The 109362-nt window shown below is 65.8% G+C and carries 116 protein-coding genes and 2 tRNA genes (2 of these 118 only partly in view); 60 read left to right on the forward strand and 58 right to left on the reverse strand.

Annotation, left to right across the window (positions count from 1 at the left end):
- The 4 genes from GRI55_RS03110 to glnE form a co-directional block, all read right to left on the reverse strand.
- Positions 1-1015: the 5' portion of an acyl-CoA synthetase gene (locus GRI55_RS03110; protein ID WP_160766164.1), read on the reverse strand. 533 nt of this gene lie to the left of the window's left edge; the window shows 1015 of its 1548 coding nt (coding positions 1-1015); its start codon is at positions 1013-1015; its stop codon lies beyond the left edge, outside the window.
- Positions 1016-1166: 151 nt separating this feature from the next.
- Complete coding sequence (locus GRI55_RS03115; RefSeq protein WP_082835590.1) at positions 1167-1847, reverse strand: M23 family metallopeptidase; 681 nt, start codon at positions 1845-1847, stop codon at positions 1167-1169.
- 389 nt (positions 1848-2236) lie between these two features.
- Positions 2237-2710: a peroxiredoxin gene (locus tag GRI55_RS03120; RefSeq protein ID WP_063506219.1), complete on the reverse strand. Its 474-nt coding sequence runs from the start codon at positions 2708-2710 to the stop codon at positions 2237-2239.
- On the reverse strand, positions 2707-5388 hold the full coding sequence (gene glnE, locus GRI55_RS03125) for a bifunctional [glutamate--ammonia ligase]-adenylyl-L-tyrosine phosphorylase/[glutamate--ammonia-ligase] adenylyltransferase (protein WP_160766461.1): 2682 nt from the start codon (positions 5386-5388) through the stop codon (positions 2707-2709). Before glnE ends, GRI55_RS03120 begins: the two co-directional genes overlap by 4 nt.
- Before the next feature lie 102 nt (positions 5389-5490).
- Between glnE and GRI55_RS03130 the strand changes: the two genes are divergently transcribed.
- From GRI55_RS03130 to GRI55_RS15135, 3 genes are read left to right on the forward strand one after another with little or no spacing between them, the layout of a single operon-like run.
- Positions 5491-7194: a M28 family metallopeptidase gene (locus tag GRI55_RS03130; protein WP_160766165.1), complete on the forward strand. Its 1704-nt coding sequence runs from the start codon at positions 5491-5493 to the stop codon at positions 7192-7194.
- Between the two features lie 25 nt (positions 7195-7219).
- On the forward strand, positions 7220-8212 hold the full coding sequence (locus GRI55_RS03135; RefSeq protein WP_160766166.1) for an agmatine deiminase family protein: 993 nt from the start codon (positions 7220-7222) through the stop codon (positions 8210-8212).
- A 35-nt stretch (positions 8213-8247) separates the two neighbouring features.
- Positions 8248-8376 carry a hypothetical protein gene (locus tag GRI55_RS15135; protein ID WP_265597042.1) on the forward strand — a complete coding sequence of 43 codons (129 nt, stop codon included), beginning with the start codon at positions 8248-8250 and terminating at the stop codon, positions 8374-8376.
- A 4-nt stretch (positions 8377-8380) separates the two neighbouring features.
- Here GRI55_RS15135 and GRI55_RS03140 read toward each other — a convergent pair whose 3' ends face one another.
- The 3 genes from GRI55_RS03140 to GRI55_RS03150 form a co-directional block, all read right to left on the reverse strand.
- The gene (locus GRI55_RS03140; RefSeq protein WP_160766167.1) at positions 8381-9124 is read right to left on the reverse strand and encodes a sulfite exporter TauE/SafE family protein; all 744 of its coding nucleotides are present in this window, start codon (positions 9122-9124) and stop codon (positions 8381-8383) included.
- Between the two features lie 14 nt (positions 9125-9138).
- A complete protein-coding gene (gene thrS, locus GRI55_RS03145) occupies positions 9139-11148 on the reverse strand; it encodes a threonine--tRNA ligase (protein ID WP_160766168.1) in 2010 nt (669 codons plus the stop codon).
- A gap of 233 nt (positions 11149-11381) precedes the next feature.
- Positions 11382-13043, reverse strand: a complete 1662-nt coding sequence (locus GRI55_RS03150) for an alkaline phosphatase D family protein (protein WP_160766169.1) — start codon at positions 13041-13043, stop codon at positions 11382-11384.
- Between the two features lie 149 nt (positions 13044-13192).
- On the opposite strand from GRI55_RS03150, the gene GRI55_RS03155 reads away from it, so the two are divergent.
- The gene (locus tag GRI55_RS03155) at positions 13193-14161 is read left to right on the forward strand and encodes an IS1595 family transposase (RefSeq protein ID WP_160766170.1); all 969 of its coding nucleotides are present in this window, start codon (positions 13193-13195) and stop codon (positions 14159-14161) included.
- A gap of 685 nt (positions 14162-14846) precedes the next feature.
- On the opposite strand, the gene GRI55_RS03160 is transcribed toward GRI55_RS03155, so the two are convergent.
- Positions 14847-15590 carry a hypothetical protein gene (locus GRI55_RS03160; protein ID WP_160766171.1) on the reverse strand — a complete coding sequence of 248 codons (744 nt, stop codon included), beginning with the start codon at positions 15588-15590 and terminating at the stop codon, positions 14847-14849.
- 78 nt (positions 15591-15668) lie between these two features.
- Here GRI55_RS03160 and GRI55_RS03165 point away from each other — a divergent pair, with 78 nt between their 5' ends.
- The 11 genes from GRI55_RS03165 (at position 15669) to GRI55_RS03215 (ending at position 28760) form a co-directional block, all read left to right on the forward strand.
- On the forward strand, positions 15669-15848 hold the full coding sequence (locus GRI55_RS03165; protein ID WP_160766172.1) for a hypothetical protein: 180 nt from the start codon (positions 15669-15671) through the stop codon (positions 15846-15848).
- Positions 15845-16423 (forward strand): hypothetical protein, encoded by a 579-nt coding sequence (locus GRI55_RS03170; RefSeq protein ID WP_160766173.1) that lies wholly within the window; start codon positions 15845-15847, stop codon positions 16421-16423. Before GRI55_RS03165 ends, GRI55_RS03170 begins: the two co-directional genes overlap by 4 nt.
- A complete protein-coding gene (locus tag GRI55_RS03175) occupies positions 16420-16614 on the forward strand; it encodes a helix-turn-helix transcriptional regulator (protein ID WP_050601583.1) in 195 nt (64 codons plus the stop codon). The genes GRI55_RS03170 and GRI55_RS03175 overlap by 4 nt, the downstream gene beginning before the upstream one ends.
- A gap of 71 nt (positions 16615-16685) precedes the next feature.
- Positions 16686-17780, forward strand: a complete 1095-nt coding sequence (locus GRI55_RS03180; protein WP_160766174.1) for a YjgN family protein — start codon at positions 16686-16688, stop codon at positions 17778-17780.
- Positions 17755-18870: a M48 family metallopeptidase gene (locus GRI55_RS03185; protein ID WP_160766175.1), complete on the forward strand. Its 1116-nt coding sequence runs from the start codon at positions 17755-17757 to the stop codon at positions 18868-18870. The genes GRI55_RS03180 and GRI55_RS03185 overlap by 26 nt, the downstream gene beginning before the upstream one ends.
- 40 nt (positions 18871-18910) lie before the next feature.
- Positions 18911-19654, forward strand: a complete 744-nt coding sequence (locus tag GRI55_RS03190; RefSeq protein WP_160766176.1) for an alpha/beta hydrolase — start codon at positions 18911-18913, stop codon at positions 19652-19654.
- On the forward strand, positions 19651-20490 hold the full coding sequence (locus GRI55_RS03195; protein WP_160766177.1) for a tetratricopeptide repeat protein: 840 nt from the start codon (positions 19651-19653) through the stop codon (positions 20488-20490). Before GRI55_RS03190 ends, GRI55_RS03195 begins: the two co-directional genes overlap by 4 nt.
- Positions 20487-21464 carry an LLM class flavin-dependent oxidoreductase gene (locus GRI55_RS03200; protein WP_050601578.1) on the forward strand — a complete coding sequence of 326 codons (978 nt, stop codon included), beginning with the start codon at positions 20487-20489 and terminating at the stop codon, positions 21462-21464. The genes GRI55_RS03195 and GRI55_RS03200 overlap by 4 nt, the downstream gene beginning before the upstream one ends.
- A gap of 178 nt (positions 21465-21642) precedes the next feature.
- A complete protein-coding gene (locus tag GRI55_RS03205; RefSeq protein ID WP_160766178.1) occupies positions 21643-26331 on the forward strand; it encodes an NAD-glutamate dehydrogenase in 4689 nt (1562 codons plus the stop codon).
- 45 nt (positions 26332-26376) lie between these two features.
- On the forward strand, positions 26377-27603 hold the full coding sequence (locus GRI55_RS03210) for an NAD(P)/FAD-dependent oxidoreductase (protein ID WP_160766179.1): 1227 nt from the start codon (positions 26377-26379) through the stop codon (positions 27601-27603).
- Between the two features lie 23 nt (positions 27604-27626).
- Positions 27627-28760, forward strand: coding sequence for a CaiB/BaiF CoA transferase family protein (locus GRI55_RS03215; protein ID WP_202392324.1), 1134 nt, complete (start codon positions 27627-27629; stop codon positions 28758-28760).
- On the opposite strand, the gene queG is transcribed toward GRI55_RS03215, so the two are convergent.
- Positions 28757-29797 (reverse strand): tRNA epoxyqueuosine(34) reductase QueG, encoded by a 1041-nt coding sequence (queG, locus tag GRI55_RS03220; protein WP_160766181.1) that lies wholly within the window; start codon positions 29795-29797, stop codon positions 28757-28759. The genes GRI55_RS03215 and queG overlap by 4 nt on opposite strands.
- Positions 29798-29863: 66 nt before the next feature.
- On the opposite strand from queG, the gene GRI55_RS03225 reads away from it, so the two are divergent.
- From GRI55_RS03225 to msrB, 4 genes are all read left to right on the forward strand, one after another.
- The gene (locus tag GRI55_RS03225; protein ID WP_160766182.1) at positions 29864-30844 is read left to right on the forward strand and encodes an ABC transporter ATP-binding protein; all 981 of its coding nucleotides are present in this window, start codon (positions 29864-29866) and stop codon (positions 30842-30844) included.
- On the forward strand, positions 30841-32052 hold the full coding sequence (locus GRI55_RS03230) for an ABC transporter permease (RefSeq protein ID WP_160766183.1): 1212 nt from the start codon (positions 30841-30843) through the stop codon (positions 32050-32052). Before GRI55_RS03225 ends, GRI55_RS03230 begins: the two co-directional genes overlap by 4 nt.
- A gap of 123 nt (positions 32053-32175) precedes the next feature.
- Positions 32176-33516, forward strand: a complete 1341-nt coding sequence (locus tag GRI55_RS03235) for a cytochrome P450 (RefSeq protein WP_050601572.1) — start codon at positions 32176-32178, stop codon at positions 33514-33516.
- An 84-nt stretch (positions 33517-33600) separates the two neighbouring features.
- Positions 33601-34098 (forward strand): peptide-methionine (R)-S-oxide reductase MsrB, encoded by a 498-nt coding sequence (gene msrB / locus GRI55_RS03240; protein ID WP_237452386.1) that lies wholly within the window; start codon positions 33601-33603, stop codon positions 34096-34098.
- A gap of 22 nt (positions 34099-34120) precedes the next feature.
- Here msrB and GRI55_RS03245 read toward each other — a convergent pair whose 3' ends face one another.
- From GRI55_RS03245 to GRI55_RS03260, 4 genes are all read right to left on the reverse strand, one after another.
- The gene (locus GRI55_RS03245) at positions 34121-34771 is read right to left on the reverse strand and encodes a PilZ domain-containing protein (RefSeq protein WP_063505153.1); all 651 of its coding nucleotides are present in this window, start codon (positions 34769-34771) and stop codon (positions 34121-34123) included.
- Positions 34772-34919: 148 nt separating this feature from the next.
- Positions 34920-35004, reverse strand: a tRNA-Leu gene (locus tag GRI55_RS03250).
- A gap of 70 nt (positions 35005-35074) precedes the next feature.
- Positions 35075-35356: an integration host factor subunit beta gene (locus GRI55_RS03255; protein ID WP_050601569.1), complete on the reverse strand. Its 282-nt coding sequence runs from the start codon at positions 35354-35356 to the stop codon at positions 35075-35077.
- Positions 35357-35516: 160 nt separating this feature from the next.
- On the reverse strand, positions 35517-35858 hold the full coding sequence (locus GRI55_RS03260) for a GntR family transcriptional regulator (protein ID WP_050601568.1): 342 nt from the start codon (positions 35856-35858) through the stop codon (positions 35517-35519).
- Between the two features lie 206 nt (positions 35859-36064).
- Between GRI55_RS03260 and GRI55_RS03265 the strand changes: the two genes are divergently transcribed.
- The 5 genes from GRI55_RS03265 (at position 36065) to GRI55_RS03285 (ending at position 41817) form a co-directional block, all read left to right on the forward strand.
- Entirely contained in the window at positions 36065-37702 is a 1638-nt protein-coding gene (locus GRI55_RS03265) for a peptide MFS transporter (protein ID WP_050601567.1), read from the forward strand.
- 106 nt (positions 37703-37808) lie between these two features.
- Positions 37809-39188, forward strand: coding sequence for an amidohydrolase (locus tag GRI55_RS03270; RefSeq protein WP_063505151.1), 1380 nt, complete (start codon positions 37809-37811; stop codon positions 39186-39188).
- On the forward strand, positions 39185-40552 hold the full coding sequence (locus GRI55_RS03275; RefSeq protein ID WP_160766185.1) for an amidohydrolase family protein: 1368 nt from the start codon (positions 39185-39187) through the stop codon (positions 40550-40552). The genes GRI55_RS03270 and GRI55_RS03275 overlap by 4 nt, the downstream gene beginning before the upstream one ends.
- Positions 40553-40565: 13 nt before the next feature.
- Positions 40566-41057: an FKBP-type peptidyl-prolyl cis-trans isomerase gene (locus tag GRI55_RS03280; RefSeq protein WP_050601825.1), complete on the forward strand. Its 492-nt coding sequence runs from the start codon at positions 40566-40568 to the stop codon at positions 41055-41057.
- Positions 41058-41133: 76 nt separating this feature from the next.
- On the forward strand, positions 41134-41817 hold the full coding sequence (locus tag GRI55_RS03285; protein WP_160766186.1) for an NnrU family protein: 684 nt from the start codon (positions 41134-41136) through the stop codon (positions 41815-41817).
- Here the strand turns inward: GRI55_RS03285 and GRI55_RS03290 are convergent.
- From GRI55_RS03290 to rpe, 9 genes are all read right to left on the reverse strand, one after another.
- On the reverse strand, positions 41814-42623 hold the full coding sequence (locus GRI55_RS03290; protein ID WP_160766187.1) for a hypothetical protein: 810 nt from the start codon (positions 42621-42623) through the stop codon (positions 41814-41816). The genes GRI55_RS03285 and GRI55_RS03290 overlap by 4 nt on opposite strands.
- Positions 42624-42717: 94 nt before the next feature.
- The gene (locus tag GRI55_RS03295) at positions 42718-43515 is read right to left on the reverse strand and encodes a crotonase/enoyl-CoA hydratase family protein (RefSeq protein WP_160766188.1); all 798 of its coding nucleotides are present in this window, start codon (positions 43513-43515) and stop codon (positions 42718-42720) included.
- A gap of 116 nt (positions 43516-43631) precedes the next feature.
- Positions 43632-45554, reverse strand: coding sequence for a 1-deoxy-D-xylulose-5-phosphate synthase (dxs, locus tag GRI55_RS03300; protein ID WP_160766189.1), 1923 nt, complete (start codon positions 45552-45554; stop codon positions 43632-43634).
- A 79-nt stretch (positions 45555-45633) separates the two neighbouring features.
- Complete coding sequence (locus tag GRI55_RS03305) at positions 45634-46095, reverse strand: Fur family transcriptional regulator (RefSeq protein ID WP_050601560.1); 462 nt, start codon at positions 46093-46095, stop codon at positions 45634-45636.
- 36 nt (positions 46096-46131) lie between these two features.
- Positions 46132-46812 (reverse strand): peptide-methionine (S)-S-oxide reductase MsrA, encoded by a 681-nt coding sequence (gene msrA, locus GRI55_RS03310; RefSeq protein WP_160766190.1) that lies wholly within the window; start codon positions 46810-46812, stop codon positions 46132-46134.
- Positions 46812-46943, reverse strand: coding sequence for a hypothetical protein (locus GRI55_RS15140; RefSeq protein WP_255357763.1), 132 nt, complete (start codon positions 46941-46943; stop codon positions 46812-46814). The genes msrA and GRI55_RS15140 overlap by 1 nt, the downstream gene beginning before the upstream one ends.
- A 110-nt stretch (positions 46944-47053) precedes the next feature.
- Positions 47054-48640: a bifunctional phosphoribosylaminoimidazolecarboxamide formyltransferase/IMP cyclohydrolase gene (gene purH / locus GRI55_RS03315; RefSeq protein ID WP_160766191.1), complete on the reverse strand. Its 1587-nt coding sequence runs from the start codon at positions 48638-48640 to the stop codon at positions 47054-47056.
- 6 nt (positions 48641-48646) lie between these two features.
- Positions 48647-50506: a heparinase II/III family protein gene (locus GRI55_RS03320; RefSeq protein ID WP_230832184.1), complete on the reverse strand. Its 1860-nt coding sequence runs from the start codon at positions 50504-50506 to the stop codon at positions 48647-48649.
- Positions 50503-51165: a ribulose-phosphate 3-epimerase gene (gene rpe, locus GRI55_RS03325; RefSeq protein WP_050601556.1), complete on the reverse strand. Its 663-nt coding sequence runs from the start codon at positions 51163-51165 to the stop codon at positions 50503-50505. The genes GRI55_RS03320 and rpe overlap by 4 nt, the downstream gene beginning before the upstream one ends.
- Before the next feature lie 241 nt (positions 51166-51406).
- Here rpe and GRI55_RS03330 point away from each other — a divergent pair, with 241 nt between their 5' ends.
- Positions 51407-51904, forward strand: a complete 498-nt coding sequence (locus GRI55_RS03330) for a DUF2141 domain-containing protein (protein WP_160766192.1) — start codon at positions 51407-51409, stop codon at positions 51902-51904.
- Here GRI55_RS03330 and GRI55_RS03335 read toward each other — a convergent pair.
- From GRI55_RS03335 to GRI55_RS03360, 6 genes are all read right to left on the reverse strand, one after another.
- On the reverse strand, positions 51895-52791 hold the full coding sequence (locus GRI55_RS03335) for a hypothetical protein (RefSeq protein ID WP_063506928.1): 897 nt from the start codon (positions 52789-52791) through the stop codon (positions 51895-51897). The two genes, GRI55_RS03330 and GRI55_RS03335, sit on opposite strands and share 10 nt — an antisense overlap.
- Entirely contained in the window at positions 52788-53825 is a 1038-nt protein-coding gene (locus GRI55_RS03340; protein WP_160766193.1) for a diacylglycerol/lipid kinase family protein, read from the reverse strand. The genes GRI55_RS03335 and GRI55_RS03340 overlap by 4 nt, the downstream gene beginning before the upstream one ends.
- A 107-nt stretch (positions 53826-53932) precedes the next feature.
- Positions 53933-54559 carry a LuxR C-terminal-related transcriptional regulator gene (locus GRI55_RS03345; protein ID WP_160766463.1) on the reverse strand — a complete coding sequence of 209 codons (627 nt, stop codon included), beginning with the start codon at positions 54557-54559 and terminating at the stop codon, positions 53933-53935.
- Between the two features lie 144 nt (positions 54560-54703).
- A complete protein-coding gene (locus GRI55_RS03350) occupies positions 54704-55219 on the reverse strand; it encodes a CBS domain-containing protein (protein WP_160766194.1) in 516 nt (171 codons plus the stop codon).
- Between the two features lie 11 nt (positions 55220-55230).
- The gene (locus GRI55_RS03355; protein ID WP_160766195.1) at positions 55231-56193 is read right to left on the reverse strand and encodes a beta-carotene 15,15'-dioxygenase, Brp/Blh family; all 963 of its coding nucleotides are present in this window, start codon (positions 56191-56193) and stop codon (positions 55231-55233) included.
- Positions 56194-56200: 7 nt separating this feature from the next.
- Positions 56201-56995 carry a bacteriorhodopsin-like gene (locus GRI55_RS03360; RefSeq protein WP_160766196.1) on the reverse strand — a complete coding sequence of 265 codons (795 nt, stop codon included), beginning with the start codon at positions 56993-56995 and terminating at the stop codon, positions 56201-56203.
- Between GRI55_RS03360 and GRI55_RS03365 the strand changes: the two genes are divergently transcribed.
- The gene (locus tag GRI55_RS03365) at positions 56994-57299 is read left to right on the forward strand and encodes an isochorismatase family protein (protein ID WP_160766197.1); all 306 of its coding nucleotides are present in this window, start codon (positions 56994-56996) and stop codon (positions 57297-57299) included. The two genes, GRI55_RS03360 and GRI55_RS03365, sit on opposite strands and share 2 nt — an antisense overlap.
- A 145-nt stretch (positions 57300-57444) precedes the next feature.
- On the opposite strand, the gene GRI55_RS03370 is transcribed toward GRI55_RS03365, so the two are convergent.
- A tRNA-Arg gene (locus tag GRI55_RS03370) sits at positions 57445-57521 on the reverse strand.
- Positions 57522-57650: 129 nt separating this feature from the next.
- Here GRI55_RS03370 and GRI55_RS03375 point away from each other — a divergent pair.
- From GRI55_RS03375 to GRI55_RS03415, 9 genes are all read left to right on the forward strand, one after another.
- Positions 57651-58046: a hypothetical protein gene (locus GRI55_RS03375; RefSeq protein WP_050601547.1), complete on the forward strand. Its 396-nt coding sequence runs from the start codon at positions 57651-57653 to the stop codon at positions 58044-58046.
- A gap of 99 nt (positions 58047-58145) precedes the next feature.
- Positions 58146-58625 (forward strand): MmcB family DNA repair protein, encoded by a 480-nt coding sequence (locus tag GRI55_RS03380; RefSeq protein WP_063506939.1) that lies wholly within the window; start codon positions 58146-58148, stop codon positions 58623-58625.
- Between the two features lie 46 nt (positions 58626-58671).
- On the forward strand, positions 58672-59391 hold the full coding sequence (locus GRI55_RS03385; protein ID WP_160766198.1) for a sterol desaturase family protein: 720 nt from the start codon (positions 58672-58674) through the stop codon (positions 59389-59391).
- Positions 59392-59444: 53 nt separating this feature from the next.
- Entirely contained in the window at positions 59445-59867 is a 423-nt protein-coding gene (locus GRI55_RS14955) for a DUF2141 domain-containing protein (RefSeq protein WP_307019893.1), read from the forward strand.
- Between the two features lie 116 nt (positions 59868-59983).
- Positions 59984-61948 (forward strand): PAS domain-containing protein, encoded by a 1965-nt coding sequence (locus GRI55_RS15300; protein ID WP_160766200.1) that lies wholly within the window; start codon positions 59984-59986, stop codon positions 61946-61948.
- A 59-nt stretch (positions 61949-62007) separates the two neighbouring features.
- Positions 62008-63111, forward strand: coding sequence for a phosphatase domain-containing protein (locus tag GRI55_RS03400; RefSeq protein WP_160766201.1), 1104 nt, complete (start codon positions 62008-62010; stop codon positions 63109-63111).
- Positions 63112-63119: 8 nt separating this feature from the next.
- Complete coding sequence (locus GRI55_RS03405) at positions 63120-64022, forward strand: alpha/beta hydrolase (RefSeq protein ID WP_160766202.1); 903 nt, start codon at positions 63120-63122, stop codon at positions 64020-64022.
- Positions 64023-64032: 10 nt separating this feature from the next.
- On the forward strand, positions 64033-65412 hold the full coding sequence (locus GRI55_RS03410; protein WP_050601541.1) for a M48 family metalloprotease: 1380 nt from the start codon (positions 64033-64035) through the stop codon (positions 65410-65412).
- 17 nt (positions 65413-65429) lie between these two features.
- Positions 65430-66116, forward strand: coding sequence for a DsbA family protein (locus tag GRI55_RS03415; RefSeq protein WP_160766203.1), 687 nt, complete (start codon positions 65430-65432; stop codon positions 66114-66116).
- 14 nt (positions 66117-66130) lie between these two features.
- On the opposite strand, the gene GRI55_RS03420 is transcribed toward GRI55_RS03415, so the two are convergent.
- On the reverse strand, positions 66131-66742 hold the full coding sequence (locus GRI55_RS03420) for an HD domain-containing protein (RefSeq protein ID WP_050601539.1): 612 nt from the start codon (positions 66740-66742) through the stop codon (positions 66131-66133).
- Between the two features lie 82 nt (positions 66743-66824).
- On the opposite strand from GRI55_RS03420, the gene GRI55_RS03425 reads away from it, so the two are divergent.
- From GRI55_RS03425 to GRI55_RS03445, 5 genes are all read left to right on the forward strand, one after another.
- On the forward strand, positions 66825-68054 hold the full coding sequence (locus GRI55_RS03425) for a sensor histidine kinase (protein WP_082835605.1): 1230 nt from the start codon (positions 66825-66827) through the stop codon (positions 68052-68054).
- A complete protein-coding gene (locus tag GRI55_RS03430; protein WP_050601538.1) occupies positions 68051-68848 on the forward strand; it encodes a LytR/AlgR family response regulator transcription factor in 798 nt (265 codons plus the stop codon). Before GRI55_RS03425 ends, GRI55_RS03430 begins: the two co-directional genes overlap by 4 nt.
- Positions 68849-68973: 125 nt before the next feature.
- Positions 68974-69834: a carboxylating nicotinate-nucleotide diphosphorylase gene (gene nadC, locus GRI55_RS03435; RefSeq protein ID WP_063506935.1), complete on the forward strand. Its 861-nt coding sequence runs from the start codon at positions 68974-68976 to the stop codon at positions 69832-69834.
- Positions 69835-69875: 41 nt separating this feature from the next.
- Positions 69876-70289, forward strand: coding sequence for a hypothetical protein (locus tag GRI55_RS03440; protein ID WP_160766204.1), 414 nt, complete (start codon positions 69876-69878; stop codon positions 70287-70289).
- Positions 70273-70989 (forward strand): ribonuclease T2 family protein, encoded by a 717-nt coding sequence (locus GRI55_RS03445; protein WP_160766464.1) that lies wholly within the window; start codon positions 70273-70275, stop codon positions 70987-70989. Before GRI55_RS03440 ends, GRI55_RS03445 begins: the two co-directional genes overlap by 17 nt.
- Before the next feature lie 29 nt (positions 70990-71018).
- Here the strand turns inward: GRI55_RS03445 and GRI55_RS03450 are convergent, their stop codons facing one another.
- Entirely contained in the window at positions 71019-71447 is a 429-nt protein-coding gene (locus GRI55_RS03450; protein WP_160766465.1) for a nucleoside deaminase, read from the reverse strand.
- Positions 71448-71509: 62 nt separating this feature from the next.
- Entirely contained in the window at positions 71510-71761 is a 252-nt protein-coding gene (locus GRI55_RS03455) for a hypothetical protein (RefSeq protein WP_063506937.1), read from the reverse strand.
- A gap of 170 nt (positions 71762-71931) precedes the next feature.
- On the opposite strand from GRI55_RS03455, the gene rpmB reads away from it, so the two are divergent.
- Positions 71932-72222, forward strand: a complete 291-nt coding sequence (gene rpmB / locus GRI55_RS03460; protein ID WP_050601534.1) for a 50S ribosomal protein L28 — start codon at positions 71932-71934, stop codon at positions 72220-72222.
- A gap of 57 nt (positions 72223-72279) precedes the next feature.
- On the opposite strand, the gene GRI55_RS03465 is transcribed toward rpmB, so the two are convergent.
- From GRI55_RS03465 to xseA, 4 genes are all read right to left on the reverse strand, one after another.
- Positions 72280-73260 carry an esterase-like activity of phytase family protein gene (locus GRI55_RS03465; RefSeq protein ID WP_160766205.1) on the reverse strand — a complete coding sequence of 327 codons (981 nt, stop codon included), beginning with the start codon at positions 73258-73260 and terminating at the stop codon, positions 72280-72282.
- Positions 73261-73302: 42 nt separating this feature from the next.
- Positions 73303-74097 (reverse strand): M23 family metallopeptidase, encoded by a 795-nt coding sequence (locus tag GRI55_RS03470; RefSeq protein ID WP_307019899.1) that lies wholly within the window; start codon positions 74095-74097, stop codon positions 73303-73305.
- Positions 74098-74213: 116 nt separating this feature from the next.
- Positions 74214-74423: a DUF2093 domain-containing protein gene (locus tag GRI55_RS03475; RefSeq protein ID WP_063505881.1), complete on the reverse strand. Its 210-nt coding sequence runs from the start codon at positions 74421-74423 to the stop codon at positions 74214-74216.
- Positions 74424-74447: 24 nt separating this feature from the next.
- Positions 74448-75905 carry an exodeoxyribonuclease VII large subunit gene (gene xseA / locus GRI55_RS03480; RefSeq protein ID WP_160766207.1) on the reverse strand — a complete coding sequence of 486 codons (1458 nt, stop codon included), beginning with the start codon at positions 75903-75905 and terminating at the stop codon, positions 74448-74450.
- Between xseA and purD the strand changes: the two genes are divergently transcribed.
- The gene (gene purD / locus GRI55_RS03485; protein ID WP_160766208.1) at positions 75904-77178 is read left to right on the forward strand and encodes a phosphoribosylamine--glycine ligase; all 1275 of its coding nucleotides are present in this window, start codon (positions 75904-75906) and stop codon (positions 77176-77178) included. The two genes, xseA and purD, sit on opposite strands and share 2 nt — an antisense overlap.
- A gap of 65 nt (positions 77179-77243) precedes the next feature.
- On the opposite strand, the gene GRI55_RS03490 is transcribed toward purD, so the two are convergent.
- Positions 77244-78239 carry an adenosine kinase gene (locus GRI55_RS03490; RefSeq protein ID WP_160766209.1) on the reverse strand — a complete coding sequence of 332 codons (996 nt, stop codon included), beginning with the start codon at positions 78237-78239 and terminating at the stop codon, positions 77244-77246.
- A gap of 112 nt (positions 78240-78351) precedes the next feature.
- Between GRI55_RS03490 and GRI55_RS03495 the strand changes: the two genes are divergently transcribed.
- The 3 genes from GRI55_RS03495 (at position 78352) to GRI55_RS03505 (ending at position 80458) form a co-directional block, all read left to right on the forward strand.
- Positions 78352-79044, forward strand: coding sequence for an EI24 domain-containing protein (locus GRI55_RS03495; RefSeq protein ID WP_160766210.1), 693 nt, complete (start codon positions 78352-78354; stop codon positions 79042-79044).
- Positions 79037-79450 carry a hypothetical protein gene (locus GRI55_RS03500; protein WP_050601526.1) on the forward strand — a complete coding sequence of 138 codons (414 nt, stop codon included), beginning with the start codon at positions 79037-79039 and terminating at the stop codon, positions 79448-79450. The genes GRI55_RS03495 and GRI55_RS03500 overlap by 8 nt, the downstream gene beginning before the upstream one ends.
- Before the next feature lie 78 nt (positions 79451-79528).
- Positions 79529-80458, forward strand: a complete 930-nt coding sequence (locus GRI55_RS03505) for a hypothetical protein (protein ID WP_160766211.1) — start codon at positions 79529-79531, stop codon at positions 80456-80458.
- A 3-nt stretch (positions 80459-80461) separates the two neighbouring features.
- Here GRI55_RS03505 and GRI55_RS03510 read toward each other — a convergent pair whose 3' ends face one another.
- The 10 genes from GRI55_RS03510 to GRI55_RS03555 form a co-directional block, all read right to left on the reverse strand.
- The gene (locus GRI55_RS03510; RefSeq protein WP_202392326.1) at positions 80462-80929 is read right to left on the reverse strand and encodes an SRPBCC family protein; all 468 of its coding nucleotides are present in this window, start codon (positions 80927-80929) and stop codon (positions 80462-80464) included.
- Positions 80926-81285 (reverse strand): HesB/IscA family protein, encoded by a 360-nt coding sequence (locus tag GRI55_RS03515; RefSeq protein WP_063506612.1) that lies wholly within the window; start codon positions 81283-81285, stop codon positions 80926-80928. The genes GRI55_RS03510 and GRI55_RS03515 overlap by 4 nt, the downstream gene beginning before the upstream one ends.
- Positions 81285-81791 carry an SUF system Fe-S cluster assembly protein gene (locus tag GRI55_RS03520; protein WP_063510547.1) on the reverse strand — a complete coding sequence of 169 codons (507 nt, stop codon included), beginning with the start codon at positions 81789-81791 and terminating at the stop codon, positions 81285-81287. The genes GRI55_RS03515 and GRI55_RS03520 overlap by 1 nt, the downstream gene beginning before the upstream one ends.
- The gene (locus tag GRI55_RS03525; protein WP_202392369.1) at positions 81788-82960 is read right to left on the reverse strand and encodes a cysteine desulfurase; all 1173 of its coding nucleotides are present in this window, start codon (positions 82958-82960) and stop codon (positions 81788-81790) included. Before GRI55_RS03525 ends, GRI55_RS03520 begins: the two co-directional genes overlap by 4 nt.
- A 53-nt stretch (positions 82961-83013) precedes the next feature.
- The gene (locus GRI55_RS03530; RefSeq protein ID WP_160766213.1) at positions 83014-83772 is read right to left on the reverse strand and encodes a SufD family Fe-S cluster assembly protein; all 759 of its coding nucleotides are present in this window, start codon (positions 83770-83772) and stop codon (positions 83014-83016) included.
- Complete coding sequence (gene sufC / locus GRI55_RS03535; protein ID WP_050601520.1) at positions 83765-84514, reverse strand: Fe-S cluster assembly ATPase SufC; 750 nt, start codon at positions 84512-84514, stop codon at positions 83765-83767. The genes GRI55_RS03530 and sufC overlap by 8 nt, the downstream gene beginning before the upstream one ends.
- 1 nt (position 84515) lies before the next feature.
- On the reverse strand, positions 84516-85049 hold the full coding sequence (locus GRI55_RS03540; protein WP_063506608.1) for a DUF559 domain-containing protein: 534 nt from the start codon (positions 85047-85049) through the stop codon (positions 84516-84518).
- Positions 85046-86527, reverse strand: a complete 1482-nt coding sequence (gene sufB, locus GRI55_RS03545; RefSeq protein WP_063506607.1) for a Fe-S cluster assembly protein SufB — start codon at positions 86525-86527, stop codon at positions 85046-85048. Before sufB ends, GRI55_RS03540 begins: the two co-directional genes overlap by 4 nt.
- On the reverse strand, positions 86524-86934 hold the full coding sequence (locus GRI55_RS03550) for an SUF system Fe-S cluster assembly regulator (protein ID WP_063513128.1): 411 nt from the start codon (positions 86932-86934) through the stop codon (positions 86524-86526). The genes sufB and GRI55_RS03550 overlap by 4 nt, the downstream gene beginning before the upstream one ends.
- Before the next feature lie 90 nt (positions 86935-87024).
- Complete coding sequence (locus GRI55_RS03555) at positions 87025-87945, reverse strand: helix-turn-helix transcriptional regulator (protein ID WP_063506606.1); 921 nt, start codon at positions 87943-87945, stop codon at positions 87025-87027.
- 335 nt (positions 87946-88280) lie between these two features.
- Here GRI55_RS03555 and GRI55_RS03560 point away from each other — a divergent pair, with 335 nt between their 5' ends.
- The 3 genes from GRI55_RS03560 to GRI55_RS03570 are packed head-to-tail and all read left to right on the forward strand — an operon-like array spanning position 88281 to position 92924.
- The gene (locus GRI55_RS03560) at positions 88281-89309 is read left to right on the forward strand and encodes a quinone-dependent dihydroorotate dehydrogenase (protein ID WP_160766214.1); all 1029 of its coding nucleotides are present in this window, start codon (positions 88281-88283) and stop codon (positions 89307-89309) included.
- A gap of 10 nt (positions 89310-89319) precedes the next feature.
- A complete protein-coding gene (gene ggt / locus GRI55_RS03565) occupies positions 89320-91035 on the forward strand; it encodes a gamma-glutamyltransferase (RefSeq protein ID WP_160766215.1) in 1716 nt (571 codons plus the stop codon).
- A 56-nt stretch (positions 91036-91091) separates the two neighbouring features.
- A complete protein-coding gene (locus tag GRI55_RS03570) occupies positions 91092-92924 on the forward strand; it encodes an AMP-dependent synthetase/ligase (RefSeq protein WP_160766216.1) in 1833 nt (610 codons plus the stop codon).
- Here the strand turns inward: GRI55_RS03570 and GRI55_RS03575 are convergent.
- The 3 genes from GRI55_RS03575 to GRI55_RS03585 all read right to left on the reverse strand — a co-directional run bounded on the left by GRI55_RS03575 (position 92921) and on the right by GRI55_RS03585 (position 94907).
- The gene (locus tag GRI55_RS03575; protein ID WP_160766217.1) at positions 92921-93448 is read right to left on the reverse strand and encodes a hypothetical protein; all 528 of its coding nucleotides are present in this window, start codon (positions 93446-93448) and stop codon (positions 92921-92923) included. The two genes, GRI55_RS03570 and GRI55_RS03575, sit on opposite strands and share 4 nt — an antisense overlap.
- A 72-nt stretch (positions 93449-93520) precedes the next feature.
- Positions 93521-94492 (reverse strand): sulfur carrier protein ThiS, encoded by a 972-nt coding sequence (thiS, locus tag GRI55_RS03580; RefSeq protein WP_160766218.1) that lies wholly within the window; start codon positions 94490-94492, stop codon positions 93521-93523.
- 10 nt (positions 94493-94502) lie between these two features.
- The gene (locus GRI55_RS03585) at positions 94503-94907 is read right to left on the reverse strand and encodes a MerC domain-containing protein (RefSeq protein WP_050601511.1); all 405 of its coding nucleotides are present in this window, start codon (positions 94905-94907) and stop codon (positions 94503-94505) included.
- A gap of 138 nt (positions 94908-95045) precedes the next feature.
- Here GRI55_RS03585 and GRI55_RS03590 point away from each other — a divergent pair, with 138 nt between their 5' ends.
- From GRI55_RS03590 to rpsI, 4 genes are all read left to right on the forward strand, one after another.
- Complete coding sequence (locus GRI55_RS03590; protein WP_160766219.1) at positions 95046-96074, forward strand: COX15/CtaA family protein; 1029 nt, start codon at positions 95046-95048, stop codon at positions 96072-96074.
- Between the two features lie 127 nt (positions 96075-96201).
- Entirely contained in the window at positions 96202-96927 is a 726-nt protein-coding gene (locus GRI55_RS03595; RefSeq protein ID WP_160766220.1) for a hypothetical protein, read from the forward strand.
- A gap of 169 nt (positions 96928-97096) precedes the next feature.
- Complete coding sequence (gene rplM / locus GRI55_RS03600) at positions 97097-97576, forward strand: 50S ribosomal protein L13 (RefSeq protein ID WP_050601508.1); 480 nt, start codon at positions 97097-97099, stop codon at positions 97574-97576.
- Positions 97576-98100: a 30S ribosomal protein S9 gene (gene rpsI / locus GRI55_RS03605; protein WP_082835593.1), complete on the forward strand. Its 525-nt coding sequence runs from the start codon at positions 97576-97578 to the stop codon at positions 98098-98100. Before rplM ends, rpsI begins: the two co-directional genes overlap by 1 nt.
- 70 nt (positions 98101-98170) lie before the next feature.
- Here rpsI and GRI55_RS03610 read toward each other — a convergent pair whose 3' ends face one another.
- The 4 genes from GRI55_RS03610 to GRI55_RS03625 all read right to left on the reverse strand — a co-directional run bounded on the left by GRI55_RS03610 (position 98171) and on the right by GRI55_RS03625 (position 100479).
- Positions 98171-98368, reverse strand: a complete 198-nt coding sequence (locus GRI55_RS03610) for a hypothetical protein (protein WP_050601507.1) — start codon at positions 98366-98368, stop codon at positions 98171-98173.
- 101 nt (positions 98369-98469) lie between these two features.
- A complete protein-coding gene (locus tag GRI55_RS03615; RefSeq protein WP_160766221.1) occupies positions 98470-99330 on the reverse strand; it encodes a metallophosphoesterase family protein in 861 nt (286 codons plus the stop codon).
- On the reverse strand, positions 99320-100174 hold the full coding sequence (locus GRI55_RS03620; RefSeq protein WP_050601505.1) for an acylglycerol kinase family protein: 855 nt from the start codon (positions 100172-100174) through the stop codon (positions 99320-99322). The genes GRI55_RS03615 and GRI55_RS03620 overlap by 11 nt, the downstream gene beginning before the upstream one ends.
- A 38-nt stretch (positions 100175-100212) precedes the next feature.
- Positions 100213-100479: a hypothetical protein gene (locus GRI55_RS03625; protein WP_160766222.1), complete on the reverse strand. Its 267-nt coding sequence runs from the start codon at positions 100477-100479 to the stop codon at positions 100213-100215.
- Positions 100480-100674: 195 nt separating this feature from the next.
- On the opposite strand from GRI55_RS03625, the gene GRI55_RS03630 reads away from it, so the two are divergent.
- Entirely contained in the window at positions 100675-100968 is a 294-nt protein-coding gene (locus tag GRI55_RS03630) for a UrcA family protein (protein ID WP_050601503.1), read from the forward strand.
- Positions 100969-101072: 104 nt separating this feature from the next.
- Here GRI55_RS03630 and GRI55_RS03635 read toward each other — a convergent pair whose 3' ends face one another.
- The 3 genes from GRI55_RS03635 to GRI55_RS03645 form a co-directional block, all read right to left on the reverse strand.
- Positions 101073-101822: a LytR/AlgR family response regulator transcription factor gene (locus GRI55_RS03635; protein ID WP_160766223.1), complete on the reverse strand. Its 750-nt coding sequence runs from the start codon at positions 101820-101822 to the stop codon at positions 101073-101075.
- The gene (locus GRI55_RS03640; RefSeq protein WP_307019913.1) at positions 101815-103038 is read right to left on the reverse strand and encodes a sensor histidine kinase; all 1224 of its coding nucleotides are present in this window, start codon (positions 103036-103038) and stop codon (positions 101815-101817) included. The genes GRI55_RS03635 and GRI55_RS03640 overlap by 8 nt, the downstream gene beginning before the upstream one ends.
- Positions 103039-103116: 78 nt before the next feature.
- Positions 103117-104634: a fumarate hydratase gene (locus GRI55_RS03645; RefSeq protein WP_202392370.1), complete on the reverse strand. Its 1518-nt coding sequence runs from the start codon at positions 104632-104634 to the stop codon at positions 103117-103119.
- A 160-nt stretch (positions 104635-104794) separates the two neighbouring features.
- Between GRI55_RS03645 and GRI55_RS03650 the strand changes: the two genes are divergently transcribed.
- From GRI55_RS03650 to GRI55_RS03665, 4 genes are read left to right on the forward strand one after another with little or no spacing between them, the layout of a single operon-like run.
- Positions 104795-105391, forward strand: coding sequence for a protein-L-isoaspartate O-methyltransferase family protein (locus GRI55_RS03650; protein WP_160766225.1), 597 nt, complete (start codon positions 104795-104797; stop codon positions 105389-105391).
- Complete coding sequence (locus GRI55_RS03655; protein WP_160766226.1) at positions 105392-106873, forward strand: TolC family outer membrane protein; 1482 nt, start codon at positions 105392-105394, stop codon at positions 106871-106873.
- 53 nt (positions 106874-106926) lie between these two features.
- Complete coding sequence (locus tag GRI55_RS03660) at positions 106927-107400, forward strand: DUF2497 domain-containing protein (RefSeq protein WP_160766227.1); 474 nt, start codon at positions 106927-106929, stop codon at positions 107398-107400.
- 16 nt (positions 107401-107416) lie between these two features.
- Complete coding sequence (locus tag GRI55_RS03665) at positions 107417-107794, forward strand: (2Fe-2S) ferredoxin domain-containing protein (RefSeq protein WP_160766228.1); 378 nt, start codon at positions 107417-107419, stop codon at positions 107792-107794.
- Here GRI55_RS03665 and GRI55_RS03670 read toward each other — a convergent pair.
- On the reverse strand, positions 107791-108081 hold the full coding sequence (locus GRI55_RS03670; RefSeq protein ID WP_050601496.1) for a hypothetical protein: 291 nt from the start codon (positions 108079-108081) through the stop codon (positions 107791-107793). The two genes, GRI55_RS03665 and GRI55_RS03670, sit on opposite strands and share 4 nt — an antisense overlap.
- Positions 108082-108194: 113 nt before the next feature.
- Here GRI55_RS03670 and GRI55_RS03675 point away from each other — a divergent pair, with 113 nt between their 5' ends.
- The 3 genes in view from GRI55_RS03675 to xth are tightly spaced (at most 37 nt apart) and all read left to right on the forward strand, a layout consistent with a single transcriptional unit that may run on beyond the window.
- The gene (locus GRI55_RS03675; RefSeq protein ID WP_050601815.1) at positions 108195-108626 is read left to right on the forward strand and encodes a CBS domain-containing protein; all 432 of its coding nucleotides are present in this window, start codon (positions 108195-108197) and stop codon (positions 108624-108626) included.
- A 31-nt stretch (positions 108627-108657) separates the two neighbouring features.
- Entirely contained in the window at positions 108658-108987 is a 330-nt protein-coding gene (locus GRI55_RS03680) for a HesB/IscA family protein (RefSeq protein ID WP_050601495.1), read from the forward strand.
- 37 nt (positions 108988-109024) lie between these two features.
- Positions 109025-109362: the 5' end (the start) of an exodeoxyribonuclease III gene (gene xth, locus GRI55_RS03685; protein WP_160766229.1), read on the forward strand. Its footprint extends 448 nt past the window's final position; the window shows 338 of its 786 coding nt (coding positions 1-338); it begins with the start codon at positions 109025-109027; its stop codon lies off the right edge, out of view.

A 109362-nucleotide genomic window follows, 5' to 3' on the forward strand; every position in this document is an offset into this window, starting at 1 on the left:
AGACATGCAGCGTGCCGTGGATCGCCTTGCCGACGCTGCCGGGATGGGTCAGCCAGTCCTCGGCCTTGATCAGCGTCATGCCGACACCTTCGGAGCCGGCGTAATATTCGTTGATGATCGGCCCCCACCATTCGATCATCTCGCGCTTGATCGGCACCGGGCACGGCGCGGCGGCGTGCAGCGCACGCTGGTGGCTCGAGAGGTCGTAACGCGTGCGTACCTCGGGATCGAGTTTGAGCATGCGCACGAAATGCGTCGGCACCCACTGGCTGTCGGTGATCTTGTATTTCTCGATCGTCTCGAGCGCGTGTTCGGGATCGAACTTCTCCATCACCACGACCGTGCCGCCAAGCCGCTGGGCGGTGGTGCACCAGCCGATCGGCGCAGCATGATAGAGCGGCGCGGGCGAGAGATAGACCATGCTGCCATCGGCGGGCATGCCGGCGCCCATCACCGCGAGGCCCATCAGCGGATTGGTCGCGAGGATGTCGTCATCCTCGGGCGGCGCGGGCTTGACCCCCTTGGGCCGTCCGGTGGTGCCCGAGGAATAGAGCATGTACTGGCCCGGCGCCTGGTCGGCGATCGGCTCGGCAGGCTGCGCGGCGAGCGCGGCTTCGTAATCTTCCTCGCCCTCGCCATCGACGATCAGCAGCGGCAGGTCGGCGCATTCGTCGCGGATGCCCTCGATCGCCTCGGCATAGCGCGTGCTGGTGAGCAGGAACTTGGCTCCCGCATCGTTGAGGATGTAGCAGATCTCCGGCGCGGTAAGCCGGGTCGAGATCGGCACCATCATCGTGCCCGCACGCTGCGACCCCCACACCACCTGCAGGTAATGGACGTTGTTTTCCATCAGCACTGCGAAATGGTCGCCGCGCTTGAGTCCGCGTGCCCGCAGCAGTTGCGCAAAGCGGTTCGCATAGGCGTCCATTTCCGCGAAAGTCACGGTCTGGCCGCTACCCGCCATGATCATCGCGGGATGGTCGGGGCGCGTCTGCGCATGGGTGATGGGGTGCATTGCTGGCTCTCTCCTCTCTGTCGGTCCGCTGTTCGTGCGCGGACTCGTCCAGTTTCGAGAAGAAACCTACCTATGCGTTTCACATGGGCAAGGAAAAAGGCGCCGGGATCGCTCCCGCCGCCTTTTTATCCTGCCCGAAAGGCCGGCTCGATCAGTTGTCGTCGCCGTCGCCCTGCCCGCCAGTGCCGGTGGCGAGCGCGAAAGCCCGCTGCGCTTCCGATTCGACCATATAGGGAACCGGGTTCACGGCCTTGCCGGCGATGCGGACTTCGTAGTGGAGGTGCGGGCCGGTCGAGCGGCCGGTCGAACCGACATAGCCGATGACGTCACCCTTCTTCACGCGGGTGCCGGCCTTCACCGTGATGCCCGACATATGTGCAAACCGCGTCTGCAGATCGGCGCCATGTTCGATCGAGACGAACTTGCCGTAGCTCGAGAACCATTCCGCCTTGCTGACATAGCCATCGGCGGTGGCATAGATCGGCGTGCCGGTCGGGGCCGACAGATCGACACCCTTGTGGCTGCGGCGCCCACCGAGCACGGGGTGCGTCCGCATGCCGTAATCGCTGGTCAGCCGCGTATCGTCGAGCGGCATCCGCGAAGGCACCGAGACCCGCGCCGCTGCCGGCGTCGAGCGGTCGAGTTCGTCCCATTTGGCGAACAGCTGCTGGAACTGGGCGTCGTCACCCGGCTGGGCCGACTGGGCCACCTTGCTCATGTCGATGGCACCGACCGCCGCAGCGGCGTTGGTTTCCTGCGCTTGCGCCGGAGCGGCGGCAAGACCGAAACCGGCCATAATTGCGAAAGCAAGCGTTGCGCGCTTGGTGATCATGCTAACCCGTCCATCCGACGCTTTGCGCGCCTTTTGCTCTTGGCGAAGACAGCGTCCCATGCCGCTTTCGCCATTTTTACGTCACTGCCGGAACCCCCCGGCGTCTCGTGAGTTTGGGTTATCGGGTAAAAAATCGATCAGGCAAGTGCTGCGGAACGGACGCGCGGCAGGCCGCAAGCGAAACGCGTTGAGTCGTTGAAACCCCGCTCCCACCCCCCGAAAATCGACTTCGACACGCGATTTTGCAGCGATTTCCGATATTTTCGACCGTATCCGGCAGTAATCCGCGAAATCGGTTGCAGCCGAACCGGGCAATGCCTGCAGCAGGGTCAACGATTCGCTGGCTGCAGACCGCAGGAGCGCCCGGTGCTTGCCCGCCGCCTGCGCGGTCAGGCGGTGCGCGCGGCTTCGAGGACTTCGTCGACGTGGCCCTTGACCCGGACCTTGGGCCAGATGCGCAGGATGCGCCCGTCTTCGCCGAGCAGGTAGGTCGAGCGAATCATGCCCATATAGGTGCGGCCGTAATTGGTCTTCTCGCCCCACACCCCCAGCGTATCGGACAGACCGCCTTCCTCCTTGTCGGTCGCGAGCGCGACGGTCAGATCGTGCTTGGCGATGAAATTCTGGTGCTTCTTCGGCGAATCCTTGCTGACACCGAGCAGGCGCGTTCCCGCCTTCTCGAATTCCTGCTTGAGCGCGGAAAATTCCTTCGCCTCGGTGGTGCAACCGGGCGTGTTGTCCTTCGGGTAGAAGAAGATCACCGCCTTGCTGCCCGCGAGGTCCGCCTTGGTTACCGTGCCGCCGTCGGGGGTTTCCATGCTGAAGTCGGGAAAGGCATCGCCTTCGGTAAAAGTATCGGTCATCCATCCATCTCCAAAGTTTCGCCGAACACGTCCTGCCAGGCCGCCGCGACGCTCTCGCGCGCGCCGCCTAGGCTGCGCAGCAGGTCGGCATAATTATCGCAGCCGCTCTGCCGCGCGAGCAGGGCCGCCGCGGCGGGATCGGGCCGATCGAGGTCGGGCGCCAGCAGCCGTGTACCGACCAGCAACCGCGTCATCAATCCATGCGCATCGGCAATCCCGGCGGGCAGCAGGCCGGCTTCGGCCAGCTCGGCGATGGCCTGCGCAAGACCCGGCACCAGACCTTCGTGATCGCGCAGCTGGAGAAAGTGGACGAGGAATTCGAGATCGACCAGCCCGCCGCGCAGCAGCTTCGCATCCAGCGGACCCTTGGCAGGCTTGTGCCCCGCCATCTCGGCGCGCATCTTCAGGACATCGCCGCGCAGCCGGTCGGCATCGCGCCGTTTGCACAGAATGTCGCGGACCACCGCGTCGACCTCGTCGCGGGCGCCGGTGCTGCCGACCAGCACGCGTGCACGCGTCAACGCCATGTGCTCCCACGTCCAGGCGTCCTCGCGCTGGTAGCGCGCGAAGCTCTCCACGCTCACTGCCAACGGCCCCTGGTTGCCCTGCGGGCGCAGCCGCGTATCGACTTCGTACAGCGCCCCTTGCGCGGTCGGCACGCTGAGCGCAGCCGTGACACGCTGCGCCAGGCGATTGAAATAGAGTGTCGCGCCAAGCGGGCGCTCGCCATCGGATTCGCCGTCATGCGTGCCGGTGAACAGATAGACGATGTCGAGATCGGATGCATGCGTAAGCACGCCGCCGCCCAGCCGGCCCAGACCGAGCACGACCAGTTCGCTGCCCGCGATCCGTCCGTGCTTGGCGGCGAATTCCTCTTCGGCCGCACGCACCGCCACCTGCAAAGCGGCTTCGGCGGTGCGCGCCAGTCCGGCGGCGATCGCCAGCGGGTCGTGCGCCGCTTCGACCAGTTGCACTGCCAGCGCGAACCGCTCTTCCCCGGTCACCACGCGCAAGCGGTCGAGCTGCATTTCGTAGTCGTCACCGCGTTCGCGGCGGCCCATCTTGGCCGCAAGTTCCTCGACCCCGCCGGGAAGATCCAGCGCGGTGCGATCGATCAGCGCATCGAGCAGGTCGGGGCGCCGCGCGAGTTCGTCGGCCAGCGGCGGAGCGAGCGTCAGGCAATCCGCCAGCAGGGCGAACAGACCCGGCCGCGCTTCGAGCAGGCGGAACAGGTTTACCGCGCTGGGGAGACGCGCGATCAGGCTTTCCCAGCGGAGCACCGCGGCGTCCGGGTCGGGCGAGGCCGCAATCGATGCCAGCAGGTCGGGCCGGATCGCGTCGAACGCGCTCAGCGCGGCCGAACTGCGCAGCGCCTGATATTTGCCGCTGGTCCACCCGGCCACGCGCTCCACCAGTTCCGGAGCGATACCGGGGGCATGGCTGTCCTCGCCCAGCACATGCGGCGCGCTTCTGGGAACCGATATACGGTCCTCGTCCAGCAGCGCATCGAAGCGCTCCGCAACCGGGCGGGCAAGCGTTTCCACCGCCTCGACCAGCTGCGCGCCGGTATCGAGACCGTGCAGCCGCGCGACCTCGTCCAGCGCCTGGCCGCTTGGGAGGCTGTGGGTCTGTTGGTCCCCGACCATCTGCAGCCGGTGTTCGATCGTGCGCAGCCCGTCATAGCTGTCACCCAGCCGGCGCGCGTCGCTTTCCCCGATACGGCCGGTCGCCGCTAGCGCATCGAGCGCTTCGCGTGTCCCGCGGCCGCGCAGCGAGGGATCGCGCCCGCCATGGATGAGCTGGTGGGTCTGCGCGAAGAATTCGACTTCGCGAATGCCCCCGCGGCCCAGCTTGAGATGGTAGCCCGGACCCGGTTCGGCAGGCCCGCGCTGCTCCTCGCGGATCCGGTGGGTCAGCCGGCGCACTTCGTCGATCGCGCCGAAATCCAAGTTGCGTCGCCATACGAATGGCCGGATATGGTCGAGAAACGCCTCGCCCGCAGCGATATCGCCCGCGCAGGAACGCGCCCGGATGAACGCCGCGCGCTCCCAGGCCAGCGCCGAGCTTTCGTAATGCGTGATCGCCGCATCGAGCGGCAGCGCCAGCGGGCTCACTTCGGAAGCGGGTCGCAGCCGCAGATCGACGCGAAAAACATACCCCTCGCTGGTGACTTCGGACAGCAAGCGCACGGTTTCACGGGCATAGCGCTGCGCCGCTTCACCCGGCTCGTCGCGCTCGCGGCGTGGCAGCGTCGCCGGATCGTAGAGCAGGATGGGGTCGATGTCGGATGAGTAGTTGAGCTCGCCTGCCCCGTGCTTGCCCAGCGCAAGGCCGATCATCCCCGCTGGCTCCGCATCCGGAACGCGCTTGCGGATCGCCGCCTCGATCGCTGCATGGAGTGCGCGATCGGCGAAAGTCGAAAGCTCGCGCATCACCTTGTAGAGATCGAATGCCCCGGCAAGGTCGCCCACGGCCAGCACCAGCGCGAGGCCGAGCCGTTCCTGCCGCAACGCGCTCGCGACATCGGTTGCGCGGACCTGCTTGGCGGCGCGCAGCGCAGCCTCGCCATCGCCGCTTGCCATCAGTTCCGCCAGCTCGGGGCGGCGTTCCAATGCGCGGGCAAGGAAAGGCGCGTGATCGCGGGCGCGGTTGAGCGCAGAAGTCCAGTCGGCAGCCATCGCCTGTCCCTCTGCCGCAAGGCGGCGCGGATGCGCAAGCTTGCCCTTGCCGCGCCATGCTGACAAGACGCGCGCATGTTCGAATTGAGAGGACGCCCTTCGATGAAACGCTTCGTTCTTGCTGCCTGTTCGGCGCTGCTGCTGACCGCCTGCGATGGCGCGCTGGAAACCGGCGCAGGCGCCGATGCCATGCTCGACTTGCCCGAAGTCGCCGACGGCACGCTTTCCGAAGCAACGATGAAGCGCGTCACCGAGCGCCTGTCGTCGGACGAATTCGAAGGCCGCGCGCCAGGCACCCAGGGCGAAGAAAAGACCGTTGCCTATCTGATCGAGGAATTCGAGAAGGCCGGCCTCGAACCGGGTAATAACGGCAGCTGGGTGCAGGAAGTGCCGCTGGTCGAAATCACCGGCAAGGATTACGCCCCGCTGACGATCGCAGGCGCCGATAGCGGCCCGATCGAACTCGAATACGCCTCCGACTGGGTCGGCGTGAGCTATCGCGAGGATGTCGAGACCGCGCTGGAAGATAGCGAACTGGTCTTCGTCGGCTATGGCATCAACGCACCCGAAAAGGGATGGAACGACTATGCCGGGCTGGACATGGCAGGCAAGACCGCGGTCATCCTCGTCAACGATCCCGATTTCGGCGCCGAGACGCTGGAAGGCCCGTTCAACGGCAAGGCCATGACCTATTACGGCCGCTGGACCTACAAATACGAAGAAGCCGGGCGCCAGGGCGCAGCCGGGGCGCTCATCATCCACGACACCGAACCCGCCAGCTATGGCTGGAACGTGGTCGAAAGCAGCTGGTCCGGCCCGCAGGCCTATGCCTCGCGCGGGGACAACCCGCCGCCGATGACGCAGCTCAATGGCTGGGTGCAGAAGAGCGTGGCTGAACGCCTGTTTGCCGCGGCGGGCAAGGATTTCGGCGAACTGGCCGCCGCCGCGCGCGAAGAGGGCTTCGCCCCGGTCGCGCTCGGACTGACCGCCTCGACCAGCTTCCGCAACGACATCCGTACCTTTGCCTCGAAGAACGTCATCGGCATGTTGCCGGGCAGCGAACGGCCTGACGAATATGTGATGCACACCGCGCACTGGGACCATCTCGGCCGGTGCACGCCGGCACCCGATGGCGACGACATCTGCAATGGCGCGGTCGACAACGCCACCGGCACCGCCGCGCTGGTCGCATTGGCCGAAGCGCATGCCCAGGCCGGCCCGGCCAAGCGCAGCCTCGTCTTCCTTGCGGTGACCGCGGAGGAATCGGGCCTGCTCGGCGCGGACTATTACGCTGCCGATCCGGTGTTCCCGCTCAACCAGACGGTCGGCGGCGTCAACATGGACGCCTTCCTGATGGCGGGCGCTGCGAAGGACGTGACCGTAGTCGGACCGGGCAAGTCGCAGCTCGACCTGTTCCTCGACAAGGCACTGATGAACGATGACCGGGTGACTACGCCCAATCCGAACCCCGAAGCGGGCTATTACTATCGTTCGGATCATTTCGCCTTCGCCAAGCGCGGCGTGCCGATGCTCTATCTCGACGGCGGCGAAGACCTGATCGACGGCGGAACCGAGGCGGGCGCCGCCGTAGCCGCCGATTACCGCGACAACCGCTATCACGGGCCCAAGGACGAATACGATCCGAACTGGGACTGGTCGGGCGTGATGAGCGATCTCGCGCTGTTCTACCGCATCGGGCGCATGCTGGCCGATTCGACCAGCTGGCCCAACTGGAACGAGGGCGACGAGTTCAAGGCCACGCGCGACGAGGATTGTGCCGCCGAAGGCGCTGGCTGCGCTGCCTGATCCTGCCGAGCGGGAGAACCGGTCCATGACGCCGCACATGCCGCCCGAATGGGCCCCGCAGGACTGGCTGTGGATCGGGTTCCCGCACGACGCGGATGAATGGCCCGCAGTGCTCCCGCGCGCGCAGGAGCAGATCGCGGCATTCGCCAATGCAGTGGCTGAGAGCGGACAGGAAGTTCGCCTGCTGGTTCGCGACGCCGCCAACGAGGCACGCGCGCGCCAGCTGGTAACCGGCGCCGTCACGCTCGAACGGCGCAGCTACGGCGATGTCTGGCTGCGCGACACCGGCCCGCTGGTGCTGTGCGACGGCGCGGGCAACCGCGCCGCGCGGCGGTTCGGTTTCAACGGCTGGGGCGGCAAATATCTGATGGACGGCGACCAGACGGTCGGCGCCGAACTGGCCGAAGAAGCCGGGCTGCCGCTCGCAGTAGCGGACTGGATCCTCGAAGGCGGGGCGATCGACGGCGATGGCACCGGGCTGGTGGTCACGACCGAACAATGCCTGCTCAATCCCAACCGCAACCCGCAGCTGTCGCGCGAAGAAATCGAGGCCCGGTTGCGGCGCGATCTCGGTTTCACGCGCGTGCTGTGGCTCGGCGAAGGGCTGATCAACGACCACACCGACGGTCATGTCGACAATCTCGCGCGCTTCGTGGCGCCCAATACGCTGTGTTTGCCACGCGCCACCGGCAAGGACGATCCCAATGCCGCGATCTACGCCGATGCCAAGGCGCGCGCCGAAGCAGTGGGCGCGACCGTGAAGCAGATCCCCTCGCCCGGGCTGGTCACCAGCGGCGACCATGTCGAACCCGCGAGCTACGCCAATTTCGCGATCACCAGCCATCTCGTGGTCGTGCCGACCTTCGACAGCCCGCATGATGCCGAAGGCGTCGCAGCCGTGGCCGAACTGTTCCCCGACCGCGCAACGATCGGCCTGCCGGGCGATGCCGTGCTTGCGGGCGGAGGCGGGTTCCATTGCGCGAGCCAACAGATGCCCGCGGCCGGATGGCAGCCTTAACTTTTCATTAGCTATTGCAGCCGAGAATGGCGGTCATGGTCAAGCCCACCGCTCTCTCCCGCACGCAGACCCCCGCCCAGTCGGTGGTCGATCTCGCGCGCGCGCTGATCGTGGGTGGCTGCGGCCTTGCGCTGGTCCTCGCCGGACCGGTGCTGCCGTTCTGATCGGCTAGAGCAGGCGCAGCAGCGCCGCGAGCGCGGCCCCGCCCAAAATCACGCCGACGACCCCGCGCCACAGCGCGTCCCCGATCTGCCCCGCAGCGCGATCCCCCAGCCAATTGCCCAGGAATACGGCGGGGAACAGCAACGCCGCCAGCAGCGGCAAGCGCCAGGCGAGGATTCCCAGTGCGGCGCCCGAAACCAGGCCCGCGCCTGCCGCAATGGTGAAAATCAGCATCATCGAGGCCTTGGCCGTCTCGCGCGGGATGGCCCGCCCGACATAATAGGGCACGACCGGCGGGCCGGGCATTCCGGCATAGCCCGTCATCAGCCCGCTGAGCACCCCCACCCCTCCGGTGGCCAGATGCCCCGGTTCGGTGCCCGCCCGGCGTGGCAGGAGAATGGCGAAGAAGGCGGACAGCGCAATCATCGCGATCAGGAAGCGCGCGAGGTCATCGCTCGTCGCAGCCAGCGCCAGTAGGCCGAGCGGGGTGACCAGCACTACGAGGAGGGATATCCGCCACGCCGAGCGCTCCGCCCCGCGCACCAGCCGCCGAACCTCGCTCAGCCCGATGAAGAGCGAGAGGAAATTGGCCAACAGCACCGCCTCCACCGGCGGCAATGCCAGCGCGAGGATCGGCACCAGCAGGATTGCCATGCCGAAACCGGTCAGGCCGCGCACGAAGGCCGAGCCGAAGGCCGCGGCAAGCGCCGCCGCCAATTGCCACGGCGCATAGGCCGCCAGCAGATCCATCGCTTGCAGTCCTTCTAGCGCAAGTCGGGCGGGGTGGCTTCGCTCCGCAGCATCGCGATCGCTTCGTCGAGGCTCATCACGCGCTGGTCCTTCTCGCCCAGCGTGCGAACGGCGACCGTGCCTTCCTCGGCTTCGCGATTGCCCACAACCAGCAGGTGCGGGACCTTGGCGAGGCTGTGTTCGCGCACCTTGTAGTTGATCTTCTCGTTGCGCAGGTCGCTCTCGACGCGGATGCCGGCGGCCTCGAGCTTGGCGACCGCCTCCTTCGCATAGTCGTCGGCGTCGGACACGATCGTCGCGACCACCGCCTGCACCGGGGCGAGCCAGACGGGCAGGCGCCCGGCGAAATGTTCGATCAGGATACCGATGAAGCGCTCGTAGCTACCAAAGATCGCACGGTGCAGCATGACCGGGCGGTGCTTGTCGCCATCCTCGCCGATATAGGTCGCATCGAGACGATCGGGCAGCACGCGGTCACCCTGGATCGTGCCGACCTGCCAGGTCCGGCCGATTGCATCGGTGAGGTGCCATTCGAGCTTGGGCGCATAGAAGGCGCCTTCGCCTTCCAGTTCTTCCCAGCCGAACTCCTCGCTCATCATGCCGGCTTCCTCGACCGCATCGCGCAGTTCCTGCTCGGCCTTGTCCCAGTCCGCATCCGAACCCAGACGCTTTTCAGGCCGCAGCGCGAGCTTGATCGCAAAGCTGAAGCCGAAGTCCTTGTAGACCTCTGCGGCGAGGCTGCAGAAGGCGCGCACTTCCTCGACGACCTGTTCCTCGGTGCAGAAGATATGCGCATCGTCCTGCGTGAACTGGCGCACGCGCATGAGGCCATGAAGCGCCCCATGCGGTTCGTTGCGGTGGCAGCAGCCCATCTCGCCCAGCCGGATCGGCAGGTCGCGATAGGAGGTGATGCCCTGCTTGAAGACCAGAACATGCGCGGGGCAGTTCATCGGCTTGATCGCCATCCAGTCGGCGTCCTTGGCGACACTGGGATGCGCACCCGCACCGCTGTCGTCGACCTCGGGCACCATGTCGGGCACCGCGAACATGTTCTCGGCATATTTGCCCCAGTGACCCGATTGCTCCCACTGGCGCACGTCCATCAGCTGCGGCGTCTTGATCTCGCGATAGCCGCCGCCATCCATCTTGCGGCGCATATAGGCTTCGAGCTCGCGCCAGATACGGTAGCCCTTGGGGTGCCAGAAGACACTGCCATGCGCCTCTTCCTGCAGGTGGAACAGGTCCATCTCGCGGCCCAGCTTGCGATGGTCGCGCTTGGCCGCTTCTTCCAGCCGCGTAAGATGCGCATTGAGCTGCTTCTTGTTGAGCCAGCCGGTGCCGTAGATCCGCGTGAGCTGCGCATTCTTCTGGTCGCCGCGCCAATAGGCACCTGCCACCCGCATCAGCTTGAACGCCTGCGGATCGAGCTTACCGGTACTCGGCAGGTGCGGCCCGCGGCACATGTCGAGCCAGTCCTCGCCCGACCAGTAGACCGTCAGTTCCTCGTCCTCGGGCAGTTCGCGCGCCCATTCGGCCTTGAAGGTCTCGCCCTCGGCTTCCCACTTCTCGATCAGCTGCTGGCGGCTCCAGACCTCGCGCCGCAGCGGCTTGTCGGCCTTGATGATCCGCCGCATCTCTTCCTCGATCGCGGGCAGGTCGTCCATGCTGAACGGGTCGCGGCTCTCGGGCGCTTTCACATCGTAATAGAAACCGTCGTCGGTCGCGGGACCGAAGGTGATCTGCGTGCCCGGCCAGAGCGCCTGCACCGCTTCGGCGAGCACATGCGCGAAATCGTGCCGTGCCAGTTCGAGCGCATCCTCTTCGTCGCGCGCGGTTACCAGCGCCAGCTCGGCATCGCCCTCGAAGGGGCGGTTGATGTCGCGCAATTCGCCATCGACGCGGGCCGCGATCGCCGCCTTGGCGAGGCCCGGCCCGATCGCTGCGGCGACGTCGGCCGGCGTCGAGCCCTGTTCCATTTCGCGCACCGATCCATCGGGCAGGCTGATCTTGAGCAGTTCCGTCATGTCATTCGTCGTCCGTTTGGTTGCGGCGCCCATGGCACAAGGGCGCGCGCGCTTGAAGCGGCGTTTGCGCAAAATCCTGTTTCGGGAGGAAACGCCATGCCACCCGAAACCGGGCGGCGGCGGCGCGGATCAAGCCGCGACCGACCGCCCCCGGTCACCCGGGGTGGTGGTAGTGGTCGTGGTGATGCGCGCGTCGGGCATGGCCGGCACATTAAGTGCGGGCCGCGGGTTTCTCAACCCATATCGAGCGCGCGACTTCCCGCCTGCGTCGAAACGCGGCGGGTATCGTTCACCCCGGCGCCCTTCTCGCGCACGCTGGAAACGAAGCGGAACTCGCTCGATGCGCTGGCCGGGGTGAGCTCCACCGCCATGTATCCGCGGCGCGATCCGTCCATCCACTTGAGCTGGCGATTGTGCGCAACCGTCTCGCGTTCGAGGACATCGACTGGGAGGTAGGAGGCGTAGCTTTCGAGTCCCGGGGAGGTCACCCCCTGCACACCGAATTCGACCCCGACCTTCTCCCCCGCATGATCGAGATCGAAAGCCCAGGCATTATGCGTATCGCCCGCCAGGCTGATGAGATTCGCATTGGCGTCGAGTGCGGCCTTGAACACCCGTTCGCGCGCGGCGGGATACCCGTCCCACGCGTCCATGTTGAGCGGCAATTCGGCGCGTCCGGCCATCGCTCCGGCGAGGATGCGCTGGCGGATATAGGCGGGCAGGTCTGCCGGCAGCCCTTCGGTCAAACGCGGTGCCGTGACCAGATTGCCCATCAGCACCTGCTGCACCAGCACCTGCCACGGCTTGCCTGCAGAAGCCGAGCGCTTGAGGCCATCGGCCAGCCAGGCCTGCTGCTTCATTCCGAGCAATTCGCGGCTGCCATCGCGGTAGTCGCCCTCGCGAAAGGCGACGAGCGCAGCCATCGCGGCTTCGGGACTGGTCTTGCCCGACAGGATCTGGCCGTAGGAAAACTGTTCGGCGCGGGCGGTCAGCCGCGTTTCAAGCCGGTAGAGCGTCGCGAGGTCGCCCACTTCATAGGCGGCCCAGGGCTCGTCCGACACGGGCATCCATTCGCGGTAGGCCTTCACTGCGGCGGCCTTGCGCGTCGACCATTCGCCCTCGGTCTCGCTCTGGTGGTTCTGCGCGCCGCCTTCCCACGAATCATTGGTGCTTTCGTGATCGTCCCAGCCGGCTATCATCGGGAACAGCTGGTGCAGCCGGCGCAGGTCCGGATCGCGGCGATAGGTCGCATAGCGCATGCGGTAATCGGCGAGGCTGACGATCTCGCGCGCCGGAAACAGCACGCGGCCCGATTGCGCCTCTTCGTTCGAGGGATAGGTGCCGGGACCGTATTCGTAGAAATAATCGCCAAGGTGCAGCGCGCAGTCGAAATCGCCATCGGCGGCGGCATGCGCATAGGCGTTGAACCAGCCGAACCCGATGTTCGAACAGGAGAACACCGCCATGCGGAACTTGTCGGTCTTGCCGACCGGCAGCGTCTTCGTGCGGCCGACGTCCGAATGCGATCCGTCGGGTGCAGTGAAGCGGTAATAGTACCAGCGGCCCGGCTCGAGCCCTTCGGCCCAAGCCTTGCAGCACCAGTCGTTCTCCGCGCGCGCAGTCACAGAGCCTCCGGCCGCGACGCGCGAAAATTCGAGCGTTTCGCTGACCTCGAATTCGAGCGCGGTGTCCTGCGCGCCCACGAAGCGGGTCCACAGCAGGACTCGCTCGGCCGCCGGTTCGCCGCTGGCGACGCCGTGGCTGAACCCTTGCCCGCCCGACTGCGCGGCGAGGGGAGCTCCTGCCACCCCCAGCCCGAGGATGCCGGTCTTGAGCAGCGTGCGGCGGTTAAGTGCGGATAGCGGGGCAGCGGCAGGCGGTTCGGTCGCGAACATTCGAATTCTCCTCTTCCGGCCCCCTGCCTGCGCCCGATGACGGTGTGGTGACAAGCCATTTTGCGAAGCGACAAGCACGCGCGACGGACTGGAAAGCAAGCTGGACATTGTATACTTGACAAAGCAGCCCTCCCAGCTAGGGTGTGGGCATGGAAAACATCTACGCCCCTCGCTTTCAGAACGAAGACTCAGCCCGCGAGCACCTTGAAGCGCTCCACTGGCCGAACGGTCCGGTCTGCCCTCATTGCGAGAGCGAAGATGCCAGGCGGCTTCCCCCGCAGCGTGGACGCAAGACCAAGGCCCATCCCGAGGGCGCGCTTCGCAAGGGTGTTGTCCAGTGCAACCGCTGCCGTAAGCAGTTCACGGTGACGGTCGGCACCGTATTCGAGTCCTCCAAGGTTCCGCTTCACAAGTGGCTGCTCGCCACACATCTGATCGTGTCCAGCAAGAAGGGCATTAGCGCCCACCAGCTTCATCGTATGATCGGTGTTACCTATAAGACCGCTTGGTTCATGGCCCACCGCATCCGCGAGGCAATGAAGCCTTCGGACAACGGCCCGATGGGCGGCGAAGGCCACGACATCGAGGCCGACGAAACCTATTACGGCAAGGACAAGACCGCGCCGAAGAGCCGCATGCCCCTGCGTAACATGAACCGCATCGTCTCGCTGATCGACCGCAAGACAGGCCGCGCTTCCTCTATCGTGTTCAACGGGTCATTCACTGCCGACGACATCGGCGGCTATCTCTTCACCCGCGTTGATCGCCAGAGCCGCCTCCTTACAGACGACAACAAGGCATATCGTCGCCCCGGCCAGGACTTCGCCAAGCACGTATGGGTGAACCATACGCAGGACGAATATGTCAGCGCCGCCGATCGCACGGCTCACACCAACACCATCGAAGGCTTCTTCGGCATCTTCAAGCGCGGTATGCGCGGGATCTACCAGCATTGCGGACAGCAGCACCTTGCGCGCTATCTTGCAGAGTTCGATTTTCGCTATTCCAACCGTGTCGGCCTTGGCATCAATGACGCGGAGCGCGCCGACATCGCCCTCAAGGGTATCAGCGGCAAGCGCCTTACTTATCGGCGGACTAACGGCCTCGCTGCCGCCTAAGCGAACACTGCCTCGCCACATTGGCGAGCGCCGCAAGCGCTGGACCCAACGCTAGTTCTCCCCATCGAATCCGGGAAAAGAACAAACCGGGGCTAGACTCTTGCCCAGACTCCCGGAATCCTACGCAGTTGATTGTCCTGAAAAGAGAAAACCCCGGCGCGCCAACGCCGGGGCTTTTCGGGGCAACTCCTGTCTATCCTTGTCCGGGGGCAGGAGCGGGCTAATCCCCGTCACAGTGTGGGGATACCAACACTGGGGGATTACCGTCAAGTCCGGTCGCGCATGGAGAAGGCTAAAAACCATGCAAGTCCAACGACCCAAACGCCCCGAGAGGGCACCATACTCCTCGGAAGTTTACGCCGAGGTTAAGCGCAGGATCGCAGCGGGCGAATATCAGCATGATATCGCTGCGGACCTAAACTGGAACCAAGGCCGCGTTTCCGAGGTCAACACGGGGAAACGCGGGGCTGACGCCAATCAGCCCTGCCTCCTTTAACCTACTGCGGGGCGGGCTTTCGGGTCCGCCCCGTTTTCTTTTTCAGTCCGCCGACGCTTCCCCAGCGGAGTAGTTGGCTCGTTCTTCTTCGGTGGCGTGCCAAGCATACGCTTTAGAACGTCATTCTCTTTGATATTAGCGGAGTCACCCATGCAGCTAATACTCCAAAACGGCTTTACTGGAGCCACCCTAAAGGTCGAACGGGCCTACAGCCACATCAACGAGCTCAATAGAACCGTTCGCCAGCTGAGCGGAATCCCAGCCAACGCTCTTACCATCACTAAACAGCCGGATGGTAGCGAAACCGCTCAGTTCACCTCGCTTGGTGAGGCCGGAAGATTGATGCCATTGATGATCGGAGACGCGATCCACAACCTTAGGTCCGCATTCGATCACCTCTGGCTTGCTCTGCACCGAACCACGTCCGACACGAGAAAACCCTCGTTCCCCTTCCACAAAACTCGGGAGAACCTCGTAGACGCCCTCACGAAGTCGCCTGTAAAGGCCGCCTTCCCCAACGTCGAGCGGCTTATCCTCAATAAGATAAAGCCCCACCGGGATGCCGGAGGAAACGAGGCGGTCTGGGCCATCACCCACTTTGACAATATCGACAAACACAACCTGATTATTCCCGTGGTTCAAGTTCACAAAGCCACCATCAGGATTGGCGGGATGCAGTTTACCAACTGCTCGTTTTCCGGGAATACCGTCGACTTCGCCTCCAATGCGCCACTCAAAATCGAGGATGATGGACACATCACCATCGAGATAGCTCTCCCAAAGGGAGATGTTCTTGGCGGACAACCTGTCCTGCCAACGCTTCTCAATATGGCCCAGGCCACAGGCAAAGCGGTGCAGCTTTTCAGAGAAGAGTTTCTCTGAGGTCGGCCTGTCACGCGGCCCTTGGGGTAAAGAATCACTGTGCTTTGTCAAGTATACGATGTCCAGCAAGCTTGACAATAGGCAGCGCTCGTGACAAATACGCTTTACATCACGGAAAGGACCATTGCCATGTCACCCAAGCCTGCCCTCTTGTTCGCCAGTGCGATCATCGCGATTGCCGTGCTGGCGATCTTCGACGTTATCCCTGAGCAATTCGCGCGGTTCAGCGTGATCCTCTTGCCCGCGCTGGCAGCCATCCATATCGCGCGCCGCGGCTCGTGCGGGTGCAGCGCGAAGATGCGCGCATGAGCGGTACCGGCAGGCCTTGGCTGCTCACGTCGCCGGGGCGCTGGGTCGCCCTCTATTTCCTTAGCGTCGTCATCATAGCGGCGCTGAAACTGAGCGGGGCGATCGAATCGCCGGTCGGATTCATTCTGCTGGCAGCGGCGACCTGCCTGCTCTTGCCACTGGCACGGCGCCGGCCCGACGGCTGCACCAGCCGCGCCATGGCCGATTACAACCGGCGGATCGTGTTCAGCAACCTGGGCTATGTTCTCGGGCTCGGCATCGCCGTGACGTTATGGAATCGCTACGAACTGTCGGACGCGCTCGTTTTCGCAATCGCGCTGCTCCCGACACTCCCGACTTTCGGCGTCATCTGGGCGATGGGGCGCTACCTCGCCGAGGAACAGGACGAATATCTGCGCCATCGCACGATCATGGCCGCCCTGGTCGCGCTCGGCCTGGTGCTCGCGCTGGGCATCTTCTGGGGCTTCCTCGAGATGTTCGAGCTGGTGCCGCATATCTGGGCCTGGTGGGTGCTGCCTGTCTGGGCGATCGGCCTGGGTCTCGCGCAATTGTGGCAGAAGGTGCGCGGCGCTTGAAGAACCGCCTCAAGGTGCTGCGCGCCGAACGCGACTGGAGCCAGCAGGACCTCGCCACCCGGCTCGAAGTGTCGCGCCAGAGCGTCAACGCCATCGAGACCGGCCGCTACGATCCGTCGTTGCCGCTCGCCTTCCGCATCGCCGATGTATTCGGTCTGACCATCGAGGAGATCTTCCTGCGCACCGAGTAGTCCCGCACCATGATTGACAGGATCATTCCGATCCTCGACCCGTGGCGGCGGGTTATTCAAGGGACACGAACTTGCTCGATGGGTCGCACCATGCCTACAGCGCGGACAGCGCTTTTACATTCGAAGGCAACTGGCAGGATTTCGCGCGGATCGCGCTGCCCAACCTCCTGCTGACGATCGTCACGCTGGGCATCTACCGGTTCTGGGCCACCGCGCGCGAGCGGCGCTATCTGTGGTCGCGCACGAGGTTCGTCGACGAGCATCTCGAATGGGCGGGCACCGGGATGGAGCTGTTTGCCGGTTTCGTCATCGTGCTGGTGCTGTTCGGCGTGCCCTATTTCGGAGTGAGCTTCGTTTCGCAGGCGCTGATCGCCCGCGGCTACGAGGCGCTGGGATCGGCGCTCGGCGTGGCGGCGCTGCTTTCGATCTTCTATCTCGGCGGAGTCGCGCGGTTCCGCGCCCTGCGCTATCGCCTGTCGCGCACGCGCTGGCGGGGCATCCGCGGGGGCAGCGACAGCAAGGGCTTCGCGTTCGGCCTGTCCTACATGTGGAAGACCGCGGTCGGCTGGCTGCCGCTCGGACTGCTGCTACCCTGGTCGATGACCAGCCTGTGGAACGAACGCTGGAGCAAGATGAGCTTCGGCCCCTTCGCCTTCCGCAGCGATGGCGAGGCGGGCGGGGTGTTCGCCCGTTTCCTGCTGTTTTACCTCGCTCCCTTCGTGCTGTTCGTCGGCGGGGTGATCATGGCCGGCATGGGCATGCTTGCCGGCTATGGCATCGGCGGCGAAAACGGAGTGGCACTGGGCGGCCTCGTCGGACTGATCGGCCTGGTGCTGTTCTTTTATCTCGGCCTCGGCCTGATCGCCGTGGCATTCTATGCCAAGTTCTACCGTGAAATGGTCGGCGCGACACGCTGGCGCGACCTGCGTTTCAGTTTCGAGGCCTCGACGCTCGACTGGGTCAAGCTGCTGCTGGGCGATGCGCTGCTGGTGGTCTTCACCCTCGGCATCGGGCTGGTCTTCCTGTCGTACCGCCACTGGAAGTTCTTCATGACCCATCTCGAAGCGAGCGGCGAGATTCTGCTCGACGAATTGACCCAGTCGCGGACCCGGACCGCCGGGCATGGCGAAGGCCTGCTCGATGCGTTCGACATGGGCGCGATCTGAGCCGATGGATACCAGCTTCCAGCTTGCCGCCGAATGGTACGACGGACGCAGCGCCCTGCGCCACGCGGGCGAGTTGCACTGGGACGGGCACGCCGGGCTGGTGCTGCATGCCCCGACGGCGCACGCCGAATTCGCGGTCGACGACCTGCAATTCGCCGATACGCGGCCCAGGCAAATAATCTATCGCCGCAAGAGCCAGCCCGATTTCCGGCTGATCCTGCCGGCGGACATGCCGCCCGGCCTGGCGGCCCGGCTGCCGCGGCCAAGCACTTACGGCCGCTGGATCGACCGGCTCGGGCTGGGCCGGGCAGCGGCGATCTTCGCCGTGACAAGCGCGGCGGCGGTGGCGCTGTTCCTGACTGCACCCGCCTGGCTCGGCCCGCGTATCCCGGCCGGCTGGGAACGCCAGATCGGCGACGCGTTGATCGGCGATTTCGGCGGACGGATCTGCCATACGCCCGCAGGCGACGCCGCGCTCGCCAAGCTGCTGGCCAAGGTCGACCCGGCCGACAACGCGCAAGACAAGGTGCGCGCTGGCATCGCCAACATGGACATGGCCAATGCCGTTGCCCTGCCCGGCGGCCAGGTCCTGCTGTTCGACGGGCTGGTCCAGCAGGCCGAGAGCCCCGAGGAGCTGGCGGGCGTGCTGGGGCACGAGGTCGGCCATGTCCGCGAACGCCACGTGATGACCGCGCTGCTGCGCCAGTTCGGCATGTCGATCCTGCTGGCCGGGGCCGATTCGGGCGTCACCAACGGGGTCTTCGGCCTGGCCGCCATGGGTTATTCGCGCGACGCCGAACGCGAGGCCGACGAATATGCCCGCGCAAGGATGGCCGAAAGCGCGATCTCGCCGCTGGGCGCGGCCGATTTCTTCGCCCGCATGGCCGACGAACGCAGCGACAGCGAGGATGGCCCCGCCGTGCTCGGCTGGCTCGCCAGCCATCCCTCGGCCGGCGAACGCGCGCAGGCCTATCGCGCCGCTGCCCGCACGGCCCCGGCCTATCCCCCGGTCCTGTCCGATGCCGAGTTCGCGGCGCTGAAATCGATGTGCGCCGACGATCCGGATGTCGCGGAATTCGACTTTTTCTGACCCTTGCAATCGCGCCCTGCGACGTGAACAGCATGCGCGCATGAGCGACATTCAGTTCCACGCCATGCCCGACGGGCGGCGCATCGCCTATCGCTTCGCCCCCGGCAGCGGCCCCGCACTGGTGTTCCTGCCCGGCTACATGTCCGACATGGCCGGCAGCAAGGCGACCGCGCTGTTCGACTGGGCGCAGCAGGGCGGGCGCGCCTGCCTGCTGCTCGACTATTCGGGCTGCGGCGAGAGCGATGGCGATTTCGCCGATGGCACCTTGTCGCGCTGGCGCGAGGAAGTGCTGGCGCTGGTCGAGGCTCACATCACCGGCCGCGTGCTGGTCATCGGGTCGTCGATGGGCGGCTGGCTGATGCTGGCGGTCGGCGCAGCGCTCGGGCCGCGCCTTGCCGGCATAGTCGGTATCGCTGCCGCGCCCGACTTTACCGACTGGGGCCGCGGCGCAGATGAAAAGGCGCGATTGCGGGCGGGCGAGACGCTGTACGACGACAATCCCTACGGGCCCGAACCCACCCCGATGCATGCCGGTTTCTTCGCCGACGGCCAGGCCCAGTTGCTGCTCGGCGGCGAAATCCCCATCGAAGCGCCGGTGCGGCTGATCCATGGCCAGCGCGATGCGGACGTGCCCTGGGACATCAGCCTGCAGCTTGCCGAACGGCTGCGTTCGGACGATGTACAGGTGGCGCTGGTAAAGGATGGCGACCACCGCTTGTCGCGCGGACAGGACATCGCCCTGCTGCTGCGCACGGTGGCTACGCTTTCGAAAGGTCCTGCATGATTGCCTCCGCCCTCGCCCTGCTGCTGATGCAGGTCGGCCCCGACCCCACCCAGGGCAGTTTTCCCGGCATCCCCGAAGAATTGCGCGACCGGCCCCAGCGCGAGAGCGTGGCTGCGCCGCCGGCTACCTTGCCGTCATCCGGTGGCAAGCTGGCCGAATGCGTTACCCTGGCGACGGAGGACGCTTCCGCAGCCAGCGATATGGCGCAGACCTGGCGTGAAACCGCCGCCAACCAGCTCGAGCTGGCCCAATCGGCGCATTGCCTTGGCTTGGCCCTGGTCCGGCTGGACGATTTCGACGGCGCCCAGCGCGCCTTCGACCTGGCCACCGACGAAGTGCCCGACGGCGCCCCGGCCTATCGGGCGCGGCTGGCCGCGATGTCGGGCAATGCCGCGATGGCGCAGGGCAAGCCCGCGATCGCCGAGATCGCCTTCGCGCGTGCCAGCCGCTTCGCTGCCGCGTCCGCCGATGCGCCGCTTACCGCCAGCATCGCAGTCGACCGCGCGCGCGCACTGGTGGCGCTGGACCGCCGCGAGGAAGCCGCTGCGGAACTGGCGCAGGCGCGGGCGAGCGATCCCGCCAATGGCCGCGCATGGCTGCTCTCGGCCACGCTCTCGCGCCGGCTGGACCGGCTGGGCGAGGCGCGTGAACAGATCGCACAGGCTGCATTGCTGGCACCGCAGGATCCCGCCGTGGGCCTCGAAGCGGGCGTGATCGCCGCGCTTTCGGGGCGCGAGGACGATGCGCGCAGGAGTTTCGAATCGGTGCTGCAGGTCGCGCCGCAAAGCCCCGAAGCGACCCGCGCCCGCAGCTATCTGGAGCAACTCGCCACATGACCGATTTTTCCGTTCTCGATCTCGTCCCCGTCCGCGAAGGCGGCTCGGTCGGCGATGCCCTTGCCGCCGCGACCGCGCTCGCCCGCACGGCCCAAGACGCGGGCTGCAAGCGGTTCTGGGTTGCCGAACACCATGCAATGAAGGGCATTGCCGGGGGAGCGACTTCGGTCGTGCTTGCGCATATCGGCAATGCGACCTCCACGATCCGCATCGGATCGGGCGGGATCATGCTGCCCAACCACTCGCCGTTCCAGATCGCCGAGCAATTCGGCACGCTGGATGCGCTGTTCCCCGGCCGGATCGACCTGGGGCTGGGCCGCGCGCCGGGGGCCGGCCCCGAACTGCAGCGCGCGCTGCGCAAGGACCTTCACCGGGCGGCGGAAATGTTCCCGCAGGACGTGGCCGAACTGATCGCGCTGATGGCAGGCGAAACCGCCGTCCAGCCCACTCCCGGCGTCGGTGCGAAGCCGCAGTTCTGGATGCTCGGGTCGAGCCTGTTCGGGGCGCAGCTCGCCGCCAAGCTCGGGCTGCCCTACGCCTTCGCCAGCCATTTCGCGCCCGATCACCTCGACACCGCGCTCGAGCTGTACCGCCGCGATTTCCAGCCCTCCGAAGCCTGCGAAAAACCGCATGTCATGGTCGCGATGAACCTGTTCGTCGCCGACACCGAAGACGAGGCTGAATATCTCGCCACCTCGCAATTGCAGGCCTTCGTCGCCTTGCGCACGGGCACGCCGGGCAAGCTGCCCCCGCCCGTGCGCGGCTATCGCGCCAGCCTGCCTCCGCAGGCGCAGGCCATGCTCGCGCATATCGGCCAGGCCAGCGCAACGGGTACGCCGCAGCAGGCTGCCGAGGCCGTCCGCGCGTTCATTGCGCGGACAGGCGCCGACGAAGTCCTCTTCGGGGGGAGCATGTACGATCCCGAAGCGCGCTGCCGCTCGCTGCGACTGGCGATGGAGGCGCTTGCGGCTTGAGCGTGCCGTAGCGTCGGCAGGGCGCTCCCGCGCCACCCACGGGCGTGCGAATTCTGTCGCACGGCACCTTGCGGGGCGCCTGCAACAGGGATAGGCGCGGCGCTCAGGTCGTGGCGGACACGGCCCAATTATTTCGCGGCGCTGAAACGATCATGCGCCGACAGGAGAGAGGCCCCGTATGGGTTCGAACACTGCCGCGCTGCCCAAGAAGCTCCAGAACGCGATTACCGAACGCATGCGGCTGTCGCTGCTGTCCGGCGACACGCCCTTCGAGAAGGCACGTCTCGAAGATGCCGCCGCTTTCGTCGGCGAGCTGGCTTCCCAGCGCACGCGCGGCCGGTCGGCCATGGCGATCGAAAGCGTCAGCGACGACCGGCGGCTGACGCGGATCGCGATCATCAACGAGGACATGCCCTTCCTCGTCGATTCGGTCGCGGCGACCATCGCCGCGCTGGGCCTATCGATCGACCGGCTGGTCCACCCGGTGATCCCCGTCGAGCGCGACGGCAAGGGACGCCTGCAGGCGATACCCGACCGCGACAAGGACGATGCCGATCGCGAATCGATGATTTACATCGAGACCGCGCGGGTCGATGCGAAGACCCGGCGGCAATTGCAGGAAACGCTCAAGCTGACGCTGGGCGACGTGCGCGCGGCGGTGTCCGACTGGCCGCAGCTGCGCGACGCGATGGCGGCCGATGCCGAACGGATCGCCGGCGACAGCGAAGAGGGCGCCGAACTGCTCGAATGGCTCAATTCGGGCATGCTGACGCAGCTGGGCCATGTCACCCGCTACCGCGACGGGCGGCAGGAAGACGAGCTCGGCATCTGCCGCAAGAGCGCGGCGCAGCTGCTCGCCGAGGCATCCTACGACCGCGCCTTCGCCTGGTTCGCCGCGGGCAACGATCCGCGCCGCCCGCTGATCATCAAGGCCAACCACCTCAGCAATGTCCACCGCCGCGTCCCGCTCGACCTGTTCATCGTGCCGGTCGAGGACAATGGCGAAACGGTCGCGCTGTCGCTGCATGCGGGCGTCTGGACCAGCGCCGCACTGGCGGCCCCGCCGCGCAATGTGCCGCGCCTGCGGCGCCAGCTCGACATGCTGCGGGGCCGCCACGGCTTCGACGACGGCGGCCATGCGGGCAAGGCGCTCGTCCATGCGCTGACCACGCTGCCGCACGACCTGCTGATCGGCTTTTCGGAAAGCGACGTCGAACGCGTCGCGATCACCATGATGAGCCTGGTCGACCGCCCGCGTCCGCGCCTTGCGCTGGTCGAGGCGCCGCTGGCGCGCCACCTGTTCGCCTTCGTCTGGCTGCCGCGCGACATGGTCGCCACGCAGGTCCGGCTGGAAATCCAGGCGCTGCTCGAGGAAGCCGCCTCGGCGCGGCTGCTCGACTGGAGCCTCGAGGTCGAGGGCGGCAATCTCGCCACGCTGCGGTTCGTCTTCGACATTCGCGACGGCGACCAGGCACCCGACGAGGCGGCGCTCGAGGAGCAGATGCAGACGCTGCTGCGCGGGTGGAGCGAAGCGGTCGAGGCGGAGCTTTCCGCGCTCGAGGACAGCTCGCGCGCGGCAGCGCTGGCGATGCGTTTCGCCGAGCATTTCCCGACCGGTTTCCGCGGTCGGTTCGGCCCACGCGAGGCCGCGCTCGACATCGCCCGCCTCCACGATCTGGGCGCCAGCCTCGAGAGCGAGGAAGTCGTGCGCGGCGCGCGGATGTATTATTGCGAGCGCGATACCGAGGGCTGCCTGCGGCTCAAGCTGTACCAGTCCGAAGGCAGCCTGCCCCTGTCCGAAGGCGTGCCCGCGCTGGAGGATTTCGGGTTCTACGTGCGTTCGGAAATGCCCACCGTGCTGGACGATGGCCGGCTGGGCACGGTCCACGACTTCCTGCTCGACCTCAAGCCGGGGGCCGACCCCAAGGGGCTGATCGACCGCGCCGATGCGATCGAGGAAGCCATTGCCGCGGTGCTCAACGGCGAAGCCGAGAACGATCCCTTCAACCGGCTGGTCCCCGAAGCGGGTCTCTCGTCGCGCGAGGCCAATTGGCTGCGCGCCTTCTATCGCTATCTGCGCCAGGCCGGGATGGGTTTCACCATCTACACCGTGGTCGACGCGCTGGCCGCCGCGCCCGACGTGACCCGCGCGCTGATCGCGCTGTTCACCGCGCGGCACGATCCCGAGTTCGGCAACGGCCGCGACGCCGCCATCGAAGAGGCGCGCGGCGCGATCAAGCGCGGCCTCGCCAAGGTCAAGGCAATCAACGATGACCGCCTGCTGCGGCTGTACAACGCACTGATCGATTCGATCCTGCGCACCAATGCCTTTGCCGATGCCGCCGCCGAGGCGCTGGCCTTCAAGATCGATTCGGCCAGGGTCCCCAACCTGCCCAAGCCGATCCCCTACCGCGAAATCTTCGTCTATTCGCGGCGGGTCGAGGGGATCCACCTGCGCAGCGGCCCCGTCGCGCGCGGCGGCCTGCGCTGGTCCGACCGGCGCGACGATTTCCGCACCGAGATCCTCGGGCTGATGAAAGCGCAGCGGGTCAAGAACGCGGTTATCGTGCCAACCGGCGCGAAGGGCGGGTTCTATCCCAAGCAGCTGCCCAATCCGGCGCTCGACCGCGAGGCCTGGGCGGCCGAGGGGCGCGCCAGCTACGAGACCTTCATCCGCACGCTGCTGTCGGTCACCGACAACATCGTCGACGACCAGGTCGTGCACCCCGACGATGTCGTCATCACCGATGGCGAAGACCCCTATTTCGTGGTTGCCGCAGACAAGGGCACCGCGACCTTCTCCGATGTCGCCAATGCGATCGCCAAGTCGCGGGACTTCTGGCTCGACGATGCCTTCGCCAGCGGCGGTTCGAAGGGCTACGACCACAAGGCCATGGGCATCACTGCCAAGGGCGCCTGGGTCAGCGTCCAGCGGCACTTCCTCGAAATGGGGGTGGACGTGCAGGAAGACCCGGTCGAGGTGGTCGGCTGCGGCGACATGTCGGGCGACGTCTTCGGCAACGGCATGCTGCTGTCGAAGGCAATCAAGCTGGTGGCGGCCTTCGATCATCGCCACATCTTCATCGATCCCGATCCCGATCCGGCGGCCAGCTGGAAAGAACGCAAGCGCCTGTTCGACCTGCCGCGATCGAGCTGGGAGGATTATGACAGCGCGCTGATCTCGCGCGGCGGCGGCGTGTTCCCGCGGGATGCGAAAAGCATCAAGCTGTCGAAGGCGGCGCAGGCGAAATTCGGCATCGACCAGGCCCAGATCGAGCCCGAGGCGCTTATTTCGGCGATCCTCACCGCGGCAGTCGACCTGATCTGGTTCGGCGGCATCGGCACCTACATCAAGGCCGCGCACGAGAACAACGTCCAAGTCGGCGACCCGGCCAACGACGCGCTGCGGGTCGATGGCCGCGACGTGCGCGCCAAGGTGATCGGCGAAGGCGCCAATCTCGGCATCACCCAGGCCGGCCGGATCGAATTCGCGCAGCGCGGCGGCCGTTCGAATACCGACTTCATCGACAATTCGGCGGGCGTCGACTGTTCGGACAATGAAGTAAACATCAAGATCGCGCTCGCCGCGGCCAAGCGCGCGGGCAAGCTGAGCGAACGCAAGCGCGTCGAGCTTCTCGAATCGATGACCGAGGAAGTCGGGCAGATCGTGCTCGAGGACAACCGCCTGCAGGCTCTCGCGCTCTCGATCGCCGAATATGGCGGCGCGCGCGCCATGGCCTCGCAGCGGCACATCATCGACACGCTCGAGGCGGGCGGCAATCTCGACCGCAAGACCGAAGGACTGGCCGACGACCAGACCTTGCAGCGCCGCGCGGCGGACGGCGGCGGCCTGACCCGCCCCGAGCTCGCAGTGCTGCTGTCGTCGTCCAAGCTGGTCCTGCAGGACGCGATCGAGCAGGGCGAGCTGGCGGACGATCCGCTGCTCGAGGACACGCTGTTCGAAGCCTTTCCCGAACCGATGCGCAAGAAGTTCAAGGCGCAGATCAACGGGCACCAGCTGCGCCGCGAGATCATCGCGACCAAGCTGGCCAACCGCATCGTCAACCGCATGGGGATGGTCCATCCCTTCGAACTGGCCGAAGAAGAGGGCGTCGAACTGCATGAAGTCGCCGCCGCTTTCGTGGCTGCGGAAGAGCTGTTCGACTTGCCCGCGCTGTGGGCCGCGATCGATGCCAGTGCCATGCCCGAAAGCGCCCGGCTGATGCTGTTCGACCGCATCGCCGCAGCCGCTGGCAACCTCATGTCCGACGTGCTGCGCACTTCATCGGGCAGCGTCGACCCGACCGGACTGGTCGAAGAGATCGGCAAGGCGGTCAGCAAACTGGCGGGGGCCACCGGCGAATTGCTCAGCGCCGAATCGCGCCAGCAATCGGATCGGCTGCGCGATCAGCTGGTGTCGGCGGGCGCGCCCGAAGCGCTCGCTGCGCGCGTGGCGCATCTCTACGACCTCGACGGGGCTGTCGGGCTGGCCAAGCTGTCGAGCGAAACCGGCATAGCGCCGATCGGCCTGACCGAGGCCTTCACCGATGTCGGCCGCCGTCTGGGCCTCGACTGGGCGCAGTCGACCGCGGCGCTGATGAGCCCGTCGGACGTGTGGGAACGCCTGCTGGTTTCGGGGCTGGCGCGCGATTTCCAGCAGATGCGGCTCGAACTGCTGCGGCGGTTGGCGCGGCGCAAGGATGCGAAGAAGGATCTGGCTGCCGTCGTCGCCAAATGGGCCGAGGAACAGTCCACCGCGGTGACCAATTTCCGCAGCATGATCACGCGGGCGCAGGGCCAGTCCCCCGTGGCCCCGGCCATGCTGGCACAGGTCGCCAGCATGGCGCGCAACCTGCTCGGACGTTAGCACTGCGCTTGACCGGCTGGCGTTTTCGCGTCAGCCAGCAAGGCGATGGAACATTACGACGTCGTTATCGTGGGGTCGGGGCACGGGGGTGCCCAGGCCGCTATCGCACTCCGCCAGAACGGGCACGAGGGCTCGATCCTGATGGTCAGCCGCGATCGCAACCCGCCGTATGAGCGGCCCCCGCTGTCGAAGGAATATCTGGCGGGCGAAAAGCCGTTCGAACGCATCCAGATCCGTCCAGAACAGTTCTGGGCCGACAAGGACATCACGCTGCACCTGGGGCGCAACGTCAATGAAGTCGATCCGGTCGCGCGCGAACTCGGCCTGTCGGACGATACGCGGGTCACCTATCGCAAGCTGATCTGGGCCGCCGGCGGCGATGCCCGGCGACTGTCCTGCCCGGGCAGCGACAATGCGGGCATTCACTACATCCGCACGCGGCGCGACGTCGATACGCTGAAGGGCGAGCTGGCGGCCGGCGCCCGGCGCGCGGTCATCATCGGCGCGGGCTATATCGGGCTCGAAGCGGCGGCCGTGCTGCGCAAGCTCGGCCTAGACGTTACCGTGGTCGAAATGCTCGACCGCGTCCTTGCACGTGTCGCGGGTCCGCAGCTGTCGGAATTCTACGCTGCCTATCACCGCGAGCAGGGTGTCGACCTGCGCCTGTCGACCGGCGTCGAGACGATCAGCGGCGACGATGGCCGCGTGACCGGCGTGGTGACCGACAGCGGCGAGACGATCGCCTGCGACGTAATCATTGCCGGGATCGGCATCGTGCCGTCGGTCGGGCCGCTGATCGCGGCGGGTGCGGCGGGATCGAACGGGGTCGACGTCGACAGCATCTGCCGCACCACGCTCGATGACATCTACGCCATCGGCGACTGTGCGAGCCATGCGAATGCCTATGCCGACAACAAGGTCATCCGCCTCGAATCGGTGCAGAACGCCAACGACATGGCGACCATCGCGGCCAAGGCGATCATGGGCGACAAGCAGGATTACGACGCCGTCCCGTGGTTCTGGTCGAACCAGTACGACCTCCGGCTGCAGACGGTCGGCATGTCGATCGGCTATGACGCCACCGTGCTGCGCGGCGATCCGGCGGACAAGAAGTTCAGCGTGGTCTATCTGCGCGAAGGCGTGGTGATCGCGCTCGACTGCGTCAACAACACCAGGGATTACGCGCAGGGGCGCAAGCTGGTGATGGCGCGCGCCGAAGTGGATCCCGACCTGCTGGCCGACACTGCGGTGCCGCTCAAGGACATGCTGTGATCGCGGCCGGGGACGGTCGCGCGATGCTCGAAGGGCTTCGCGTGATCGACATGACCTCGGTCGTCTTCGGGCCCTATTGCACGCAGATCCTTGCCGATTTCGGGGCCGAGGTGGTCAAGGTCGAGGCCCCCGGCGGCGACGTGTTCCGCTACGGTGCGCTTTCCGCGCACAGCAAGGCGATGGGGCCGGGATACATCGCGCTCAATCGCGGCAAGCAGTCGCTGGTGCTCGATCTCAAGCAGGAGGCCGACCGCGCGATACTGCGCGATTTGCTCGCCGATGCCGACATCTTCATCCACAATGTCCGCGCCGAAGCGATCGAGCGGCTCGGGTTCGATTACGACAGCGTCCGCGCGCTCGCTCCAGACATCATCTATGCGCATTGCGTCGGCTTCGGCTCGGGCGGGCCCTATGCCGGGCTGCAGGCCTATGACGACGTGATCCAGGCCGCCAGCGGCACCACCACCCTGCTGCCGCGCGCGGACGGCAACGAGCGCCCACGCTACCTGCCATCGCTGATCGCCGACAAGGTCGCCGGGCTGCACGCCGCTTATGCGGTGATGGCCGCCGTGGTACACCACCTGCGGACTGGGCAAGGCCAGCATGTCGAAGTGCCGATGTTCGAGGCCTTCAGCAGCTTCATGCTCAAGGAGCACCTTGGCGGGAACACTTTCGATCCCCCCGTCGGCCCGCCCTGCTATGGCCGCCAGGTCGATCCGGATCGCCAGCCGTTCCCGACCCGCGACGGATATGTCAGCATCGTGCCTTACCGGCTCGACCATTTCACCAGGGTGATCGCGCTGATGGGCGACGAGGCCTTCGCGCAAGAGGCGCGCTTCGCTACGCCCGAGGGGCTGATCGCGGGGCAGGCCGAACTCTATGCCCGCATCGCCGAACTCACCGCCGGTTTCGCGACCGACGAACTGGTCGCGCTGATGCACGCCAATGCGATCCCCGCAATGCCGGTGCGCGACATGGCCGACATGGCGCAGGAGCCTCATCTTGAAGCGTCGGGCTTTATCATGCGGCGCGAACACCCCACCGAGGGAACGCTGGTCGAGATGCGCGAACCGTCGCGCTTTTCCGCCTGGGACGCCCCCGATCCAGCGCCCGCCCCGCTGCTGGGCGAGCATGACCGGGATTACCGCGAGGGCTAGCCGAGCCGCCGGGCGGCCCAATCGGCAGCTTCGGAAACCGCGGGATCGGGATCGCCGCGCAGGCCCTCGACAAGCGGAGCGAGAGCTGCCGAACCGCTATTCCCTGCCGCATAAAGGCAGTTGCGCACAAAGCGGTCGCGGCCGACGCGCTTGATCGGCGAGCCCGAGAAGAACTGCCTGAAGCCTGCATCGTCAAAGGTCAGGAAGCTCGCCAGGTCGGGCGCCATCAGCTCCTCGCGCGGCGCCAGCTTGAGGTGTCGGTGCGCCGTATCGGCAAACTTGTTCCACGGGCAGACCGCGAGGCAATCGTCGCAGCCGTAGATGCGGTTGCCCAGCGCCTCGCGAAACTCCTCGGGGATCGGCCCCTTGTGCTCGATCGTGAGGTAGGAAATGCAGCGCCGCGCATCGAGCTGGTAGGGCGCGGGGAAGGCGTCGGTCGGGCAGGCATCCTGGCACGCGCGGCAATTTCCGCAGCGATCGGGATGCGAGAGGTCGGGCGCGAATTCGAGCGTCGAATAGATTGCGCCGAGGAACAGCCAGCTGCCATGCGACCGGCTGACGAGATTGGTATGCTTGCCCTGCCAGCCGATCCCGGCTGCCTGGCCCAGCGGCTTTTCCATCACCGGGGCGGTGTCGACGAAGACCTTCAGTTCGCTTGTCGGCTCGCGCGCAATCAGCCACCGCGCCAGCGCCTTGAGCGCCTTTTTCACGACGTCGTGGTAATCGCGCCCTTGCGCATAGACCGAAACCCGCGCTTTTTCAGCCGCGTCGGCAAGCGCCAGCGGATCGATATCGGGGGCGTAGCTCATCCCCAGCGCGATCACGCTGTTGGCTTCGGGCCATAATCCTTGCGGTGAGGCGCGCTGCGTCTTGCGCGCTTCCATCCATTCCATCGAGCCATGGCGCCCTTCGCCGAGGAATTGCTCCAGCCGCGAGGCGCGCTGCGGATCGGGCGCGGCCGACGCGAAGCCGCAGGCGACGAAGCCGAGCCGCTCCGCCTCCTCGCGCAATTCCGCCTGCAACTCGCCATTAACCACGCTTGCGTGTGCTCCCGTTCACGGCCAGCATCTAATCATGCCCGCATGCTTATCGAGACAGGCTCCATGACGCGACCTTCGGGCGGGGACAACCGCAAGCTTGCCATCGAGGCCCACGGGCTGGTCAAGCGGTTCGACGACACGCTGGCGGTCGACGGTGTCGACATCGCGGTTCCCGAAGGCGCGATCTACGGCATTCTCGGGCCCAATGGCGCAGGCAAGACGACCACGCTGCGCATGCTGCTGGGCATCATCGATCCCGACGCAGGCGTGCGCCGCGTGTTCGGCAACGACCGGCCGCATGAAGTGGCCAAGCTGATCGGCTACCTGCCCGAGGAACGCGGGCTCTATCCGGCGATGAAATGCGACGAGGCGATCGCCTTCCTCGGGGCGCTGCGCGGGCTGCCGCTGGAAGAAGGCAAGGCGCGCGGGCGCGTGCTGCTCGAGCAGCACGGCCTGGGCCATGCGGTGGATCGCCAGATCCGCCAGCTGTCGAAAGGCATGGCGCAGACCGTCCAGCTGCTCGGCACGCTGGTCCATCGCCCGAAGCTGGTGGTCTTCGACGAACCCTTCAGCGGGCTCGACGCGATCAACCAGGGCAAGCTGGAAGTGATGATCCGCGAACTGGCCCACAGCGGCACCACGGTGATCTTCTCGACGCATGTCATCCACCATGCCGAACGCCTGTGCGACGAGGTGGCGATCATTGCCGGGGGCAAGGTGCCCTATGCGGGATCGGTCGACGCCGCCCGCGACCGGATCCCCGCGCAGGTCCGGCTCGAGACGCGCTCCGCATCCGGGCCCTGGCGCAGCGCGCTGCCCGGCGATGCACGGCACGATGCCAAGGGCGAAGCCAGCCATTTCTGGTACTTCCCGGTCCCCGAAACCGGGATCGAGGAATTGCTCAAGCCGCTGATCGCAGGGCAGGCGGGCATTCTCTCGCTGTCGATCGAGCGCGCCGGGCTGCACGATGCCTTCGTCGAAATCGCCGGCGAGGCCGCCGCGCGCGCGCTCGAAGAGGACAACGCCCGGGGAGCCAAGCCATGAAAGATACGACCCGCCTGTCGCGCTTCGAGGCCGCCCGCGTGATTGCGCAGCGCGATTTCCGCGCCATCCTGTTCAGCCGCGCATTCCTGTTCTTCCTGCTCGGGCCGCTGTTCCCGATCATCATCGGCGTGCTGGCCGGGGGGATCGGCGGACAGGTGCAGCGCGATGCGAACACCCGGCTTGTGGCGGTCGCGATGAGCGAGGCGGATACGCAGGCGCTGATCGCGGCGCGCGCGCGGCTTGCCCCGCAGATCGGGAGGGCGCTGCCCGAACTGGCAGTGGCCGATGCGGGCACTGCCCCCGAAGTCATCCTGCGCGAACCCGGCAAGAATTACGTCGCGGTGGTCGGCGGCACGCTCGCCGCGCCCGAACTCACCGCCCCGCAGCCGGCGATCGACTATTGGAGCGGGCCGGTGGCCATGCTTGCCGCCGAAGCCGGGACGCGGCAGGTGGCCGCATATCCCGCCGTGGCGCCCCGCCCGGTAGCCACCAGCATCGCCGCGCAGCGCGGCGACCGGATCCGCACCGCGCAGGCGGGGCAGTTGCTGCTGTTCCTGCTGATGATGCTGCTCGCGGGGATGGTGCTGTCCAACCTGGTCGAGGAGAAGGCCAACAAGGTGATCGAGGTGCTCGCGGCGGCGGTCCCGATGGATGCGGTCTTCCTCGGCAAGCTGGTGGCGATGCTGGGCGTCAGCCTGGTCGGGATCGCGGTCTGGGCCGCGGTCGGTTCGGCGATCGCCATGCTGGCAGGCAATGCGCTGCCGCAATTGCCCGCCCCCGCGCTCGGCTGGCCGCTCTTCCTGGCGCTCGGGCTCGTCTATTTCGCCATGGGGTATCTGCTGCTCGGTTCGCTGTTCCTTACCATCGGGGGCCTCGCGACCACGGTGCGCGAGGTGCAGACGCTGTCGATGCCGGTCACCATGGCGCAGCTGCTGGTGTTCTTCCTCGCCGCATCCTCGATCACCCGCCCCGGTTCGCTGATGGAACTGTTCGCCGCTGCCTTTCCGCTTTCCTCGCCCTTCGCGATGCTCGCCCGCGCGGCGCAATCGGACGCGCTGTGGCCGCATGCCCTCGCGCTCGGCTGGCAGGCGCTGTGCGTGCTTCTTTTCGTCCGCTTCGGCGCACAGATATTCCGTCGCCGCGTCATGAAGTCGGGCAAGGGCGGCCGCGCGGTAAAAGGGCATGTCGGGAGCGTCAGGGCGCGCTGAGACCCCGCTTCGCCAGCGATTGGGTAGCGAATTGCAACGCACTATTGACACGTGTGTCAGTTAAGGCAGGATGGTCGCAATGACGAGAGCGGCCGATGGAGTCGCTCCTGCGAGGAGAGAGACATGGCCACCGCTGCAATCGAACGTCCGCAATGCCGTACGGAACCGTCCGCCTATGAGGCGCTGAAGAAGCATTTTGCCGAGCACCCCGAAGAACGTCTGAACCATCCCCACAAATGGGATGTGAGCCGCAGCGATATCTACGCCGAGAACACCTGGCATCCGATCTTCCGCGAGATGCGCGAAGCCGGTCCGCTGCACTACATCCCCGAGAGCCCCTATGGTCCCTATTGGGCGGTCGTCGGGCACAAGGCGATCCAGCATATCGAGGCGCTGCCCGATACGTTCTCGTCCAGCTGGGAGCATGGCGGGATCACGATCCTCAACCGGTTGAGCGAGGAAGAACTGGCCGAAGCCGGGATCGAGGAACGGCGCGAGCTGCCGATGTTCATTGCCATGGACCGCCCCCAGCACACCGGCCAGCGGCGCACCGTGGCCCCCAAGTTCACCCCCAGCGGCATGGCCGAAATGGAAGGCGAGATCCGCCGCCGGACCGGGGAGCTGCTCGACACGCTGCCGCGCGGCGAGGTGTTCGACTGGGTCGACAAGGTGTCGATCGAACTGACCACCGGCATGCTGGCCATCCTGTTCGGCTTCCCCTGGGAAGACCGCCGGCTGCTGACCTTCTGGTCGGACTGGTCGGGCGACACCGAACTGGCCACCGTGCGCGACCTCGACGAGATGCGCTGGGGCTTCCTCCACGAGATGGCGGCCTATTTCCAGTCGCTGTGGGTCGAGCGGACGCACGACAAGGAGCCGGGCGACGATCTCATCTCGATGATGATCCATTCCGAGGCCATGAACCAGATGAGCCCGCAGGAATTCATGGGCAATCTGATCCTGCTGATCGTGGGCGGCAACGACACCACGCGCAATTCGATGAGCGGGATCATCTACCAGCTCGACAAGAACCCCGACCAGCGCAAGCTGTTCGAACAGCAGCCCGAGCTCATTCCCAACGCCGTGCAGGAAATCCTGCGCATGCAGACCCCGCTCGCACATATGCGCCGGACCTGCACCGAGGACACCGAAGTCTTCGGCCAGACGATCAAGAAGGGCGACAAGGTCGTACTGTGGTACCTGTCGGCCAATCGCGACGAGGAAGTGTTCGAGAACCCCGACAAGCTCGACATCCAGCGCGACAACGCCCGCCGCCATATCGCCTTCGGCTATGGCATCCACCGCTGCGTCGGGGCGCGGCTCGCCGAATTGCAGCTGCGCATCCTGCTCGAGGAACTGCACAAGCGGCGCATGCGGGTGCATGTCGCGGGCGATATCGAGCGCGTCCGTGCCAATTTCGTGCACGGCTTCCGCAAGCTCGAAGTCGAGATTACCGACTTTTGAGGCACCGCTGCGCCGGCGCTGTGCCCGCGCAAGCATAGGTTCAGGCGTGGAGGACTATTCCTCCACGCCATGACCCGGAGCGATTTGACCCGCCTTCCCATTGCCCGCCGCCGCCTGTTCGGCTGGATTGGCGCCTCCGCCAGTTTCGCGGCGCTGACCGCTTGCGGTTCGCGGCCCGCGGAAGCCAGGAGTTTCCCCGTCGAGCTGACCGAAGCGCAATGGCGCAAGCGGCTGACCGCACAGGAATATCGCGTCCTGCGCGGCGCGGGGACCGAGCGTGCCTATTCATCGCCGCTCAACGAGGAGGATCGCGCGGGCACCTTCGTCTGCGCAGGCTGTGGCAACGCGGTCTACAGTTCCAAGACGAAATACGATTCGCGCACCGGCTGGCCCAGTTTCTGGCAACCGATCGACAAGGGCGCGGTGGGCACCAGCACCGATTACAAGATCGGTTATCCGCGCACCGAAGTGCATTGCGCGGATTGTGGCGGGCATCTGGGCCATATCTTCAACGATGGGCCGCGGCCGACCGGCAAGCGCCACTGCATCAATGGCGTCGCGCTCGATTTCAAACCCGCGTAAACCAGCGACGGGTTGAACGGTCTCAGGGAATGCGCGGCCAGGCCTCGTCTTCCTCGACCAATGCCGGGCACTGGACCCGGGCGGCGGCGAGCGCGAATTCGCGCAAGGTGAAAGTGTCCTCGAACACGAGGCCGTAATTGGCATCCCTGCGCCAGCGCACCGTACAGCGAATATCGGGCAGGCCTTCGCAGGAAATCGTCAGCCGCTGGCCGACCGCGAAGATGCTTTCGCATTCGATCCGCGCGCCCTGCTGCGACATGTTGAGCGTGATCGCTTCGGCGCGGCCCGAGAGCGAGGCCACGGTGAGCGGCATCATCAGATTGAGCCGCAAGCCACGCTTGGGAAACTTCCAGTTTTCGCGGATCAGCCGTTCGGCTTCGATCGGGGCTTCGAACCGGTAGCTCGCCTCGAAGCCTTCGCTGCGGACCAGTTCGAGCTCGTAGCTTTCGCCGTTCTGCAATTCGAGCGCGATCGCTTCGTCGGTGGGCAGCCTGTGGAAGGTGCGCAGCGAGACACCCGTGGCCGACACGTCGCGGATCACACAGACGAATTCGCCCTGACCGCAGACCAGCTTCGCCGCGCGGATGAGCGAGGTGTAGCGCGGAGCGCCGCGCTGTTCCTCGCCGTTTGTCGAACCATTGTCCTGCATGCCGGTCCCGGTGGTGAATTGCATAGCCTAGTTATGTCCAACGCGTACGCGGCTTCATGGCAGCCGCGATGGCGCCGCGAATCAGTATTGCTTCCCCGCGAAGCCTAACTGCGAAAGTGTTAATGCCGGGATAAGGGTATCACCCGATAGGGCCGGCAAGCGAACGGGTGGCTGGTACGGGTGGCGGGACTCGAACCCGCACGAGCAAAGCTCAGGGGATTTTAAGTCCCCGGCGTCTACCATTCCGCCACACCCGCCGATGGGGGCCGCTCTAATCGCTGCCGGTCGGGCGGGCAATCGCGGATCGTGCGCCGGCCAGCCAATCGCTCACTCGTCGTTGAGGCGCCGGCGCATGTCCTTGCCCGGCTTGAAATAGGGGACCCGCTTGGCGGGTACGTCGACGGTTTCGCCCGTCCGCGGATTGCGGCCCTTGCGCGCTTCGCGTTCGCGGGTGGAAAATGCCCCGAAGCCGCGCAATTCGACCCGGCCGCCTTCGGCCAGTCGCTGCGCGATTTCCTCGAAAAAGATATCGACGACCTGCTCGACCTCTTCAGCCCGCAATTCGGGATTGTCCTGGGCCAGAGCGGCAAGAAGTTCGGATCGGATCATATGGATCTCCGGGTGCGTTCGATCGCAAATATCGTTTCCACGATGCGTCCCCGCCGAAATCACGCTCTCCCGCCCGATTCCAACCGTCAGACTGTGGCAGAACTGCTTGGCTGCCGCAAGGATGCAAAACGCCCCGCCGGCGCAAGCGCGGCGGGCGCTGTCAGGCGTCGGCCAGCAATTCGCGCGCCGAGACGCCGAGGCGGTCCATCCGGGCCCGGATCTCGGGCCATTCGACCTGCAGGAACTGTTCGCGTTCGGATTGGCGGAGCCGGTTCGCGGCGCCCTCGACCACATACATGCCAACGCCGCGCTGAACTTCGACCAGGCCGTCGTTCTGGAATTGCTGATAGGCCTTGGCGACGGTGAGCGGATTGGCGCCCTGCTCTGCCGCCAGCGCGCGCACCGAGGGCAGCATCTCGCCCTCGGCATAGCGGCCGTCGATGATTGCCGCCGCGATCATGTCGCGCAGCTTCATATAGACCGGCTTCGACTGGTTGCTCATCACTTGTCCCCGCAACAGACTGCATCAGTGCCATAATACAGCGCGGCGCACAAGGTTCCCGCCCTAGCGGGGAATACATAGGGGCGCCCGCAGACAGGCGGTCACTGCTGTAACTAATGCTTCACATGGGCGCGCAAGACGTTACGGTGCGCCGCCATTCGGCCATCGGGTCGCACAACGGATTTGGTTCAGGGAAAGGCCACTGAATGAAGGACATGGCACTGTGGAACGAAGGGGACTGGATCGCCGCGATCGCGTCGGTCATCCTCGCAGCGTTCCTGATTGTAGGCGCTTACGCGGTTACGCGACCGCAGGAAGAGGTCGGGGGACACCCCAAGGGCCTGTATATCCTGTTCTTCGCCGAAATGTGGGAGCGGTTCTCCTACTACGGCATGCGCGCGCTGCTGATCTTTTACCTGACCCAGCACTGGCTGTTCAACGATAGCGCGTCGAACATCGTCTACGGCGCCTATGTCAGCCTCGTCTACATCACCCCGGTCCTCGGCGGCTGGCTGGCCGACCGTTATCTGGGCCAGCGCAAGGCCGTGCTGTTCGGCGCGGTCCTGCTGACCTTCGGCCACTTCTTCATGGCCTTCGAAGGCGGCGGCGGACAGGCCGATCCGATGATCAACGTGTTCTGGCTGGCACTGGCCTTCATCATCGTCGGTTCGGGCTTCCTGAAAGCGAACATCTCGGTGATCGTGGGTCAGCTCTACCCGCGCACCGACGTGCGCCGCGACGGTGCCTACACCATCTTCTACATGGGCATTAACGTCGGCGCCGCGGTCGGCACGATCATTGCCGGCTATCTCGGCCAGACGCTCGGCTGGGCCTATGGCTTCGGCGCCGCGGGCATCGGCATGCTGCTCGGCCTCGTGGTCTTCGTGCTCGGCAAGCCGCTGCTGCTCGGCCGCGGCGAACCGCCCAAGCCGCTGGCCAAGACCACCGAGATCACGATGTACGGCATCGGCGTCCTCGGCGTCGCCGTCATGTGGGCGCTGATCCAGTACCAGTCGGTCGTCGGCGGCCTGATGCTGGTGTGCGGCATCGCCCTGCTGGCATACGTGCTGATGCAGGCGTTCAAGCTCGAGAAGGAACCACGCGAACGGCTGTTCGCGATCCTGTTCCTGATCGCGCTGCAGCCGCTGTTCTGGGGTCTGTTCGAACAGGCGGGCGGTTCGCTCAACCTGTTCACCGATCGCTATATCGATCGGCAGGGCGTCCCGGCATCGCTGTTCCAGTCGATCAACCCGATCTACATCATCCTGCTGGCCCCGGTGTTCGCTTCGCTGTGGACCTGGCTCGGGCGGCGCGGGCTCGAACCCTCGACACCGGCCAAGTTCGGTCTGGGCCTGATCCAGCTGGGCTTCGGCTTCCTGGTGCTGGTCTGGGGCGCTGCGACGGTGGACGCGAATGCGCTGATCCCGGTGATCTTCCTGTTCGGCATCTACCTCTTCCACACCACCGGCGAACTGTGTCTCTCGCCCGTCGGGCTTTCGGCCATGAACCGCCTTGCGCCGACGCATCTCGCGTCGCTGATCATGGGTGCGTGGTTCTTCGCCACGGCCGGCGGCAATTACGTGGCCGGGATGATCGGGGCAGCGACCGGCGGCGAAGACGGTGTGATGACCCGTGAAGGCACGCTCGATATCTACTGGCAGATCGGCCTGATCGCCATCGCCGTGGGCATCGTCGTCATCCTCATCTCCGGATTGGTGAAGCGTCTGATGCACCTCGATACCCTGCAGGACGACGACGTCGGCGACGACCTGCTCGGCCAGAGCGAGGGTCCGGGTGAGCCGCAGGGTGCCGGGATCCATCCGGAAACCCGCCCCAACAGCTGACGGGCAGCCGGCGCCAATCTGCGAACCGCTTGATAGCGCCGACAAAATGCAATTGACCGCACGGGCCGGGGCAGCGATGCTCCGGCCCGACTGCATCGGGGGTTCCATGACACGTATTGCCTTGCTCGCCTGCGCGGCCGCATTCGCGGTTGCCGGATGTTCCACCACCGGGGGCGACGGCGTGGCCTCGGCCTCCGCAAAGGACTGGAGCGCCCCCGTCGGCGAGGACGGCAGGGTGCCCTTCGCATCGACTTATGCACCCTATCCCGGCCGCCCGACCGCGTTGACCGGCGCGACCATCTATGACGGGCGCGGCGGCATGATCGAGAACGGCACCGTGCTGTTCCGCGAAGGCAAGGTGGTGGCGGTGGGCGATGCCTCGCTGGCCACCGATGGCTACGACCGGATCGATGGCACCGGCAAGTTCGTTACCCCCGGCGTGATCGACATCCATTCGCATCTGGGCGACTATCCCACCCCCAGTGTGCAGGCGCATTCCGACGGCAATGAAGCGACCAGCCCGATGACGCCCGAAGTCTGGGCCGAACATTCGGTCTGGCCGCAGGATCCGGGTTTTACCCGTGCGCTGGCCAATGGCGGCGTCACCAGCCTGCAGATCCTGCCCGGTTCGGCGAACCTGACCGGCGGACGGTCGGTCACGCTGAAGAACGTTTCCGCGCGCACCGTGCAGGGCATGAAGTTCCCCGGCGCGCCCTATGGCATGAAGATGGCGTGCGGCGAGAACCCCAAGCGCGTCTACGGCGGCAAGGGCCGCATGCCCTCGACCCGGATGGGCAATTTCGCGGTCAACCGGCAGATGTGGCTCGATGCGCAGGCCTATGACGGCAAGAAACGCGATCTCGGCAAGGAAACGCTCAAGGGCGTGCTCGACGGCGAAATTCTCGTCCACAACCATTGCTACCGCGCCGACGAAATGGCGCTGGTGATGGATATGGCCAAGGAGATGGGCTACAAGGTTACCGCCTTCCACCACGCGGTCGAAGCCTACAAGATCGGCGACCTGCTGCGCGAAAACGACGTCTGCAGCGCGATCTGGGCGGACTGGTACGGCTTCAAGATGGAAGCCTATGACGGGATCCTCGAGAATGCCGCCTTCCTCCAGCGCGAGGGCGCCTGCGTCGTGATCCATTCCGATGACGAGAACGGCATCCAGCGGCTCAACCAGGAAGCCGCCAAGGCCCAGGCGGCGGGGCGCCGTGTCGGTCTGGACATTCCCGACGCCGAGGTGGTCGGCTGGTTCACCTACAACGCCGCGAAGGCCATGGGCATCGCAGAGATGACCGGCAGCCTCGAGGCCGGCAAGATGGCCGATGTCGTGCTGTGGAACGGCGACCCGCTGTCGGTCTATTCGCGGCCCGAAAAGGTCTGGGTCGATGGCGCGCTGATGTTCGACGCGATGGACCGCAGGCGGCGACCGGTGAGCGATTTCGAGCTTGGCCAGCCCGGCGAAGGAGACGTGAAATGATGCGCCTTGCCACTCTCCTTGCGACCGCTGCCTGCGCCCTTGCGGCGCCCGCCGCTGCGCAGACCTTCGCGGTGACCAATGCCACGGTCGCGACCGGCGACGGCAGCGAACCGATCGAGGGCGGTTACGTGGTCGTCGAAAACGGCGCGATCGCACAGGTCGGCCGCGGTACGCCCAGCGGCAATTATTCCGTGATCGACGCGGGAGGCGCCTGGGTGACTCCCGGCATCTTCGCAACGGTGACCAATCTCGGATTGTGGGATGTCGGCGCGGTCAGCGAATCCAACGACAGCCGGGCCGGCAATTCGCCTTTCAGCGCGGCACTCGACGTCGCCCCGGTGGTCAATCCGGCATCGCAGCACATCCTCGTCCACCGCGCCGCGGGGATCACGCGGGCAGCGACCGTAACGATGCCTTCGGCTTCGATCTTCGGCGGCCAGGGAGCGCTGATCGATCTCGGCGCCGATCCGCAGGCGATCAGCCGTCCGCGCGCTTTCCAGGTGGTCACGCTGGGCGAGCGCGGCGGGCGGATTGCCGGCGGAAGCCGCGCTGCGACGCACGCGCTGCTCCGCAATGCCCTGCGCGAAGCGGGCAGCTACGGTGACGGCGCACGCATCCCGGCGGGCGGCGCCCGCGCCGACCTGCGCACCGGCGACGACCTGCCGATCGATCCCCGCCTGGCGGGACGCGAAACCGAGCGCGCCGGCGATGCCCTGCTGACCCGGTTCGATGCTGCCGCGCTGGTGCCCGTGGTGCGCGGCGAACAGCCGCTCTATGTCTATGTCGAACGCGCGTCGGACATTCGCGCCGCGCTGGCGCTGACGCAGGAATTCCCGCGTCTCGAACTGGTCCTGGTGGGCGCCAGCGAAGGCTGGCTGGTCGCGGACGAGATCGCAGCCGCGGGCGTTCCGGTGATCGCCGACGGGCTGGACGACCTGCCCGCGAATTTCGAGGAACTGGCTGCCACGCAGAGCAATATCGGCCGGATGGTGAAGGCGGGGGTCAAAGTGGCGATCAACGCCGCCGCGATGGAAAACCCGCGCAACCTCAACCAGTATGCCGGCAATCTGGTGGCGCTGACCCGCATCCCGGGGGCCGATGGGCTGAGCTGGGGTGAGGCTTTCGCGGCAATCACGTCCGTGCCGGCCAGCATCAGCGGAATGGGCGGCAAGGCGGGCGTGCTGGCGCCGGGTGCGACCGGCGACCTGGTGATCTGGGACGGCGACCCGCTCGAAGTCGGCGCCATGCCGGTAAAGGTCTATATCGACGGGATCGAGCAGCCGCTCGACAGCCACCAGAGCCGCCTGCGCGATCGCTATCGCGATCTCGACACAAGCGATTTGCCCAAGGGCTACGACTGGTAGGGCGATGAAGGACATGCGCACCACCCTGCTGGCGCTTGGCGCAGCGGCGGCGGCCATCGGCTTCCACGCGCTGGCGGCGCAGGATACGCCTGACCGGTCGCAGGATATTGCCTGGATGAACGCGCAGCAGGCCTATCTCACGGGATTGTCCGCCGAAGACGGCTGGCGCGTGATGCCCGGCGGCCTGCGCTGGCGCTATGTCGATTATGCCGGAAGCACGCAAAGCCCGCGCGTCGAAGACACGGTGACCGTGCATTACGCCGGCACCTTCATCGATGGCGAGACCTTCGATTCCAGTTTCGAGCGCGGCGAACCGGCAACCTTCCCGCTGAACCGTCTGGTCAAGGCGTGGCAAATGGCGATCCCGGAAATGGGCGTGGGCGACACAATCGAAATCGCCGCCCCTGCCGACCTCGCTTATGGGCCCCGCGGCAAGGGGCCGATCCCCGGTGGAGCCACACTGCTGTTCACCGTCCAATTGCTCGGCATCGAACCCGCCGCCTGACTTGCTATCGACGATGCCGCTTGCTTCGCGGCACAGGCCTGCTACCCATGTTGATGCTGTAAACATGGAGGGGTTAATGGATCACGCCCTGGTTTCGCTGCTTGCCGCTTCGCTCGCTTTCGTCGGAATGCATTTCGCGCTGTCGCATCCGCTGCGTGCGTCATTGGTCGGCAAGCTGGGCGAGAACGGCTTTCGCGCGCTCTATTCGCTGGTCGCGCTGGCTACGTTCGTCTGGGCTGCCCGCGCGTTTCGGGCCGTCGGGCCCGGCGGCACTCCGCTGTGGAATGGTTCGGGCGACGCCATATGGGCCCTTGCCACCGCCATCATGCTCATCGCCTCGATCCTGCTGGCAGGCTCTTTCCAGCGCAACCCCGCCCTGCCCGATCCGCGGGCGGCAGCGCATGCGGCGCTGGCCCCGCACGGGGTCTTCCATGTCACGCGGCACCCGATGATGTGGTCTTTCGCGCTCTGGGCCGCCGCGCACATCCTGGTGAGCCCGACTCCGCGCCAGATCATCCTTGCCGGCGCCATCGGTCTGCTCGCACTGCTTGGTGCGCATCTGCAGGACCGCAAGAAGGAAAGCCAGCTGGGTGATGCATGGGCCGGCTGGGAAGCACGGACGAGTTACTGGCCGCGCTTCGCCGGGCTTGCGCGCGCAGGTACTGCGGCCTGGATCGGCGGAATCGTAATTTGGCTTGCCGCCACCTACGGCCATATCCACGCCAATGGCATCGCCGCTGGCGTGTGGCGCTGGTTCTAACCACCCTCTGACGGTTCAAGGCAGCGGCGCTCGTCCTGACAGGCCCGCATATCCTCACCCGATTTGCGGTCGATCGCGACGAACCGGTCCCATTCGCGGCCGTTCATCCGGCTGATTTCGGCAGCGACATAATCATGCCGGTCCGCCGCGTCGTCGGAGACGCCCGAGCGCAGGGCGAACTCCGTATGGTCCAGATTGATCTGGTACGAAGCCTTTGCGCCATAGACCGGTGCCACGAAGGAGCGGCGAAACGCGGCCAGGTCATCGCCGCATTGCCGCGCAGCCACGCGGGAGATTTCGGGCCGTGATCGTCCCTGCAGGGTGGCAACGCACTGCGGATAGGGTTGCTGCTCTGCGCAGGTGAAGTCGGGCGGCTCGCCCAGATGGTCGCGCGCCCAGTCGGCCAGCGCCTGGGGTACGGCAACCCCGCAGCGTGCCACTGGCGGGCGGGGATCATCCGGAACCGGTGTGCGCGTCGGAACCGGCGTTGGCGTCGCGGTGGGTGCAGGCGGCGGCCCTGGGGACGCGTCGGTGCGGCTGGGGTGCGGGCCGGGCGAGACGAATGGCGAGGGTTTCGGCGTAGGCGTGGGCTGCGGCGGAAGGCCGCGTTCGCTGGCGAACACGAATGTGGCAAAGCCGACCACGCCGCCGACCAGCGGAAAGACGACCGAGCGCTTGAGCCACTTGCCCGTTTCCTCGTCACGCGGCTGCCAAATCCCGGCAAGCGCGGCGAAACCGAGCAGTACGACCCCGACAAACAGGCCGACGCACGTCCAGACGACGACCGCGAGAACCCCTGCCGGCATGCCATTTCCCCCTTCGCTCCGGCGCGAAGTCTCACCGATTTTCGGGCGGCTGGCAAGCGCGGCCCCGACCGGGCCCGGTCCCGACCGGGCCCGGTCAGGTGCCCTTGAAGACGGGCGCGCGTTTCTCGAGCAGGGCGTCCACGCCTTCCATGTGATCATCGGTCAGATGCATCATCGCCTGCGTGTTGGCGGCCAGTTCGAGCGCCGAATCGTAGCTCATCGAACGCCCCTGCCGCATCAGGTTCTTCGCATGGCGCAGCGCGTGCGGGGGCATGGCGGCGATCTTGGCGGCGAGCGCCTGCGCTTCGGACATCAGCGCTTCGCCCTCGACCACCCGGCTGACCAGTCCCCAGTCGCGCGCGGTGGCCGCATCGATCACATCGCCGGTGTAGAACAGCTCCGCCGCGCGCGCCTCGCCGATGATCCGCGGCAGGATCCAGGTTCCGCCATCGCCCGGGATGATGCCCAGCTTGAGGAAGGTCACGCCGAACTTGGCACGGTCGCTGGCGATCCGCATATCGGCGAGGCAGGCGAGATCGCAGCCGAGCCCGATTGCCGGCCCGTTGACCGCTGCGATCAGCGGCACGCGCAGCGAATACAGCGCGCGCAGGACCTTGTGGATGTTGTTGCGATAGCCATCGGAAATCTCGGGCGCGGTCCCGCCGAAAGTGCCCGTGCGCTGTTTCATCGCCTTGATGTCGCCGCCCGCGCTGAACGCGCGTCCGGCCCCGGTCAGGATCACGCAGCGCACATCCATATCGGCATTGATCGCATCGCAGGCGGCGGCGAAAGCATCCCCGTCGCCCTTCGCGCCGAGCGGGTTCATGGTGTCCGGACGATTGAGCGTCAGCGTCGTGACGTGATCGGACGTTTCTACAGTCAGCAGGGTCATGCAGCCTCTCTTTCGCGCGCGGTCTTGCCAGTCCGCGGCGCGATGCGAAAGAGCTAGCATGGGCGGGTGGCAGCCCGGTGGAACCGCGGCAGAAAAACGCGGACACCCGCGCCCGGTCAGGCGCGCGCTTCTTCGACCCCGGCGCTGTTGTGCCGCAGCGCGTTCAGCACCGTATCGACGATATGCGGCGCATTAAGCCCGGCTTCGTCATACTGCTTGGCGGGATCGTCATGGTCCTGGAATATGTCGGGCAGCCGCATCGTGCGCACCTTCAGCCCGGAATCGGTCAGCCCCTCATCGCTGGCGAAGGTCAGGATATGCGCGCCGAGGCCGCCCACGGCGCCTTCCTCGACCGTCACCACCACATCGTGGCTGCGCATCAGTTTCTCGATCAGCGCGGTGTCGAGCGGCTTGGCGAACCGCATATCCGCAACCGTGGTCGACAGCCCCTTGGCTTCGAGCAGGTCGGCTGCCTTCTTGGCTTCTTCCAACCTTGCGCCAAGTGACAGGATCGCGACTTTCGAGCCTTCGCGCACGATCCGGCCCTTGCCGATTTCCAGCTTCTCGAGTTCTTCGGGAATTGCCACGCCCGTGCCCGCACCGCGCGGATAGCGGAACGCGATCGGGCCTTCGTCATATTCCGCCGCAGTGTAGGTCATATGCGCCAGCTCGGCCTCGTCGGCGGCGGCCATGACCACGAAATTGGGGAGCGTCGCGAGATAGGTGACGTCGAAGCTGCCGGCATGCGTGCAGCCATCTGCACCGACCAGACCGGCGCGGTCGATCGCGAAGCGCACGGGCAAGTTCTGGATCGCCACGTCGTGGACCACCTGGTCGTAGGCCCGCTGCAGGAAGGTCGAATAGATCGCCGCGAAAGGCCGCATGCCCTGCGCTGCCAGCCCTGCGGCAAAGGTCACACCGTGCTGTTCGGCGATGCCCACGTCGAACGACTTGTCCGGATGCGCCTTGGCGAACTTGTCGACGCCGGTGCCGCTGGGCATCGCGGCGGTGATCGCACAGATACGCGGATCGGTGTTTGCAAGCTTGGCGAGCGTTTCGCCGAAGACGTTCTGGTAGGCGGGCGGTCCGCCCTTCGACTTCTTTTGTTCGCCGGTGACCACGTCGAACTTGGCGACACCGTGATACTTGTCCGCACTGTTTTCGGCCGGGGCATAGCCCTTGCCCTTCTGCGTCACGACATGGATCAGCACCGGGCCCTGTTCGCTGTCGCGGATGTTCTCGAGCACGGGAATGAGGTGCTCGAGATTGTGCCCGTCGATCGGCCCGACGTAATAGAACCCCAGCTCTTCGAACAGAGTGCCGCCGGTCGCCATGCCGCGCGCGTATTCTTCTGCCTTCTCGAGCCCGCCCCACACACGCCGGCCGAGCTTCTTGGCGATCTTCGAGGCCATGGTACGCAGCCCGAGATACTCGCTCGAGGACACCATGCGCGCGAGATATGCCGACAGCCCGCCGACCGGCGGCGCGATCGACATGTCGTTGTCGTTCAGAATGACGACCAGCCGGTTGCCTGCCTGTTCGGCGTTGTTCATCGCCTCATAGGCCATCCCCGCGCTCATTGCGCCGTCGCCGATCACGGCGATGCCACGGCCGGGCTTGCCCTGCATCTTGTTCGCCATGGCGAAGCCGAGCGCAGCCGAGATCGATGTCGAGCTGTGCGCCGCGCCGAAGGGATCGTATTCGCTTTCGGCGCGCTTGGTGAAGCCGCTGAGGCCTCCGCCCTGCCGCAGCGTGCGGATGCGATCGCGCCGCCCGGTCAGGATCTTGTGCGGGTAGCACTGGTGGCCGACATCCCAGACGAGCTTGTCCTCGGGCGTGTTGAAAACGTAGTGGATCGCCGTGGTCAGTTCGACCACGCCCAGCCCCGATCCCAGATGGCCCCCCGTCTGCCCGACGGCGTCGATCATTTCGGCGCGCAATTCATCGGACAATTGGCGAAGCTGGTCCTTCCCCAGCTGGCGCAGATCTTCGGGGGTATTGACCGTATCCAACAACGGCGTCTTGGGGCGGGTAGTCATAAACGAAGGCCCTACACCGGTAGAACGAAACTGTCGATGAACGCTTTAGCGGCAGGATCGCACGATCCGCCGCTGGCGCTCAGCTGGCGCAATCGTCGCACAGGCCGCGCAATTCCACCACCGGCCGGACATCGGTAAAGCCGGCATCGCGGCCCGCTTCGCGCAGCGCGCCCGAGACGCGTTCGTCGTCGATATGGGTGGCCTTGCCGCAATCGTCGCAGATCAGGAAAATGCAGTCGTGCCGGCAACCGGGATGCGTGTTGACCAGATAGGCATTCGCGCTCTCGATCCGGTTGGCCAGATTGCTGCGGACGAACAGGTCGAGGATGCGGTAGACGCTGTTGGGAGCCACCCGCTTGCCGCGGCTTTGCGACAGATTGTCGGCAATGTCGTAGGCGCTGGCGGGTTTGTCGTGCCGCGCCAGTTCTTCGAAGACCGACTGCCGCATGCCAGTCCATTGCTCACCGCTGTCGGTGAGGGTGTCGCGCGCGGCCGCGATGAGTTCCGCGCCCTGATGTTCCTGATGTGCGTGCCTGGCCATGCGCCCGAAGTAAGCGCGCGCAGGGCCTATCGCAAGCTAGTCGGGCTGGAAACGCGCCGAATAGGCCCCCGGGTAAAGCGCCTTGAGAGCCTTCACCTTGGGAGCGTCCCACCGCACGATGTACCGGTGACGCGGGTTCTTGAGCATGAAGTCCTGGTGATAGGTTTCGGCAGGATAGAACGCCTGCGCGCGTTCGATCCGCGTGACGATCGGCTTGTCCCACAGATCGACAGATCGCAGCTGCGCCAGATAGGCCTTGGCGACCGCGTTCTGTTCGGCCGACAGCGACACGATCGCGCTGCGATAATGCGCCCCGACGTCGGGGCCCTGCCGGTTGAGCTGGGTCGGATCGGTGACGACCGAAAAGAAGATACGCAGCAGCTGGTCATAGCGGATGACCTTGGGATCGTAGGTTACCCTGACCGCCTCGGCGTGGTCGGTGATCCCGCTCGATACGAGCTTGTAGTGCGCCTGCCGCTCGGTCCCGCCATGGTATCCGGAAACCGCGCTGGTGACGCCGCGGACATGGCTGAAAACCCCTTCGACGCCCCAGAAACAGCCGCCGGCGAAGATCGCGGTCTTGAGGCCGGATCCTTCCTTGGCCGCGCGCTTTGCCGCCGGTGCCTCGACCGCCTTTTCAGCGGCGAGCAGCGGTTGCTGACACGCCGACGCGCCAAGCGCGAGCGCTGTTGCAGCGATGGCGTGACGCCAGCGCATCACAGGATCGAGGCGACCAGTTGCGGAACCGCAGACAGGAAATCGCTGCCATTCGAGAGCAGGACTGCCACGGCACCAAGGCCGAAGCCGATGCCGAAATTGCGATAGAGGTCGGATGTGAACAGGGCCATGAGGGGGGGGCTTTCGTTACGCTGACCCAGATGGCTACACCCACCGGACTTGCAACCGCCTTAATGGCCCCGTCGTCGGGCGTTCAGCTTCGTTCGTCGATCGCCTGCGCTCAGTGGCGGAAGTGGCGCATGCCCGTGAAGACCATGGCAAGCCCCTGTTCGTCGGCGGCCGTGATGACCTCTTCGTCGCGGATCGAACCCCCGGGCTGGATGATCGCGCTCGCACCTGCCTCGGCTGCGGCGAGCAATCCGTCGGCGAAGGGGAAGAACGCATCCGATGCGACCGCGCTGCCGACCGTGCGGCTCTGGTCCCAACCGTATTTCTCCGCTGCCTCGGCTGCCTTCATCGCGGCGATGCGCGAGGAATCGCGGCGGTTCATCTGTCCCGCGCCGATACCCGCGGTTGCGCCGTCCTTCGCATAGACGATGGCGTTCGACTTGACGTGACGCGCCACGGTCCAGGCGAACAGGCAGTCCTTGAGCTCCTGTTCGGTCGGGGCCCGCTGGGTGACGACCTTGAGATCCGCTTCGCTGATCGTGCCGTTGTCACGCGCCTGCACCAGCAGGCCGCCGGTGATCGGCTTGACCGCCAGCCCTTCGCGCCGCGGGTCGGGCAGGTCGCCGGTCACCAGCAAGCGCAGGTTCTTCTTTCTGGCGAATGCCGCGCGCGCGGCTTCGCTGACCGCCGGAGCGATGACGACCTCGGTAAAGATTTCGCAGATGGCTGCGGCGGTTTCACCGTCGAGTTCGGTGTTCACCGCGACGATACCGCCGAAAGCCGACACGCTATCGCAGGCAAGCGCGTGGTTCCACGCCTCGAGCAAGGTCGCAGCCTGAGCCACGCCGCAGGGATTGGCGTGCTTGACGATCACCACTGCGGGATCGCCGCCGGCAAATTCGGCGCACAGTTCCAGCGCGGCGTCGGCATCGTTGTAATTGTTGTAGCTCAGTTCCTTGCCCTGCAGCTGCTCGGCCTGCGCGATGCCCCGGGCATGCGGCCCCACGGGCGTGTAGAGCGCCGCTTGCTGATGCGGGTTTTCGCCATAGCGCAGCTCGACGGGCGCCTTGCCGTTGATGGCCAGAAACTGCGGAAAACGCTGCTGTTGGTCGGCGAAGGCGAACCACTGGCTGATCATCGAATCATAGGCAGCGGTGGCGGCGAAGGCCTTGGCTGCGCACTGGCGGCGGAAATCGAGCGAGGTCGCGCCCGATGCCTCGAGCTCGCCCAGCAGCGCGGGATAGTCGGCGGGATCGGTGACGATGGTGACGAACTGGTGGTTCTTCGCCGCGCTGCGGACCATGCTCGGCCCGCCGATATCGATATTCTCGATGATCTCGTCACGCCCTGCGCCCTTCGCCACGGTCGCCTCGAACGGATAGAGGTTGACGACCACCAGGTCGATCGCGCCGATGGCGTGCGCTTCCATCGCCGCAGCGTGTTCGGGATTGTCGCGCACGGCGAGCAGGCCGCCATGGACCATCGGGTGGAGCGTCTTCACGCGCCCGTCCATCATCTCGGGAAAACCCGTCAGATCGGACACGTCGCGCACGTCGAGCCCCGCTTCGCGCAGCGCCCTGGCGGTGCCGCCGGTCGAAACCAGTTCGACGCCCCTCGCGGCCAGCGCTTCGCCCAACTCCACCAAGCCGCTCTTGTCGGACACCGAGAGCAGTGCCCGCTTGATCGCCACGTCAGCCACGTAAAATCACCCCATGCGTTTGAGCAGCCAGGGGAACCGTCCCCCGCTGCGCGATGTCAGCCCTTCGACGACCAGCTGTTTGGTGGCGCGCGGGCGGCCCTGCCCGTCGACCCACAGACTGTCCTCGATCGCGATATGCGCCTCGCCGCTATCGCCTCCGAGACGGAATTGCCAGTAGCTTCCATCGGGCAGCGCGAGCCCCGCGCCGCGCCGGTCGTCGGCCAGTCCGGCTTCGATCCCCGGACCGAGGTGGAAACGGATTGCAAAGGATATCTTGCCGCGCTTGCCCTGCCGGCCCGAAGGTTCGAGCACGTCCTCGCCGGACAGCCCGCTGCCGTCCGCGCCAAGCAGGAGGGTGCGCCGGTGGATGAGGCCATAGCGTGCCGCATAGCCATTGTGCGACGCTTCCAGCCGCGCCGTGTCGCGGCCCTTTTGCTTCACCGTGGTGCGAGCGATATCGACTTCCTCGACACCCTTGCCGATCTGCCCCTTGATCAGGACGGCAGTGGAATTGGCATCGTCGAGCACCAGCGTCGAATGGGCCGCGGTGCCGCGCAGGCCCTGCTCGATCCGCACGGGTACCTGCCCGCCGGCCAGTTCCCCGCCGCCGCAATTCACCACCACGCGCTGCTCTGCGTAGGACAGCTCGAATGCCAGCGTCGAGGCGCAGCCGTAGCGCGAATGGCGCGAACGCGGCGGGGGCGCGGCATCAAGCACCAGCGTGGCCTTGCCGGCATCGACGCGCTGGTATCCCCAGTGCTTGGAATCCTTCCCCGGCCGCGCGCGGATGCCGCTTGCTGCGACGAGCGCATCGACCCGTGCCGCCGAAGTGGCACCGGCGCCCTGCCAGCTGCCCAGCCCCCGGTCGCCCATCCGCAGCGCGAGCAGGGGCGGTACGAGCAGGCCGAGCATGGTTTCGAGCGCCGGCGGAGGATCGCGATCGACTGCCGCATAACAGGCGCGCAGGTCGATCAGCAGCGCGATCGCATCCATCTGCGCGAGCGGGCTCCGCGACAGGACGCCGCCATCTTCGGCCACCAGTTCGCCCAGCGCGCGCAGCAGGCCGGCTTCGCCGAACACGCGCCGCGGGCGACCGTCGGGCAGCAGCAGGCCGGCCGCCACGATGGCGCACCAGCCCGCGACGCGGCCCAATCGGTCTTCGGTATTGGCGACCTGTCGGTCGAGATAGCGGGCAGTGGCTTCCATCGCTGCCAGCGTGCGGGCACGCAGCCCCGCATCGCCGCCGAGCAGGAGCGGCGCATTGACCAGCCAGCCCAGCAGCCGCAGCCCGGCGTGTTCGACAGTCCACGCCGGACCGCGGGCCGGCACCGGATTGGCCTTCAGCCACCGCGCCAGCAGCTTTTCACCGATCCCGGCGCATTCCTCGCGCGGGGCACAGGCCCCGAGATCGCGCAGCCAGGTGAACCCCTGGACCGCGCGCTGGACCGGCGGGGTCAATGGTGCGTTGCTTGCGAAGTCCACCTTGTCGACGGGAACCTTGAGCCCGTGAACGACGAACTGGCCCGCCCGCAGCGCCATGCCCGCCCCGCGCTCTCCGCGCAGCGGGCTGGACACCGTGGCCAGCAGGCGCGGCGCGGCGGGCTTGCGCAAAGGGGCGGCGAGCACCGAACCGGGCACACCCATGCGGTAAGCCAGCCGCAGAACCGCATCCACCGGCCCGGTGCGCGGCGCTTCGAATTCGGCCAGCACCAGCGCGCGCGCCGGTTCGAGCGGGACCGCTTCGGGCAATTCCTCCGGTTCGGTCTCGACCAGCGGTTCGTGCACTTCGCCGAGCGGCAATGCGGGCGCGGCGCTTTCATCGGGCGCGGCGCCTCCCTTCAGGAGAGTGCGCGCGCCGGCGTTCACGCCTGGCCCTTCAGCGCGGCGATATTGGCGGCATAGCGCTCCGGCCCGCCCTTGAAGGTCGCCGAACCGGCCACCAGCACATCGGCCCCGGCATCGACGCACAGCCGCGCGGTCTCGGCGTTGACCCCGCCATCGACTTCGAGATGGATGGGCTTGCCCAGTTTGTCGATCCGCTCACGGATCGCCTCGACCTTGCGCAATTGCGAATGGATGAAGCTCTGCCCGCCGAAGCCGGGATTGACGCTCATCACCAGCACCAGATCGACATCCTCGAGGATGTAGTCCAGCGCCTCGACCGGCGTGCCGGGATTGAGCACGACCCCTGCCTTCTTGCCCAGATTGCCGATCGCCTGCAGCGTGCGGTGGATATGCGGTCCGCCCTCGGGATGGACTGTGATGATATCCGCGCCGGCTTCGGCGAAGGCTTCGAGATAGGGGTCGATCGGCGCGATCATCAGGTGCACGTCGAACGGCTTGTCGGTATGCGGGCGCAGCGCCTTCACCACGGCCGGGCCGATGGTAATATTGGGTACGTAATGACCGTCCATCACATCGACATGGATCCAGTCCGCCCCGGCAGCGTCGATGGCGCGCACTTCCTCGCCCAGCGCAGCGAAGTCGGCGGACAGGATCGACGGGGAAATCAGCGGGGTGGTCATGGCGGGCGTGGGGCCTCGGGTCGCGGGATAGCCTGGGCCAGCCCTACGCGCGCGAAACGAGGGTTAACAAGCGACCCGTCCCGCCTTTTCCACATTGACCACGCGCTGGATGAGCGCCGGGGCAGGGAATTCAGGCCTAATTCAGCGCGATTTGATAAACCGCACGTCATATCGGAGAACAAACAGCCGATCGGGCGCATGCGCGCCTAACCCTTTCCAATTGAAGACGGACCCTGATCCTATGAACCGCAATCTCGTCGCCACCGTCGGCATTGCCACGCTTGCCATCGCCGGGCTCGCAGCCCCGGCCCCGGCCGAAGCGCAATATCGCCAGAAAATCACCAACGATGCCGCCAAATGCGCAGCAGGCGCAGGCCCCGCGGTCCGCGTCACCGTGACCGACATCAAGGAAAGCAAGGGCACGATCCGTATCCAGAACTATCGCGGGACGAAGGAAGACTGGCTCGAGAAGGGCAAGTGGATCTACCGCATGGAAGCGCCCGCCAAGGCGGGATCGATGACCTTCTGCATGCCCGTGCCCAAACCGGGGACCTATGCTATCGCGGTGCGCCACGATGTGAACGGCAATGGCGATACCGATATCTTCGCCGACGGCGGGGCGATGTCGAACAACCCCAGCATCAACATCTGGAACCTCGGCAAGCCGAGCTACACCAAGACCCGGTTCGATGTCGGAACGGGTGTCGAAACTATGTCGATCCGCATGCGCTACCGCTGAGCGCGGCGCTTGCGCCACAGTTCGAACAGCGCACCGGGCGCTGCGAGCAGCGGATGCCGCGCGCGAAACGGGGTGACTTCGAGCGTTATGCCGGTGTGGCGCTGGAGCTTCCACGCGGCATAATCGGCAGCGCCATCGAAGGTCGTGGTGGCCTTGGCCAGCCGCAGCAGGTTGAGCGGCTTGCCCAGCCGTGCGCGGCGGCGCCACCACTGCAGCACGCGCGCGCGTTCCGCCGCTGGCAGGTCGGGCTCGTACAGGCCATCATGGCATGCAAAGGTGATCCCGCCCGCCTCCCAGGCAAGCGGCAGCAGGCCATCGAAATGCGCCGCGTTCACCTCGAGGATGGCGTTCTCGCGCCCCGGCTTCTCCACCCGGAATTCGGCCTGATAGGTCGCACGGAACAGCGCCCGCCAGAAATCTTCCGCAGTGCCGCGTGATGGACCGACCGCCGCCGCCAGCTGCGCTGCGGTTATGGCTGCTGCACCGAGCGCTGCCAGCACCTGGCTACGCGCCTCGTCATGGGCGGACCACACCAGCGCCGACGGCTGCACGAACCGCGCCCAGATCGTCGTATCGCGCGATCCGCCGTTCGCGGCCTGCGCGAACTGCTGGAGCGACAGCGTGGCGATCTTGGCCCTGAGCCGCACCCCTGCATGATCCCATTCACGGTAGCTGACGCGCGGCCAGATCGCCTCGCGCTGGTCGCCGGGCAGGAGCACATAGAAATCGAGCACGCCGTCGAGCGATCCGGTACGCAGGTTCGACCCGTAGAACAGGACCGCCTGCGCACCCGCCTCCTCGCCGAGCCGGCGGGCGTAGGCCGCGACCGCAGCGTCGACCGGCCGCTCGAGTGCGGCTGCGATGCGATTGGCGAGGGTCTCGCTCACGTGCTGACGAAAGTGAGTTCCGGGCCCTGTTCGACGCGGTAGCGCCCGGGCGGAAAGGCTTCCCCGTCGAGGATGACGGGTTCGGCCACATCGACAGCCAGCCCTTCGGCATCGAGCTGGTGCAATCCTGCGCGGGACAGCCATTTCGGCCGCCACCCCATGAGCACTGCAGGCAATATCGCCAGCACCGAGCGGCGCGGACGATCGAGTACGGCCAGCTTGAAGCCGGGCCGTTCGGGCCCGTAAAGCTGGATGCCCATCGGCATGCGCTTGAGCGTCGAGACCAGCAACACGTGGCGCCGCGCGGGATCGCCCGAGGCGGAGCGCGGCACCGGCTCGCCCGAGGGCAGGAAATTTAGTTCCATTGGCGTCCCCCGCCGCCACTTGTTGCGGTCGGTCCCGAACAGGGCCTGCAGGATTCCCCACGCGCTGGTCGCCCCCACGGCAAGGCTGTTGAAGAAGCCCAGCGAATGCGCGTCCTGGCCGGCCTCGATACCCAGCGTGAACGCGCCCGCGCCGAAGATAAACCCGAGCATGGTCGGATCGTCATGGCCTTCGCGGCTCACGGCCAACGGGCGGCGGACCAGCCGCCGGCCGGAACCGTAGGCCTCGATCGCCCCTTCGAGCGACCAGTCGGCCGGGGCGCCGAGATCGACGTTGAGCGCATTGGTCTTGCCCTTGGGCAACACGGCAATCGCCGGCCAGCGGTCGGCAAACACCGCCTGTCCCATGGTCAGCACGTCGCGCACCGTGCCATCGCCGCCGTTGATGATCAGGAAATCGATCCCGTCCCGCGCAAACCCCGCCAGCGCATGCGCGATCTCCTCGCGCGTGCGCGGCTGCGCGACCATGACGGTGTCGGCGCCGGCACAGGCCAGGTCCTGCCCCTGGTTGCGGTGGCTGCGCGGATTATAGATGATGCCGATGCGCGGCTCGCGCGTCTGCGGTGCACGGTAGACCGACCGGCGCTGGGGCGCTGCCGGGGGAGTGCTGCGCATGGGCAGGCTGTCGAAATTGTAGATTTGCCGGTCCATCAACCTTGTGCCTTAATCCGCCCCGCGGGCGCATACCTAGGGCATTTTCGTCATATTGTAATGGTGGGGCACAGGTTTCTTGGCTGCGCTGGCCCGGTCGGTGGCGGTCAGAGCCCCGCCTCGACCGCCACACGGATGAGGTCCACCGTGGTGCGCGTGCCGAGCCGCTGCGACAGGATCGAGCGGTGCATTTTCACGGTCTTCTCGGACAGGCCCAGTTCGGCCGCTACCTGCTTGTTGAGTAGCCCCTTCGCAACCAGCCTGAGCACCTGACTCTGGCGCTTGGACAGTGATTTCACCAGCTTCGCCGCCTCGATGCGGCGCATCGTAGCACTGGTGGAGGCCGCCGGTTCGACTTCAACCTGTGAACCGAGAAAGTAGAGGAGCTGGTCCTCCTCGTCGTAGATCGGGGCGACGAGCACTGCATTGCGAAAGGGTTCGCCGCCCTTCTTGTAGTTGAGGATTTCGACCAGCACCGGGCGGTGTTCGCGTACGCCCCGGCGGATTTCTTCGGACAGCCACGGCTCGGTGCCGGGGCCGGACAGGAAACGGCAGTTGCGGCCCAGCACTTCGGATGCGCCGTAACCGGTCAGTTCACAAAAGGGTCGGTTGCAAGCGACGATCGGATTATCGGCGACGCGCGGATCGCTGATCACCGACGCGATCGGGCTATCGCGCACAAGCCGCAACAGCCCCGGATACTGGCTTTCAGCCTCGGAGGGCTGTGCCCACATGCTGGCATCTGACCCTGTCATCGCGCCAAGCGTAGGGAGGCGGGCGGTTGCTTGCCACTGAAAAGATTCCCGCCCGGCCGGCGTTATTGCCGACGCCGGACGCCGCGATTGTCGTACGGCGCCTAGCGCAGGCGTTGCAAGAGGTCAGCTGACCATGAGAACGGTCAGCATTACGCCCATCAGGAAAAGCAGTATCCCGGCGATCGCGAAAAAGATCGACGGGCTCAATTCCATCGTCGCCTTCGCCTGTTCGCGCAGCCTGGAAAGCAGTTCGGGCCACGTATAGCTCACGAAATCACCCTGGCTCATCATGGTGACGATATGTCCGTCATGATCGACCACGGGAACATGGCGGAAGCGGTCGTTCGACATCTGGCGCAGCCACGCCAGCAAGTCGTCCTCGGGACGGGCCAGCTTGAGATCCTTGGTCATCACTTCGCTCAACGGGGTGGTCGCGGGATCGAGGCTGCACGCCAGCAACCGGCGAAGGAAGTCGCGTTCGGTCACGATCCCGACGGGTTTGTTCTCCGGCGAGACCACCACGACCGCACCGTAATTGCGCTCGCTCATGGCAATTGCCGCGTCTCGCACGAGGACGTCGGGTGCCATGGTGAGCACTTCCCCCTTCTGATCGAATTCCGGGCGATCCATAATACGCATGTCAGATCCTTTCAGCTGCGCTTGATAGTCGGCCGCTGCCAGCGCCGCAGGATGGCCGGCATCAGCGTGTGGGGAACGGTGAGGACCGCCAAGGTGACGAAGGTGGCGGCCACTGCGCGACTGGGGAGCGAAGTACCCCCGGCCATTAGGAAAAGAACCGCCGCGAGCGCGAACGCGCCGAGCGTCGCTGCGGCGGCATGAAACAGCGGACGGGCCGTTTGCGGCAAGCTTTGGTGCGCAGCACGAAATTGCGTGGGCGAATGAAGGGCGCAGAAATACAAGGCAAAGCCGATCAGCGGCGGCAGCACCAGCATGCCCGCCAAAGTCGCAATGGCCTGCACCGCCGGAACGGCACCGCCGAGCTGCCACAGGCGCAGGATCGCTATGGCGGCCACCAGTAGGCTGGCGGGCGCAAGCAATCGCAGCGCCTGCGCCGCGGCTTCACCGGCACCGCCCGGAACCAGAATGGCAAACAGATCCTCCAACTGGGCGAGGTTGAGCAAGCCGGGGGCGCAAATGGTTGCGAGTGCGAGGCCGAGCGCGAGGAACCGCGAGCCCGCGGCTTCCCAGTCCTCGGCGAAATGCAGCGCTGCGTTAGCCAGAAACAGGGCGAGGCCGAGGCCTGGAGCGAACGCCCACAGCAGCAACGCAATTCCAGCCAGAGCGGCATAGGTCAGTATCAATTCGGCCCATCGTCCGGTAGCATCCGCACCGTGCTGCCGCAGCAAAGCCAGGTCGAGCGCGCCATGCGGCAATCCCAGAATGAGAATCGCCGCGCATGCGGCTAGCGTGGCGGAGCCACTGCCAAGATCGCCCGCCCAGGCGAACGCCATGGCGCCAACCACCAGCACCGGAAAGCGATGGGACGCAACAAACGCTGCGGCCTGACCGGCTGCAGCCGGGCGGTAAAACCCGCCCGGCGGGTAAAACCCGCCCGGCTGCACCGTATCGCTCCGGATCACGCTGGCCGTCACGCTGGGCTCACACTTCCGGCACGGGACGCTGGCCGCGCATCGCCACCGGCTCCGCTTCGCCGTACTCGATCTCGGACTTGCGCACCGCGATCATGTAGATCAGCACACCCAGCCCGGCCTTGGCGACGATGTCCGCCACGGTATAGCCGATCTGCAGCGCGGTTTCGGTCGCAGCACCCGAAAAGCTGGTATAGGGCACCATATAGACGATCGGATAGAAGCCCCAGGACGCGAAGGTGATCCAGCGAGCGGTCTTGACCAGACCGCGCGCCTCCACGGGCTGGCGCTTGATCGCGTCGCCCAGTCCCACGAACAGTTCATAGACGATGTAGAGGAACGGGATCGTCGACAGGGTTCCCCACAGTGCGCGGGTGCCGTTGTCGTCGGCGATCTCGCCCGGATAACCCAGGACAATCATCAGCGCCGCAGCCAGCCCGAGGCGGGTCGCCTTGGTAAAGGTTTCCGAGCGCGACAGGCGCATCACCAGCACCAGCTCGATCAGCAGCAGCGGCACCGTGAGCAGCCAGTCGACGTAGCGATAGGCGTCATTGAAGGCGAGGCCGGTGACCGTGACGATGCCGTCACGCACCTCGAAGGCGGCGCCCCAACTCTCGAAGATGCGCCAATAGTGATAGGCGGCAATTGCCGTGACCAGACCCGAAATGGTCAGCGCCGTGCGATAGGCACGGCCAACCTGCGAACGCCCAAGCCACAGGAAGACCGTGGCCGCAGCCATAGTCGCGAACGTGAATGAAAAGGCATTGTAGACGAAGAAATATTGTGCGGCTGTCAGGCTTTGCATGGCTCATCTCCTTCAGAAAAGAAGGGATAAGCCGCCGGCAATACGCCACCAATATGGACCTTGGTCCATACTCCATTGCGAACAGACAGATCAGCCATCCGCCGCGACAGCGCCTGCGCTACATATACACGGTGCTATCGTCTCTTCCGCACTGGACGCACTGCAAAATGACTTCATCCCGATCGTCGCGAGCGACGCCTGCGCCGATCGCGACGAGGAGGCCCAAGCGGCCAACCTGCCCGATCTCGGCAAGAAATACGCCGAGCTCCAGGCGAACTCCAAGATCGTGGGCTGGTCGAAATAGACTGGTCGTGGGGCAGCTCGACCGTGCGCCGGGACGCGCCGAAGTCTCTTAGATAGGAAGCCCGCCAAAGCTCCCGTTGCCGTTCGCGCCAGCATCGAAATGTCGCAACGGCAATTCGTTTCGTGAGACTTCGCAAGCTGACGCGTGGTGCACCCGACAGGATTCGAACCTGTGGCCTCTGCCTTCGGAGGGCAGCGCTCTATCCAGCTGAGCTACGGGTGCTGGTCGCCGTGGCGAGGGGAGCGCTTAGCAAAGCGTATTCATGCTCGCCAGTGCTAAAACGGCCTTTGCCCAGCCTGGCGCCGCCGCGCGTTAGGCTTTTTGCAAGATTGCCCGCGTACCTCCGCCAGCATGAATGCGCTGTCCAACGAGTTCGACCTGGCCGAAGCCACCATGCTGTCGCCCGATACCGGGACCGCGGGCGAGCCCGACCCCGCGCTGGTGACCGAGCAGTGGGAAGCAGTGCATGAAGCAGCGGCCGCGGTCGGTGTTCTCGCCCAGTTGGGCCGCGAAACGATCGCACCCGAAGTCGCCGACCTGCCGCAACGCGCGGCGCGCAAGGGCGGTTGGCACTATGCCATGGCAGCGCGCGGCATCGACGACATTGCCGCCTTCATGCAACCGGGCCTGCGCGCATTGCTGGCGCTGACCGCCAAGGGCCAGGACACCACCGCCGCGGCGCTGACGCTGTGGCGCGAATTCCACGCGGCGCGCTGCGCCATCGGCGAGCTGGTCGAGACCGCCTGAAGCCACTTCTCCCCGGCACGCTAGGCGTGTCCGTGCGCAGCGTGAAGTGTTCCTGCCCCAACCCTTGACCACGTTCCTCCTATGTTCCAGTTCGGGGGCATGAGCGAATCAACCCTGGCAGCCACCACGGCAAGCGACGTCGCCCGCGGAGTAGCGCGGCTGTTCGCGCGCAACGATATCTGGTGCCTCACCGAAATGCCGCTGCGCAATGGGCGGCGCGCGGACATGATGGGGATCGACGCCAAGGGGCAGGTGATCATCGTGGAGATCAAGGTCCAGCGGGGCGACCTGCTGGGCGATGGCAAATGGCCCGATTATCTCGATTTCTGCGACCGGTTCTTCTGGGCCCTGCCCCCGGGGATGGATCGCAGCCCGCTCGAAGGCGACGCATATCGCCCCGATTGCTGCGGCATCGTCGTGGCCGATGGCTATGACGGGGAAATCGTCCGTCCCGCCCCGCTCCATCCGCTGGCCGCCGCGCGCCGCAAGCTCGAGGTCGAACGGCTCGCACGAACGGCATTGCGCCGGGCGCGCGTGGCGCTCGATCCGCAATGCGCGCCCTGGGGTACGCCCGAGTAGAACTTCGCCTGTTCCCCCCGTCGCCGCGGGGGGCTAGGGTCGGCCCATGCCCTGGGCCGCCATTCTCCTGTCCGCTGCCGCCATGACCGCGATCGTGGCGCTGCGCTATCTTGCCGCCAGCGGGGCCTTCGCCTTCGTCACCGCGCGGGTGCGCCCGGGGTACCACGCACGGCTGGGCCCGCAGATCCGCCGCGAAATCGGCTGGTCGCTGGCGTCCGCGGCGATCTACGGCATTCCGGCAGGGATCGTCGCCTGGGGATGGCAGACCCACGGCTGGACCCGGATTTATACGCAGTGGGATGCCTATCCGCTGTGGTATCTGCCCGTCGCCGTAATGCTGTACCTGCTGGCGCATGACACGTGGTTCTACTGGACCCATCGTCTGATGCACCGCCCCAAATGGTTCCGGAAAATGCATGCGGTCCACCATGCCAGCCGTCCGCCCACCGCCTGGGCGGCAATGAGTTTCCACCCGTGGGAAGCGATAACCGGTGCCGTGGCCATCCCCGCGCTGGTGTTCCTGATCCCGATCCATGTCGCCATGCTGGGCACGGTGCTGCTGATCATGACGGTCATGGGAGTGACCAATCACATGGGGTGGGAGATGTTTCCGCGCCGACTGGTTCATTCCAAGTTAGGCGAGTGGGTGATAACTGCCAGCCACCATCAGCGTCACCATGAAGAGTACAGATGCAATTACGGCCTCTATTTTCGCTTCTGGGATCGCGCCTGCGGGACCGATCGCGGGCTCAGCCCCAACGCCTGAAGAGGGCGGCGGCACTTGCCCTGATCCCGGCCGGCGCCGCGTTGGCTGGCGCGGTGCCTGCCCTCCCGGCGGGCCCGGCTGCCAGTGCGCAAGCGCCGGGGGCGACGATCACGATCACGGTGACCGACCTGCGCAGCGCCAAGGGCATCGTGCGCGCCTGCATGACTGCGGACGAACACAGCTTCCCGCGCTGCCGCGGCGTGGCGGGCGCATTCGGCGCGACGGCGCAGGCGCGCGAGGGCAGCGTCTCGTTCACCTTCCGGCACGTCCAACCGGGGCATTATGCGATCGCGCTGCTTCACGACGAGAACAACAACGGCAAGGCCGACCGCGCGCTGGGGATGATGCCCCGCGAAGGGTTCGGCTTTTCGCGCGATGCCAAGGTGCGCATGGGTCCGCCGAGCTTCTCCGATGCCGCGCTCGACCTCGGCGGGAAGGATCGCGAGCTGACCATCCGGATGCGTTACATGCTCTAGACCGCCCGCATTTGCCTGCGGCATTCGGGACCCATGGTTAATTTCCTTTACCCGATGTTTACCGCGCCAGTCGCATAGCGGCCCCCTACGAGCAGAACTCTTCGGGGACAGACGCAGTGATAGACAGGCTAGGCGGCTTTTTCGGCTCGCGCGATGTGGACGAGGACTTCGACGACGATATCGAGGACTTCGCCCCCGTCCCCGAACCGCCACCCTCGCCGGTTGGCCAGGATGAGCGCCGCATGCAGGTGCGGGCTTATAATCACTGGGCAAGCCTGCTCGGCGAATTCGACCTGCCGCTGGTCGCCGACCTCGATCCCGACGCATTGCCCGATTTCGGCCCCTATTCGGTCCTGCTCGACCTGACCGGCGACATCGACGACCCGCAACTGCGCTTCGTTGGGCGCGAGCTGGCCAGCGAGGCTGGGCTGACCGGCGCATGCCCAGCGCTGCTTTCGGCAGTGCCCGGACGCTCGGTGCTAAGCCGGATTACCGACCATTACCTGCAGATCCTTGCCAACCAGGCGCCGATCGGGTTCGAGGCCGAATTCGTCGGGGCAAGCGGTGCCGCGCTGCTGTACCGCGGGATCCTGCTGCCCTATTCGAGCGACCGCCAGACGGTCGATTTCATCTATGGCGTGATCAACTGGAAGGAAATTGCCGACCAGCAGACCGCCGACGAGCTATTGCTCGCGATCGACCAGTCGCTGGCCGTTCCCGAGGAAGCCGACAGCGGCAGCGAACGCACGCTCGAAACCGCCGAAACGCTGACCCGCGCATCGCGTGAGGCAGCGGAGGCCGAAGTGCTCGAACTGGGCGTCGCGCACGTGCTGGAGCATCGTGAAAACCTGCCGAGCCCCGCCTTCGGCTCGATGATGCCCGGCGCCGATATCGACCTCGATGACGAAATCGATCTCGACGACGAATTCGCAGCCGATCTCCCGACCGCGAGCCTGCCCGCGGCGACTGGCGGCGGTGGCCGGGTCGACGCCCTGGGCAACCGCGTCGGCGCGAACGCCCCCAGCGACGATGACGGACTGGACGACAGCGGCGAGTTCGACAGCGCGATCAAGACCGCTGCCGATTACGGCCTGCCCGACTGGGACGACGAAGAGGACGAGGGTGATGTCGACTCGGTGGTCGACCCCCTGGCCGATGAAGATACCGCAAGCAGCCTGGTCGCGCTGGTCAATCGCGGCGATCGCACGAAGAAAGCGATCGACCTTTCGCTCGATGACGGCGGCGCGGCGATCCCGCAGGCCTTCGAACCCGCCGAACCGGCCCCGCCGCCGGTGCCGCAGGCGTTCGAACCCGCGCCCGGCATGCCCTTCGACGCCGAGGAAACTGCCGAACCGATGGGGGCCGAGTTCTCGATCCTCGCGGAAAAGCCTGGAGCGCCGGAGCGCGACATTTTCGTTCCCGAACACGAGGCGCCGGCCCCGCAGCCAGCCGACAGCGCCCCGGACGAACCGTCTGCCGGGCTTTACGACAGCCTCGCCGCCGCGCGCGAAATGGCGCAGGCCGCGCAGAACACCGAGGACCGCAGCCGCAAGACGCTCTACGAAGCGGTCGGACGTGCGTATGACTTCAGCCTTGCCGCGCAGGACAATCGCGCCGACTTCGAGGCGCTGCTCAGCGACAACGGCCTGGTCCAGCAGGACCGCGCGCCGATGACCCCGGTGGTGAAGCTCGTCTTCGGGGCGGATTACGACAAGACCCGTCTGACCGAATACGCCGCCGTGCTGACCCATGCCCATCGCCGGCAGGTCGAACCGGGCGGACTGGCCAGTTTCCTGCGCCAAGCCGACGGCGGGCTGAAGGGCGTGGTGCAGGAAGAGCGCCGCCTGCGCCGGGAAGAGCAGGGCAAGCCGGTCGAGGACAGCCGGGTCGTTCGCCCTGCGCTGGCGCAGAAGCTGCGCGACGCGGACGCGCTCGAAATGGCCGACCTCGAGGAACACAATGGCGCCGAATTCGCGCTGGTCATGGTGCGGCGCACGCCCGAAGGGGCGCTGCAAATCATCGGCGAAGTGCCCGACGACGTGCCGCTGGTCGAACGCGCCGCGCGCAAGCTGCTGGGCTAGCACGGCAAAGCGGGGAAAAGGCTTGTCGGGTCCGCGCTGCTCCGGCTAGCGCCCGGCGCATGCCATTCCTTCCGACCGCCCCCGTCCGCATCCAGCCCTATCTCGGCTATCGCAACCGCGAGCGCCTGCACATTACCGCACGCGCCCTGCGCTCACGCGTCGGCAAGTTCGAGAAACGCAGCCGCTGGCGTGCTGCGAAGACGATGATTGGCCAGTTCGCCAGTCACGAGGTCGCCGACATGCCCGTCGAACTCGAGATCGCGCGGCCGGGCGCGCCGCCGCAGCGGCACCGGGGCCTGACCGACGCGGAGGGGTTCGTCCGGTTCGATATCGAGTTCGATTCCGCATGGGATTACGACGAGCACCCCGCCTGGGAAACAGTGGTCTTCCACTGGCACACCGGCGACGAAGACCAGTGCATCGATGCGCATGTCCTCGCCCCGGGCGACGATACCGGCCTAGCGGTTATATCGGACATCGACGATACGATAATCGAAACCGGCATTACCGGGGATTTCCGCAAGGTGATGCGCAATTGGCGGCGCGTGCTGATGCAGATGCCCGAAGAGCGCATCATCGTGCCCGGCGCCGATGTTTTCTACAATGCGCTGGGCGGCGGTGAGGTGCTGGCCGAAGGCGCGGGCCATGTCGGCGATCGGCAACCGGCCACGCACCGGCCGTTCTTCTATGTGTCGTCCAGCCCGTGGAACCTGTTCAGCTATCTGGTGACCTATATCCGCGGCCGCGGCCTGCCGCTGGGCCCCATCGCGCTGCGCGATTGGGGGCTCGATCGCGCGACGTTCGGTTCGTCGAGCCATGGCGCGCACAAACGCACCGCGATCGAGGGCATTCTCGGCACCTTCCCCGATCTGAAGTTTGCGCTTATCGGCGACGACAGCCAGGGCGACCTGACGGCCTTTGCCGATATTGCGCTGGCGAACCCCGGGCAGGTGCGAGCTATTTTCATCCGCAAGGTCGGCGAGACGATGAGCCCCGAGGAACTGAACGCCAAGGCCCAATTGCGCGCTGCCGATGTGGCGCTGTGGCTGGGCAACAGCTACGACACCGGTCACCAGTTCCTCGCTTCGATCGGCCTGCTGGCCGATGACGAGGCAACGGCCATCGTCGATTCGGTCGAGGCCAGCGACCCGGCGCGGAAATGAGCCGGGGCATGAAAATCCTCATCGCACTGCTCGCCGTCGCCCTGCTGGCCGGAGCGGCGCTGCTGGTGGCAATTCGCACCAACGGGCCCGCAGTGCTCAACGCGCTCGACCGGGTCACGGGCGGCAGCCGCGATGTCGCACTGGTCGCCCGGACCACCTATGGCGAACATCCCGCACAGAAGCTGCGCATCTATGCGCCCGCGGATGCGGCCGGCCCGCTGCCGGTATTCGTATTCGTCCATGGCGGCAGCTGGAGCTGGGGCGATCCCGACGATTACGATTTCGTTGCCCGCGCGATTGCGCCGGCAGGCTTCGTGACGGTGCTGGCAGGGTACCGGCTGGGCGAGGACGGGCGCTATCCCGCCATGCTCGAAGACACGGCGGCGGCGATTGCCGAAGCGGCTAGGCTGGCGCCGCAATATGGCGGCGATCCCGCGCGCATCGTGATTGCCGGGCATTCGGCGGGGGCGTACAACGTCGTCCAGGTGGCGCTGGAAGAACGCTGGCTGGCAGCCAGCGGGGTGCGCCCGGCCGGAGTGATCGGCCTGTCGGGTCCATATGATTTCTACCCGTTCGACAGGCCGTCGGGCGAAGCCGCGTTCGGATCGGTCGGTGCCGGGCCCGAGAGCCAGCCGGTCAACCATGCGCGTGCCGATGCGCCGCCGATGCTGCTGGTCCATGGCGAACAGGACACGCTGGTCAAACCGCGCAACACCCGCGTGCTGGCGGCCGCGCTCGACCAGCTGGGCGCACCGGTCGAAACGCTGCTCTACGATTCGTTCGATCACAACGCCCCGCTGATCTCGCTTGCCAGCCCATGGCGAGGTTCGCGCGATGTGGATGACGCGGTAATCGCCTTCGCGCAGCGGCACACCGAGGTTTCAGTTCCGGTTCAGGCTCAAACCCCCTAAAGCAGTCGCGATGCGTCTGATCGCCCGCCTGCTCGCCTTCCTTGCAGCTGCAACGCTTGCGGCTCAGCCGCTCGCCGCCCAGTCGATCCTGCGCGACGCCGAGACCGAGGCCTTTCTCGACGAGATTTCCGCCCCGCTGATCGAGGCTGCGGGCCTCGAGCCGGACAATGTCGACATCGTGCTGATCAACGATCCGTCGATCAACGCTTTCGTCGCGGGCGGACAGGCGGTCTACCTCCATTCGGGGCTGATCGACGCCGCCGACAGCGCCGAGGAAGTGCAGGGCGTGATCGCCCATGAACTGGGCCACATCACCGGCGGCCATATCCTGCGTTACGGCGAAGGCATGGCCGCGGCTTCGCGCATATCGCTGCTGTCGATGATCGCTGGGATCGGCGCCGCACTGGCCGGTGCGGGAGACGCGGCCATGGGAATCATGATGGCCGGCCAGCAAGCGGCGATGGGCAATTTCCTGTCCTTCAGCCGCACGCAGGAATCTTCTGCCGATTTCGCCGGCGCGCAATATCTGTCGGACGCGGGGATTTCAGGTCGCGGCTCGCTCGAATTCTTCGGCAAGCTGCTCAACCAGGAATATCGCTATGGATACAGCCAGAGCGACGAAGCCGGCTTCTATCGCACGCATCCGCTCTCGGGCGATCGTATTTCCGCGCTGCGCGAAGTGTACGAAGGCGATCCCGCATGGGAGCGTCCGCCCGATCCGCGCAACCAGGCGAATTTCGAGCGGGTGAAGGCCAAGCTGACCGGCTATATCTCGAAGCCTTCGGTGACGCTGCGCAAGTATCCGGAGACCGACCAGTCGATCCCGGCGCTCTATGCGCGCGCCTATGCCTACCATTCGAACGCGCGCGTCGATCTGGCGCTCGATGCCGCCGACCAATTGCTCGCCAAGGACCCCGCGGATCCCTATTTCCTCGAGCTCAAGGGCCAGGTCCTGCTCGAATCCGGGCGCCCGCACGAAGCGCTCGATCCGCTGCGCCGCGCCACCGCGATGACCAATGCGGAACCGCTGATCGCCAGCCTCTTCGGGCATGCCCTCATCGCCACCGAGGACGACGGCAATTTCGAGGAGGCGGAACGCGTCCTGCGCGCCGCAGTGGGCCGCGATCGCCGCAATCCCTTCGCCTGGTACCAGCTCGGCGTGGTCTATGCCGCGCGCGGGGATACCGCGCGGGCCCGGCTGGCCTCGGCCGAACAGCAGGTGATGAACCGCCAGTACGGGCTGGCCCTGCGCAGCGCGCAGGCGGCCGAATACGGGCTCGAGCACGGCACCCCCGACTGGATCCGTGCACAGGATATCGGCATGCAGGCGCGCGCGCTGCTCGAACGCCAGTGCGAAATGGAACGCGGCCGCGATTGCGCGCCCGGCTGAAGCGAACAAGGGGCACCATGAAGAACCATCTGCTGACTGCGCTGATCGCGCTGGGATGCGGCTTTGCGGGTGCGGCCCTGTGGTCGCTATCGGGGCTGGCCCATGACCAGACCCGCGAATATCTGATCGCCAATCCGCAGATCCTGCCCGAAATGAGCGAAGCCTATCAGCGCCAGGAAAGTCAGGACCGGCTCGCTGGCATTGCGGACGAGGTACGCGAGCCATTCCCCGGGGCGGTGCTTGGCAATCCGGACGGCGGCACGGTGCTGGTCAAGTTCACCGATTACGGCTGCACCTATTGCCGCCAGTCGATTGCCGCGATCGATGAACTGATCGCAGGCGACCCCGATCTGAAGGTGGTGATCCGCGAATGGCCGATCTTCGATGGCAGCGAACAGGCCGCGCGCATGGCGCTGGCCGCAGCAAGGCAGGGCAAGTATCCCGCCTTCTACCACGCGCTGTTCGAACAGGGTCCCCCAAGCGACACCACGATCGCCCGGGCTGCGCAGATCGCCGGACTCGATATCGAGCAGGCCCGCGCCTTCGCTGCGTCGGATGATGCCACCGGCGAACTGGCGCGCAACATGGCGCTGGCGCGTACGCTGCAGTTCACCGGCACGCCGAGCTGGGTGGCCGGTGGCGAGACGATCCAGGGGCTGGTCCCGCCCGAGCGCCTGGCCGAAGCGCTGGCCGCCGATAGCTGACCGCTTCGCAGCGGCTATTCCTGTTCGAGCGCCTTGGCATAGGCCGAGGCAAGCGGACGGGCCATCACCCGGCGCACCATCGGTTCGAAGAATTCGAGCGGTTCGCTGTCGTAATCGGGATCGAAGGCCGCCTGGTCGTATTTCTCGCAGAACAACCGGCACGCTTCGTAATGCGGGTGACCGGTGAACTTGTCGCGCGCGTTCTGGTCCATGCCGAGGAAGTGGAAGTAGTAATACCCCTGGAAGGCGCCGTGGTTCTGGCAGATCCAGTGCACTTCCTCGCTGACGAAGGGCTTGATGATCGACGCGGCCACCTCGGGGTGGTTGTAGCTGCCCAGCGTGTCGCCGATATCGTGCAGCAGCGCCATCACCACATATTGCTCGTCCCGCCCGTCGCGGTGGGCGCGCGTGGCGGTCTGCAGCGAATGTTCCAGCCGGTCGACCGGGAAGCCGCCGAAATCGCCGTCGAGCAGCCTGAGATGGTCGAGCACGCGGTCGGGCAGCCCCTTCGCGAAGGCACGGTATTCGCCGCCGATGATCGCCCAGTCGTCGGCTGTGCCCTGTTTCATTTCGCGGAACTTGGCGCGTCCCGGTCCCGCTTCGTCGATAGTTTCCTGCACGCCCATCGCGTCTCTCCCTCGCTTCGGCTGTCACCGACGGTGTAGCGGCTGGCGCAATTCGCTGCAATTGCGCTAGGGAGGGTGGCTCATGGCCGTTTTGCCCATTCGTCCTACGCCGTTCTTCGCCAACAAGAACCAGGCGTTCTGGAACCTCCAGCTGGCCGGCTGGGGCGGGGCGACGATGCTGCGCGGGATGTCGGCGCTGGCCAATGGCCAGTCGCCCGACCGGCTGGTGATCATCCTGATCGCCACGATCACGGGCTTCTCGCTCAGCCTGATCCTGGCGGTGGCGTACGGCCGGCTGATTCGCCAGCGGCCGCTGGTTACCTGGGGCGCCACCGTGCTGGTGCTGGCCGCCGCAACCGCGGTATACGCCTTCATCGACAGCTGGGTGCTCGATGTTGCCGGCGCTTCGGCGGGCAGCGCGAGCTTCGCCAATCTGTTCGTCGGGATCTACTTCATCGACCTGACGCTGCTCGGCGCATGGTCGGCGCTCTATTACGCGATCAATTTCTTCCTCCAGGTCGAGGAGCAGGCCGACCGGCTCGAACGGCTCGAAGCGCAGGCGACCAGCGCGCAGCTGGCCATGCTGCGCTATCAGCTCAATCCGCACTTCCTGTTCAACACGCTCAATTCGATCAGCACGCTGGTCCTGCTCAAGCAGAGCGAGACCGCCAACGCCATGCTGACCCGGCTCTCAAGCTTCCTGCGCCACACGCTGGTGACGCAGCCGGGCGGTAAGGTGACCGTGGCGCAGGAAATGGAGACGCTGCAACTTTATCTCGGCATCGAACAGATGCGGTTCGAGGAACGGCTGCGGTCCAGCTTCCGGATCGAACCCGAAGCGGCTAAGGCGGAACTTCCCGCGATGCTGCTGCAACCGCTGGTCGAGAACGCGATCAAATACGGCGTCAGCCCGCAGGAGGAAGGCGCCGAGATCGACATCGTGGCGCAGGTCGTCGGACCGCGGCTGCGCGTGACCGTATCGGATACCGGCCCGGGCATGACCATGAACAGCGTCGAGGATGGCCTGCCCGCGGTGCGCCACACCCATGCCCGCCGCGATTCGACCGGGGTCGGCCTGGCCAATATCCGCGACCGGCTGGCTCAGGCTTACGGCGAGGAACACCGCTTCGAGATCCGCTCGCCCGAAAGCGGCGGGTTCTCGGTCCTGATCGAACTGCCTTACGAAACCAAGGAATCCCCCGCGTTAAGCGAGGCGCAAGCCGCACCCGCGCAGGCGCTGTCGCAGAAACCCTCAGCACCCCCGGCCGTTGTACCCTCACCCCTACCCCCGAAAGCACCCCAGACGACATGACCATCCGCACCATTCTCGTCGACGACGAAAAGCTCGCCATCCAGGGTCTCCAATTGCGCCTCGAACCCTTCGAGGACGTCGAGATCATCGACACCTGCCAGAATGGCCGCGAGGCGATCCGCGCGATCAAGACGCAGAAACCGGACCTAGTTTTCCTCGACATCCAGATGCCCGGCTTCGACGGTTTTTCGGTCGTGCAGGGCGTGATGGAAATCGACCCGCCGCTGTTCGTCTTCGTCACGGCGTTCCAGGAACATGCAATCCGTGCCTTCGAGGCGAATGCGGTCAATTACCTGATGAAACCGGTCGACGAGGACAAGCTCGCCGATACGATCGAACGCGTGCGCCAGCGGCTGGCGGAAAAGAAATCCACCGAGGAAGCCGAAAAGCTCAAGAGCGTGCTTTCCGAGGTCGCCCCCGAAGCTGCGGAGAATCTCGCCGGGGAAGATCCCGAAGCGGCCAGCCGGTTCGAAAAGCTCATCAACGTCAAGGACCGGGGGCAGATCTTCCGAGTCGAAGTCGGCACGATCGAGCATATCGAGGCCGCGGGCGATTACATGTGCATCTATACCGGCGACAATTCGCTGATCCTGCGCGAAACGATGAAGGATCTCGAACGCCGCCTCGACCCGCGCAAGTTCCAGCGCGTTCACCGCAGCACGATCGTCAATCTCGACCAGGTGCGGCAGGTCAAGCCGCACACCAATGGCGAATGCTTCCTCGTGCTCGAATCGGGTGCGGAGGTGAAGGTCAGCCGCAGCTACCGCGACGTCGTCGCGCGGTTCGTGCACTGACTTGCTTTTCGGCCCCGCAACTGCGGGGCCGTCCTCGACGCTGTCCCTCCGCTTCGCTACGGACGTCTGCGGGCGGGCGGTCGCCCTTGCCGGGCCTCACCCGGCCCCGTTCTGGAGCGATCACTGTGACATTCAATCTCGACGGTTTCGACCTCGACGCCTTTGTCCGCAATACGCTGGCGGAGGACCTCGGCGTGGGGCTTTCGGGCGGCGGCCGCGACGTGACCAGCGAAAGCGTCATCCCTGCCGATGCCCGCTTCGCCGGGGTGATGGACACGCGCGATGCGATAGAGGTGGCGGGGCTGGGCGTAGCCGAAGCCTTCTTTCGCGCACTCGATCCGGACATGAAGATAGAAATCGTGGTCGCCGATGGTGAAAGCGTGCCCGCGGGCACCGACCTGATGCGCCTTGAAGGCAATGCCCGCGCCATGCTGACCGCCGAACGCAGCGCGCTCAACACGGTGCAGCATCTTTCGGGCATCGCCACGATGGTGGCGCAATATGTGCGCGCGATGGACAATCCCGACTGCACCCTGCTCGATACGCGCAAGACCATCCCGGGCCTGCGCCACTTGGAGAAATACGCGGTGCGCATGGGCGGCGGCGCGAATCACCGGATGGGGTTGTGGGATGCGGCGATGATCAAGGACAACCACGTGCTGGTCGCCGGATCGGTCGGGGAAGCGGTTCGCCGCGCGGTTGCCGCCGGGGTTTCCGATATCATCTGCGAGGTCGACAGGATCGACCAGATCGAACCGGCGCTTGCTGCAGGGGCCACGCGGCTGCTGCTCGACAATATGGAGCCCCCGGTGCTGCGCGAAGCGGTGGCGCTGGTCGGCGGGCGCGTCCCGACCGAAGCGAGTGGCGGGATCAATCTCGAGACGATCCGCGCCAAGGCGGCGACGGGGGTGGATTATGTCTCGGTCGGCCGCCTTACCCAGAGCGCGCCGGCAGCCGATATCGGTCTGGACTTTACGCCCTTGTGATTCGGCGGCATTCATCGCCTTTCGCCGTAGAGGGATAATCCATGCGCCCGACCTCCATCGTCCTGTTCGAACGCCTTTTCCTGCTCAGCCTGGCGATCGCGCTGGTCAACGGGTTCCTCCAGTATGACGCGCTCGTCGCACAGGTCGGAAACGATCCCGCACTGGCGCAGCTGGGCTGGGGTAGCGGCGCGATCCTGGTCGTCATGGCGATCAGCCTGCTAATCCCCTTGCTGCTGTGGTATTTCATCGCCCGCCGGGCCAGCAACATCGCCAAGTGGATCCTGGTGGTGATGACGCTGCTCGGGCTGCTGTTCGTCAATCTCGATCCCGGCCAGCTCGGCAGCCTGGCCGGCATCGCCTCGCTGGCCGTGACCATCCTTCAGCTGGTCGCCATCGTGCTGCTGTTCCGCGCCGATGCGCGCGCGTGGCTGAGCGATGATGCCGAGGCGCCCTAGCCTAACCGTCCTGGCGCCCCTGGCCTGCCTGCTGGTGCCCGGCGCACCGCTGGCAGCGCAGCACTATCAATGCAGCGTCCCGCGCAGCGCCAGCGTGCCCCGGGTAACGCCCGATGCGCCGCCGCGTCCCATGCCCGTCACCGGCTATACGCTGGCGCTCAGCTGGAGCCCCGAATTCTGCAAGCCGCGTCGGGGCCAGCCGCGGCATGCGCGCCAATGCAGCGGGCAGGCCGGACTGTTCGGTCTGGTGGTGCATGGCCTGTGGCCCGAAAGCGGCCGCAGCTGGCCGCAGTGGTGCCCATCGCGCCGCCAGCTGCAGGCGCGTGATCTGGCGGCGAACATGTGCCTCTCGCCATCGGCGGCGCTGCTGGCCCGCCAATGGGCCAAGCATGGCAGCTGCATGGCGCGAAAACCGGCAACGTACTTCCGGGTAACGCGGATATTGTGGGACGGCCTGCGCCTGCCCGATTACGACCGGGTGAGCCGCGAGGACGGGCTTACTGCTGGCACGATCCGCACCCGCTTCGTCGATGCCAACAGGGGCTGGCCGCGCGAGGCAGTGGGCGTGAAGCTGAATGCGCGCGGCTGGCTGGAGGAATTGCGGCTATGTTACGACAAGCGGTTCATGCCCGCACGCTGCGACCGGACGCGCTTCGGCGCGGGTGATGCCGCCCCGGCCAAGATCTGGCGCGGCCTCTAGCCGGCTCTTTGCCGCGAAGCGGGCGGCGTTCACCGTCGCTGCCTGAAAAAGCCCTGCAGCATGTCCGCGGCGCGCTGCTCGCCGATTCCCCCATAGACTTCGGGACGATGGAGACACTGCGGCTGATCGAAAACGCGCGCGCCATGTTCGACCGCCCCGCCCTTCGGATCGCTGGCCGCGTAATACAGCCGGCCGATCCGCGCGTGCACGATCGCGCCCGCGCACATCGCGCAGGGCTCCAGCGTGACCCACAGGTCGCAATCGGTCAGCCGCTCGGTGCCGAGCGTTTCGGCAGCGCGGCGGATCGCGAGGATTTCGGCATGGGCAGTGGGGTCGTGAAGATCGCGCGGCGCATTGTGCGCTTCGCCGACGATTGCGCCGTTCCGGGTGACGACTGCGCCGACGGGCACCTCGCCCGCAGCGGCGGCGGCGCACCCCAGTTCAAGCGCGCGGTCCATGAAGCGCCGATCGATCACGGCGCTTGCCGTCCGGTTCGATGCCGAGGACCGCGCGCCGATACTTATTCGTCGCCGGTTACGGGTTCGCCAGCGGCATCGTCCGGGCCATCGACATCGACGTCGAGCGTCGGAACTTCGACGGTTTCGGTGCCGGTGTCGACATTCACTTCGGGGCCTTCCACGTCGAATTCGGGCATATTGCCGCCATCGACATCGACTTCGGGCATTTCGCCTTCTTCCGTCTGGTCGACATCGCATGCCGCCAGCGACAGCGAGGCAAAGGCAACCGCGCCAGCAAGGACAAATTTACGCATAGAAGTGCTCCTAAGGATTGGAAGTGTATGGTAGGTGCCTGTGCGAACCAGCGCAACAACGCATCTACCTTGACGATTCGGCCCCTCGCCGCTATCCGCGCCGCTTTCCGGGACAAACCGAGCCCCGAACCCGATTTTCGGGGCACCAACACTCGAACGAGAGACGTATCATGTCGCGCATTTGCGAACTCACCGGCAAGGGCCGCCAGGTCGGTCACAATGTGAGCCACGCCAACAACAAGACCAAGCGGGTGTTCCTGCCGAATCTGCAGAACGTCACGCTAATGAGCGAGAAGCTCGATCGCAGCTTCAAGTTCCGCGTGTCGACGCAGGGCCTGCGTTCGGTCGAACACAATGGCGGGCTCGACAACTGGCTGCTTAAGACCAGCGACGAGAAGCTGTCGACCAACGCGCTCAAGGTGAAGCGTGAACTGAAGAAGGCGAACGCCGCTTCCGCATAAGCCGTGCGGGCGCTGCGGCGCCCCGGCACCTGCGGCGGTTCGAAAGGCGCGCGAGGGCTACTCGCGCGCCTTTTCGCGTGTCTGCCACCGCAGCTTGAGCAGCAGCGTCCGCTGGAAGGACATGAAGTTGTCGTCCGAGATCAGCCAGACATGCTGCCCATCAGCATCCTCGGTAAGGGTCAGGCCCTCGTAATTGTCGCGCGGGATGGTTTTTCCCAGTTCGGCCAGCAGGCGGGCCGTCACGATCCCGTCATCGTCGGGCGCGTCGACATCGAGTTCGGCGATCGCGGTTTCAAACCCCAGCGGGATGCCCCAGTCCAGACGCCGCAGCAGAACCAGCGCGCGGCCCTTTCCGACCGGAGCGGCATCGACCGGACGATATCCGGAAGGAATATCGACGACCACGCTTTGCGGATTGTCGTCCTCCACCGGATCGCCTGAAAACAGCACCGCCATATGCCGCGATCCACGCCAGCGGCGCGAACGCTCCTCGATCGCGAGAAAGCGTCCATCGGCGAGACGAACGAGCGATTCGACACCCGAATTGCTGGCCCAATCCGCCATCAGCGCTGGCCGCACTTCCTTGTCGGGCCGGAAAGCGGCGTCGAGCCGGACGATCGCTTCGCGATATTCATAGCCGGCCCAGACCGTTCCGGTTTCCGGATCGACCGCCAGCGATTCGAGGTCCCGCCCCATCTTGTAGGATGTCTCGCTCGGCTCGAACGCGCTGAACAGGCCCGTCCGGCGCCCGCGATCGGGTCGGTGGAACTCGAGCTTGCGCCCCGTATCGCTGCCGGCAAGGAAGCGGCCATCGGGCAAGGCGACGAGCGCCGAGATTCCCCCGAAGCGCAGGCGATCGCCCGCAAGCTCCCATGCGCCAAGCAAAGTGAAGGGCCCAGCCGTGCGTTGCTGCGCCGCGATGGGTGTCAGAGTGACGTCCGGCTGCAATGCGCGGGGCGGCGGGGGCGAGCGCAGCCAGGTCCCGGGGGCGAGCGCGACCGTCAGCGCGGCGGCAAGGAGAAGGCGCTTTGGACGCATGCGAGCGGGTCTCTCCAGAGCGCGCGGACGCGCGTCAAGCGCTCAACGCATCGGCCCGGTGAAGAGCAGGGGATCGAGACGTGAATTGCGCCATTTCAGGCTCCAGTGCAGATGCGGCCCGGTCGCGCGGCCCGATGCGCCGATATCGCCGATATGCTGGCCCTGCCGGACCTGTTCACCCTCGCTCACGTAAAGACGCGAGGAATGCAGGAACGCGCTGTTCAGGCCCTGGCCGTGGTCGATGATCAGCAGCTTGCCCTCGAGGCTGAAATCCTCGGCCGCAAGCACCACCACGCCGTCGGCAGGGGCGACATAGGGCGTCCCACTGCCACCGGTCGCGATATCGATGCCCGAGTGGTAGCTGCCCGGTTCGCCGCGGTAAATGCGCTGCGCCCCGAAGCGGCCCGAAATGCGTCCCTTGACCGGCCAGATGAAATCCTGTCGCCAACCCGTCGCCCCGGTCTCTCTGAGCCGCGCATCCCAGATCGCGTCGAGTTCGGGCTGGCGGCGCCGCATGAACGATGCCGAGCTTCCGCCTGTACGGCGTGCGACGTTCACGCGTTCGATGTCCCAGGCCCGCGGTGCAATCGCGAGCGGTCTGGTGACAGTCCGGCCATCGACCAGCGTCGCCTGCAGGGTCGCGGCCGGGTCCGCATCGCGGTCGAAGGCGGCAAAGAACCGGCCGTCTTCGTCCAGCGACAACGGTTCTTCGCCGAGCGCGGCTTCCACCGTTCCGGCGGGTACACGCCCCCGGATCCAGCCGCCCTGCTCCAGCTCGCCATCGAAGGTGAATACGGGCGCGGGGGCAGCGGCCGTGCTGGGGCTGGGTGTGGGCACTGGCGCAGGCGTGGCCCGTACGGGCTGTACGACTTCGGCCGGGGCCGCGGATTCCGGCTCGGCAGTCGGAACGCAGGCGGCGGCTACGAGGAGGAGCGGCGCGACCCGGATCGGATTCACGGTGCGAGCCGCTCGGTCGCGAGCTGCGCGCTGGCATAGGCTTCCTGGTGCTCGACCGACCAGTAACGCAGCTCGTCGAGCGGGATCGGCACACCGCTCATCGCACAAAAGACATGGTTGCCCGCGCGCAGGACGCGAAAGCCCGAGGGGCCGTACTGCAGCTTGGCCTCGCCATTAGCCGGGCCCGAATTCTTGTTCATCAACATGGCGGCGTCCCTAGCATTTGCGCGTCACCCGAACAAATCATCCTGCTTGGGCGGGGTTCCGGATTTGCGCGGCTTGCGACGCGGCGCGGGAGGAGGAGGCTCCATGCCGGTCGCCACCGCGAGTTCGCCATCGCGGAACTTGAGCGTAAGCGCCGCCTCCTGCGCCGCCGCCGCCCGGTCGGTGATGGTCCGCCCGTCGGGTCCGGTGACGCGCACATAGCCGCGCGCCAGCGGGCGGTCGGGATGAAGCTGTCCGGCCAGCCGTGCGAGCGCCGCCAACCGCTCGCGCCGCTCGGCCAGCGGGCGTTCGACCAGCGCGGGTGCGAGCTTCAGCCCGGCGAGCGCGCGCTGCGCCTCGCGCAGATTGCGCTGGAGCACGACCGGGGCCAGCCGCAGGTTGGAGAGCTTTTCGCGCCCCTGCGCCGCGCGGTCGCGCAAGCCCCGGCGCAGACGTTCGGCCAGATCGTCGAGCCGCTGCGCATGCGGCTCCAGCAGCGCCTCGCGCTGGGGGAGCCGGTCGGCGCGCGCCTGCAGCCGTTCGCGCCCCAGCTGTACCGGGCGCAGAATCGCGCGTTTCTTGCGCGCTTCGAAATCGGCCAGCACCGCGGCGAGCTCGGCGCGCACCGGCACCGCCATTTCCGCCGCGGCGGTCGGCGTTGGCGCGCGGCGATCGGCGGCGTAGTCGGCCAGCGTGGTATCGGTTTCATGGCCGACCGCGCAGATCGTGGGGATCGGGCACTCGGCAATCGCGCGCACCACCGCTTCTTCGTTGAAGCTCCACAGATCCTCGATCGACCCGCCACCCCGCGCGACGATGACCAGATCGGGCCGGTCGGGGTGTTCGCGGGGCATCTGCGCGAACCCGCGGACCGCGCCCGCGACCTGCTCGGCAGCACCCTTCCCCTGCACCAACACCGGCCACACGATCACGCGGCTGGGGAAGCGGTCGGCAAGTCGGTGGAGGATATCGCGGATCACCGCCCCGGTGGGCGAGGTGACCACGCCGATCGTTCGCGGCAGGAACGGCAGCGGCTGTTTGCGCTCGGCCGCGAACAGGCCTTCCGCCGCCAGCCGCGCGCGGGTCTTCTCGAGCAGCGCGAGCAGCGCGCCCTCGCCCGCCAGCTCCATCCGCTCGATCACGATCTGGTACTTGGAACGGCCGGGATAGGTCGTCACCTTCCCGCTGGCGACCACTTCGAGCCCGTCTTCGGGATCGAACGGCAGGCGCTGGGTATTGCCGCGCCACATGACCCCGTCGATCACCGCCTGTTCGTCCTTGAGCGCACAATACATGTGGCCCGATGCCGCCCGCTTCACCCCCGACAACTCCCCGCGCAGGCGCACGAAACCGAAGCGGTCTTCCACCGTCCGCTTCAACGCCTGCGAAATTTCGCTCACGCTGAGCGGCTCGGCGTTGTCGCCCGTGCGGCGCTTCGCTACCAAGCTCGCATCTTCGGAATCTGACGGGAAATCGGCGGCCATGAATATCCTTCTACTCGGGTCGGGCGGGCGCGAACATGCATTGGCGTGGAAACTGGCGCAATCGCCGCTGTGCGACAAGCTGTGGGCGGCGCCGGGCAATCCGGGTATCGCACAACATGCCGAATGCACCGCGCTGGATGCCGGCAACCACGATGCCGTAGTCTCCTTCTGCACGGACAATGCGATCGCCCTGGTGGTGATTGGCCCCGAAGCTCCGCTGGTCGACGGGCTCGCCGATACGCTGCGCGCGGCGGGGATCGACACCTTCGGTCCCTCGCGCGAAGCCGCGCAGCTCGAAGGCAGCAAGGGCTTCACCAAGGAGCTGTGCCAGCGCGCGAACATTCCCACCGCACGCTACGAGCGCTGCGTCTCGCTCGAACAGGCGTGGGGCGCGCTCAAGCGCTTCGATCCGCCTTTCGTGCTCAAGGCTGACGGGCTCGCTGCGGGCAAGGGCGTGGTCATCGCCGAAACCTACGAAGAAGCCCAGCACGCGCTCGACGAGATGTTCGACGGCAAGTTCGGCAGCGCGGGCAGCGAAGTGGTGATCGAGCAGTTCCTGATGGGCGAGGAGGCCAGCTTCTTCGCGCTAACCGATGGCACGGCGATCGTGCCCATCGGCACCGCGCAGGATCACAAGCGCGTGGGCGCGGGCGATACCGGACCGAACACCGGCGGCATGGGCGCCTATTCCCCCGCTCCGGTACTGAGCGAGGATCTGCAACGTCAGGTCATGCGCGAGATCGTCGAGCCGACGGTGCGCACCATGGCCGCCGAGGGTACGCCCTATTCGGGCGTGCTCTATGCCGGGCTGATGCTGACCAAAGACGGCCCGCAACTGATCGAATACAATGCGCGCTTCGGCGATCCCGAATGCCAGGTGCTGATGATGCGGCTGGAAAGCGATCTGGTCGAACTGATGCAGGCCTGCGCGCAAGGACGGCTGGGCGACATCGCCGAGCCGGCGCTATCGGGCGATTTCGCGCTGACCGTGGTGATGGCGGCCGAGGGCTACCCCGGCACGCCCAGGAAGGGCGGTAGGATCGATCTGGGCGAGGCCGAGGCCGGCGGCGCCAAGGTCTTCCACGCCGGCACTAAACTCGCAGGCGAGACGCTGAACAGCAGCGGCGGCCGCGTGCTCAACGTCACCGCGCGCGGAGCAAGCGCGACCGAAGCACAGGCAAAAGCCTATGAGGCGGTCGACGCGATCACCTTCCCCGACGGCTTCTGCCGCCGCGACATCGGCCAGCGCGAAGTGCGGCGGGAGCAGGCCTAACGCGCGACGAAGCCGGACCCCGGACGGGCCTGGGGTGATTTCATCGGTAGGCGGAGGAAGGTGGCCTAGCCCAGCTTCTCGGCAACCAGCGCCTTGAGGTCGGCTTCGCTGCGTGCGCCGTAGTGCGAGATGATCTCGGCGGCGCAGATCGCGCCCATGCGCAGGCAGGTTTCGAGCGTTTCGCCGCGCGCATGGCCGGTGAGGAAGCCCGCTGCGAAGAGATCGCCCGCGCCGGTGGTGTCGACGACCTTGTCGATCGGTTCGGCGGCAATTTCGGCGCGCGCGCCATTGGCAATGCCCACGGCGCCCCTGGCGCTGCGCGTGGCGACCAGCACGGGTACCTTGTCCTGCAGCATGGCCAGGCCCGCGTCGAAATCCGCTTCGCCGGTCAGCGTCGCCAGTTCGCTTTCATTGACGAAGAGAATGTCGATCTGACCTTCCTCGATCAGCGCGCGGAAATCGTCGCCATGACGATCGATGACGAAGCTCTCGCTGGCAGTGAAAGCGACCTTGCGGCCTGCGTTACGCGCTACCTCGATCGCGCGGCGCATTGCGCGGCGCGGTTCTTCCGGGTCCCACAGATACCCTTCGAGATAAAGGATGCCTGCGCTGGCGATCAGCTCGTCGTCGAGCGCGGCGGGGGGGAGGAACTGGCTTGCCCCGAGGAAGGTGTTCATCGTCCGCTCGCCATCGGGCGTGACGAAGATGAGGCAGCGCGCGGTCGAGGGCTGGCCTTCGCGGGCGGGTGTGTCGAAATCGATTCCCACCGCGCGGATGTCGTGGCTGAAGACGTCGCCCAGCTGGTCCTGCGCCACCTGCCCGACGAATGCGCATTGCGCGCCCAGCGCCGACATGCCGGCAAGCGTGTTGGCGGCAGAGCCCCCGGAAATTTCCTTCGCCGGCCCCATCGCCTCGTACAGTCGCCGGGCGCCGTCCTCGTCGACCAGCGTCATCCCGCCCTTGTTGAGATCGAGTTCGGCGATCAGCTCTTCTTCGCAAGGGGCCATCACATCGACGATGGCATTGCCGATGGCGATTACGTCGTAACGGGGTTCGGTCATGGGTACTCCGGGGAGGGGATAATCGGTGTGTCGGGCGCGGTTAGCGGCTCGTCGGGGTTTGGCCAAGGGCAGCGTTGACTTGGGCAGGGCGCGCGCGCATCGCAGTGGCCCTATGGTGTCGCTTTCCCGCGCTCTTGTTCTGGCGATCGTCCAGCTCGGCGATCCCGCTATCCTGAAAGTGCTGGCAAAGACCGCAGTGGTCACGCTGCTGGTTTTCGCAGCGGGGGGCACGGCGCTCTATGTCGCGCTCGACAGCGCGATCGGTACCGCCTTCGGGATCGAGGCCGCCGGTCTCGGTGCACTGGCCGCGGCGGCGGCGACCGTGCTGGCTGCATGGTTCCTGTTCCGGGTAGTCGCGCTGTTCGTGCTGCAGTTCTTTGCCGAGGACGTGGTCCGCGCGGTCGAGCAGCGTCATTACCCGCAAGCTGCGGCGAACGCCCGGCGAATCGGGTTCGGCGAGGAGCTGGGCCATGCCTTGCGTTCGCTGGGCCGCACGCTCGTAGCCAATGCGCTTGCATTGCCGGTTGCCGGCCTGCTGCTGTTTACCGGCGTGGGCGCAGCAGCGGTGTTCCTGGTGGTCAACGCCTTGCTGGTCGGGCGCGAACTGCATGACGCCGTATGGCTGCCCCACCGCGTGCATGCGGCCGAAGCCGCGCCGATTGGCGGCGCGACCCGATTTCTGCTCGGCGCCGTGGTGGTGGCGCTGCTTGCAATACCTTTCCTCAACCTCCTCGCCCCGATACTGGGCGCGGCGAGTGCGACGCATCTCGTCCACCGCGCCCGAGAGAAAGGTCCGCATGCGTAAGTCCGTCCTGTTCCTGCTGCCGCTGCTGGGCGCCTGCGCCACCGGACCCGTACCCGGCTCCACTGCACCGTCGCGGCCGGCATCCGCGCCGCCGCCGCAGCAAGTGCGGGTGGCTCCGTCGACCCCCGACTTCCGCGCGCCGCGGGTCATGAATGTGCCTGGCCTCGAAGGCGTGATCGGCCGCAACCAGACCGCGCTGGCGAATATTTTCGGGCCGCCGCGAATCGACGTAACCGAAGGTGACGCGAAGAAGCTGCAATTCGTGGGCGAGGCCTGCGTACTCGACATCTATCTCTATCCGCTCAGCCCGGGTGCGGAACCCAGTGCAACCTATGTCGATGCACGCCGCGCGAGCGACGGGCTCGATGTCGATCGCGCGGCCTGCGTGCGCGCGCTGCGCCGCTGAAGCCCGCATCCGCTAACCCGGACTTAAGCAAACCGCGCTAGGCTCCGCGAACCGGTGTTAGGCGGGAGTTTGGTACAGATGAGCGTGCATTTCGGCGAACTGGCGATGAAATTCGGTGCGGACGGCGTGATTTCGCCGGGCGAGGTGCTTGCGCTACGGCGCGAAGCCTGGCCCGATGGGCATATCTCGCAGGCCGAGGCCGAAGCGATCGTTGCGCTCAACCACCAGCTCACGTCGCGCTGCCGGGAATGGGTGGAATTCTATGTCGAGGCGCTGGGCGAATATGTCGTCAATCAGCGTGCGCCGAAGGGCTATGTCGATGCCGAGAACGCGGCATGGCTGATGGCGCAGCTGGACGCCGATGGCACGCTTGGCTCGATGGCCGAGATCGAATTGCTGGTGCGCGTGTTCGAATGCGCACAGAACGTGCCGGTATCGCTGAAGGACTATGCGGTCGCGCAGATCGAACACGCCGTTCTCGAGGGGACGGGGCCGACGCGCAATGGCGGCATGCTCGAAGCCGGCAATGTCAACGCGGCCGAGGCATTGCTGCTGCGGCGGGCGATATTCGCCCCCGCAAGCGAACGGCCCGCGGCCGTGGGACGCAAGGAAGCCGAAATGCTCTTCCGGCTCAAGGATGCAACGCTGGGCGCGGACAACGCCCCCGAATGGAAACATCTGTTCGTGCAGGGCATTGCCAATTACCTGCAGGCCTACAGCGATCCGAATGCGCAGCTGAGCCGCGAACGCGCGGCCGAACTGGATGCCTTCATGGGCGATACGCAGGCGCGGGTCGGCGGCTTTCTCGGCCGCATGGCCAAAGCCTCGCCCAATGCATTCGGCAAGGTCTTCGGCCGCAAGGCGCCTGCTCCGGATCGCTCGGAGGCCGTCGGCCGCGCATACGCCGTTACCGATGACGAGCGGGAATGGCTCGAAGCGCGGATCGAAGCCGATGGTCAGATCGACGAATACGAGCAGGCGCTGCTCGATTTCCTCGCCGAAGACTGAGCTTCACTTGCGGAGCGCGTGAAAACCGTTCTTGGCGAGCGCGCGCCAGCGTTTTTGCCGGTGCGCGTAGAACAGGCGCGCGAATCCCGCGACCAGCGGCGTCAGCCTGCCCGCATCGATATGCACGCGATCGGTGTAGCGCGTGCAGCCGTCACCGGGGGCGATTTCGATCCAGTGATCCCAGCGGCGAATGAACGGTGAATGGCCATTGTCGCGCAGCACATCCGTAGTCGGCGGAGATGCGGGAAATTCGATCCCGATGACCTGCCAGCCGATGGGAAAGATCCCGAAGACGAACATCCACGCGCGGTATTCGCCCGGGGTCCAGCGGCGGGGAAAGCGCCCGCCGCACGGCACGAAGCGAATCAGCGGCGCAGCCACATGCCGGAGCAAGGCGCTCGTCTGCGCGTGATCCCACACCGCTTCGGGTGGCGCGTCGAGCCAGGTCGTCAGCTCGACGGTGCGGCTCACACCATGAAGCTTTCGCCGCAACCGCAGGCGCCCTTGGCATTGGGATTTTCGAACACGAAGCCAGCGGTGAAATCGTCTTCCACCCAGTCCATCGTGCTGCCGATCAGGTAGAGCACGCTGGCGCTGTCGATATAGAAGGTCCCGCCGGGGGTTTCGATCTTCTCGTCGAACTTGGCTTCCTCGGTGACGTAGTCGACCGAATAGGCAAGCCCGGAACAGCCGCGCCGGGGCGTCGACAATTTGACACCGATGGCTTCGTCGGGCGCTTTCGCCATCAGCTGCGCGACGCGCTGTTCCGCGCGCTCGGTCAGGATGACGGCTGCCTTCGGCGCCGCGCGTGTCTTCGTATCGCCCATCACAGCATCCCCAGTTCGAGCCGTGCCTCATCGGTCATCTTGTCCGGGCCCCAAGGCGGGTCCCACACCAGATTGACTTCCGCATCGCGCACGCCGGGCACGCTGGCCGCACGCAGTTCGACTTCGGCAGGCATGGTTTCGGCGACCGGGCAATGCGGCGTCGTCAGCGTCATGGTGACGGTGACATCGCTCTCGTCATCGACCTCGACCCCGTAAATCAGCCCGAGATCGTAGATATTCACCGGGATCTCCGGGTCGAAGATTTCCTTCAGCGCGGCAACGACCGCTTCATAAAGGTCGCCGCCCGGGGCGCCCGCGGGCAAGCCCTCGGGCTTTTTCTGCAGGAACCCTTCGAGATAGTCGCGCTTGCGCTCCATCGTGGCGCGCGCGCTTTCCTCGGGATCGACCGCATCCTCCACCCGGGCGCGCGGCGGCTTTGCCGTTGCCACGTCTGCGGGCGATGGTGCCGCGATCCAATCCTGGTCCTTGTTCGTTCCTTCGCTCATCCGAAGATCCTCTGGGTGCGTTCGATACCGCGCAGCAGCGCAGCGATGTCGTTTTCGTCGGAATACAGCCCGAAGCTTGCCCGGGCGGTGGCGGGAACCCCGAGATGATCCATCAGCGGCTGCGCGCAGTGATGGCCAGCCCGGATCGCCACATTCTCTTCATCCAATATGGTACCGAGATCGTGCGGATGAACCCCCTCGATCGCAAAGCTGACGATGCCGGCGCTTTCTTCCGGGCCGAACAGCGTGACCGAATTGAGCGCACGCAATTCGTCGCGCAGCTGCCTGGCGAGGCCCGCCTCATGCGCCAACAGCCGGTCGGGTCCCAGCGCGGCAACATAGTCGATCGCGGCATGCAGCGCGATCGCCTCGGTGATGATTGGGGTTCCGGCCTCGAACCGCTGCGGGGGCGGCGCATAGGTGGTCTTTTCGAAAGTGACCCGGTCGATCATCGCGCCGCCGCCCTGCCACGGGGGCATGGCACCGAGAATTTCCTCGCGCGCCCACAGCACGCCGATCCCGGTGGGGCCATAAAGCTTGTGACCCGACAGCGCGTAGAAATCGCAGCCGAGCGCGGCCATGTCGAGCGCCATGCGCGGCGCGGCCTGGCAGCCGTCCAGCAGCAGCTTCGCACCGACCGAATGCGCGATATCCGCCGCGGCGCGTGCATCGAGCACGCTCCCGAGAACGTTCGAGACATGCGCCAGCGCGACCAGCCTGGTCCGCGGAGTCATCATGGCTTCGAGCGCACCCAGATCGATCCGGCCGTCTTCGGTCAGCGGGCAGACATCGATCTGCGCGCCGGTCCGTTCGGCGACCATCTGCCACGGGACGATGTTCGAGTGATGCTCCAGCATCGACAGGACGATGCGATCGCCCTCGCCGATCTGCGCCATGCCCCAGCTCGCCGCGACCAGATTGATCGCTTCGGTCGCACCGCGGACGAAGATCACCTCGTCCTCGCCCTTCGCGCCGATGAATTCGGCAACGCGGCGACGCGCGGCTTCATAGCCAAGCGTCATTTGCGCGCTACGTCCGTACACGCCGCGATGGACGGTGGCGTAATCCACGCCGAGCGCGCGGGTCATCGCATCGATGACGGCCTGCGGTTTCTGCGCGGTGGCGGCTGTGTCCAGGTAATGCCACGGCGCGCCATCGCCGGTTACCATGCCGGGGAAATCGGCACGGACATCGGCGGCAGGCGAAAGGGTGGCAGCGACGCTCACAGCGCCTTGTCCACCTTGTCGAGCGCGATCTGCATCAAGGTTTCGCGCGTTTCGTCATCGTCGAGAGCAACCAGAGCATCGCCGAGGAACGCCTGCACCATCAAGCGGCGGGCAAGTTCGGGCGAGACGCCGCGCGCGGCCATGTAGAACCGTGCGGTCTCGTCGAGCTGGCCGACACTGGCGCCATGCGCGCATTTGACGTCGTCGGCGAAAATCTCGAGCTGCGGGACGGCGTTTACGCTCGCGCCTTTCTCCAGCAGCAAACCCTTGAAATCCTGTGCCGCGTCGGTCTTCTGCGCATGGCGCACGACATCGATATTGCCGAGGAAATTGCCCGTCCCGTGGCCCCAATGGACCGCGCGAACGGTCTGGTTGCTGGTAGCTTCGGGTTCGGCGTGGATCGTCCGCGTGACGAATTCGCGCACCGTATCGCGGCCGCCGACGGTGATTCCGCCGAATTCAAAATGCGCGCCCTTGTGAAGCGTGACTTCGACTTCCAGCCGCGCATATTCGGCGGCGGCAAGGACGGCGAAGAGTTCGCATGTCGCGCCTTCGCCGATGGTCACGCGCCAGCGGTGCAGCCGGGTGGGCTGCGGACCGTCGGCATCGCGGATCACCATAGTATCGCGGAAGGTTTCGCCCGCCGCGATATCGATCGTACGCCAGTCGTCGAGCGCTTCGCCCTGCAGCCGTTCGACTGCAGAATAGCGCCAGCCCTCCTCGCGCCGGGTGGGAAGTTCAGCGGCTTCAGGCATCGGCCATCACCGCGTCATAGCCTTCGTTCTCGAGTTCGATCGCCAGTTCGGGACCGCCGGTGCGCACGATGCGGCCCTGCGACAGGATCGACACCTTGTCGGGCTTCACCACTTCGAGCAGGCGCTGGTAGTGGGTGATCAGCAAGACGCCCTTCGCCGGGTCGCGCATGATCGCATTGATACCATCGCCCACAACGCGCAGCGCATCGATGTCGAGACCGCTGTCGGTTTCGTCGAGCACGGCGAACTTGGGATCGAGAATGCCCATCTGCACCATTTCGGCGCGCTTTTTCTCGCCGCCCGAGAAGCCGACATTCACATGCCGCTTGAGCATGTCGGGATCGAGCTTGAGCAGGGCCGCCTTGTCCTTCGCCAGCTTGAGGAACTCGCCGCCGGTCAGCGCTTCCTCGCCCCGCGCCTTGCGCTGCGAATTCAGCGCTTCGCGGAGGAATTGCAGGTTCGAGACCCCCGGAATTTCGACCGGGTACTGGAACCCGAGGAACAGCCCCGCAGCCGCGCGCTCATGCGGCTCGAGGTCGAGCAAATCGACCCCGTTGAAGCTGACCGAACCCTGCGTCACTTCGTAACCGGGACGTCCGCCCAGCACATAGGCCAGCGTCGACTTGCCGGCACCATTGGGGCCCATGATGGCATGGACCTCGCCCGCAGGAATTTCGAGCGTCAGCCCGTTAAGGATTGTCTTGCCGTCGATTTCGGCGTGGAGATTGTCGATTTTCAGCATGTCAGTTCCTGTCGTCGCGACGCGGTCCGCGGCTGGGGCGCCGGGGCGTCGATCCGTATTTCGATTGGTGTTCGCGGCGCGCGGTCTGCTTGTCGCGGTAGCGCGCGTTCATGGCGGCAAAGATCGGCTGCATTGCTGCTTCCACGTCTTCGAGGATGGTTTCGGCGGGGATCCGCAGCACTTCGATGCCCACTGCGCCGAGGCTCTTGTCGCGCCGCCGCGCAAGCGCGTCGTTCTGCTCCGGCTCGTCGATCGCGACCGCCAGGCCGAGCGGGTGCGAGACGAAATCAAGAATCGCCGAGCCCACCACAGTGTGGCGCGTGAACTTGAACTTCCCGAAATCCTCTTTCGCAAAGCGCGCGGCGAGTGCCTTGTGCGCTTCGGTCGAATGCCGCCGCAGGTCGCGCGCACGATCGTGCAGCGCGTCGAGCCGCTTCTCCGAGATCTCCCAGCCGCGACCCTTCTTCTTGATCGTGGGCGCGGCATCAGCGGTCTCCGACGGATCGCGCAGCTGGAGAGTCTTGCGTTCGGTCATCCCACGCTCCCCTCGAGCGAGATCGCGAGCAGCTTCTGCGCTTCGACGGCGAATTCCATTGGCAGCTCCTTGAGCACGTCCTTGGCGAAGCCGTTGACGATCAGCGCCATGGCCTCCTCGTCGTCGAGACCGCGCTGCTGCGCGTAGAACATCTGGTCGTCGCTGATCTTGCTGGTGGTCGCCTCGTGCTCGATCTGCGCGCTGGGGTTCTTCACCTCGATATAGGGCACGGTGTGCGCACCCGACTGGTCGCCGATCAGCAGCGAATCGCATTCGGTACGATTGCGCACCCCATCAGCGTTGGCGGCCACGCGGACCATGCCGCGATAGGTATTGTTCGACTTGCCGGCGGAGATACCCTTCGAGATGATTGTCGAACGGCTCCCCTTGCCATTGTGGATCATCTTGGTGCCGGTATCGGCCTGCTGGTAATTGTTGGTCACCGCGACCGAGTAGAATTCGCCCACGCTGTCTTCGCCGTTGAGCACGCAGCTGGGATATTTCCACGTCACCGCGCTGCCGGTTTCGACCTGCGTCCAGCTGATCTTGCTGCGCGCGCCCTGGCACAGGCCGCGCTTGGTGACGAAATTGTAGATCCCGCCCACGCCTTCGGCATTGCCGGGATACCAGTTCTGGACGGTGGAGTACTTGATTTCGGCGTCTTCCATCGCAACCAGTTCGACCACCGCGGCATGGAGCTGGTTCTCGTCACGCATCGGCGCGGTGCAGCCTTCGAGATAGCTGACATAGCTGCCCTTTTCGGCGATGATCAGCGTGCGTTCGAACTGGCCGGTGTTCTCCGCATTGATGCGGAAATAGGTGCTCAGCTCCATCGGGCAGCGCACGCCTTCGGGCACGTAAACGAAGGTCCCGTCGGAGAAGACCGCGCTGTTCAGGGTGGCGAAGTAGTTGTCGTGCTGCGGGACGACCTTGCCGAGCCATTTCTTGACCAGCTCGGGATATTCGCGAATCGCCTCGCTGATCGACAGGAAAATGACGCCCGCCCGCTTCAGCTCCTCGCGGAAGCTGGTGGCCACGCTGACGCTGTCGAACACGGCATCGACGGCCACCTTCTTTGCGCCCTTTACGCCCGCAAGCACTTCCTGCTCGCCCAGCGGAATGCCGAGCTTGTCGTAGACGCGCTTGATCTCGGGATCGAGTTCGTCGAGCGATTCGAGCTCAACCTTCTTCTTCGGGGCCGCGTAATAATAGGCGTCCTGATAGTCGATCGCCGGATAACCGAGCTTGGCCCAGTCGGGCTCCACCATTTCCTGCCACAGGCGGAAGGCCTTGAGGCGCCAGTCGAGCATCCACTCGGGCTCGCCCTTCTTGGCGCTGATGAACCGGACCGTGTCTTCGGTCAGGCCCTTTTCGGCGAATTCGGTCTCGATGTCCGAAGACCAGCCGTGTTCGTACTCGGCGGCCTTTTCGGCAGCTTCACGCGCTTCGCGGTCCTGGATGTCGATTTCTTCGCTCATGCAATCTCTCTTTCGCGCGCCAGCTGGGTCAGCGGTATCGCTGCCAGCGCACCACGCAGTGCTTCATTGACGACCGGCCAGTGCGGCTTGACCAGGCATTCGTGTTCGACTGAACAGTCCGTGCCTTCGATGCAGGCGGTCAGTGCGATCGGCCCTTCGACCGCCTCGACGATATCGGCCACGGTAATCGCCGCGGCTGGCCGGGCGAGCTGCAAGCCGCCGCCTGCGCCCCGGCTCGACCGGAGCAACCCTGCCGCCGACAGCTTGCTGACCAGCTTCTGCACGGTCGGGACCGGCAATCCGGTCTCCGCGGCGAGTTCGCCCGCACTGGTCTTCGCGCCGCCGCAGTGACGCGAAGCGGCGCACATGGCGACCACGGCATAATCGGCTAGGTTGGAAAGGCGCATATCAAATCGGACCAAATCGTTCCGATTGGCCAATTAGGGGCGCCTCCCCAGCTTTTCAACGGGAAACAGCGTGTTGCGAGTCGTTAGCAATCAGAGCTCGTCGAGCGGCTCCCGCCCCAGCTGCTCGGCTTCCCCGGCGCCGAACAGGCTCACCGAACTGTAGCCGTCGGGGCCCAGCATGTCGTTGATCGTGGAGCCCGAATTGGGCTGTAACCGCTTGGGTGTGCGCCCGGTGAAGAAGCGGATTTCCTTGATCAGATGCGCCTGGTCGTAAAACGCTTCGCGGATTTCCGCTTCGATCTCGTCGGGCAATTGCGGCATCGACAGCAGGGTCGCCGCACGCACGGCGCGGTAGCGGCGCACCAGCCGGACCGGCGATTGCCCGAAGAATTGCGCGACGAGGCGCTGCGCCTGTCGCTTCGAGTAGGGCAGCTGGTCGTACAATACGTCGAGCTCGGGCTTGAACGAACTCGACAGCCATTCGAGCGTGCGATCGATCACGGTCAGATGCTGGTCGGGCAGGCTCGACAGCCCTTGGCGGACGATGTCGCACATCGCGTCGAGCAATTCGCCATCATCGATCTCACCCGCTCGCCAGCGCGGCGCCAGTGTCGTATGGCGTTCGGCCAGCGGGTCCTGCAGCACCGTTTCCGGCTGCAGGAAGGCGTCGTGGTAGTCATGAACCGAAAGCCCGGACAGCGCGGCCCAGCCCCGGAAGTTGAGCGATACGCCGAACACCACCCCGGGCCCGCTGACGCTGAAGTTGCGCGCCTGGCACAGCGGCGCGACAAAGAACGCGTCGCTGGTATCGGACACCACATCGTCGAACTGCATTCGCCCGACACCGCGCCCGAACACCACCATCTGGCCCGAATAGGCCGGCAACACGTCGTCGAGCTGCCCATCGCTGGTGCGCCAGATATAGAGCGAGTTGAGATAGGGCGCGAGATCGGGTGGCGCCGCTACGAACTCGAACGAATGTGACGCCTCGCCGCTTGGTACAACCGCCAAACCCCTGCCCCCAAATCTCTTCCTCAACCAATTGTATAAATACGCCAATCCCCTTTGCTCCGCAATCGCTTAGTAAACGGGCTGTTTGGGATGGGCGGAAAAAAAGGGGGCAGCCTCGCAAGGTGCCCCCCTTTGAAGTCGAGAACTCGTTGCAGGAATGCTCCGAGCCCTTCGGGTCGCAAAACCCTCTTACGCCGGTCTTGCGGTAATTCATTGTATGCAAGCGACAACGCGGGCCCTGGCGGGTTATTCGGCGGCGTTTTTTGACGCTGCATGGCGTGCCCTAGCCGCGCGGGCGCTCGACAGGCTTCGCGGAACGCGGCAATGCGCGGTGCATGCTGTTCGACCTTGCCCGCCCTGTCCTGTTCGCGCTCGATCCCGAGCGCGCGCATCGCCTGACTGTGAAAGCGCTCGCCGTTTCGCCCCGCACGGCGCCGCCCCCGGTCGGCCCGCTGGCGATCGATGTCGCGGGGCTCGCCTTCCCCAACCCGGTCGGCATGGCAGCGGGATTCGACAAGGACGCCGAAGTCCCCGACCAGTTGCTCGGGCTGGGCTTCGGTTTCACCGAAGTCGGTTCGATCACCCCGCTGCCGCAGGCGGGCAATCCCAAGCCGCGGCTGTTCCGGCTGGTCGAGGACCGTGCGGTGATCAATCGGATGGGGTTCAACAATGGCGGGGCCGAGGCCGCGCTCGCCCGGCTTCAACGCCGCGCCCGTCGGCCAGGCATTGTCGGAATCAATGTCGGGGCGAACAAGGACAGCGCGGACCGCGCGGCCGACTACGCGACGATGACCCGCATCATGGCGCCGCTGGCCTCGTATCTCGCGGTCAATATTTCCAGCCCCAACACCCCGGGCTTGCGCGCTTTGCAGGACGAGGGGGCGCTGATCGGGTTGCTCGATGCAGTGTTCGAGGCCCGCGGAGACCGGGGCCCGCCCGTATTCCTCAAGGTCGCGCCCGATCTCGAACCTGCGGATGTCGACGCGATTGCACGTATCGCGATCGACCGGGGGCTTGGCGCCCTCATCGTGTCCAATACCACCATCTCGCGTCCGGCGCTGGCCTCGGCGCATGCGGGAGAAACCGGCGGGCTTTCGGGTGCTCCGCTCCGCGATCTCGCACAGCTGCGCCTGCGCGACTTCCGCAAGGCAACCGGCGGCGAGCTTCCGCTGGTGGGCGTGGGCGGCATCGCCACCGCAGCGGACGCCTGGGCCCGCATCCGCGCGGGCGCCAGCCTGGTGCAGCTCTACAGCGCGATGGTTTATGGGGGCCCCGGCGTGCCCCGGCAAATCGTCCGGGGCCTCGAGCGGTTGATGCGCCGCGACGGTTTCGCTTCGATTGCCGAAGCGGTCGGAAGCGAATAGCGTCGCATCCATGAAGAGACTGATTTCCATTCCGCTTCTGGCCGCTGCCCTGGCTGGCTGCTCGATCAATCCATCGCCGGAATCCGCACCTCCTTTATCGCCGACCGCTTTTGCAGGTGCAGTCAGCGCGGCCGACCCACGAGCGCAGGCCGCGGGCGAAGCTATGCTGGCACGGGGAGGCAGCGCCACCGACGCCGCCATCGCCGTCATGCTGGCGCTGACGGTGGTCGAACCGCAGAGCTCGGGCATCGGCGGCGGCGGATTCATGGTCCGCGGCATGCCGGACGGCACAGTCGCAACCTTCGATGGCCGCGAAACCGCCCCTGCCGGAGCCACGCCGGAATGGTTTCTCGACGAAAACGGCGAAGTCCCGCCGCGCAGCGAATCGGTCCGCAGCGGGCTGTCGGTCGGGGTGCCGGGGAACATCGCGCTCGCCGCCAAGGCGCACGCCGCGCATGGCAAGCTCGCCTGGGCTGACCTTTTCGAGCCGGCCATCCGCCTTGCGCGCAGCGGGTTCGAGATCAATCCGCGGCTCAATGGCATGCTCGAGAGTGCCCGGAACCGATCGGCACATTCCGCGGCCGCGCGATCGCTGTACTTCGACGATCAGGGCGATCCCCAGCCGGTCGGCACGCTGGTCGTAAACGAGCCGCTCGCGCAGACGCTCGAGATGATAGCGGGCGGTGGGCCGGAAGCCTTCTATTCGGGCGAACTGGCGGAACGGATCGCCGAGACGGTCAGCGCGGATACGCCGCGCACGGGCGCGATGACCTATGCCGACATCACGGGTTACGAAGCCAAGACCCGCGATGCTGTCTGCGCACCCTATCGGGCCTATCGCGTCTGCACCATGGGCCCGCCGACGTCGGGCGGTGTCGCGGTTTTGCAGATGCTTGGGCAGCTCGAGCGGTTTCCTATCGCCGAGATGGGAGTGCGCAATCCGCTGACCTGGCATCTGTTCGTTGAATCGCAGCGGCTGGCCTACGCCGACCGCGAGTTGTACCTGGCCGATAGCGATTACGTGCCTGTCCCGGTCGCCGGACTTGTCGATCGGGATTATCTCGCATCGCGCAGCGGATTGATCGCCCCCGACCGCAGACTGACCGAAGTCACTGCCGGAACCCCTCCCGGCGCGGACACTGCGCTGGCCGATGGCGACGAACCCGAAGAACACGGCACCTCGCATTTCGCCGTCGTCGACGCTGACCAGATCATGATCAGCTACACCTCGACGATCGAGGGGGCGTTCGGTTCGGGCCTGATGACGGGCGGGTTTTTCCTCAACAACGAGCTGACCGACTTCAGCCGGTCGCCCACGGTCGATGGGCAGCCGGTCGCCAACCGGGTCGAAGCGGGTAAGCGTCCGCGCAGTTCGATGGCCCCTACGGTCGTCTACGATCCTGAAGGCAAGCCCTTCCTCGCGGTCGGTGCTGCAGGGGGAAGTACCATCCCGGTGCAGACCGCGCGCAGCATCATCGGGGCAATCGATTTCGGCCTTTCGGCCGAAGAGATTCTCGCCCTGCCCTTCGTCATGGCGTTCGGCGACCGGCTGCTGCTTGAACGGGGCACCTGGCTCGAAGAGCAGGCCGATGCCTTCCGTAGCCTCGGGCACGAACAGGTTCTGGTGCGCGAAGCCCCCGTGAAAGGCGGCGCCGTGCTGCGGACTGCGACTGGGTGGGAAAGCGCCCGCGACCCGCGGCTCGAAGGGCAGATCGAAATCCCCTAGCACGGCTCGCTTGCCGTGGACCGGCGGGCGTCCTAAGCCGTGCCCCGAACTGCGTCATGAAGAACACAGCCGTTGAGGAGCCTGCCGTGCTGTCGGAAATAGATTCCGCGAACAATCTCGTCGAACTTTTCCTCAAACGTGCGGATGAAAAGGGCGACCAGCCGTTCCTCGGCGCAAAGCGCGAGGGCGGGTGGCAGGCCATCAGCTGGCGCGAAACGGCCGAAAAGGTTTGCCTGCTCGCCGAAAATCTGCGCGGCCTCGGGCTGAAGGATGGCGACCGCGTATGCCTGGTGTCGGAAAACCGGCCCGAATGGTGCATTGCCGACCTGGCGATCATGGCCGCGGGCTGCGTTACCGTGCCGGCCTACATCACCAATACCGAGCGCGATCACGTGCATATCCTCGACAATTCGGGGGCGCGTGCGGTGATCGTTTCGACCGAGAAACTGCTGCGCCCGCTGCATGGCGCGCTGCAGGCGTCGGGGGTGGCCGAACATGTTATCGGGATCGACGATCTCCATCGCCAGCAATCGGGCAGTTTCGGCTATTACAACTGGGCGACCATGCTCGAAGGCGATCCGGCGGCTGCGCGTGCAGAGGTCGAGAACCGCATCGCGGCAATCGGGCGCGGCGATACAGCCTGCATCATCTACACCAGCGGCACCGGCGGCGCCCCGCGCGGCGTGCGCCAGCACCACGGCGCGATCCTGTGCAACGTGGCGGGTGCCGGCGAAATCCTGATCGATGATTTCGGCATCGACCGCGACGAACGGTTCCTGTCCTTCCTCCCGCTCAGCCATGCCTATGAACACAGCGGCGGGCAGTTCCTGCCGATTGGTGTGGGCGCGCAGATCTATTACGCCGAAGGGCTCGAGAAGCTCGCCAGCAATATCGAGGAAACCCGCCCCACGATCATGGTTGTCGTGCCGCGCCTGTTCGAGGTCTTGCGGACCCGGATCATGAAACAGATCCAGAAGCAGGGTGGCGTCGCCGAAAAGCTGATGAACACCGCGCTCGAAGTTGCCGAGCGCCGCGTGGCGGACGATCCCAAGTTCGGAGACGGGCTCAAGGACATGGCGGTCGGCCGCTTGCTGAGGCCTAAGATCCGCCAGCGCTTCGGCGGAAGGATCAAGGCCATGGTGTCGGGCGGCGCTCCGCTCAACCCCGAAGTCGGCGTCTTCTTCGAAGCAATGGGTCTGACCGTGCTGCAGGGGTACGGGCAGACCGAAGCCGGCCCCGTCATCAGTTGCAACCGCCCCGCGGCGGGCATTGCGATGGACACGGTTGGGCCGGCCATGCGCGGTGTGGAAACGCGCATCGCCGACGATGGTGAAATCCTCGTCCGCGGCGAGCTGGTAATGCACGGCTATTGGCAGAACGACGCCGAGACCGAGCGCACCATCAAGGATGGCTGGCTGCACACCGGCGACATCGGTCATATCGACGACAGGGGCCGGATCGTGATTACCGATCGCAAGAAGGACATGATCGTCAACGACAAGGGCGACAATATCGCCCCACAGAAGGTCGAAGGCATGCTGACGCTGCAGCCCGAGATCGGGCAAGCGATGGTGGTCGGCGACAAGAAGCCCTATGTCGTCGGGCTCATCGTTCCCGATGCTGAATGGACGCTCGAATGGTGCCGTGCGCAGGGCAAGCAGTTCGACTGCAAGCAGCTGCAGGAACTGCCCGAATACCGCAATGCGGTGCGCGCTGCGGTCGACCGGGTGAACAAGGACCTGTCAGTCGTTGAGAAGGTGCGGCAGTTCTCCTTCGCCGATGAACCGTTCACGATCGAGAACGAGGAGATGACTCCCTCGATGAAAATCCGCCGGCACAAGATCAGGGACCGTTACGGCGAACGGCTGGAAAAACATTACCGCAGCTAGGCGGCGGCTTCCTCGATATATTCGGGATAGAAACTGGGCGCGCGGTCGCTCCATCGCGGCGCAGTAGCGGCGGCCTCGCTGAGCGATTGGAGCAGCATCTTTCGCCGTTCGGGCCGGATCTGCGGCAGCGCCGCTGCTGCACAGAACGCGCTGGGTAGCCAAGGCCGCGCAGCCGCGGACACCAGCCGCTCGTAAAGAAAGCGGAAGGCGGAAAAACAGTCGATCCGCTCCTGCGCAAGATCGAACGCGGCGACCCGGGTGAGCTTGCCCAGGAACCCTTCGATGCTGTCGAACCCCGATTCGACGGGCAGCGACTGACGCAGCGCGGCGAGTTCGCGATAGGCGACATACTGGCTGCGTATCGCGGCGTTTTCGCCCGGGTCGCGGCCCCACACGCGAAAGGCGTCGCAGCGGCCGAGGCCGATATCGAGGCTGCGGCGGATGTAGCGCTGTTCGGCAGCGGTGAAGCCGGCGAACTCGCGCAGTTCGGCGATCGTCGGCGATGCAGTTTGCGTAGTGGCCATCACGGCACTCCCCTGTTGCCCAGCGAGTGTGTCCAAAGATGGTTAAGAAGCCGTAAGCGCGCAGTCCGTGCGTCAGATAAGGCCTGCCAGCGGGCTCGAGGGATCCGCATATTTGCGGGTCGCCATGCGCCCGGCAAGATAGGCATCGCGGCCAGCGGCAACCGCCAGTTTCATTGCCCGCGCCATGCGGATCGGATCCTTGGCCTCGGCAATGGCGGTGTTCATCAGCACCCCGTCGCAGCCCAATTCCATAGCCACGGCCGCGTCCGATGCCGTGCCCACGCCGGCATCGACCAGCACCGGAACGTTGGCGCCTTCCTTGATCAGGCGGATCGTTACCCGGTTCTGGATGCCCAGCCCCGACCCGATCGGAGCGCCCAGAGGCATCACTGCCACCGCACCTGCATCCTCGAGCTGCTTGGCCGCGATCGGGTCGTCGGCGCAATAGACCATCGGCAGGAAGCCCTCCTTGGCGAGCGTTTCGGTCGCCACCAGCGTTTCGCGCATGTCGGGATACAGGGTGCGCGCTTCGCCGAGCACTTCCAGCTTGACCAGATCCCAGCCGCCGGCTTCGCGCGCCAACCGCAGGGTGCGGACCGCTTCCTCGCCGGTGAAGCAGCCGGCGGTGTTGGGCAGATAGGTCACTTTCTTCGGATCGATGTAATCGGTCAGCATCGGGGCCTTGGGATCGCTGACATTGACCCGGCGGACCGCCACGGTGACGATTTCGGCCCCCGATGCCTCGAGCGCCGCGGCGTTCTGTTCAAAATCCGCGTATTTGCCCGTTCCGACGATCAGCCGGCTCGAGAAACGCCGCCCGGCGACGCTCCAGCTGTCGTCGTCCTGTCCGCCGCCGACGAAATGGACGATTTCCAGCGTGTCACCATCGGCGATCCCGATGGCGGCAAGTTCGCTGCGCGGCGCGATCGTGCCATTGCGCTCGACTGCGATCTTGGCGGGATCGAGGTCGAGTTCGCGAACCAGTTCGGCGATGGTGGAAGCGGCGGTACGGCGGGTATCGCCATTGACGGTCAGGGAGATCATGCGCCCCGACTTAGTCGCCGCAGCGCTCCTTGCAAGCGGGGGAATGGACATGGCGCAAGTTGAGCACATGGCCGAGCGATACCAGCGCCACGCCGATAATCGTCAGCACGGCTTCCTTGTAGCCATGCGGTACGGCCAGCGCGCCGCCCATGAAGGTCAGCCCGGTCATGGCAATGACGAACGGCATCGCCATGCGGTGCCGCAACGCGCCCCAGCCGATCGCCACCGCGGCGATCACGGTCGCGAGCAGCAGGCCGACGCGGTGGAATTCGGGCGCGAGCAGGAATTCGCCGCCAAGCCCGAGGCCCGATACCAGCAGGATCGAAAGCACACAGTGGATCGCGCAGGCACCCGACAGGAAGATACCCGCACGGTCGAGCCTGCGACGAATCGGCAAGGTGGCACGCTGGAACATGTTGTGGCAGCTATGTGATGTTGTATCTTATTACAAGCGAAACCGCGCAAGCACGGCGCTTGCGTACTTGCAGCGAGCTGTGTGGCGCTTGCCCGTTTTGCACTTGCGCCCCGGAGTGTCGCAAATCACAGACGCCATATGTCGAATTCTAGCAAACCCACGCGTCCTGCCGCGCTTGCCAACTGGCTGATGATCGTCGCTTTCCTCGTCGTCCTGATGGTGGCGGTGGGGGGGATAACCCGTCTGACCGAAAGCGGGCTGTCGATCACGCAATGGAAACCGATAACGGGCGCCATCCCGCCGCTCTCCGAGGCGGCCTGGCAGGCCGAGTTCGCGCTCTATCAGACCACCGGCGAATATCAGACGGTCACCGGGCCAGCCGGGATGGACCTTGCGGCATTCAAGTTCATCTTCTTCTGGGAATGGTTCCATCGGCTGCTCGGCCGGCTGATTGGCCTGGCATTCGCGGTCCCGCTCGCGTGGTTCTGGATCCGCGGCGCCATTCCGCAGGGTTACAAGGGCCGGCTGGTCGCGCTGCTGGCCCTCGGCGGGCTGCAGGGCGTTTTCGGCTGGTTCATGGTTCGCAGCGGCCTGGCGGGGACGATGACCGATGTAAGCCACTTCTGGCTTTCGATCCACTTGCTTACCGCGCTGTTCACCCTTGGCGGACTGATCTGGACGGCGCTGGACCTGCGGCAGCTGGCGACCGGCGCTTCGCGGCCCGCACGCTGGACCGGTATCGCCAGCTGGGTGGGCGCGATCCTGTTCGTCCAGCTGCTGCTGGGGGCCTGGGTTGCCGGACTCAACGCCGGTCTGGCATCCGATACCTGGCCGCTTATGCAAGGACAGCTTGTCCCGGAATACGACCGGTCGCGCGGCCTTGCCTGGGCCGTGACGCACGACCCGTTCCTGCTTCACTTCCTCCATCGGTGGTGGGCCTGGATTGCAGTCATTGCGCTGGTGGTGATGGCGCGGCGCGTCAAACCGCTCGTGCGGCAGGCTTCGGTTGCAATCCATACCGCCTTCGGCATCCAGATCTTGCTCGGCGTTGCCACCGTATGGACTGGCGTAGCGCTATGGGTTGCTGTGGCGCACCAGGTCGTGGGTGCGCTTTTGGTCGCCAGCTTTGCCTGGGGCGCGCATATTCTGGGTCGGCGCACCGCATAGTCGCAGCGCGAGCGCACAGCGCTTGCGCTCGTGAGATCCATTCGCAATAACAAGGAAATCACGCGCCGCTGCGGGGGCTACGGCGCGTGACCCCGGGCATGCCCGGGTGCTATGCGAAGGGGGCGGGATGACCACAGGCAACAGACGCGCATTTCTTGGGCAGCTCGGCATGGCCGCTGCCATCGCCGCTTCGGGCCTGCCGATATCGGCCATCGCACAAACCGGCGCTATCATCGTCCCGTCGGGGCCTTTCCGGTTGCAGCGCGAGCTCGAACGCGGACTGAAAGGCGGGCAGGCAGTGCGCGTGATCCGCGAATGGGATGGCCGCTTCCTGGAGGACCGCAACGGCTTAAAGGCGATCGGCGAACAGGTTTCGTGCGTCGTCTCGGCCCCTGCCGTTCTCGAACCGATCGCCGAGATCGAACGCAATCGTCAGGATGCGGGACCCTTCCCCGCGCAGATCGACCGGCAGGGCCGGATCATCAAAGCCGGGCGGGCAGGCGGCGGCGCAGATGCCGCTGCCGCGGTTTCAGCCGCGATATCGATCCTCGAGCAGACGGGCCGATCACCGGGCGAGCTCGAGGATGCCAAGAGGTACCTCAACCGCCTTGCGCGATCGGCCGATACGGTCTTTGCCGATCCGCCGCCCGACCTGTTCTTTCCCAGACCGGGACGGGCCACGGACCGGCGCGCTCTCGCGCTGCCCGACGCGCTCACGGGTGAAGTGCGCGTGACGCTGGAAGCGACCGCGCGCGCCGACGGCCTGCTAGACCGGTTCGAACGGCGCATCGTCACCCGGATCGGCGATGACGTGCGGCCGTCGCACGAAATCTGGACGCTGCGGCTCCTCTGAATAGCGTACGGTGCTATTTTACCTCCCGCGAGACACGCGGAAACGCTTGACTGAAAGGCGATCAGGCGCCATTTGGCGCGCGCTTCGCGAGTTCGCTCGTTCGGATTCGCCGATTGACGCCGCCGCCTTTCTCAAGGCGCGGCACGAACACTAAGAACGGAAATCAGCCATGAAGGCTCTTACGAAGATCACCCGGTCGATCAAACCGGCCGAGGTCGAAAAGAAGTGGCACATCATCGACGCCGAAGGTCTCGTCGTCGGCCGTGTCGCGGCGATCATCGCCAACCATCTGCGCGGCAAGCACAAGCCGAGCTACACCCCGCATGTCGATTGCGGCGACCACGTCGTCGTGATCAATGCCGACAAGGTGAAGTTCACCGGCAAGAAGCTCACCGACAAGATCTATTACAAGCACACCGGTCACCCGGGCGGCATTAAGGAAACCACTCCGGCGAAGGTGCTGGAAGGCAAGTTTCCCGAGCGCGTGCTCGAAAAGGCTGTCGAGCGCATGATTCCGCGCGGCCCGCTCGGCCGTGCGCAGATGCGCGCGCTGCACGTATTCGCCGGCACCGAGCATCCCTATGACGGCCAGAAGCCCGAAAAGCTCGACGTTGCCTCGATGAACCGCAAGAACAAGGTTGTCGCATAATGGCCGACGAAACCAAGAACGAAACCGTCTCGGATCTCGCCGATCTGAAGGACATCGCCGGCAACGCTCCCGAAGGTGACGCGGCGCAGATCGCCGAAACCGCCCAGGTTCCGCTGCGCGAGCAGGAACTGGACAAGGAAGGCCGTGCCTACGCCACCGGTCGCCGTAAGGACGCCACCGCCCGCGTCTGGCTCAAGCCGGGCAGCGGCAAGGTCATCATCAACGGCAAGGACCAGGAAGTGTATTTCGCACGTCCGACGCTGCGCCTGATCATCGACCAGCCCTTCACCATCACCGACCGTCAGGGTCAGTACGACGTCATCGCCACCGTGCGCGGCGGCGGTCTGTCGGGCCAGGCCGGCGCGGTGAAGCACGGCATTTCGCAGGCGCTCACCAAATACGAGCCCGCGCTGCGCAGCACCGTCAAGGCGGCAGGCTTCCTGACCCGCGACAGCCGCGTGGTCGAGCGTAAGAAGTACGGCCGCGCCAAGGCCCGCCGTAGCTTCCAGTTCTCGAAGCGCTAAGCTTACCCGATCTTATCGATCACCGAGTGGGGCGGTTCCGGAAGGAGCCGCCTCTTTCGTATGTGCAGCGCTAGCGCTGCAGCGTCATGATTCCCCAGGCCAGCCCGGTTCCCGCGAGGAACAATGGCCACGACCACCAGAAGTCGAACTGGTAGATTTCCGCGCGAAAGATGGCGAGCTGGCCGCCCTTCGACCCTTGCGAGCCGATCAGCAGCGCGACCACGAAAGTCAGTATCGCGCCAAGCGGCAATGCCTTTACCAGTTCCATCGCTTTCCCCTGTCCTGCAGCAAGTAGACGCGGTGCCTATGCAACAGGGGTTGCCGGTCCGGTTCCGGATTGGCTTAGCGGGGCTGGTTAACGCGCCTGGCTCAGTGGACGGGGGGATCCACCCTCGGGACCTGGCGCACCGGGGCCACGGGTTCGCCCTCGCTGCGCGGCGGGAGGGCATTCTCGGGGACATCGTCGATCTGCATGTCGCGCGTATCGACCTGCTGGAGATTGCGCACGCAGACGGTCAGCTTGCGGCCGTCCCATTCGATTTCGTTGAAGCTGGGCGGCGTGGAGCGAGTGCGCTGCGACAGCGTTCCCGCACCGATCATCCGCACCGGCCCTTCGCTCGTATCCTCCATGATGTCGAAAGCATCATGGACATGGCCTGAAAGAACAGCGGTTACATTGCGCTTGGCCAATTCGCGCAGCGCAAGGTCGCCGTGCTTCGTCAGAGCGGTCCCCTGGGTCCCGACTTCGCGCAATGGATGGTGGACCGCGACCAGCGCCTGGATCCCTTTCGGCAGCGCGTCGAGGGCGGTCAGGCAACGATCGAGCGCGCGCTGGCTCACCCATCCTTTCGACCAGTTGAGCCGAGGCTGCATGCGCACCGCAGTCTTCAGCGGGACGATCGCCAGCGCGCCGAGATCGAGCTCCCGTTCGACCTTCTCCTTCATCCCGCGAAACCGCTCGTAAGGGGAGAAGAAGCGTTCGATCAGGTTGAAATATGGCATGTCGTGATTGCCCACCTCGACAGTCACCGGCGCGTCGAGCGAATTGATCCACTGCGTCGCGGCAGCAAACTCGCGGTGACGCGCGCGCATCGTCAGATCGCCGGTAATTGCCACGGCATCGGGCTGTTTCTCGGCAATCTCCTGCTTCACCCAATCGAGCGCCCGGGTGTTTTCGAGGCCGAAATGGATGTCGGAGAGGTGGAATATCCGCCGCGTGTCAGTAGCCATGGGCGGTCGCTAGCAGATCGACGGGGCACTCAGCCACCGAGAATTCGGCCCGCGGACCGAGGCTGGCCGGTTCGCCATCGATCAGCAATTGCAGCGGTTCGGCCGCGCAGTTTTCGATGGTCAGACAGTCGAGCAGGCCCAGCCGCTCGTGCGGACCTTCCCGGAACCGCCGGCGCAGGACGGCAAAGCTTTGCTGCAGGAATTCGGCGGCATTCTCGAGCAGGAAACCGTCTACCTGCAACCCGCGGTGACTGGGGGTGAGTTCGATAAGCGGATATCCGTTCTGGTCGCCGATTGCCGGATCGGCCATCCGTACCCGGGATCCACCGGTGGTTTCGGCTAGCGCTTCGCCGGCGCCCTGCGCCAGGCCGGCGACATCGAAATCGCGCATGGCTTCACGTACCCCGGCCCAGGCCGTACCGGGCCCGACCAGCAGGCCCGCATGCGCACGCCCGGCCGCGCAGGCAGCCATAGCGGGACGGACCGGACGGAAGGCCCCGCGGGCGATCCGCTCCAGAATGGCATCGCAGGGCGTGTCTTCGCCATGCAGGCGGCCGCTCAACAGGTTCATCGTCCCGCCGGGAAGGACCAGCACGGCCCCGGCCCAACCGGACACTGCGTCGATCACTGCATTCAGCGTGCCGTCACCGGTAAACACGATGAGCTGCGAAACCCCGGCGGCTTCCAGATCGCTGCGCGTGGGAAGCTCCTGCGCGGGAAATTCGATGGTTCGCGTCACACCTAGCCCATGCCTGGCCAGCGAGGCTTCCAGCTCGCGGAGCGCGGCTTCGCTGTTGCTGCCGCTGCGCTCGTTCACGACCAGCCAGGATGCGGAAGGGCTCATGCCGACCAAGCGCCGGACACGGCCTGCGGTTCCCGCTGTCAGATGCGGTGGTTGAGCAGCAACCAGGCGGTAACGCCATTGAGAACGCTGTAGAATGCATAGATCCACGAAGCGGCGGGCCAGTCGTGCGCGGCCAGCAGCATTGCCAGCAGCAGGATCAGGAACTCGAGCGCGAGCGAAATCCGACCGCCACCCGCGCGGAAAGCCGCGGGCAGGCTGTCCAGAACGGGGTGATTCGACTCGAGCATCGCCTTGTGCATGGCAAAATTGGCCATTCCCAGCACGAAGAGGATCCCGAGCAGCATGCGACGAGCGTCTTACCCCTGTCGTATGCCGATTGCCAAATGCCATTGGTCGGGCCGACTGCGCACCCGGTCCAATCACACCGCCGCCCGTCGAGGGGCGCGTGCGATTACTGGTGTAGCCGTGCAATACAGTTCGTGCAGCGAGCCTCTCCCCCTCTATTGATCGGGGCTCGCTGCAGACCTGGAGATGGAACCATGAAAACGCTTTTCGCAACGCTCGCCGCCGCCGGTCTGGCGCTGTCCGCAACCGCCGCTCAGGCCGAGTCCGTGCGTGTCACCTATAGCGACCTCAACCTCGCGAGCCCCGAGGGCCAGAAGCAGCTCTCGCAGCGCATCGACCGCGCTGCCCGCAATGTCTGCGGCCACACCCGCGGTGGCACGCGTAATCTTCAGCTCGACCGGGCGACCCGGGCCTGTTTCGAAAAGGCGAAGGCAGACGCGGGGGCGCAATTCGCTTCCCTCGTAAGCGACCACGCCTTGGGCGGCTGATACCCCAAGTTCGCCCACCTTTGAGCCCCGGCCGGATGCAGTCCCCCGGCCGGGGTTCTTTTCGCGCCAGCTGTATGTCGGCAGCCAGATGCGCTGCGATGAACCTACCGGCCCGCCATGGCCTTCACCTTGGGCAGGTAGGTCCGCCCGATACGCAAGGCTTCTCCCGCGTCCAGTTCGACCGACCACACGCCGAGCCCATCGTGGCGCAGGCCAGTGATGCGGTCCTTGCGCAGGATCGTCGAGCGGTGAATCCGGATGAACTTCGCCGGGTCCAGCCGCTCCTCGAGGCCGGCGATCGTCTGCAGGAGTAAATAGGTGCGCGCCGCATCGCCTTCGCCGACATGAAGGCGGACGTAATCGCGTTCGGCATCGATTCGCCCGACTTCCGAAGTCGCAATGCGGATGAGCTCGCTGCGATGCGGGATCCACAATTCTTCGAGCCATTCGCTGTCGCTGCGTTCGGCATCGCCGCGCCGCGCCAGTGCGCGGGCCACGGCGCGTTCCAGCCGTTCGGGCTTGACCGGCTTGAGCACGTAATCGACCGCTTCGAGATCGAAAGCCTCGACCGCATAATTGTCATGCGCGGTGACGAATACGATCGCTGGCCGGTGCGCTTCCCTGGTCAGCGCCTTGGCCACCGAGATTCCGTCCACCTCGGGCATGGTCATGTCGAGCAGCACCAGATCGGGCTCGAGCGCCCCGATCAGGCGCAGCGCCTGCGCCCCGTCGCTGGCGGTGCCGACCACTTGCAACGCGTCGATCTTGGCGCAGATAACCTGCATCCGTTCGACCGCCAGCGGTTCGTCATCGACGATAAGCGTGCGCAGTTTGTCGTCGGATTCGTCAGCCATGTTTCACCATCGGTATCCTCAGCTCGGTTTCGTATCCGGTCAGCGATGGTCCGGACACGATCGTGGCAGCATTCCCGAACCGGGCCTCGATCCGGTCCCGCACATTGGCAAGGCCGATACCGAAGCCGTGATGGCCGGCGGTGCCGGGTCCGTCGTCGCTGACGGTGAGCACCAGGCGACCGTATTCCTCGCGCGCCGCAATCGTGATCGTTACGGGCCGGCTCGAGGCCGAGACGCCGTATTTGACCGAATTTTCCACCAGCGGCTGCAGGATCATCCCCGGGACCTTGAACCGGGCGAGGTCGGCAGGAAGGTCGACCTTCACCTTCAGCCGTTCCGGGAAGCGCACCGTCTCGATTTCGAGATAATGTTGCTGCAGGTCGATCTCATCCTCGAGGCTGACGTCGCCGGTCGAATCGTCGGCCAGGCTATGGCGGTAGAAGCGCGAGATCGTCTGGATCATCTGTTCGGCCCGGTCGGTCTTGCCGGTCATCACGAGGGCCGACAGCGAATTGAGCGTATTGAACAGGAAATGCGGATTCACCTGATAGCGTAGCGAGCGCAGTTCGGCGGCCTTGGCCGCGGTCCGGAAGCGTTCGCCGCGGCGCTCCGCCGCCCGGGCCTGCGCGCCGGCGAGCAGGGCGAGGAACAGCGCCGCCCAGGCAAGCAACAGGAAGTAGCGCCCGATCGCCAGATCGAAGGTCATCTTCCACTGGTCGAGCGATGTCGGTGCAGGGGCAATCAGGACGCTTTGCGGAACCGCTTCCTCGGCCTGGTCGACGTCCTCGCCGATCTGCGCGCGGGGCAGATCGATCAGCAGATTGCCGGCATCGTCGCGGCGCAGCGCAATCCCGCGCTCCTTGCCCATCTGCTGTTCGACCTTCGCCTCGATCGAATCGAAGATCCAGCGATTTGCCTGCGCGATCATCATCGCCCCCGGCATCGCGGCGATCAGCGCGACGGCGATCTTGATCCCGAGGGCGCGGTTCTCGACGACCCGCAGGACGAGCCACAGGAGACCGGTCACCGCCACCCCGATCGCACAGACGAGTGCACGGCGCCAGAGCAGCTCATCCTGGAAGTCCAGCCCGACCACCACGCTGCGCAGCGTGATGAGCAGGAAATAGCACAGCCACACCCCGACCATGGAGGCAAAGACCACCCTGCCGGAAAGGCGTTCGTCTTCGGGATTCACCTGGCGTTCATCGATTGGCACCGTTGCGATGTGCCCCTTTGCGTCCTTGGATGCCAGCGCGGCGGTCGAACGGACTGCGCCGTTGGTCGACCAGCTGAGCTATTCGGCGGGCTCGAACTCGCCCGCCGCAATTCGCTGGCGCCACTCGGCGGGGGCGAGCGTGTGGACATTGTTGCCCGCCGCATCGACCGCCACGGTAACGGGCATGTCCTGCACTTCGAATTCGTAGATCGCTTCCATCCCCAGATCCTCGAAAGCCACCACTTCGGCGCCCTTGATCGCGCGGCTGACCAAATAGGCCGCGCCGCCGGTAGCCATGAGGTAGGCGACCTTGAACCGGCTGATCACATTGACCGCATCATGGCCGCGTTCCGCCTTCCCGATCATGGCGAGCAGCCCGAGGTCGAGCATCATTTCGGTGAACTTGTCCATCCGGGTCGCCGTGGTCGGGCCGGCCGGCCCCACGACTTCGCCCATCACCGGGTCGACCGGGCCGACGTAATAGATCGCGCGGCCCTTGAACTCGACCGGCAGCTCTTCGCCCGCCTCGAGCATGTCGTTGATCCGCTTGTGTGCCGCATCGCGCCCGGTCAGCATCTTGCCCGACAGCAGCAGGCGGTCGCCGTGGTTCCAGCTGGCGACCTCTTCGGCGGTCAGCGCGTTGAGATCGACTCTCTTGGCCGCGCTGTCGGGCTGCCAGGTAACTTGCGGATAATCGTCGAGGCTGGGCGGTTCGAGATAGGCCGGACCCGAACCGTCGAGCGTGAAATGCGCGTGGCGCGTGGCAGCGCAGTTGGGAATCATCGCCACGGGCTTGCCGGCGGCATGGCAGGGCGCATCGAGTATTTTCACGTCGAGGACCGTCGCCAGTCCGCCAAGGCCCTGCGCACCGACGCCCATGGCATTGACCGCATCGAAGATATCGATGCGCAATTGCTCGATATCGTTCTGCGCGCCGCGCTGCTTGAGCTGGCCCATGTCGATCGGATCCATCAGGCTCTGCTTCGCCAGCTTCACGCAATGCTCCGCCGTGCCACCGATCCCGATGCCCAGCATCCCCGGGGGGCACCAGCCCGCGCCCATCGAGGGAATCTGTTCGATCACCCAGTCGACGATATTGTCGCTCGGGTTCATCATCTTGAACTTGGACTTGTTCTCGCTGCCGCCGCCCTTGGCCGCGACGTCGATCTCGACCCGGTTCCCCGGGACCATTTCGACCGACAGGACGCAGGGCGTGTTGTCGCGCGTGTTGCGCCGGGTGAAGGCGGGATCGGCAAGGATCGAGGCGCGCAGCTTGTTGTCGGGATGGTTGTAGGCGCGGCGCACGCCCTCATCGACGACTTCCTGCAACGATTGCGTGCTGTCGAGACGGCAGTTCTGTCCCCATTTGACGAACACGTTGACGATTCCGGTGTCCTGGCACAGCGGGCGATGGCCTTCGGCGCACATGCGGCTGTTGGTCAGGATCTGCGCGATAGCATCCTTCGCCGCCGGACCCTTCTCGGCCTCGTAGGCTTCGCCGAGCGCGCGGATGTAATCCATCGGATGGTAGTAAGAAATGTACTGGAGCGCGTCCGCCACGCTCTCGATTACGTCGTTTTCCGTGATGACGGTCATGTCGCTCATCGCCGCAAATTCCCATGTTGCAGATTTGCGCTCCCCGATAGGCGCGTTAGCCGCCATCGGTCAAAGCGCTTGGCCACACCCGGCCATACGCCTAAGGCAACCGGAGCTTGCATAAGCGTGTTATTGATGTAATACAGCTCGCGGAACAACCATGACCCTGACTACGACCCGCCCCGACTATGCTGCCGCCCGCAAGGCGATGATCGACAGCCAGCTGCGCACCAGCGGTGTGAACGATACCTTCGTTCTCGAACGCATGGGAACGCTCCCGCGCGAGGACTTCGTCCCCGAAGGCTCGAAGGCAACCGCCTACATGGACCGCGCCATCCGGCTGGCCGACGGCGGTTTCCTGCCCGCGCCGCTGTTCCATGGCGCGATCCTGGCCGAGGCGCAGCCCACGTCCGCGGACAAGGTGCTCGTCATCGATGCGGGCAGCGGCTATCTCGCGGCGTTGGTCGAACCTCTGGTCGGCACTCTCGATACGATCGCCCCGGACAAGGCTGCCAATGGCAGCAAGCGCGGCGATTACTCGCTGGTCCTGGTCGACGGGGCAATCGAACACGTCCCGCCGGCGCTCGCCAAACTGGTCGCCGAAAACGGCCGGATCGTTACCGGCATGGTCGATCGGGGCGTTACCCGCCTTGCCACCGGCCGCAAATCGGGCAAGGCGCTGGCGCTGCTGCCGCTTGCCGAAATGGGTATCCCGCGGCTCGGCGCATTCGACCGGCCGCAAAGCTGGAGCTTCTGAATGCGTCGTGGAGGGGTAGCATATTTCCTGGTCTCGGGAGCCAGCGGGATCGCGCTGGCGCAGGCCGCTCCGGCGCACGCCGATACGCTGCAGGAAGCGCTCACCGAAGCCTATCTCAACAACCCTTCGCTGCTCGCCGCGCGCGCCAACCAGCGCGCGACCGATGAAAACGTCCAGATCCAGGAAGCGCCCGGTATCCCCGGCGTAAGCGCGTCCGGAAACTACATCGAATTCATCAAGAACTCGCCCAACAGCTTTACCGCACCCGATCGCCGATTGCAGGTCGGGCCGGAACTGACCGTGCCGGTCTATTCGGGCGGTGCGATCAGGAATGCGGTAAAGGCTGCCCAAGAACGTGTGGCCGCAGGGCAAGCAGAGCTGCGCGCCACTGAAAGCGCGATCTTCAGCCAGGTTGTCGCAGCCTACATGGATGTCCTGCGCACGCAGGCGCTGGTGGCGCTGTCGCGCAACCAGGTCGAATTCCTCACGGTCAATCTGCAGGCCACCAGCGACCGGTTCGAGATCGGCGATCTGACGCGGACCGACGTCGCACAATCGCAGTCGCGACTGGCGCTGGCCCGCGGCGACTACAGGAACGCGCAGGCCAACCTCATCAACGCGCGCGAAACCTATATCGAGCTGGTCGGCGAAGCGCCCGACGACCTCCAGCCGCCGCCGCCGCTGCCCAACCTGCCCAGCGATGTGGCTACGGCGGTCGATATCGCCCTGTCGAACAACCCCGACCTGATCGCCGCGAAAGAACGCGCCGATGCCGCCGGCTTCGACAGCGAGGTTGCAGGAGCAGGCCGGTTGCCGCGCGTCTCGCTCTTCGCCGGGGCGAACTACACCGACTATTTCAATACGCTGGCCAGCGGCGCCACCAACGTCGTCCAGGAAGAAACCACGGCCAATGCCGGGGTCAATTTCAGCATTCCGATCTTCCAGGGCGGCTTGCCAGCGGCGCGTCAGCGCCAGGCGCAGGCCCGCGAAACCGCGGCGCTGGAACAGGTGATCGCCGCAGAACGCAACACCATCGCGCAGGTTCGTGCAGCCTGGTCGAGCTGGCAGGCTTCGCTCGCAGTGATCGAAAGCAGCCAGGTGGCGGTCGAAGCCGCAGCGCTCAGCCTCGAGGGTGTCCGCGCAGAGAACTCGATCGGCAGCCGCCAGATCCTCGACGTGCTCAATGCAGAACAGGAACTGCTCAGCGCACAGGCGCAATTGGTGACCGCACGGCGCAACGCCTATGTCGCGGGCTTCAGCCTCCTGGCCGCCATGGGCCGGGCCGAAGCGCGCGATCTCGGCTTCCTCGATGAAGGCGTGCTCTACGATCCGCTGCAGAATTACGAGCGGGTCAAGGGCAGGGTATGGGACTGGGGCCGCGATCCGGAACCCGAATCGAGCGCCAGCCGGACGGTCGATATCGCCGCTCCCGATGCGTCGGTTCCGTCAGAGGATGAAACCGGAACCGAATCCGGCTATTGAGCGCTGTATCGAATCGGGACCGCACCGATTCGCCGACAGGGGCTTGGAACACGATGCAGCAACAGGACGAACCTTCGGTCGAAGAAATCCTCGACTCGATCAAGAAGGTGATTGCACGCGATAATCGCGAAGGGGCGATTCTCGATCGGCGCCGGCGCACCGCCAGCACCTTGCGCGAAGCCCATGCCGAACCCGCCGGCCCCGAAGAGGCGGAAGAGGTGCTCGAACTGGCAGAAGAAGTCGCGCTCGACGATGATTCGGAAAGCGACGATTGCGCGGCCGAAGCCGATGCGTTGACGCGGGGCGACACGCGCGAAGCGATGCGCCAGAATTTCGCTGCACTTGCGATGCTTTCGCAGCCGGGCAGGGAACCGCAGATCGTGCGATCGGGTGAAACCTCGCTCGAGGGCCTAACCCGCGAGATGCTGCGCCCGATGCTGGCGCAATGGCTCGACGACAACCTCCCCGCAATGGTCGAGGAACTGGTCAAGGCCGAGATCGCGCGCATTGCTGGCAAGCGCAGCTAGGCTTCCCGCACAGCATTTGACCGCGACATCGAAATCCCTGCGCAAGGCCGAAAAAGCGCTGGCCAAGATCGGCGGCGCGCGTGCGCAGCGGCACATTTTCCTGTGTTCGATCTCGGAAAAGCAGAAATGCTGCAGCCGTGACGAAGGCAAGGAAGCCTGGAGCTATCTCAAGAAGCGCATGAAGCAGCTGGGGCTGGCCGGGCGCGAAGGCACCGTGCAGCGGACCAAGGCCGACTGCCTGCAGGTCTGCGAAGCGGGGCCGATCGCGGTCGTCTGGCCCGATAACGTCTGGTACCATTCGTGCCGGCCCGAGGTGCTCGAGCAGATCATCCAGCAGCACCTGATCGCCGGTGAGCCGGTGGCGCAATACCGGCTCGAGCCGGCGGCGGACTAATCGTCCTTGCGCAGCGGGTCTTCGACCGATTCGTCGTGCCCGGTTCCCGAAGACAGGAACACCAGACCCATCAGCGCGCTCGTCAGCAGCATGGTGAAACCGATGCCCAGCGCTACCGCGATGTAGAAATGTACCGACACTTCCTCTTCGCCGAACTTGAAGAGCAGCGCCATCGCAATTGCCACGATCCCGACTGTCAGCAACAGCATGAAGCGCATGATCCGGCGATAACGGGCCCACGCGAAGGCGGCGTTCTGCGGGTCGTCGAGCGGGCTCTTTTTGGTCATCGCAGATGCAAATGGCGGGTTTGGGCCGCGGTTTCAATCGCTGCGCCGGACCCGATTCGCTTTTTGGCGGCGAAAATGGCACTTTGCTGAGCAACAACAGAAGGAGTGCGGGGATGGAAATTGGCAAGCTGATCGAGGATCGGGCCGGATCGCAGATCGTCTCGGCTTCGGGCGATATGCCGGTTCGCGAGGCTATCGCGCTGCTGGCAGCAAAGCGGATCGGGGCGATCCCGGTGATGGAGGGCGATACCGTCATCGGCATCTTTTCCGAACGGGACGTCGTCTACCGCCTCGCCGATGAAGGCGAGCTGTGCCTAACGCGCCCCTTGGCCGAAGTGATGACCGCGCCGCCCATCAGCGTAAAGCCGACGAATACGGTGCTCGACGCGCTGGCGCTGATGACCAAGCGCCGGATCCGCCACCTGCCGGTGATCGACGGCGATGCGATGTGCGGCTTCATTTCCATCGGCGACCTGGTCAAAGCGCGGCTCGACGAGATCGAACACGAGGCCGAAGCGCTGCGTACCTATATCCAGACGGCTTGAGAGGACAGGCCGGCCACCCTACATAGGCTACATGACCACTGCCCCCACGCTCACCGATGCCGCGGCCCAGCGCATAGCTGCAATCGCCGAAAAGCAGGCCAAGCCGGCCATTTTGCGGCTGTCGGTCGAAGGCGGGGGCTGTTCGGGGTTCCAGTACAGATTCGGCCTCGCCGACGGGGTCGATAGCGATGATTCGGTCAGCGACAATGCAGGCGTGAAGCTGGTGGTCGACCCGGTCAGCCTCGATCTGATCGCGGGCAGCACGGTGGATTTCGTCGAATCGCTCGGCGGGGCGGCTTTCCGGGTGGAAAATCCCCAGGCCGCCGCCGGCTGCGGCTGCGGATCGAGCTTCGGTATTTGAATTAGACCCGCGCCTACGTTTGGGGCATCAGGCCGCCATGCGAATAGCGAGCTTCAATATCAACGGGATCAAGGCGCGACTGCCGCGTCTTCTGGAATGGCTGGAAGAAACCCGGCCCACCGTCGCCTGCCTGCAGGAAATCAAGACGATGGACGAAGGCTTTCCCGCCGACGCCTTCGAGAAGATCGGCTACAGCGCGATCTGGCACGGCCAGAAGAGCTTCAACGGCGTCGCTATCCTCGCCGATGGGGTGGCGCCAGTCGAAAAACAGCGCGGGCTGGGTATCGATGGGCCCAAGGAAGGCGAGGGGGAGCAGGCGCGCTACCTCGAGGCCGAGGTCAATGGCGTGCGCATCTGCAATCTCTACCTGCCCAA

This window comes from Qipengyuania citrea, from assembly GCF_009828015.1.
Classification (GTDB): domain Bacteria; phylum Pseudomonadota; class Alphaproteobacteria; order Sphingomonadales; family Sphingomonadaceae; genus Qipengyuania; species Qipengyuania citrea.

Excerpts from the sequence above, each read along its gene's own strand:
- GRI55_RS03290 (WP_160766187.1), bottom strand. The coding sequence starts at position 42,623 with ATGCCGGCAGGGGTTCTCGCGGTCGTCGTCTGGACGTGCGTCGGCCTG.
- GRI55_RS03520 (WP_063510547.1), bottom strand. The coding sequence starts at position 81,791 with ATGAGCGAAGGAACGAACAAGGACCAGGATTGGATCGCGGCACCATCG.
- GRI55_RS03630 (WP_050601503.1), top strand. The coding sequence starts at position 100,675 with ATGAAAACGCTTTTCGCAACGCTCGCCGCCGCCGGTCTGGCGCTGTCC.
- GRI55_RS03340 (WP_160766193.1), bottom strand. The coding sequence starts at position 53,825 with ATGGACCGGCAAATCTACAATTTCGACAGCCTGCCCATGCGCAGCACT.
- glnE (WP_160766461.1), bottom strand. The coding sequence starts at position 5,388 with ATGGCTGCCGACTGGACTTCTGCGCTCAACCGCGCCCGCGATCACGCG.
- GRI55_RS03385 (WP_160766198.1), top strand. The coding sequence starts at position 58,672 with ATGCCCTGGGCCGCCATTCTCCTGTCCGCTGCCGCCATGACCGCGATC.
- GRI55_RS03295 (WP_160766188.1), bottom strand. The coding sequence starts at position 43,515 with ATGACCCTGCTGACTGTAGAAACGTCCGATCACGTCACGACGCTGACG.
- GRI55_RS03625 (WP_160766222.1), bottom strand. The coding sequence starts at position 100,479 with ATGCTGCTCGGGATCCTCTTCGTGCTGGGAATGGCCAATTTTGCCATG.
- GRI55_RS03265 (WP_050601567.1), top strand. The coding sequence starts at position 36,065 with ATGAAGGACATGGCACTGTGGAACGAAGGGGACTGGATCGCCGCGATC.
- GRI55_RS03445 (WP_160766464.1), top strand. The coding sequence starts at position 70,273 with ATGCCGAGGCGCCCTAGCCTAACCGTCCTGGCGCCCCTGGCCTGCCTG.
- GRI55_RS03350 (WP_160766194.1), bottom strand. The coding sequence starts at position 55,219 with ATGCGTATTATGGATCGCCCGGAATTCGATCAGAAGGGGGAAGTGCTC.
- GRI55_RS03450 (WP_160766465.1), bottom strand. The coding sequence starts at position 71,447 with ATGGACCGCGCGCTTGAACTGGGGTGCGCCGCCGCCGCTGCGGGCGAG.
- GRI55_RS03195 (WP_160766177.1), top strand. The coding sequence starts at position 19,651 with ATGATTGCCTCCGCCCTCGCCCTGCTGCTGATGCAGGTCGGCCCCGAC.
- GRI55_RS03120 (WP_063506219.1), bottom strand. The coding sequence starts at position 2,710 with ATGACCGATACTTTTACCGAAGGCGATGCCTTTCCCGACTTCAGCATG.
- rpmB (WP_050601534.1), top strand. The coding sequence starts at position 71,932 with ATGTCGCGCATTTGCGAACTCACCGGCAAGGGCCGCCAGGTCGGTCAC.
- GRI55_RS03280 (WP_050601825.1), top strand. The coding sequence starts at position 40,566 with ATGCGCACCACCCTGCTGGCGCTTGGCGCAGCGGCGGCGGCCATCGGC.
- rplM (WP_050601508.1), top strand. The coding sequence starts at position 97,097 with ATGAAGGCTCTTACGAAGATCACCCGGTCGATCAAACCGGCCGAGGTC.
- GRI55_RS03515 (WP_063506612.1), bottom strand. The coding sequence starts at position 81,285 with ATGGGCGATACGAAGACACGCGCGGCGCCGAAGGCAGCCGTCATCCTG.
- GRI55_RS03190 (WP_160766176.1), top strand. The coding sequence starts at position 18,911 with ATGAGCGACATTCAGTTCCACGCCATGCCCGACGGGCGGCGCATCGCC.
- GRI55_RS03150 (WP_160766169.1), bottom strand. The coding sequence starts at position 13,043 with ATGTTCGCGACCGAACCGCCTGCCGCTGCCCCGCTATCCGCACTTAAC.
- GRI55_RS03345 (WP_160766463.1), bottom strand. The coding sequence starts at position 54,559 with ATGTGGGCACAGCCCTCCGAGGCTGAAAGCCAGTATCCGGGGCTGTTG.
- GRI55_RS03525 (WP_202392369.1), bottom strand. The coding sequence starts at position 82,960 with ATGGTAACCGGCGATGGCGCGCCGTGGCATTACCTGGACACAGCCGCC.
- msrA (WP_160766190.1), bottom strand. The coding sequence starts at position 46,812 with ATGCGCTGGCGTCACGCCATCGCTGCAACAGCGCTCGCGCTTGGCGCG.
- GRI55_RS03635 (WP_160766223.1), bottom strand. The coding sequence starts at position 101,822 with ATGGCTGACGAATCCGACGACAAACTGCGCACGCTTATCGTCGATGAC.
- GRI55_RS03575 (WP_160766217.1), bottom strand. The coding sequence starts at position 93,448 with ATGGCCACTACGCAAACTGCATCGCCGACGATCGCCGAACTGCGCGAG.
- GRI55_RS03615 (WP_160766221.1), bottom strand. The coding sequence starts at position 99,330 with ATGGCTACTGACACGCGGCGGATATTCCACCTCTCCGACATCCATTTC.
- GRI55_RS03465 (WP_160766205.1), bottom strand. The coding sequence starts at position 73,260 with ATGCGTCCAAAGCGCCTTCTCCTTGCCGCCGCGCTGACGGTCGCGCTC.
- GRI55_RS03115 (WP_082835590.1), bottom strand. The coding sequence starts at position 1,847 with ATGATCACCAAGCGCGCAACGCTTGCTTTCGCAATTATGGCCGGTTTC.
- GRI55_RS03275 (WP_160766185.1), top strand. The coding sequence starts at position 39,185 with ATGATGCGCCTTGCCACTCTCCTTGCGACCGCTGCCTGCGCCCTTGCG.
- GRI55_RS03245 (WP_063505153.1), bottom strand. The coding sequence starts at position 34,771 with ATGCAATTCACCACCGGGACCGGCATGCAGGACAATGGTTCGACAAAC.
- GRI55_RS03560 (WP_160766214.1), top strand. The coding sequence starts at position 88,281 with ATGCTGTTCGACCTTGCCCGCCCTGTCCTGTTCGCGCTCGATCCCGAG.
- GRI55_RS03135 (WP_160766166.1), top strand. The coding sequence starts at position 7,220 with ATGACGCCGCACATGCCGCCCGAATGGGCCCCGCAGGACTGGCTGTGG.
- GRI55_RS03360 (WP_160766196.1), bottom strand. The coding sequence starts at position 56,995 with ATGCAAAGCCTGACAGCCGCACAATATTTCTTCGTCTACAATGCCTTT.
- GRI55_RS03415 (WP_160766203.1), top strand. The coding sequence starts at position 65,430 with ATGAAGAACCATCTGCTGACTGCGCTGATCGCGCTGGGATGCGGCTTT.
- GRI55_RS03260 (WP_050601568.1), bottom strand. The coding sequence starts at position 35,858 with ATGAGCAACCAGTCGAAGCCGGTCTATATGAAGCTGCGCGACATGATC.
- GRI55_RS03585 (WP_050601511.1), bottom strand. The coding sequence starts at position 94,907 with ATGTTCCAGCGTGCCACCTTGCCGATTCGTCGCAGGCTCGACCGTGCG.
- GRI55_RS03305 (WP_050601560.1), bottom strand. The coding sequence starts at position 46,095 with ATGGCCAGGCACGCACATCAGGAACATCAGGGCGCGGAACTCATCGCG.
- GRI55_RS03420 (WP_050601539.1), bottom strand. The coding sequence starts at position 66,742 with ATGGGCGTGCAGGAAACTATCGACGAAGCGGGACCGGGACGCGCCAAG.
- GRI55_RS03410 (WP_050601541.1), top strand. The coding sequence starts at position 64,033 with ATGCGTCTGATCGCCCGCCTGCTCGCCTTCCTTGCAGCTGCAACGCTT.
- purD (WP_160766208.1), top strand. The coding sequence starts at position 75,904 with ATGAATATCCTTCTACTCGGGTCGGGCGGGCGCGAACATGCATTGGCG.
- GRI55_RS03590 (WP_160766219.1), top strand. The coding sequence starts at position 95,046 with ATGTCGAATTCTAGCAAACCCACGCGTCCTGCCGCGCTTGCCAACTGG.
- GRI55_RS03490 (WP_160766209.1), bottom strand. The coding sequence starts at position 78,239 with ATGACCGAACCCCGTTACGACGTAATCGCCATCGGCAATGCCATCGTC.
- GRI55_RS03155 (WP_160766170.1), top strand. The coding sequence starts at position 13,193 with ATGGAAAACATCTACGCCCCTCGCTTTCAGAACGAAGACTCAGCCCGC.
- GRI55_RS03475 (WP_063505881.1), bottom strand. The coding sequence starts at position 74,423 with ATGTTGATGAACAAGAATTCGGGCCCGGCTAATGGCGAGGCCAAGCTG.
- ggt (WP_160766215.1), top strand. The coding sequence starts at position 89,320 with ATGAAGAGACTGATTTCCATTCCGCTTCTGGCCGCTGCCCTGGCTGGC.
- GRI55_RS03170 (WP_160766173.1), top strand. The coding sequence starts at position 15,845 with ATGAGCGGTACCGGCAGGCCTTGGCTGCTCACGTCGCCGGGGCGCTGG.
- xseA (WP_160766207.1), bottom strand. The coding sequence starts at position 75,905 with ATGGCCGCCGATTTCCCGTCAGATTCCGAAGATGCGAGCTTGGTAGCG.
- GRI55_RS03205 (WP_160766178.1), top strand. The coding sequence starts at position 21,643 with ATGGGTTCGAACACTGCCGCGCTGCCCAAGAAGCTCCAGAACGCGATT.
- GRI55_RS03285 (WP_160766186.1), top strand. The coding sequence starts at position 41,134 with ATGGATCACGCCCTGGTTTCGCTGCTTGCCGCTTCGCTCGCTTTCGTC.
- GRI55_RS03200 (WP_050601578.1), top strand. The coding sequence starts at position 20,487 with ATGACCGATTTTTCCGTTCTCGATCTCGTCCCCGTCCGCGAAGGCGGC.
- GRI55_RS03130 (WP_160766165.1), top strand. The coding sequence starts at position 5,491 with ATGAAACGCTTCGTTCTTGCTGCCTGTTCGGCGCTGCTGCTGACCGCC.
- GRI55_RS03215 (WP_202392324.1), top strand. The coding sequence starts at position 27,627 with ATGCTCGAAGGGCTTCGCGTGATCGACATGACCTCGGTCGTCTTCGGG.
- GRI55_RS03405 (WP_160766202.1), top strand. The coding sequence starts at position 63,120 with ATGAAAATCCTCATCGCACTGCTCGCCGTCGCCCTGCTGGCCGGAGCG.
- GRI55_RS15135 (WP_265597042.1), top strand. The coding sequence starts at position 8,248 with ATGGTCAAGCCCACCGCTCTCTCCCGCACGCAGACCCCCGCCCAGTCG.
- GRI55_RS03330 (WP_160766192.1), top strand. The coding sequence starts at position 51,407 with ATGAACCGCAATCTCGTCGCCACCGTCGGCATTGCCACGCTTGCCATC.
- GRI55_RS03645 (WP_202392370.1), bottom strand. The coding sequence starts at position 104,634 with ATGACCGTCATCACGGAAAACGACGTAATCGAGAGCGTGGCGGACGCG.
- thiS (WP_160766218.1), bottom strand. The coding sequence starts at position 94,492 with ATGATCTCCCTGACCGTCAATGGCGATACCCGCCGTACCGCCGCTTCC.
- GRI55_RS03495 (WP_160766210.1), top strand. The coding sequence starts at position 78,352 with ATGGTGTCGCTTTCCCGCGCTCTTGTTCTGGCGATCGTCCAGCTCGGC.
- GRI55_RS03165 (WP_160766172.1), top strand. The coding sequence starts at position 15,669 with ATGTCACCCAAGCCTGCCCTCTTGTTCGCCAGTGCGATCATCGCGATT.
- GRI55_RS03550 (WP_063513128.1), bottom strand. The coding sequence starts at position 86,934 with ATGCGCCTTTCCAACCTAGCCGATTATGCCGTGGTCGCCATGTGCGCC.
- GRI55_RS03270 (WP_063505151.1), top strand. The coding sequence starts at position 37,809 with ATGACACGTATTGCCTTGCTCGCCTGCGCGGCCGCATTCGCGGTTGCC.
- GRI55_RS15140 (WP_255357763.1), bottom strand. The coding sequence starts at position 46,943 with ATGGCCCTGTTCACATCCGACCTCTATCGCAATTTCGGCATCGGCTTC.
- GRI55_RS03650 (WP_160766225.1), top strand. The coding sequence starts at position 104,795 with ATGACCCTGACTACGACCCGCCCCGACTATGCTGCCGCCCGCAAGGCG.
- GRI55_RS03670 (WP_050601496.1), bottom strand. The coding sequence starts at position 108,081 with ATGACCAAAAAGAGCCCGCTCGACGACCCGCAGAACGCCGCCTTCGCG.
- GRI55_RS03230 (WP_160766183.1), top strand. The coding sequence starts at position 30,841 with ATGAAAGATACGACCCGCCTGTCGCGCTTCGAGGCCGCCCGCGTGATT.
- GRI55_RS03455 (WP_063506937.1), bottom strand. The coding sequence starts at position 71,761 with ATGCGTAAATTTGTCCTTGCTGGCGCGGTTGCCTTTGCCTCGCTGTCG.
- GRI55_RS03620 (WP_050601505.1), bottom strand. The coding sequence starts at position 100,174 with ATGAGCCCTTCCGCATCCTGGCTGGTCGTGAACGAGCGCAGCGGCAGC.
- GRI55_RS03140 (WP_160766167.1), bottom strand. The coding sequence starts at position 9,124 with ATGGATCTGCTGGCGGCCTATGCGCCGTGGCAATTGGCGGCGGCGCTT.
- GRI55_RS03425 (WP_082835605.1), top strand. The coding sequence starts at position 66,825 with ATGGCCGTTTTGCCCATTCGTCCTACGCCGTTCTTCGCCAACAAGAAC.
- GRI55_RS03660 (WP_160766227.1), top strand. The coding sequence starts at position 106,927 with ATGCAGCAACAGGACGAACCTTCGGTCGAAGAAATCCTCGACTCGATC.
- GRI55_RS03225 (WP_160766182.1), top strand. The coding sequence starts at position 29,864 with ATGACGCGACCTTCGGGCGGGGACAACCGCAAGCTTGCCATCGAGGCC.
- GRI55_RS03375 (WP_050601547.1), top strand. The coding sequence starts at position 57,651 with ATGAATGCGCTGTCCAACGAGTTCGACCTGGCCGAAGCCACCATGCTG.
- GRI55_RS03400 (WP_160766201.1), top strand. The coding sequence starts at position 62,008 with ATGCCATTCCTTCCGACCGCCCCCGTCCGCATCCAGCCCTATCTCGGC.
- GRI55_RS03500 (WP_050601526.1), top strand. The coding sequence starts at position 79,037 with ATGCGTAAGTCCGTCCTGTTCCTGCTGCCGCTGCTGGGCGCCTGCGCC.
- dxs (WP_160766189.1), bottom strand. The coding sequence starts at position 45,554 with ATGACTACCCGCCCCAAGACGCCGTTGTTGGATACGGTCAATACCCCC.
- GRI55_RS03595 (WP_160766220.1), top strand. The coding sequence starts at position 96,202 with ATGACCACAGGCAACAGACGCGCATTTCTTGGGCAGCTCGGCATGGCC.
- GRI55_RS03185 (WP_160766175.1), top strand. The coding sequence starts at position 17,755 with ATGCGTTCGACATGGGCGCGATCTGAGCCGATGGATACCAGCTTCCAG.
- GRI55_RS03655 (WP_160766226.1), top strand. The coding sequence starts at position 105,392 with ATGCGTCGTGGAGGGGTAGCATATTTCCTGGTCTCGGGAGCCAGCGGG.
- GRI55_RS03540 (WP_063506608.1), bottom strand. The coding sequence starts at position 85,049 with ATGACCGAACGCAAGACTCTCCAGCTGCGCGATCCGTCGGAGACCGCT.
- GRI55_RS03365 (WP_160766197.1), top strand. The coding sequence starts at position 56,994 with ATGGCTCATCTCCTTCAGAAAAGAAGGGATAAGCCGCCGGCAATACGC.
- GRI55_RS03570 (WP_160766216.1), top strand. The coding sequence starts at position 91,092 with ATGAAGAACACAGCCGTTGAGGAGCCTGCCGTGCTGTCGGAAATAGAT.
- GRI55_RS03235 (WP_050601572.1), top strand. The coding sequence starts at position 32,176 with ATGGCCACCGCTGCAATCGAACGTCCGCAATGCCGTACGGAACCGTCC.
- rpsI (WP_082835593.1), top strand. The coding sequence starts at position 97,576 with ATGGCCGACGAAACCAAGAACGAAACCGTCTCGGATCTCGCCGATCTG.
- sufC (WP_050601520.1), bottom strand. The coding sequence starts at position 84,514 with ATGCTGAAAATCGACAATCTCCACGCCGAAATCGACGGCAAGACAATC.
- GRI55_RS03210 (WP_160766179.1), top strand. The coding sequence starts at position 26,377 with ATGGAACATTACGACGTCGTTATCGTGGGGTCGGGGCACGGGGGTGCC.
- GRI55_RS03440 (WP_160766204.1), top strand. The coding sequence starts at position 69,876 with ATGCGCCCGACCTCCATCGTCCTGTTCGAACGCCTTTTCCTGCTCAGC.
- thrS (WP_160766168.1), bottom strand. The coding sequence starts at position 11,148 with ATGACGGAACTGCTCAAGATCAGCCTGCCCGATGGATCGGTGCGCGAA.
- GRI55_RS03680 (WP_050601495.1), top strand. The coding sequence starts at position 108,658 with ATGACCACTGCCCCCACGCTCACCGATGCCGCGGCCCAGCGCATAGCT.
- GRI55_RS03530 (WP_160766213.1), bottom strand. The coding sequence starts at position 83,772 with ATGCCTGAAGCCGCTGAACTTCCCACCCGGCGCGAGGAGGGCTGGCGC.
- GRI55_RS03610 (WP_050601507.1), bottom strand. The coding sequence starts at position 98,368 with ATGGAACTGGTAAAGGCATTGCCGCTTGGCGCGATACTGACTTTCGTG.
- GRI55_RS03505 (WP_160766211.1), top strand. The coding sequence starts at position 79,529 with ATGAGCGTGCATTTCGGCGAACTGGCGATGAAATTCGGTGCGGACGGC.
- GRI55_RS03430 (WP_050601538.1), top strand. The coding sequence starts at position 68,051 with ATGACCATCCGCACCATTCTCGTCGACGACGAAAAGCTCGCCATCCAG.
- rpe (WP_050601556.1), bottom strand. The coding sequence starts at position 51,165 with ATGACCACCCCGCTGATTTCCCCGTCGATCCTGTCCGCCGACTTCGCT.
- GRI55_RS03380 (WP_063506939.1), top strand. The coding sequence starts at position 58,146 with ATGAGCGAATCAACCCTGGCAGCCACCACGGCAAGCGACGTCGCCCGC.
- GRI55_RS03255 (WP_050601569.1), bottom strand. The coding sequence starts at position 35,356 with ATGATCCGATCCGAACTTCTTGCCGCTCTGGCCCAGGACAATCCCGAA.
- sufB (WP_063506607.1), bottom strand. The coding sequence starts at position 86,527 with ATGAGCGAAGAAATCGACATCCAGGACCGCGAAGCGCGTGAAGCTGCC.
- GRI55_RS03675 (WP_050601815.1), top strand. The coding sequence starts at position 108,195 with ATGGAAATTGGCAAGCTGATCGAGGATCGGGCCGGATCGCAGATCGTC.